Origin of the sequence: Parabacteroides sp. ASF519 (genome assembly GCF_000364265.2) — a bacterium.
Lineage (GTDB): Bacteria > Bacteroidota > Bacteroidia > Bacteroidales > Tannerellaceae > Parabacteroides > Parabacteroides goldsteinii.
In genome coordinates, this window is record NZ_AQFV02000006.1 from 6,459,049 (window position 1) to 6,574,391 (window position 115,343).

The window sequence follows — 115,343 nt, forward strand, 5'->3', positions numbered from 1 at the left end:
ACTACTTCCATAAAGAACAGCGTCCCCGTTATACCCCCAATCCATTCCATGCGGAGAGTCTCCATTACAATGCGGAAGAGGATTATTACGTTTGTCCTATGGGGCAGCACATGAACCGTATAGGAACCAGGAGTGACAAAACAGCTAGCGGATACATCACCGAAAGTGCCCGGTATAAAGCACAAAGATGTGAAGGGTGTCCTTTACGTGGTAGTTGCTTTAAAGCCCGGGGGAACCGTATTATAGAAGTCAACCACCGATTAAACCAATACAAACGGCTGGCACGGGAAAGGTTACTCTCGAAAGAAGGCTTCAGGCATAGGGGAAGGCGATGTATAGAACCGGAAGCAGTTTTTGGACAAATGAAACACAACATGGCATACAAAAGGTTCCGGCATGTGGGAGAAGACAAGGTTACAATGGACTTTGCCTTCTTTGCTATAGCTTTTAATATCAAAAAGATGTGTACAAAACTATTAAAAGCAGGAAAGAGAAGGAGTACACACATTATATTTATCTTTATCAGACCACGTGTGGCTCAACATACGAGGAATATTAAGCCTTACCTAATTACTGAAGAAATAGTCGCATAGACAAAAAAAGAGGAACGACTATTTTTAAGATAAAAAAGGAGATGTGCCTTAGTTTTGACACACCCCCTTCGCATGTCCGCTTCCATTGGCATAACGGGCCTGCATGTACTCCGTTCCCACCTCACCGCGCACAAACGGTTCTTCCGATTTCGTGTTTTTCAGGACCAGGTTAATCACTGCTCCCCTAACACGATATTTTGCCGGTGCATTATACATCACTTCTGCTTTCGCCACATTAGATACAGGCATGTTTTTCAATAAATTGACTAACTGGTCATTCGTCATGGAAGAAGGTTTTCCATTCAATATGACCGTTACATTACCAGTACCGGCCAGGCTGATACTTTCATTCTGCTCCATAACTCCCGGCAGATGCAGGATGGATTCATACGCATTGCTGACTGTCGATTTTTCAGCCAATACTGACACATCATAAACCAGCGCTCCGTTTTCAACCTTTACCTGCGGACGTTCACCTTTTATTACGACCTCGTTCAGTGCATAATCCTGTTCCTGCATCATTATGATTCCGGCATCCTCCCCTGAATATTCTTTTATTTGGGTCTGGTATAATAAATGCTGAAAAATCAAACGATACTTATCCGGATGCTGTTTCAGCATAAAGTTACCGTCTATATCCGTTATGACAGCATCAACAAATGCAGAATCGATGGTCTGCATCACTACGGTTACTGATTCGACCGGCGCCTGTGAGGCATCAACTACTTTTCCTTTAACGTCTTGCGCATCTGCCATCATTCTGATAAGCAATATACCGGCTGCTAATAAAAAACATTTACGTATCATATTCTCTCTATTTTAAATTCTTTACCTTTGATGCAGCAAAAGTAAAACAAGGCATTCCCGGACCGGGTTAATGCCGGGTTAATGTTAGGTTAACGGGAAAAAAGGAATGACGAAACATGAATAATAGACCGATTAAAATACTTACTCTGTGCGGATTACTGGCTATATTGGCTTTACAGGGTATCTGGCTGTTCACGACCTACTCGACCGTCAGGAATGAAACAATCAAGAAAAGTAATGAATTATTTAAGACCGCCGTCACGACTGAATTGCATATAAGAATGGATAACTATACGGATGAAGACGGTAATGATGTATCGATCGAGAAAAATTTTCACATGGATCTAAGTGACAATATTGACTACAGTGATTATGCAGTCAATAAAGTTTATCTGTTTATACAGGAAACAATGGATACTCTTCTTCATGTGCCTGTGGCACTGGATAAACTGGATTCTATCTACCAGGTCCAGTTGGAACAAGCCAATATTCACACACAGACAACCTGCAACCTGGTCGACTCCACTGGTTCTGTTTTGAGCAGTTCTGTCCCTGATTTTCAAATTCCACATGATTATCAGGCATTACAAACAGATATAACATTCATCAAATCAGATAATAGTCAGGGACTTCAGGCTGTTTTAATCAATCCTTACTGGGCTGTTTTCCGTCAGATGGGATTGTTGCTGGTTGCAACAGGTCTTATCATGGTCTTTGTTGTCTACTGCATTCTTTACCAGATAAAAATCATCAGCAAACAAAATAAGATAGCCCGGATGAGAGAAGATTTCTCTTACGCCATGATACATGATATGAAAACCCCGCTCAGTTCCATCATCATGTGTGCCAACTTCCTGCATAGCGGACGACTGGACGATAAACCGGAGATAAAAGAGAAATACTTCACCATCATAGAAAACGAATCAGACCATCTGTTAATGTTGACCAATAAAGTGTTAACTCTTTCCAAACTGGAAAATCATAAACTGGAAATGGCCAAATCCACCTTTGAACTGCAACCAATGATGGCCGATTTAAAAGAGAAGTTCACCACAAAGGCGACCAAACCGGTACATATCACAATTAATCTCCAGGCAGACACGGCATACGCCGATGATGAATTTATAAAAGAAGCCATCAGCAACCTGCTGGATAACTCCATCAAATATTCCGGAGAATCTGTCAATATAGATATCAGTTCACAGGTAACAGATAAATATACGCTTATCAAAGTACGGGATAACGGTATCGGAATCTCCGAAAAGGATATGAAAACGATTTTCGACAAGTTCGAACGCGCCTCTGCATCTTTGCGTACAAAATCGGGCGGAACAACCGGGTTCGGCCTGGGACTGAATTATGTATATCAGGTGATGGAAGCCCATGAAGGAAAAGTGATAGTAAACAGCCTGGAAGGTGAATTCAGTGAATTTACCTTATATATTCCACGAAAAACAACAGCATCATGATAAAGTTACTTTTAGTAGAAGACGACCCGACTTTATCCTATATCATACAAAGCGGATTACAGGATATCATCGGAGGATACGAAGTCATAACCGCTGGCAACGGCATGGAAGGTTTGCAAGCCTGGCAACAACATCATCCGGATATTATCATTTCGGATATCGACATGCCTGTCATGAATGGTTTCCAGATGGTGGAACGCATCCGTGAAACAGACGGCGATACTCCAATCGTATTCGCTTCCGCCCTGACTTCCCCTAAAGATGTGAGGGAAGGCTACAAAATAGGTGTAAACAACTACATCAAAAAACCCTTTGTTCCCGATGAGCTGGATGCCCATATTCATGGATTACTAAAAATGAAGGAGGGTACAAAGACACGGAATGAAAGCGGATTTTACAAAATCGGCCGTTATACGCTGGATGCAGAACATGCTTCCCTCCGCAATGATGAGACAAACGAGAAGAAAATACTGACCGTACGAGAAGCACAAATCCTGCAACTGCTGGCAGAAAACAAAAACGAAACAATAAAACGGGAAGCAATCCTCAGCCGTTTCTGGAATACGGAAGACGATTATTTTGCATCACGCACATTAGATGTTTTTATAGCAAAACTTAGAAAACTCCTGGAAGATGACCCGCTTGTATTGATAAAAACGATAAGAGGGGTCGGATTGATGTTGGTGGATAAGTAGAACAGAAAGATAAAAAAGGGAGTCAAGCATAAAACTTAACTCCCTTTCCGCTCAGTAATTGTCGGGATGACAAGATTCGAACTTGCGACCACACGCCCCCCAGACGCGTACTCTACCGGGCTGAGCTACATCCCGTTTTTCTTTACGGCTGCAAAGGTAAGATTTTTCCTTTATACGCCAAAACTTTCGCGGTAAAAATCTAATGACTCCAGTATTTTCTCTTTTGTCACTGCCTGATTTATCTGAACCTCACCGATTTTAGATAAAAGGGTAAAGTTAATTATACCACCTTCATTCTTCTTATCATGGGTCATCAGTTCATATAAAGTTTCGTAGTCTTTGCAATCAAAGATGAAAGCCGGATAATATTCTTTGATATACTGGATAACCTGGCTCAGATTGCTCGAAGGGAAACCGCATAACTTGTAGGACAGATATAACTCGCTCACGATACCGGCAGCCACCGCATGACCGTGCAATAGAGGACGGTTCTTTTTGAAAGAAAGACTTTCGTAAGCATGTCCAATCGTATGGCCGAAGTTCAAAGCCTTGCGGATACCGTGTTCTTTCGGGTCCTCTGCCACGATACGTTCCTTAACGGCAACCGATTGCGCCACCATCTTATTCAGGAATGCATAATCCATCTTCTGGTCGAGGTCGAACAACATAACTGTCGCATAGGTGTCCATCGAACTGATCAGCGCATGTTTAATCATTTCCGCATAGCCGGATAACAGGTTATCCCTATCCAGCGTACGAAGAAATTCACAATCGATAAACACGCATTCCGGCGGATAGAAAGAACCTATTTCGTTCTTTAATCCGTTGAAATTAATACCGGTCTTACCTCCCACGGCAGCATCTACCGAGGCCATCAGTGTTGTAGGGATATTGACCGTCTTCAAGCCGCGCTTGAAAGTAGCACCGGCAAAACCGCCCATATCCGTCACCATGCCACCACCCAGGTTCACCAACAGTGAGTTACGGGAAGCCCCTTCATTGGAAAGGCGCATCCAGATATTCGACAAAGCCTCCAAACCTTTATGCGTATCACCGGCATCGACAGTTATTACCGGAGCCTCTTTGATTGCCGGCACATCCTGTATCAGCGGATAACACTTTTCCTGTGTATTTGTATCGGTAAGAATAAACAGTTTATCGTAATTCAGTGTTGCAAGGAATGCTTGTAAATCTGCTTTCAAATCCTTACTTATCACTACTTTTTGTTCGGCCATATATTTTATTATTTTGCTTCTTAGGTTACAAAGGTATTATTTGTTATTCGATTATCAAAGAAGAAGGCAAGAGAGTTCTCCTGCCTTCTTTCATAAAAATAGTGTGTTTATAGGTTTAGGTCTTAATAAGAATTCTTTATAATAGTAGCGCTCAGCGACTCATCCCCATCCACTATCTTATCGTTGCCATTGAAAGAACGAAGTTTCCAGAAATAATAGCAATCAGCGCCGCTACCCACAATACAGAAGACACCAATAAAAAAGCAGACATCATTTCCTGTACAAAGACCATGTATAAAAGGAAGTAAACCAATCAGAACAAACGGAGTCAGCAACGCTATCCGGTAATATTTCAAAAGCAGCGGTTTCTTCACCAGAAATCCTAATGACTTCCAGTCCGTGTTCCAATGGAGCGCCCGGCGATCTTTTCCGGTAAACCAATACAGCAAACCATATTGAAGCAAGGTATATACTAAACAACAAAGAGCCATAATAATTGCACCTTTTACAGATAAAGCCTGTAGCCTGGCAATGTTTCCCAGTTCATATCCGGCGCCATAACTCGAGCCATCTCCCCAAATATAATTGAACAATACAACTGCGCCTACGACAAAAAAGAACAGATAGAGCAATATCGTTATATTTACCCGGGCCGCACTCACTTTCACCTCTACGCCTTCCGAATGAGCGTATCCTTCCAAATTCATTTCTTTTGTTTCCATATCGTTTGTTTTTATTTGATTTCTACATTGCAAAGATACAGAGGAACAAAGAAACGGAATGTTATCCCAACGTTATCTTTACGTTAAGATGGAAAGCGAAGGGTGCCGGAAAAATGAAATTACCTATCTTTGCCAATGAAATCAAAGTATTATGACGAAATCATTCTACATTATATCATCGGCTGTCACCTCCTTAATCGTCCTTTTCCTTATCGGGCAATGGATCGGGCGAAGTTATTCACTGACAAAAGAACAACTGGCACGACAGCTACACGAATCTTTCTGCCACGCTACCGAACAATATGAGACAGACAAAACAAAATTCCTTCCCGCCCTCTTCCGGGAAGAACTCGACAAACGCCATCTCGACAAACTGGCGTTTCGCATAGATACGGTATCCCTGGACAGCCCTGCTGCGGTACAACGGGAGAATATCCGCTATTTCACAGATTACAACCGCCTGTTCAACGAACGGCACACTTTTGTTTTCCCGGTCAGTGAGACACAAGGCGTACAGGCATACATTAAAAATCCGCGGGCAGGTTCTATCGGCAAGCTACTCTACTTTTTCTTCGGAACGACTATTGCGCTGGGAATCCTGCTGATCTGTATCCGGAAGCAAATCAAAATTATCAAACAACAGGACGAGATCGCACGAATACGGGAAGACTTCTCCTATGCGATGATCCACGATATGAAAACACCTCTCAGCTCGATCCTGATGGGTGCCCGTATCCTCCGAAGCGGAAAGCTGGACGGAAAACCGGAGAAGAAAGAGAAATACTTCGACATCCTGGAAGAAGAAGCACAACATCTGCTGGCCCTGACCAACAAAGTGCTGACCATCTCCAAGCTGGAACACGGACAATTACTGCTTGAAAAAAGCCTGATCCCTATCCGCCCGATGTTGGAGGAACTGACACAGTTATTCACTGCCAAGACGAATAAAACCGTCACTTTCCTGTTAAACATAGAAGCGGAAGACATATTTGCGGATGAAGAATATCTGAAGGAGGCGGTCAGCAACCTGATAGACAATGCGATCAAATACTCCGGGGAGGCGATCGAAATACAGATCACTTCCTGCCGGTATAACCAATTCACACAAATCAAGGTAAAAGACAACGGGATCGGTATTTCTCTTGCTGCACAAAACCATATATTCGACAAGTTCGAACGGGCTTCGATCAACCGGAGCAATGCTGCCGATGGTGTTACAGGTTTCGGCCTGGGACTGAATTATGTCATGAACGTCACCCGCTCGCACGGCGGCTATGTCAGCGTCGAAAGCCAGGAAGGAAAATACAGTGAATTTACCATCTCATTACCAGTATCCACCACAGAAGAAACAACAGTATGATCAAATTATTATTAGTAGAAGACGATGCCAACCTGAGTTATATCATTCAGGGAGGATTGGAAGATATGATAGGCGGTTATGAGGTGATCATCGCCTGCAACGGGAAAGAAGGCCTGGAGAAATACCGGCAGGTAAAACCGGATATTATCGTTGCCGACATCGAAATGCCGGTCATGGACGGCTACGAGATGGTGCGCCGTATCCGGGAGACGGACAGAGAGCTCCCGATCCTTTTCTCATCCGCCCGTGTTTCACCGAAAGACGTGGTAAAAGGGTATGAACTGGGAGTGGACAATTACGTCAAAAAGCCTTTCCTGCCGGAAGAACTGGATGCACATGTCCGCGCGTTGCTCCGCATGAAGCAAGGGAATACGGAAAAAGTTAAAAACCAGACATGGACAATAGGCGGATACACATTGGATCCGGCACAGGCGACCTTGCACCATATCTCCGGAAGCAGTCAATTACTGACACCTCGCGAGAACGGGATACTGGAACTATTATTTCGAAACCGGGAGAAATTATCCGCCGTGAAATCATTTTAGACAAATTCTGGAATACGGAAGACGATTACTTTGCTTCCCGCAGCCTGGATGTCTTCGTCACGAAGCTCCGCAAACTATTGTCACAAGACGAAAAAGTCAGTATCAAAACGATAAAAGGGATCGGTCTGATGATCACAGCATCCTGACCTACCAGGCAAAAAGTCAGGACATTGGTAATAAATAGTCCTGACTTTGAATAATTTCTCATATATTTCCACTAAGTTTAACCCTGATTTTAATCATATATACATCCCATATATTTTTATTATGTCATACTATTAAATTTAAACGAACCATGAAGAAAGTTTTCCTATTCCTGAGTCTCTGCCTGTTGGTCGTGTCATTCACCAACGATGCCGCCGCGCAGCAACAGAAACTACGTATCGGCGTTGCCGGTATACAAATCGAGAACAGTGTATTTATGCCCAACAGGCAACCGATAGTCGGAAGGCCGCTCACTTTGCCAGATTATCTGAGTCCGGATTCCGCCATGGGGCAGGCCGCAACATGGCTTCCCTCCCTGATGGGCCGTGGCGGTGGCCGCGGACCGGTTACGAAAGAATCATACGACGCCTTTGTCAACGAAGCACTTGAAATAATAAAGGCGAACATGCCTTACGATGCTTTCTGGTTTTACAATCACGGGGCATGCAGCGTGGATGGAGTAGCCGATCCGGAAGGTGAGTTTATGGAAAAAGTCCGCAGCGTTATCGGCAACGACGTCCTTGTTACGACCACTATGGACCTTCACGGCAATGCCTCCTGGCTCGTAGCCCTTAACTCCGACCTGATTACAACTTACCGCAAAGCTCCTCACGATGATTCACGTGAATCGCATCGTCGTGGCGTAGTCAATCTGCTGGATCGACTAACCTCCGGTAAAGGACGTCCAGCTTATAAAGCATGGGTAGCCGTTCCGGTATTAGTTTCCGGAGAATGGTCGAGTACGCGTGCCGAACCAGCCAAATCGCTTTATGCCATGGTTCCTGAAGTTGAAGCAATGCCGGGCGTAATAGATGCAGGTATTTGGATCGGTTATGTCTGGGGAGACGACCGGCGCAACCAGGGGGTAGTGATGGTTTACGGTGACGACAAAGCACAGGTAGAAGCAGGCGCAAAGAAACTGGCGCAAAAATTCTGGGATGTCCGCCGCCAGTTCACATTGGAAGCTCCGGGGCATCCGCTCGAAAAATGTCTCGATCTGGCGCTGGCCAGCGACAAGAAGCCTTTCTTTATCAGCGATATGGGTGACAATCCCGGTGGTGGCGGTTCAGGCGAAGTTACATGGACATTAGCCCGGGTATTGAAACGTCCGGAACTTCAATCTCCAAACGGCAAAAGCCTGCTTTACTGTTCTATTCCGGGAAGCGAGATGGTTGAAGCCGCACGTAAGGCTGGTGTAGGCGGCCACGCAGAAGGATATGTAGGTGCAATGACGGACAACTCCTACGAACCACCTGTAAAACTATCGGGTACGGTCGTATATGTCAGTCCTGCACAGGATGAGACGCAGGCTGCCGACAATGCCCCTTACAGAAGACGCAACAATATTGCCATTATCAAGACAGGAAGCATTTATGTAGTTGTAGGAACATCTTCCCCTACACCTAACCTGGAGGGTACCGGAATAGATCCCCGTGAAATGGATATCGTCATGGTAAAACAGGGATACCTGGTCAACCAATGGTACAATATGAAAGCAGATTGGGTAATGGCACTGACGCGCGGAGGAGTGGACCAGGATTTCCAGAAACTTCCTTATAAGAATATCATCCGCCCGATGTTCCCGTTAGATCCGGATATGCCGGACCCGGAACTGAATGTCATATTTGTTCCCTCGGCAAAACATTTGTACGGAAGATAAACAACCACATACTTATTAAACCCAAAAGGGGCAAAATCGCTTTTGCCCCTTTTCTTTATCAACTTACCGACATCATCGGCTCAACAGATACACTTTCTGCGAATACTGTTTACCATCGATTATCAATGTAACAATATAAGAGCCTTCAGACAATGGGAAACGAGTGATGGAACGTACCTCCCGATTGCTGTAAATAGTACGGCCACTGAAATCACAAATATTTACTGTTCCTGCTGCATGATCCGGATCAACTACCACTGCACCATTTTCCGTATAGATCTGATACTTGGATGCTTCAATAGATTCATTAGCAACAGGGCTATGGAAAGTGACAACAATAAGCGAATCGGCCTTTACATCTGTAAAAATGTAGCTGGTTGGCGTACCAATACTCTTCAGCTCCTTCTCCGTACCGACCTGTACATCCTCGATCGTACGGTTTTTGTTCGGATGAGCAATGAAGATATGATTGCTACCTTCTGTCACGCGCACCTTAGTCGGAGTCACATAACCGATCCTTTCATTGATCACCTTGGAAGTCAATGTATATACCGGAACATTGATATTGGAGAATACGGCCTCTACGGTTGTATGTGCATAAATATTCCTCAACTGATAAGAAGTAACGGCACCTACACTATTACCATTCACACGGACGTCGACAATCTGCTGTCCGTAGCCCGGCTCTATCTTGAATGTGATGCTTTCTCCTCTGTTGGCACCAGTCGTACCAGGAGTTACGCTACCCAGGCCGGTCGTACGAACCAATATAGTATAGTCTTTATTTTGTTCGCCTAATCCGCCACCGTTACCGGGCCAATTGTCAGGCCAGTTATCGGGCCAGTTATCAGGCCAGTTGTCGGGCCAATTGTCGGGCCAGTTGTCAGGCAAATTCGGGTTATCAGGCAGATCCGGATTGTCAGGATTATCGGGATTATCCGGATCTGTCGGTTCTTCGCCTGTGAAACGGAAGTTCGCATGAATATCTGTATCAACTTTCAATTCACGAACAATTACATACTTGTTGTTGACCAGGTCTTTTAATACATCTTCCGTGTTAACTGTCAGGCTTGCCAACTCAAAATAATCAGCGGGATAAGCAAAGATACGAACTTTTGTACCGGTAGGAACTTTTGTACCGGAAGGAATCACCTGGAAGTGATTATCTCCCTCTTCTTCATACACAACAACCAGCGTACCACCTAACGGTTTATTGTAAGACACCGATACGAAATCAGGTATATTCTCTTTACTTGCTGTTATTGTCAATTCCAGATCAGTCACAGAGTTAATATTAACCTCATCTTTCGGAGTAAATTTAAACTTAACCTTGTTCTCTCCTTCTTTGATAACCGTTGCAGGCTCTACCCATTCAAACGTACCGGCGATCGTACCCAAGCCTTCAACCGTAGCCGTACCACTCAACTTTAAATCCTTCAATTCCAAACCGGGATAAGCACCTGTTATCTCATCCGCTACAACTGTCGGAGTAGCTTTCGTTATTTTAAATGCCATCGGTTCAGATGTGTATGCCTGATACTTGCTATCTGCCGGACGAGATACAACTAATGTATATTCACCTACATTGATCGGTTGAACGATCTTATTATTCTTCGTATAATTGAAAATCCAATTGCTATACACCTTTGCCTGCAAGATTCTGAAGGAATTGGCATACAACTGTCCGTTGTAAACCAATTCCTTCGGGGCTTCAAACGTCGGACTTAATGATTCCAAATCGCCTTTTTCTCCGAAATGTCCCTCAACTACCAGGTCTACATCAAACGTTTCAGGCGTATAATCCTGTTTATTAATCTGCTCGTCTCCGATCAGATACTTTACAAAAGCACAACCTTCGCCGGGGAAGGCACGGAACGTAGGCTTTTGGCCTTCATAAAACTCAACCTCTGCTTTATTTGATAAGGTAGCAGTTGCCATTAACAGGTTTCCATTGTAAATGCGTACTTCATCGTCATCGGCCGGATTGTACGTATTGATTACGGAAACCGTTACTGTACGCATTTTGTCCTTCAAATCACCTTCTTTTAATTCGATCGGCAAAGTGATTGGTGCTATTTCTTTGTAGTTCTCTACTTTTGTAGGAGTGAAAACCACCTCGTAAATACCACTTTCAGCAATTGTCAGTACATTGCCGTTGATGGCAGTCCCCTGACCTTCACCCCAAGCGAATGAACCTTCAACTTTTACTTCTTTACCATCAACCAACATATAGACGTGATAATCGCCCGCATTCAGTGTCGCTGTTTGAGCGTCTGCATTCAGAGTGAAACCGGTTTTGCCTTCATTCAATTTGAAGAAAACTTCCGCCTTTTCGATGGTTAAACCACCAGGCAGCGTACAATTCACTGCTGCCAAATCCACATCGGCCGAACGTGTGATGATCACGTCATATATTCCTGCATCAGTAGGTTTATTAACTGGTGTACCGTCTAATGTATAAGAGATTGTTGCACCTTCCAACGCATTCTCCGGACTCGTCGTCAACGTAAACGCCTGCGGCTCGCCATTATAAACGAACGCTTGTTTCGGATTCAGAATCTTGATGTCCGGAGCATTGCCATCCGGATTCTCCGGATCAGGACCTACTGTAGGAGATTTTTTGAAAGTAACCAAGATTTCTACATTGTCGTTCAAGATAAATGACTTTTGTTCTGTAATATCGATCGGAGTACCTTCCGATTTGCGAGTGATATATAAAATAGGGTTCGTGTAACCTTCAGCAGGTGTTGCTTCGATAATAACCTGTGAATTGGCTACATATTCTCCGGTTTGTACTTCTTGACCATCGATCATGACTTTCAGCGTTCCACCAGGCACTTCAGCCCAAGTGATGCTGTACTTTTCTTCTTCCGGAACTTCTATCGGTGTCAGTGTAAACGTGTTGCTTCCATGTGCCTGGATAGAGACAGGAACCGTTTGGTATTCTGCACCGTTTCCTTTCAGAATGATAGGATAGGCAGCCTGGTCGGCTTCCAACCAGCAGCAAAGAGTTTTATCATCGACTTTTGAATAAATAACCTCCTCCTTATTGCGTATAGGAGCTGTAGCATCCGTGTAAGCACCCAAGTCTATCAACACACGGTAATAAGACTTGCCACCGGAAATAATCTTCACATTATCTGCCAAGGTAACATCTGTACCGGCTACAAAATTCGCCAGTTTGGTTACGGTGAATGCGCCTTTCAGCGTTCCTTTCTTGACAGTCAGTTTTCCAGTCGTGTTAAAACCAGCTTTCTCTTCACCTGTCAGTGTCAGGTTATTCAGGTTGAGAGTCGTAGCATTTGCTGTTACCGCTTCTTTTTGGGTGAGGCTGATTTGCAAGTCTACTTGCGCATTGGCTGGTGCAGCCCCGAAAGCTTCTTTCAACGTTTTATAGTCCGTATTCCCGACTTTTGCCACCGGAGCAACACCGGGCCCTTCTTCTTCGCCCGGGTCCACCAATTCTTGTGCCCAACCACATACCGGCATCCATAGAAACGCCAGTAAGATATATAGTATGTTCAATTTTACTTTCATGTTCTTTTATATTAAGTTATAAATGATTTACCAAACGATTACTTTTTGGTTATTCACGACATGGATACCTGCACCCACTTCAAACGAAGAATTGCCGGCAGGTATTTCGCCACTGAACTTCACAACGCCTGCCATATCGCAAATCACTACCTGCATCGGTTGTTCGGCAGTCAGCAGGATACGTCCCTTTTCGGCACGTACCAGCAAACTTTCTTCCGGAACAATGATCTCTTCGTTGTCTGTCGCTACGGAAGAACGCAGGCTGAAGTTGGCCACCTTGGCTGTTGTCGCTGCATCGGCCAGCAAGTAACCGCTGAACGGGGCGATCGGAGTCGTCAAATCGTCTACACGTTTGAATGTATCGCCTGCATCGTTCAACTGATAGAACGGTTTGTCGAGCGTAACATCATTCAGTGTACCATTGGCATACGCTACAAAGCCGCTGACCGGATTCGGGTTCAGCACCTTGTCGCGACGCAACATCTGGTTCGAACCGGAGACGAAGGTGATCTCTTTAGTCGCAAGACTAGCCGGTACTTTCATCACATACACTTTGTTGGCAGTCATTTCGCTATCGGTCACATCGGTTGTCGAACCGTCTGCCTGGATGCTTTGTAACCAAAAGTGGCCCGAAGTTCCCGGGTTGGATGCCGGGCTGAGGGATACGACTTTATCGTCAATCACTGTAGTCACATCAGTTGCCGTGTAAGGCAAGGCGATCATTGACCATGCGTTATCTTTAAATGTACGTATGTAGCGGATACCGTCGGTAGCGGTAATCTTTGTTCCAGTGTCGGTTACTACCTTCGCACCTTCGTGGATGGTCAGGCGGTGGATATTCTTTTTACCGCTAGAAACATTCCAAACAGCATTGCTATTCAATACGATGTTGCAATCTTCATAATCATCATTCCATGTAGCATCTGCAGTATTCAACGTTACTACCGGATACGCTTTCACCTTCGTCTGATGATTGGCCAGACCGGCGGGGATTGTGTATTCATGGTCGTTACCAAGTTTTTTATCCGTATCCCGTTCCGGAGTTTCTGTCCAAACGCATTGAGTAGTACCATTCTTATCAACAAGCAAGCGGTAGACAGTTTTGATGGCATCTATAGATTGTTGCAGAATCACTCCACCGATCAATACACTTTCATTGACTGCAACATCACCATTCAAAGTGATTACGCCTGTCAGGGTGCTGCCCTTTCCACCGCTAATAGTTAACTTATTATTATTTACATCGAAACCGCCTTGTGTGAAGCTCAGATTATACTTGTCCAGGTTGATCGCGTAGTTATTTGTGATCTCGAACGTGGCTTGCGACTGGATATTTGTCAAAAGTTGGATATCTCCCCCGCCATCGTTGGCAGCCTTTATCGCATCAGAGAACTTCCGATAATATGTATTACCTACTTTTGCCACATTCTCTACCTTCACCAGTGCAAGATAGTTGTCGAAATGGCTGGTGATAGCCAATTCACCACCGGGGACGGTCAGAGCTCCGTTTTTATCTATTTCGTTGCCATTCAATGGATAGACAAGTAATTCTTGCGGTATTTGAGAAGCGTAAGGCCATAGGCAAGCAACATCGAGAATTTTATCCCCGTCTGTCACCTGATTTTCTACCTTAAAGTCTCTCTGCAAACCGTTGTAGAAGTACCGGTATGTTTTGCCATGCTCCAACCCTGTCACCAGTGTACGATATACGGTCTTGTGATCCTGGTTCGTTACATGAATGTTCGTCATGTGAACTGTCCGGCTGATATAAACATTCGGAGTTATGGAAATTTCCCCTTCGATGGATGAATGCTTATCTGTTGCTACGTCATTCGTTATCATCAGGAAGGCATTCTCATTCGTATTTGTATCAAAATTCACCTTGCTGCAAACCAGGTTATAGCCATTCAGTTTGAGTGTAACTTTTTTACCCGGCACTACGCAGTTTGCGTTCGACTCGGTGTGCGGCATAAGTAACTCGATGGTATATTGTTGCGCAGGATTAGGTTCTGCTTCCACTGTTTCTATCGCTGCAAATGCACGTGCCAAGCTACGGAATGTACCAATCTCTGAGCCAGCATTAGATCCTTCGCCTCTGAACACCCTTACGGCAATCGGGGCCTTGTTCTCATCGTTCTCTTCGATTTTCGGATGCGCGATGGTTTTAGAACTGTTGGCGCTGAAGAAAGAGACAGAAGTTCCGTCGTAATTAGTCGGCAGCCACAAATGCACTTCACCGTTCTTATCGGAGGTCAGCGGTACGCGGACGGTTGCGCCTTCCTCGGCATTGGGATCCATATCCTTATATTCTACTGTATAAGGCGTATAGCCGTCGAGGGTACTGAAGGTGAGGCGGTACAATGCCTTATTATTATCATTTTCGTCTACAAAACGGGTACCATTAGCATCAAACTTCGCCCGTACGCTACCATCTTTATAAACAGCCTTGACATTGGATATGGTATTCATCGCAACACTGCTGTTATCTGTAATATAAGAAAGCAATGCGCCACCATTCATAGTTAATGTAGACTTGTCTTTGCCCGCTCCTTTTATCGTGAAGAAACGCAACGCATTTGCCTGTGCCGGGGTTTCATCGAGACGGTCGATCGTCAGATTAGAGTTTTCTGCAATCTCTATATTCCCGAAACTGTTGATACCGGACATGATGACATTGGCGGTGCCACTGGCAACCAGCTTGGTTGCAATCTTTTTATCATCTTTACCTTTACCATCAATAGATTCCCATAATTCATTGCGATAGATGTCTTTCACCATCACATAGGTTCCATCTTCTACAGTAAGAGTATAACTTTCATTATAACTGGGTTCTTTCGATACATACGTAGTAACTACCACCGGAGTAGATGTGTCTTTGCCAAGGTTAACATTGCCGTCATCATCAGAACCGGCGTATTTGTAACCGTTCGCATACAAGATTCCATCTTTGGTAACCTTGATACTACCGCTATTGAGGTTAAACAAGGGTTTGAGGGCAACGTTATCCTTATTGGTACTGTTGTTGATCTGGGCAAATACTTTGTTTCTTTCTCCCTGTACCAGATAAGTATTATTGTCGTTGGGTAACCAGAGACAATATTTGGTTTCATCGACTTTGGTTTTAGTTTCGACCTCCTTCGCGGCATAAACCGTTCTATCGTCAATGGTGTAATGGATAGCGGATGGCATTTCTGTCATTGGGATTTCCTGTGAAGGAGAAAGAACCTCCGTGCTTACCGTTACCCTTGTACCCACCACTTTCGGGGTAACAGGCGTACCGCCAACGTGTGGGTTACCGGGGTTGGCCATTGTCGTATAAACGCAACCCTCGAGATCTTTGTCCGCTGCAGTCTCCCTGCCGGCAACGCGGTAGTTACCAATGATTTTTCCCTGACCTGCTGTTATAATAAGTGTACCATATTTTGTGGAGATCAGCGGGTATCTGCCGTCATCAGCCACCTGACCACCGATATCCAATGTGTAGTCTTTCAGGTCAAGCGTGAAAGATTCTCCCTTCTGAATATTGGTGCCAATCGCATTTCCTCCGTTTCGAGCGGTATAGTTGCCTTCTAAACGAATGGTTTCGCCGTTTTTTACTGCTTCGAAGGCTTCTGACAATGTTTCATAAGCTGTGTTTTCAATGTAAATTGTAGGAGGAGCCAATGTGATTGTTTGTGCATGTGTGGTACCAACTGCCCTTTGCATTGAGTATTGTTTTGCATTAGCAGTATTTTTCAGTTGGAATTTAATATCAGGATGACTACCTACCGGTAACCACATCAAGATTTGATTTCCAGCCAAATCGATTACAGAAGGATACCCTGCTTTATTACCTACAACCTCAATAGCATCAGCTGCGGAAGCTGCCTCCAAGTCTGTATCTACATAACTGATTTGGCAAAAATATACCGACTCTTCGCTGCTATCTGATTTCTTGAACTTGATAACATCGTTTTCTATAAAACATCTGCTGCTACCTGTGCCCAAACGTACATCACCATTTACAAGAACTTTGTTTCCCGCAGGAATCGTAATGTTATTCAATGTCAGCGTATGATTGTTTTCGGTATTCAGCGTAAGGCCTTCTTTTGTGGTGTTCAGAGTTTTGTAATTTTGTGTGCCAGCCAAGGTAATATCTCCGGCAGAAGCAGACAAAGTTCCTCCATGAGAGTATGTACCTACATTCAATGTAAAGTCACCTTGGGTTTGTCCATCCAATTGTCCGACATAGCTTCCTCCTGCCTGAGCTACTCCCACGTTTACTGTAGACGGAATTGCAGCTGCGGCGTTTTCAGAATGAATCGGGAAGGGGTAGGCTACGTTTTCGGTTTGGGTTGCCAATTCACCGTAATAGTCTTTCAAACCATCACCTACCAATAACTTAAAAGATGTTCCGCTTTGTGGAGCGTAAAACGTTTGTTCTCCTATTTTAGCTTGGTAAAAAGTTCCGACGGAATTTGTAAATGTTTTTAGATCGGCATTCAAATTTCCTCCGTTTACAGTAATGCTTTGTTTGCTAGCAAGGAGAGTTACAGCAGCATCACCGACAGAGGCGAAGTTTGTAATCGTCCAATTAGTTGCATTCGGCACTTGTGAAGTTTTGTAGCTATTTGAATAAGTAAAATACGCTCCGTTTGATAAGGTGATTTTTGAATCTGTAGAGGTGAAGAATGCTTCGGCACTTTCTCGTGTAGCAGGGCCTTGAACTGAAACCGCACGAAATGAAACAGAACCATTGATGCTCAAATCAGTAACATATTCATGTAAATCAACCCCTGGAAAAGGTTCCGTACCGAATAGATTCAATCCATTTTCTACATTCGCTGTCAAAGTCAATGCAGCCAAACTCTGATTACCATCTGGATCCCAATATTTAATAGTAAGTTTTCGTGCATCTGTAGATCCAGAGCTACCAAGTTCCAAAGCTGGATGTCCATTATTACTATTATCCGCAGTTAAAGCATTACTCCCTGCCACATAAATCGTAACACCATCAGCTTGAATATGTAACTGTCCACTTTCTACATCTTTTAAGTAAACAGAACCATTGGGAGTATCAAATGTTCTATATCCAATTGATCCTGTATAAGGGTTAGTTTCAGTACCATCACCGGCAGCCATCGCCCCCACCGGCACCATCATCAGCAATGCCATCAGGAAGCTCCAAAGGGTTATCAACTTACGGGGACTTCTTTTTTTCCCCACATCTTTAATAGTTGTGCTTCCGGCAGATACGTCCGGAGCATACGATTTGTAGAAAAGTTTCATATTAATACGTGTTTATAATTAAATTCTTTGTCGATTAAGATTACCCGCCACTTTTGCCTGTGCATCGTAGGCAAGGCGCGCCTATGGTGTACAGGCAGGAGCGCCTACGATGTGCAGGCAAAGGTGCCTAAGGTTCGTAAGCACGGCGGGCAGACGATCTATTCAATTTCGGGTCGGTCACTACCACCGCTGCCGCTACCCGGCTTTTCACCCACATACACCAGGCGGCTGACAGAACGGGGTTCTTTCAGCAGACGTCTGGTGCTTCCGGAAAATTGGGTGGTAAGCGTCAGTTCGTATTCACCATCTTTCAATCCGGAGGGAACGATAAAGATCAATTCCGAAGGTTTGTTAGTACCGAACAGGTCAGTGGAGACCTGCGTGATGCTGTCGTCGGCCAAACTGCGCAGGGAGATGCCCACCTTCTCGTTGTCGCCCTCCACGCGGATATACGATCCGGTGATGCGGAAGTTGCGGCCGGGGGTCATGTGGCCGTCTTTCATATCGTTACTACAATCTTTCACGCCGGTGAAATAGATTACATCGGGGCGTACGCCCAGGATTTCAACCTTTGTGTTTCTGATTTCTTCGCGTAGCACACGGTTTTGTGTGAAATCAACGTAGATATTATTTTTTTCGGGGTTCCATATACCGTCTTCAATAATTCCGGTAGCACGAGGGGTTGCATAAAACAGGCCGGTGTTTACATTGTTACCATTTGCCAGGAAACGGGCAATGATACGGTTATAAAGTGTAACCGAGTGAACCAGTGTTTCTTTACGAAGACCGGTGTCTTCGCTGATCATCTCTTTGACGATGTCGTCTTCAGTAACTGTTCCTGCTGATTTCAGCACTAAAATCTGATCGTCCGGATCTTCCGTCAAGGTATTTGGGGCTAGCCATCCTTGTAATTTGTTTTCCATACTTCTAAATTTTATATCAAAATGTAATATATTGTGGTTTTAGAGTAGCTTAATGACAGGAGGCAGAATGACTAAAAAAAACGGTCGTTTTTTTTAGTCATTGTTTACTTCTCACGAAAGATTCTGTTGGTTCTTGTATATTGATTGATAATCAATTGTTAATTTAAAATAATTGGAGTCGGTTTATGTCGGTAAAGAGGAGAGAAAAACAGACTAAAAAAAACGACCGTTTTTTTTAGTCAATACAATTCATTATCACTTGATTTCTATAACTTACCTATACTTCCACAAAAGTATATATTAATTGTAAGTAACAGGACGGGGAGTTTGTTAACAATATTAAATATTACATAACGAAGGGGAAGAGTATAATACTGAATCTCACAAAATAAAAGAGTTTTTTCAGGTAACAGAAGGTAGGGAATATAGTTAAATTTTATCAGATTTAAATGTTTGTTTATAATATCCGGTAGTAACTTTTTTCCTCTAGAGAGAGGTATTAATTACTACCGGATAAAACTGATTATCCGCAAGAATCAGCGTAAACAACTATATTACATTACATTATATCCTGACACAACCACTTTAGGCGCATTACCTCTGGTATCTTCGTCTTTCCAGCGGAAGCTGATTTCTTTCTTTTCACCCGGAAGCAGAGCGAAGTAGTTGTCGGAATAGAACATCGGAAGGAACTGCTCTCCATCCTTGTCACCTACTACATTTACACGGATCATCAAGGCCGGTGTTGAAGTAGTATTCTCGATAACGACTGTACCGTTCCAGTTTCCATCAGTACCCTTGTTTGTCGTGACATCGGACTTCAATGCTACTTTCGGGAGATTACGCAGATCCTGGTAGTTGTTTTCTTCCAGGCTTCTGTGATAGAAGTTCTCGGAAATAACCTTTCCGTTTTCAGCCAAGACCATCTTGATAAAGTGAACCTTTGACAGGTTATCCGGGAATTCCAGCTGAATACATTTGTTGGTCGTATCTTCATTGCTGTCAATAGCAACTTCTTTCTCCCAGGCTACAGAAGCATCCATATTCAGCACCTGTGCCTTAGCTGTCAAGCCCTTACGATTGCCACCACTGTAATTTACAACTTCTACTTCATCGGTTACCGGGTTCCATTGGATATGCAATGGCTCGGAAGCCTTCTTGATAGCGAAATAGGCGGCTGTCGGTTCGAAGTAATAATCATAAGTCTGCCATACCATAGAAGGCCAGCAGGAATGACTCATCCACATCAGCAAACCTTTACGGTTCTGGCTGCGGGATTCGAACAAACTGCGGTGACCGTCATAGTTCACCCATTGTGCCAGTTCGGAAAACTCTTTGGCGCTACGGGGTTCGCCGTATCCTTTCGCAATAATCTCGTTGAAAGAAGTAGCACCCTGTGCACCTTCGCGGGTATAGTCGTGCATACCCCACTGATTATCCTGCGGCCAGATACCTTCCGGAGAGAAGGTACGGAGCATACTTTCGTAAGTCAGCACATTCGGCATACCGCGTTCGCTATGGAACTTGTCGTTACCGGTCTTCAATGTGAAGTATTCCTTTGCAGGAAGCATACGGTACGGACCGTGACCGCTTACTACATCATCAGCCGAACTGGATATATAATGTATATCCGAATGATCCTCTTTGATGATCCGGCGCAACGCCTTGTCGATCTGTTCGGGAGGGAAACCTTCGTTACGACCGCAATAGATACCGATGGAAGCATGGTTACGGATGCGCTTCACATAATCTTCCGCATTGGCAATAAACATTTCGGGATAGTAAGGATCAGGACCGTCAGCCGGATTCGCCAGCCAGAAGTCTTGCCAAACCACGATACCGTGGCGGTCACAGGCTTCATACAGTTCTTCATCACCAATCATACCCACCCAGTTACGCATGATTGTAAAGTTCATATCGGCATGGTAAGCCACAGCGATATCATATTCACGTGCACGGTAATTCAGGTTGGATTCACTGAATCCCCAGTTACCGCCCCGGCCAACAAAACGACGGCCGTTGATAAAGAGACTCAAAATCTGATTATCCTCATTGAAGGTCATCTGGCGGATACCGACTTTAAAGTCTTTGGCATCCGATACCTTATCATCTATCTTAAATGTGAAGCTGGCATCATACAAGTTAGGTTCTCCATAGCCTTTAGGCCACCAGAGACGCGGATTCTGAACATTCAACTGAGCGAAATCCTTTGCATCGAAGACAACCGCTTTCTCTTCGCCCGCTGCCAGTTCCACCGGCTGTTGGAATGTGATATCACCGATCTTGCCTTCCAGCATACCTTTTACCGCATTTGCATCATGGTTCTTCACGATCACTTCCGCCGTCAGTTTAGCAGAAGTCGTATCAGGCAACGGCAGAACCGATTTAACAAGCGGGTCAGCTACCGTCACTTTTCCGGTCGTTGTCAGGAAGACATCATTCCAGATACCGATATTACGGCCACGCATCGTCGGAATCCAGTCCCAGCCGATCGTTGCATGGAATGTCGGGTTATCAGCCCCCAGGATACCGCCGTTGAAGTCCGTGCTCTGTGCATTCTTCTCTTTGATAGCACCGATATGCTGGTTCTTGATGATCTCCACGGCTACCACATTCTTACCCGGAACGATCAGGTCCGTTACATCGAACTTGCCACGCATAAAGGCGCCTTCGATGCGGCCTGCCTGTTTACCATTTACATATACATTCGCCTTCCAGTTGATACCGTCGAAGTTCAGGAACACACGATCCTGTTTAAAGTCGGCCGGCACCTCAAACTCGTCACGATACCAGAAATCGGAATTGAAGAACGACTCGGATATCTGCAACTGATTATCGGCATAGTTAGGATCGGCAATGGCACCGATATTCTTGTAACTGCTCAAGACAGTTCCCGGCACCGTGGCAACAACCCAGTTTTCAGGCTGGAAGCCGGGAGTCGAAATTTCTTCTCCCGTAGCCGTTATTTCCGAAGCACGCTGAAGTTTCCAGTTGCCGCCGGACAAATAGATTTCGTCTTTCAATGCAGCAGGTGCAGCCACAGGCTGCGGAACCAAACCGCCTTTACCCATCACTTCTAGTTCGCTCAGGATATAACGGCTGTCGTTGGCCGGCTGTTGCATCAGGATACGCACATAACGCGCATTCTTCTTACCGTTCAGCGAGATTTCATCGACCAATTCCTCCCCACCGGGAAGTTCAGCGACATCCGTCCACTGTTCAGCATTATCGGACACCTGTACTTTACCTTTTACGGCTTTGTTTATCCAGCGTAAAACGACTTTGTCGAATTCAGACTGGCTGCCCAGGTCTACATACAACCATTCTTCTCCCGTAGTGGCACTCATCCAGGCACTATTGAAGAATTGGGAAGGTTTCATTTCCACCATTCCGCCTTTATTATAGAAATCAGCAGCCGTAAACACCCAGCTATAGGCACCGGCCATCTTCAATAGAACACGGTAATTGGAGTAATTCGCCTCTTTATCGAATGTTATGGTTTCATTCAGTTTACGGACCGGCATGGAAATCTGTTCGGTCTGCTTGTTCGGGTCGGTTACCGGCATACGGTAACGTACAGCGTCGCCCGGCAATCCTTTGCCGCTCAGTTTGCCGACCTCGGTCCAGTTCTGTCCGTCATTGGAACCCTGGCAGATAATTTCGTAACCGTCTTTTGCCAACTGGTCGTCATAAATAAGAGTACCTGTCAGCACCAGCTTGTCGGCTTGTTTGCTGTAATTCTTTAGCGCGAACTGGAAATAAGTATCCGCCCCTTCAAATGTATTCCGGGAATACGGACCTTCGTCGATCATCCATTCGCGTTCACGCCGGGGAGCTTCGCCCGCCGGAGTCGATAGTATTAAATACTGCGGTTGCTGGTCGGTCACAATACCGTCTGTCACTAACTGCGCCGTCAGGTTATAGTCATGACTGGAGGAGTTGAAAGCCGAACGCAGAAGGGCTATATTGCGATAATTTGACTTATCCGGAGCCAACTCAGGAGAGAAATCCTCCTTCGGGTTACCGGGGTATTGCCCTATACCACGCGTATAGTAGTCCGAACGTTCGAACGATTCGGTTGTCGCCCCTGCACCACTACAACCCCAAAGCAACAACGAAGTCGCTGCTGCTCCACAGAGCGTAAGGATACGGGGAACTTTTTGCTGTTTACACATTTTCATACGATGAAAGTCTATTTGATTTGTATTTTTTGCATAGGCAAATATACATTAAAAAACAGTGATTTTTTATGCAAATAGGAAAAGGTTAGATATAAAAAAGGTATATAATCGGTATTTAACAAGGGAACAACAGGCGGAGAAACAAACTTATAGCGACGGAAGTAACTCTTTCCCCTCTTGAGAGGGGATAAGGGGTGTGTTATAATTCCGCCATAAGACTTGCTTTAACACACCCCCTGCCCCCTCTCAAGAGGGGAAGAGTTACTTCCGTCGCTATATATGCGATGCTCTTTTACTTCAAATCAGCCGCTTCCAGAATCTGTTCTACGGCCTGGGCTAAACCGTCGGAGTTTTTACCGCCGGCAGTTGCAAAGTGGGCCTGTCCGCCACCGCCACCCTGAATCAGTTTGGCTGCATCTTTTACCAGTTTACCGGCATTCAGTCCTTCGGCAACAAGCGGTTCGCTCAGCATCACCATCAAAGCACATTTTGCACCGTCCTTGATACCGGCCACAAAGAACACTTTCTCATCGCTATTGCTTTCACCCTTGATCTGGAAGGCCAGGTCTTTGATGGCATCTACATTCGCCTCACCGCGGAAGACAATCACCTTCACACCGTGGCGTTCAACAGCCTTGGCGATCAGTTCTTTCTTCAACATAGCGACCTTTTCCTTTACATAGTCGCTAACCTGTTTCTTCAGTTCCGCATTTTCTTCGATAGACTTACGGATCGTCTGCGCCAGGTTCGGTACATTATTAAATAAAGCACGCAACTCACGCATGGAATCCTGCAACATGAAAGTATAGTTTTCTGCCCCTTCGGCCGTCACGGCTTCGATACGGCGTACACCGGCTGCGATAGAACTTTCGGCAATCACACGCAGTGAACCGATCATACCGGTTGCCGGGATATGTGTACCACCGCACAGCTCGATAGAAGAACCGTATTTAACGACACGTACTTCCTCACCATACTTCTCACCGAACAATGCCATAGCACCCAAAGCCTGCGCCTGGGCTATCGGCATATTGCGATGCTCTTCCAACGGATAGTTGGCACGAATCTTTTCGCTTACCAGCTTTTCTACCTGGCGGATTTCTTCGTCGGTCACTTTCTGGAAATGAGAGAAGTCGAAACGAAGCGCTTCGGGAGAAACATACGAACCTTTCTGTTCGACATGTGTGCCCAATACTTCGCGCAATGCCTCATGCAGCAAGTGAGTTGCCGAGTGGTTACATTCGCACTGGATACGTTTCTTCTCGTTGATCTTCGCCGTGAAAGTAACGGTTACATCTTTCGGCAAACGCGTAACGAAATGTACCGGCAGGTTGTTTTCACGCTTCGTATCTACAACATCCAGCTTTTCATCGTCGGCAATCAGCCATCCGGTATCACCTACCTGTCCACCCATCTCTGCATAGAACGGAGTCTGGTCGAGAACGATCTGGAACAACTCTTTATTCTTCTGCTTGATTTTACGGTAACGCAGGATTTCGGCTTCACATTCGAACAGGTCGTAACCAACGAATTTAGATTCGCCTTCTTTCAGGACCACCCAGTCACCGGTTTCGATAGCAGCCGCATTACGGGCACGTTCTTTCTGTTTCTGCATTTCCGCATTGAACTCGTCGATATTCACTTCCATGCCGTTTTCACGCAGGATCAGTTCAGTCAGGTCCAACGGGAATCCGTATGTATCATATAATGTAAAGGCATCCACACCGCTGATAACGGTTTTTCCGGCAGCCTTTGTTTCTTCAATCTTCTTATCCAGCAGGCGGATACCTGTTTCCAACGTGCGCAGGAACGATTCTTCTTCTTCCTTGATTACCTTTTCGATCAGCGTCTTCTGGGCAACCAGTTCGGGATAGGCATCGCCCATCGTCTCGATCAGGACAGGCAACAAGCTATACATAAAAGCTTCGCGGCGTCCGAGGAACGTATAACCGTAACGAACGGCACGACGAAGGATACGGCGGATTACGTAACCGGCTTTGGCATTCGACGGCAACTGTCCGTCTGTGATAGAGAACGCGATTGTACGGATATGGTCGGCAATAACGCGCATAGCCACATCCTGTTGTCTGTTGTCTCCGTATTTTGTTCCGGTCTTTTCAGCAATCACCTGGATGATCGGCTGGAATACATCGGTATCGTAGTTGGAAGTCTTACCCTGCAATGACATACACAGGCGTTCGAATCCCATACCCGTATCGATCACCTTCGCAGGCAGCGGTTCCAACGAACCGTCGGCTTTGCGGTTGAACTGCATAAACACCAGGTTCCAGATCTCGATTACCTGCGGATGGTCTTTGTTTACCATCTCTGCACCGCTAGAAACGGCACGTTCTTCGTCAGAGCGAAGGTCTATATGAATTTCCGAACAGGGACCGCAAGGACCGGTATCACCCATTTCCCAGAAGTTATCATGCTTGTTACCATTGATAATATGATCTTTCGGCAGGAACTGTTCCCAGTAACCGGCAGCTTCGTCGTCGCGCGACAAACCTTCGGCAGGGCTTCCTTCGAATACGGTTGCATACAAACGTTTCGGGTCCAGCTTCAGGACATCCACCAGATATTCCCATGCCCATCCGATGGCTTCTTTCTTGAAATAATCACCGAACGACCAGTTTCCCAACATTTCGAACATCGTGTGGTGATAGGTATCGTGTCCTACCTCTTCCAGGTCGTTATGTTTACCGCTTACACGAAGACATTTCTGCGAGTCCGCGACACGTGAATATTTAATGGGTACATTTCCCAGGATTATATCCTTAAACTGGTTCATGCCCGCATTGGTGAACATCAATGTCGGGTCCCCCTTCACGACCATAGGAGCAGACGGTACAATCTGGTGCTGCTTGGAAGCGAAGAACTCTTTAAACGATTCACGAATTTCTTTTGCTGTCAACATAATCTATTATATAGTTCTCGTTAATATTCTGAAAAACAATTTGCAAAAGTACTGCAAATTATTATTTTTGCACGTATCCAAGCAATAAAATATTCAATGAAACTGTTTAAAACAAGAAAAACATATTACTTATATAACCCGAATACGCTCAGTTACGACCGTGTTTACCCCTCCGCCAGAGACCGTTTCTTCATTGTGCTCCGTCATTTAAGCATCGGTGCGGCAATCGGTATCGGTGTATTCTTTATTATGATGTACACGATCGATTCGCCGGTAGAGTCTTTGATGAAGAAGGAAAACAAGCTGTTGCAGACTCAGTATGAAGTACTTTCATTACGTCTCACCAATGCGCTGGAAGTGTTGGATGATATACAGCAAAGGGATGAGAACCTGTACCGCGCCATCTTCCAGGCCGAATCCATTCCCGAATCGGTGCGTAAATCAGGTTTCGGGGGAACCAACCGCTACGAACATCTGCTGAACCTGTCCAATCCGGAGCTGGTTGTCTCTACCACCCAGAAGATGGACATGCTCAGCAAACAACTTTATATACAATCCAACTCGTTGGAAGAGTTGATCAAACTGGGTAAGAACCAGGAAGAACGCAGCCGCTGCATCCCTGCCATCCAGCCAATCTCCAATAAGGATCTGCGTCGCACGGCATCCGGCTACGGTGTACGTATCGACCCGATCTACCGAACTCCGCGTTTCCACTCCGGCATGGACTTCTCCGCCAAAGTAGGCACGGAAATCTATGCAACCGGCGATGGAGTCGTCACTTTTGCCGCCTGGAAACAGGGCTACGGGAACTGTCTGATGATCGATCACGGCTATGGATTCCAGACATTATACGGTCATATGAGCAAATACAGAAAACGCGTCGGACAGAAAGTGACACGCGGCGAAGTGATTGGCGAAGTAGGTAACACCGGTAAATCAACCGGCCCGCACCTGCATTATGAAGTGATAGTTCGTGGTAAACATGATAATCCGTCCAGATATTACTATATGGACCTGACACCGGAAGAATACGACCGTATGATTCAGATTGCAGAAAACCATGGCCAGGTAATGGATTAAACATCTTTAATACAATGGCATTAAATAAAGATAAAAATCTGAAGTTATATTTCTCCATCAGCGAGGTGGCGCAGATGTTCGACGTGAACGAATCGACACTGCGTTTCTGGGAGAAAGAATTCGATATTATCCGTCCGCGCAAGACGCCTAAAGGAACCCGTTTCTATAAGCAGGAAGACATCGACGCCGTCCGCCTGATCTTCCATCTGGTAAAAGAGCGGGGAATGACCCTGGCTGGTGCCCGGCAAAAACTAAAGGATAACAGGGAGACAACCATCCGGCAGGAAGAGATCGTTAATAAGCTGAAGCAGATTAAGGAAGAACTGCTCTCTATGAAAGCAGCCTTCGATGCGCTCGACCCTTCCGAATTGCCTCAGGAAGAGAAAATCTAAGTCAAACAATTAGCAGGTTACGCCGGAAAAGCGTACCTTCGCCGACAATTTAATAGAACAATAAACATGGAAATTACGGGAAAAATTATCGCCGTACTGCCTGCGCAGAGCGGAACCAGCAAAGCTGGAAACGAGTGGAAAAAACAGGAATACGTATTAGAGACACACGACCAATACCCTAAGAAAGTCTGCTTCCAGATCTTCGGTGCCGACCGCATCGAACAAGCAGCTATTCAACCCGGAGAAGAATTGACAGTATCATTCGATATAGACAGCCGCGAGTATCAGGGACGTTGGTTCACCAACATCAGTGCCTGGAAGGTAGACCGTCCGATGGCGGGCGCTCCCCAGTCAGCACCGGGAGCCATGACACCGGAAAACTTTGCACCGGCATCTGCCCCGACAGCATCTGCCGCTCCCGACTTCGGTCCGGCTAACCCGATCGACGATCTGCCATTCTAATGGATATCGTTGCCCTAATCGGCGGACTACTCCTCATCCTGGTCGGCGCAAATGCACTGACCGATGGGGCTGCTTCGGTAGCCAAACGTTTTAACATCTCCTCCCTTGTTATCGGATTAACGATCGTAGCCTTTGGTACATCCGCCCCCGAACTGACCGTCAGCATTGTATCGGCACTGAAAGGAAGTGCGGATATGGCCATCGGGAATGTTGTCGGAAGTAATATTTTCAATACCCTTATGATTGTAGGTTGCACGGCAGCCATTGTTCCCATCGGGATGAATAAAGGGACGCTCAGCAAAGAGATTCCGTTATGTATCCTGGCATCTATCGTTTTATTTATCTGCGGAAACGACGTGTTGATAAACGGAGCGGCTGAAAATACAATCAGCAGCAGCGACGGGATGCTACTGCTCTGTTTCTTTGCGATCTTTCTGGGTTACACATTCGCCATTGCACATAACGGGAACGGAGAGGAAGAGACGAAAATCAAGTTGATGCCCGTATGGAAATCCGGGGTATTCATTGCCGGTGGCCTTGCCGGTTTGATTTACGGAGGGCAGTTCTTCGTAGACGGAGCATCAGGGATTGCGCGTGGTTTGGGTGTCAGTGAGTCTATTATCGGCCTGACGCTGGTTGCCGGAGGAACTTCCCTGCCCGAACTCGCCACCTCGGTCGTTGCCGCCTTGAAGAAAAATCCAGAGATGGCGATCGGGAATGTGATCGGTTCGAACCTGTTCAATATATTCTTTGTATTGGGTTGCAGTGCGACCATCAGTCCGCTGAACATGAAAGGTATTACCAATGCAGACCTCGGGGTTCTGATCGGTTCATGCGTATTGCTTTACCTGTTCGGGCTGTTTATCAGAAAGCGCACCATAACACGCCTCGAAGGGATTGTTATGGTACTATGCTATATTGCCTATATGATCTATCTGATCAAAGGATAAGTTACTTTACTCCCTGACCAACTGCATAAGTGTCTCATGCATCGCTCCGTTGGTGGCAAGCACTTCATCTCCCGACTGCCAGTTGTCGCCACCGCTGAAGTCGGTCACTTTACCGCCGGCCTGCATCAGGATCAGGGCGCCTGCCGCTATATCCCAGGGACCGATCCAGGCTTCGATACGCGCTTCGAAACGTCCGGCGGCGATATAGCAGACTTCGGCAGCCGCCGCTCCCATCAGGCGCGTTCCTCCGGCGAAACCGTATAACCGGTCGACCAGGCGGAGGGCCACCGGGCGGTAAGCATCGGAGTTATAAGGAAATCCCAGGTCGATAAAGGCTTTATCCAGGTCGGATACGTCCGATACGTGTATCTCCCTGCCATCCAGATAGGCTTTACTGCCTTTCCAGGCGTAGAAGCATTCGTCGCGACAGACTTCGTAAACGACACCGATCAGCAATTCTTCTTTATTACGCAGGGCGATACTGACACAGTAAGGGGCGACATCGTGAATATAGTTGGAAGTCCCGTCCAGCGGATCCACCAGCCAGCAATAGTTTTCGTCGGTCAGGCTGCCGCTGCCTTCTTCGGCGATGAAGCCTGCTTCGGGAAGCAAGGCAGAGAGTTGGGCGATCAGCCATTTTTCCGATTCCTTGTCGACATACGATACGTAATTGTGAGCACTTTTCTCTTCTACACGTGTACGGTCGAACTTACGCCGTTCTTCTTTCAGGAAAGTCCCGGCTTCGCGGGCTATCTGTTGTACCTGGGTACAAAGTTCTTCTAAATTAAGCATATCCTCTTTTTATCTTTTTGTTGTGACAAACATACGCATTTTGGAACTAAATAATACGGGTAGTACTGAATATTAACGAAAAAGATATACTTTTGACACAAGACATAAAACAGTTACGATCTATGAATATCCGGAAACCATGGAAACAGACTCCAAGCTATAAGGGAGAAGAGAAAGCCGAGAGTTATAATTTTTTCGATATCTCTTCCTTCTTCCGTTTCGATACGCACCGGAATGCTTTGGGCGTATTGTCCGACCAGACCTGTTCCGATCTGGGTTTCGAGGATCTTTTCATGTTTTCCGACCGCACCGCCTCACGCGTCGGGCAGCAGTATCTGTACAACCTGATGCGGATCATCCCGGACAAAGCGGGCGAGATAGAACGGCATGAAGCACTTATAAACGAGCTGTCGTCGCATCCGGATTTACAGGAAGAACTTGTCAAAGACCTGCAAATCCTGAATACCCATGAAGCATATAGTATTGCGTCGCTGATGGGTATAGGATTTCCGGCTGTTCCTGTATGGAGGAAAATCCTGTTCCGTATTTGTGGTTTCCTGCCGAGCTTGCTCCTTCTATTGTTGTATTTCTATCAGGCGGGAGCGTGGCTGCTTTTGTTGATTGCAGCGATACTTGTGAACGGCGTTATTCATTACGGGAACAAACCGAACAACCTGAATTTTCTGATATCCATTCCCCAACTGATACGTTTGCTGAATATTTCGGGCAAACTATCGAAGAACCCGCTTTTCACGGAACTCGGCAAAGAGGTTCCGGAGGCGCTGTCTTCATTGGAAACACTGAGAAAGGCGAGCGGCCACCTGCGGATGGAATCGAAAATGGACAGCGACCTGGCTGTCATCCTTTGGGCGATCATGGAATGCGTCAAGATCTTCTTTCTGGCGGAACCGATCGCCTATCATAAAGTGATCACCCTTCTGAAAGATAAGAACCGGCAGATAGAAACGGTATTCCGTTTTGTGGGGCTGGCGGATAGCCTGTCGTCGGTCGCTTTTCTGCGGAAAAGCCTGCCTTATTACAGTCTGCCGGGAAAGCCGGAAGACGAGGTGCGGGTGGAAGCGGAAGAGATGTATCATCCCCTGCTGGAAAACTGCATAGCCAATACGATCCGGATCGAAGGCCGTTCCATCTTGTTTACCGGTTCGAATATGTCGGGAAAGACTACTTTCATCCGTACCCTGGGTGTCAATATGCTGACGGCACAGACGCTTCACACGGCTTTCGCCCGGCGGATGCAGATGAAAACGCCTGTCATGATCCATGCCGCCCTGATGCTTTCCGACAGCCTTTCAGACGGCAAAAGTTTCTACCTGAAAGAGGTAGAGTCGATCCGCGACATGCTGTCATGCAGCCGTAGCGAACATATCAACCTTTTCCTGCTGGACGAAATATTCAAGGGAACCAACACCACCGAGCGGATAGCGGCAGCCAAAGCGGTCCTGTCCTACCTGAATACCTCGAATAACATCGTAGTCGCCTCCACTCACGATGCGGAATTAGGAACATTCCTGAAAAACGAATACGACCTGTATCATTTCTGTGAAACGATAGCCAACGGCATTCTCTCGTTCGATTATAAATTAAAGGCAGGCAACCTCTACCAGCGGAACGCCATCCGTATTCTGGAAATAAATGATTACCCGGCTACATTGATAGAAGATGCTTATTCCGTTATCCGGCAGATAGAAGGCCGATAATTCTCGCAAAGCATCTTTCCATCGCTCACGCTCTTCATCCAAATTCTGCGGTTCTTCTTTCGGCTCCTCGCACGCGTGTTGTTGCTGTTGTATATTTACTTTACTTTCCTTTTCTTTTCTTTGTCGCATTTCTGTAACAGAAACCCCCGTTTCTGATACATTAACAGCATTTTCCACGATGTTAATGCAATTAAACTCTTCGGAAATGGGATTTTTGCATCGTTTTACAACTAAAATGTATCTTTCCTGAATCTTTTCTTCCGTATCTCCCAAACGATCAGCAAGGTCATACACATAATCGTCTGATATATGAAGAAAATACCCTTCTTTCTTATATACGTCGCACAGGATGGTGAAATAAGCCAGGAAACCGAGCGACTTGTAGCGGCTTTTCAGTTTACGTACTTGTATATTTTCAAATATATCGGTATCGACCGGAAAATAATCCAGTCCTTTTTTGATAGGTCTAGCCATGATTGTTATAAACTTTTTCAATTATGATTTTGTATCGCACGGATAACCAGCCGTAACGTTTTCAGCATCAGCAGTTCTCCCGGCAGTACGCGTATCACGCAGATAGCCTTCGGGGCGGATATGGCGGCCACCGTTGAAGGCACCGCCCTCCACCTCGACAGCTACGCGGTGGGAAGGGATGGCGAAGTCGAACCGCCAGTCCCGCCCGGGATGGAAACGGTATTCCGCCACCACCTCCTCGCCCGTATGCTTCAGGATCAACGCGCTAAGCGGCGAAAAATAGGCCATCGCCAAAATACTTATTGTAAATTTCCCCATTCCGGCGAAAGCTGTTGTTTTTTTTATAGGAAAACGCCCTTCCGGGAGAAAAAATAATTTCTTTCGGAAGAAAATCAAATTTCATCCGGGAGAAATTGAAAACGGACTCGGATGGGGTGAAACAGGGAAGGGAAGATAATGTAAAATTCGAGACTGGCTTTCAGATTTATCTAAATATTTTCCACAGAAAAACAGATACGGGACAAATAATAATCTTAACTTTGCCGCAAACAAAATCGTATCGCTATGAAAAATAATGGAGAAATCATGGTTTGCCTTCTCTAAATTGAATCTGGATATAAAGGATATTATACAAAAGATCATTTAACGCAACGTGCAGAACATACTGCAAAAGAAGGAAGACGAAGGGAGCGACAGACTGAAACCTCCCGTTTCGATCCCGTCTCTATCCGTATCAGCCATTTCGAAATTGGCATATTATCACATTACCCCGTTTTTATTACGAAATTTTATTTCTATATTTGTTAAAGAATTTTCAAACAAAACAGGGTATTTAGCCGTTATGATAATAAAAAAGAAAACGCTGATAAAAAGATGAGGATTTGGATAAAACGGATAGGGATTGTGTTGTTGATACCGGTGGTATTGATACTACTTGTCTCTGTGCTTTTATATATACCGCCTGTACAGAATTTTGCAGTGAAACAGGCCGCCTACTATGCCGGAAAAGCTACCGGGATGCAGATCGGGATCGAACGGATACGCCTCTCCTTCCCGCTGAACCTGACTGTGCGGGGGGTGGAGGTCCTGACGGCTCCCACCGATACGCTTCTGACGTTGAAAAGCCTTTCCGTCAATGTGCAAGCCTTGCCTCTGCTGAAAAAAGAAGTGCTGGTAGACGCTATCAACCTGGAAGGGGTGAAAGTGAATACCGGGACTTTTATCGAAGGCATGGAGATAAAAGGCGTGCTGGGACGCTTATATGCCAAGGCCGACCGCATCAATCTCTCGAAAGAACGGGTGGCGCTCAATACAATCGACCTGTCCGATACCGCTATCACCCTGCTACTGAACGATACGACAACGAAAGCCGACACCACCTCCACCCCAGTCAACTGGATATTGAAACTGGAAAAAATCAATTTCGACCGGGTGGCGTTTGCCCTGCAGATGCCTGCCGACTCGTTGCGCCTGACTACCTATATAGATAAGGCGAACCTGAAAGACGGCGTCGTAGACCTGGGCACTTCACAATATGGGGCGGACCTGTTCACACTGACCGGTTCGACACTGGGATACGACGGCAACGACCAGGAGCCGGTGAAAGGTTTCGACCCATCGCATATCGCCCTGAGTAATGTCAATATCACCCTGGATTCGCTGTTCTACGGAGGGAGGGACATAAAGGCACGGATACGCGAACTCTCTGCCGACGACCGTTCCGGACTGGCGATCACTTCGCTGACCGGAAGCCTTCACAGTGACAGCACGACTATTAGTGTACCGCAATTATTGCTGAAAACAGCTGCTTCGGAAGCGCGCCTGATGGCGATGGTTCCCTGGAGTTCGTTCGACGAAAACCCCGAAGGTGATATGCGGGTGTTATTAACCGCCTCTTTGGGAAAAGAAGATGTGATGACATTCGCCGGTGCACTGCCCGAAGATTTTCAGAAAGCCTATCCGCAGAAACCGGTTTCACTGACTGCCGGAGTAGAGGGAAACTTATCGTCCATGCTGCTCCGCCAGCTGAAAGCGGAGTTGCCGGGGACTTTCCGCATGGACGTTTCCGGAACGATGAAAGCACTGACCGACAGTGTGCGCCGTTCTGGAAAACTGGACCTGAAAGCAAAAACCGGCAACCTCGATTTCCTGCTGACAATGCTTTCCCCCGCCGAACGGCACCGGTATAATATCCCGGCAGGCATCACCTTGACCGGTGAGGCGGCTCTGAAAAACAATGAGTATCAAGCCGATCTCCTGTTGAAAGAAGACAAAGGAAAAGTCCTGCTGACAGGCCGTTTCAACCCGGCCAAAGAGGCTTATAAAGCCGACCTGAAAGTGGATAGCCTGGAACCTGTGCATTTTATGCCGCTCGACTCGCTCTATTATATGAGCGCATCCATACAGGCGGAAGGCCAAGGGTTCGATCCCTTCAAAACCTCTTCCTGGGCAAAGCTGGACGGAAAACTGACGGATATACGATACGGCAATTACAACGTATCGGACGTCACCCTGGCCGGTTCGCTGGAAAAGAACTTCGTAAAGTTCGACCTGCTGAGCAAATATCCGCTGGCAAAGATGGATATGACGCTGAATGCGACCTTGCAAAAGAAAGAGATCAAAGCCATGCTGATAGCCGATGTCGAAAACTTCGACCTCTACGGCATGCACCTAATGAACGATTCGCTGGCAACCTCCTTCCAGCTTTTCGCGGAAGCGGAAACCGACATGGGAAAGAACAACCTGGTCGACGTCACCCTCGGAAACTGGGAACTGACTACCACCACGGGTATTTATAAACCGAAGACACTGACCCTGCACGCCCAAAGCACCCAGGACACCACCCGCGTCTCCTTCCATGCCGGCGACCTCGGGATCGTGCTGACCGGCAACTCCGACCTGGAGACCATGACCGATAAGTTCAACAAGATTTCCGAAGGGTTGAACAAACAGCTCGAGAAAGATTCGATGATCAATATCCCCGCCTTTAAACCGTTGCTGCCGGATATGCATCTGACCATATCGGCAGGGAAGGATAATCCGATTTATAATATATTGCAACAGGCAAACGTCTCGTTCAACAACCTGAACCTGGAGGCGTTCACCTCTCCCGAAGAAGGTTTCCGGCTGGATGCCGGCATTTATAACCTGATGCAGGACACGACGCGGATAGACACAGTCAGCTTTGCGATCCGGCAGGACTCGCTCGGACTGTTGTATCAGGCCGATGTCATCAAGACGAAATTCCGCCAGCAGGCTCCGTTCACAGCCGGAGTCAAGGGGAAGGTCAGGAATACGTTTGCCGATGCCGAACTCCTGTACACGGACGGCCTGGGGAAAACCGGTATCCTGCTCGGACTGCGTGCCGACAAGGTGGAAGAAGGTTTCAACCTCCATCTGTTCCCGGACAATCCGATCCTGGCATTCCGCCCTTTCAAGCTGAACCCGGACAATTATATCCTTTATAAGAACGAAAAAGATATTGCCGCCGACCTCCGCCTGTCGGGCGAAGAGAACGCCTCCCTGTGGATACATTCGTTGCCCGAAAAGGATAAGATGGAGGAACTGCATCTGGAATTGAGCCAGATCAACCTCGATGTGATCTCAAAGGCTTTTGCGGAGATACCATCGATGAAGGGTATCCTGAGCGCCGACATGCAATATGCTCCGTCGGACAGTTCGTTCCTGGTCGTTGTCGATGCAAATATCGACAATCTGATCTATGAAGGCGGACGGGTAGGCGAACTGATGTTCAGCACCGTTTATCTCCCGCTGGCCGACAATACGCACCAGGTCGACATGCACTTCTTCCGTGACCAAAACGAAGTCATGTCGGCAACCGCCCTTTACAAGATGGGGAAAAACGACCACCTGGACGGGACGCTCGACGTAACACATCTGCCGCTGGATATGGTGAACCCGTTTATCCCGGATAATATGGCGGCGCTCAGCGGCGTGCTCGAAGGGAACATGACGATAAAGGGCAGCAGCAAAGCTCCCGAAATGAACGGATATATCGAAATGGATTCGACTTCAATGTTCGTCACTGCCGTGGGTACCAGTTTCCGGGTGGACGACAAGAAAATCGTGGTGAAAGAGAATAAGATCCTGTTCGACAAATACCATATCCACGCAGCCGGAAAGAACCCGTTCGTGATAGACGGCACGATCGACTTCAATAATCCTTCGCGGATGATGGCCGACCTGAAACTAAATGCCGACAACATGCAGTTGCTCGACGTGAAGCGTAACAAGGAAAGCATGGTGTACGGCAAACTGCTCGTCAACCTGGCGTCGACGGTCAAAGGTCCGCTGGATGCCTTAATGATGCGCGGCAACCTGCAACTGTTGGGAGGAACCAATGTGACTTATGTCATGAAAGACTCGCCGCTGACGGTACAGGACCGTCTATCCGACCTGGTGACTTTCACTTCATTCGAAGACACGCTGGTGAACCGACGCCGGCAAGAAGCCCCGCTGCCTTTGGGCGGCCTGGATATGCTGCTGACCATCCGCATCGACCAGTCCGTACGGCTGAACGCCGACATTACCCCCGACCGCTCCAGCAAAGTCGAACTCGAAGGGGGTGGCGACCTTTCTTTCCAATATACCCCGCAGGGCGAGATGATCCTGAACGGACGATATACCCTTTCCGGTGGTATTGTAAAATATGCCCTGCCGGTCATCCCGCTGAAAGAATTTAATATCGAAAACGGTAGTTATGTGCAGTGGAGCGGCGATCCGATGGACCCGTACCTGAACCTGACTGCCACCGAACGTATCCGCACGAACGTGACGCTCAGCGGACAGAATCCGCGCATGGTGAATTTCGACGTGGGCATCGCCCTCAAACAGCAGTTGGAGAACCTGGGCCTGCAATTCGTCCTGACGGCTCCCGAAGACCAGGCGATGCAGACCGAACTGAGCAGCTTGGGTGAAGATGAACGCACGAAACTGGCAGTCGGCATGATCATGACCGGCATGTATCTGGGCAACTCCGGAAGCGGCAAACAGAATCTGAACATGGGTGCCGCCCTGAACAGCTTCCTCAACAGTGAGATCAGCAACATTGCCGGAAGTGCCCTGAAGACGGTCGACATCTCCTTCGGCATGGATACCTACGACGAGAACGGCGACGGCTCAGGCGGCCAGCGTACCGATTATAATTTCAGTTTTGCCAAACGTTTCTGGAACGACCGCATCCGTGTCGTGCTGGGCGGACGCATCTCGACCGGCGAAAATGCCAGCAACAGCAGCCAGACACAGGCCTTTATCGACAATGTCTCGATCGAATACCGGCTGGATGCCAGCGGAACCCGCTACGTGAAGCTGTTCCACGATAAGAACTACGAAAGTTTGCTGGAAGGTGAGATCACCGAAACAGGCGCCGGTATCGTCCTGCGCCGCAAGATGCTCCATCTACGCGAACTGTTCAATTTTAAAAAGAATCGACCCAAACCGGTAAATGAAGAAGAATGATGGAAAATAAGGACATATTATACAGACTGTTAAACGGCAGAGGGTGTGTTATCGCCTCGATATTCACTACCCTGATCCTGCTATCCTCTTCCTGTTCGACAACGAAGAACCTGCCTGAAGGCGAAGTTTTATACACCGGTATCAAGAAAATAGAAGTCACCGATGAAGATAAAACCACCGCCGGCGAAGATGCCCTCGCCGAAGTGGAAGGCGCCCTTGCCTATCCGCCCAACAATGCATTGCTGGGAAGTTCGTCCATCCGTGTGCCGTTGCCTTTCGGCCTCTGGGTCTATAATGCATTTGTCAATAAAAAGGGGAAGATTGGGAAATGGATTTTCGACAAGCTGGCTGCTAAACCGGTGTTCGTCTCCACCGTAAATCCCGAAGTCCGCATCAAGGTAGCGCAAAACCTGTTGAAGGAATATGGCTATTTCAACGGAACGACTTCTTTCCAGGTGGATACCAATCCGAAAAATGCGAAGAAAGCAAAACTCATTTACCAGGTGGCCATGAACCATCCCTACACCTATGATAGTATCCGTTATGTAAGGATGCGTCACCGGATGGATACACTGATACAAAATACGATAGGTGAACGCCTGCTTCATGACGGTGAAAACTTCAACGTGACGAACCTGGAAGCCGAACGGCAGCGTATCTCCTCCTTGCTGCGCAACAACGGTTTTTATTATTTCCGTCCCGAGTTCATCACTTACCAGGCTGATACCATCATGAATCCCGGCAAGGTGGCGCTCCGCATCATGACCAAACCCGGACTGTCGCGTGCCGCTCTTCGCCCGTGGAAGATCGGCGATATATCAGTCTGGCTGAACGGCTATAACAATGAGACACCCACCGATTCGGTACGTTACAAAGACATGACCGTCTATTATGAAGGCAAACTGCGCGTCCGTCCGTCGGTGCTTTATAACCGCCTGCGGTTCCGGTCGGGCGACCTTTATTCGCAGGAAAAACAGCAACGGACCCAGACCAGCTATTCACGCCTGGGTATTTTCCGGTATTCCGAAATGCAATATACCCCGCGCGACACCACCCGCCGCCAGGATACGCTCGATCTGAAGATCAACACGGTCTACGACCTTCCGCTCGACGGCGAGCTGGAAGTGAACGTCACCTCCAAAAGTAACGACCAGGTGGGACCGGGAGCCATCTTCAGCGTTACCAAACGGAACGTGTTCGGTGGCGGCGAGACTTTCGGAGTACGCCTGCGCGGTTCTTACGAATGGCAGACCGGCAACCGGGTGGACGGTGCCAAATCGGCCATCAACAGCTGGGAGATGGGATTGAGCGGAACGCTGACATTCCCGCAATTGCTTTTCCCGGGAATGATGAAGAAAGACGGCTTGTATCCGTCAAGTACCTCTTTCCGGTTGTATGTCGACCAGCTGAACCGGGCACGTTTCTTCAAGATGCTGGCTTTCGGCGGAAGTGCTTCCTACGATTACCAGTCGTCCGCCACCAGTCACCATTCAATTACGCCGTTCAAGCTGACGTACAACCTGCTCCAGTCTACGACGCATGAATTCGACAGCATAACAAAGGATAACAAGGCGTTAAAACTGAGTCTGGAGAACCAGTTCGTGCCGGCAATGGGTTATACCTATACCTATGATGATGCCCCGATCACTACACGCCGGAACCATACGTGGTTCCAGCTTGCCGTTTCGCAGGCAGGTAACCTGCTGGGTGCCGGCTATGCCATTGTCGGAAAGAAATTCAACGAAGAAGGGAAACATCTGCTGGGAAACAAGTTTGCCCAGTTCGTAAAAGGGACAGCCGAGATACGCTACGATTATAAGATCGGCCATAACCAGCATCTGGTCGGACGCATGATGGCGGGTGCCGTCTACAGTTACGGGAACGCCCGGGTTGCTCCCTATAGCGAACAGTTTTATATCGGGGGAGCCAACAGTTTGCGTGCCTTTACGATCCGTTCGATCGGCCCGGGCCGTTACCTTCCCGAAAAGACTACTTACAGCTACCTCGACCAGACCGGCGACCTGAAGTTCGAAGCCAACCTCGAATATCGTTTCCCGATCCTGGGCGACCTGCACGGGGCTGCATTCGTAGACGCCGGTAACATCTGGCTGATCCGTGAAGACAAGCAACGTCCCGGCGGCCAACTGAAATGGGGACGTTTCCTGAAAGACCTGGCACTGGATGCCGGTGTCGGCCTGCGTTACGACCTGACCTTTATCGTGATCCGCCTGGATATGGGTATCCCATTACATGTACCTTACGAAACGGACAAGAATGGTTACTTCAACGTCCCCAAATATAAACCGGGATGGCACCTGGCAATCGGGTATCCGTTCTAGGAAGTATAGTTGTTGAGGGGAAGGTCGATTATTATTCCTCCTCCCCTCCATACCTATATATAGTTATTTTCCCCTTTCCCTTACGCTTCTTTTTTACCTATAATCGGTGATTGATGCGCTTTCCTTTTCAGCCGACCTTTGCAGCAGTTTAATAATGTAAAAAGATTCGGACATTGAAAGCGATATTTAACACACTAATGTTTGCACTATTCCTTGTAATTCTGCCGGTTACGGTAAAAGCACAGGGGGAGGCCATGATTTCAGGGAAGATATTATCAACGGAGAAAGAGATTGTTGACTTTGCAACAGTCTATCTGAAAGGTACCAATTACGGGGGAACGACGAATGAAGAAGGTATCTACCATCTCAAAGCTCCCGCAGGAAATTATACATTAGTCGTATCCGCCATCGGCTATAAAACAGTTGAAAAGCAAGTCAGGCTTATCAACGGCCAGCGCGTAAAACAAAATATCACCATCACCCCGCAAGTGGAAGAACTGGATGAAGTCGTAGTCGTTTCCAACGGCATCAGCCGCCTGAAACGTTCGGCTTTCAACGCCATAGCCGTGGATACCAAGGAACTGCAAAACTCCACCAAAAGCCTGAGCGACGCGCTCGCCAAAGCACCGGGCATGAAACTCCGCGAATCGGGCGGTGTAGGCTCGGACATGCAGCTGATGCTCGACGGTTTCAGCGGAAAGCACGTGAAGGTCTTTATCGACGGCGTGCCGCAGGAAGGCGTAGGCAGTTCGTTCGCCCTGAACAATATACCGGTCAATTTCGCCGAACGCATCGAAGTATATAAAGGAGTAGTCCCCGTCGGTTTCGGAACGGATGCCATCGGCGGCGTTGTCAATATCGTGACGAACAAGAAACGGCGCAACTGGTTCCTCGACGCCTCCTATTCTTTCGGCTCGTTCAATACGCACAAATCATACGTCAACTTCGGACAGACACTGGATAATGGTTTCACTTACGAAATCAATGCTTTCCAGAACTATTCGGACAACGACTACTATGTGGATGCCCCGGTAAAGGATTTTGAAACGGGACGTCTCGACACGGATAAGAAAGAACGTGTGAAACGCTTCAACGACACCTACCATAACGAAGCCATCATCGGAAAGCTGGGGTTTGTCAACAGGAAATGGGCCGACCGCCTGTTGTTCGGTTTCACTTATTCCAATATGTACCAGGATATACAGACGGGTGTACGCCAGAACACGGTCTACGGCGAAAAACATCGCAAAGGCCATTCCCTGATGCCCTCGCTGGAAACAACAAACGCAACCTGTTCACCGATGGCCTCGACCTGGTATTCACCGCCAACTACAACAAGAACCTGACGACCAACGTGGATACCTCCGCCTACGAATATAACTGGGCAGGCGACAAGCACCTGATGAACTCACGCGGCGAACAGTCCTACCAGCACACCCGGTCGGACAACAACAACTGGAACGGTACGGTCACCCTCAACTACCGCATCGGCAAGGCACATATGTTTACGTTCAACAACGTACTGACCGCCTTCCGCCGCTCCAACACCTCCCTGCTGACAAACGAGGAACTGACGGACGCCATCGACAAGGAGACACGCAAAAACATTGCCGGCCTCTCCTATCGCCTGATGCCGTCAGAACATTGGAACCTCTCCGTTTTCGGAAAGCATTACAACCAGTATGTAGCCGGCCCGATGGCAACAGATAACACAAGTTCAGAATATGTCCGCACCTCCCGCAGCGTCAACTCCATGGGATACGGGGCTGCCGGTACCTACTTTGTACTGCCGGGCCTGCAGGCCAAGCTGTCGTACGAAAAAGCCTACCGCCTGCCTACCATCGAGGAAATGTTCGGTAACGAAGACCTTGAGATGGGCGACATGGGCATCAAACCGGAAAACAGCGACAACCTGAACCTCAATGTCAGCTACAACAAAGCATTCAACAAACATAACGTATATGTGGAAGGCGGTTTGATTTACCGCAACACCAAAGACTATATCCAGCGTAACATCACCGACCTGAGCGGTGGCAAACAGGCGGCGAGCTACATCAACTACGGCAAGGTGCTGACCAAAGGCTATAACATCTCCGCCCGTTACAGCTTTGCTAACTGGCTGAGCCTGGGTGGAAACTATACGCAGATGAATGTCCGCGACAACCAAAAGACGGCCATCAGCAACGGTGCAAACAACATCGCCTACAAACAGCGTATGCCGAACCTGCCGTACCGTTTCGCCGACTCCGACGTGACCTTCTACTGGCGTAACCTCTGGATGAAAGGCAACACGCTGATAGTGACTTACGACAATCAGTACCTGCACAGCTTTACCTATTATTCTTCCATCATCGGTTCGAATAAAGGAGAATATGTAGTGCCGAACCAGTTCTCACACAACCTGACTCTCTCTTACAGCCTTCAGAACGGACGTTACAACATCTCGTTCGAGTGCCGCAACTTCACGGACGAAAAGCTGTACGACAACTTCAGCCTGCAAAAAGCAGGACGGGCATTCTACGGAAAGATCCGTGTCTATCTAGGCAATTAATCTCTCTAAAATAAATAGTAATAAACAATATTAAAACAAGACAAGATGAAGAAGAATTTCTTTTTAACAGGCCTTTTCGCTACTGCAATGGCCGGACTGACACTGACAGCGTGTGACGACGACCCATCTACCGGCGGCGATGATGGCGGTGACGATGACAACAACGCGGAATACGTAATCGCAGCCTCTGTAACGGCTTCCGGAAATACAACCAATGTGCTGGTCAACGCCGAATCGTTGGACGAAGGTACCGTTACGACCATCAACAACGGCGTTGTGAACGACGGTGCAACCTACTGGGTATTCTTCAAGGAACAATATCTCTACGCCCTGACATACAACCAGGGAGAAGCCGGCGGAACCCGCTCGTATATCATGGATGCCAGCGGCGAACTGAAGAAGCGTTCTGCCGAGTTCGGTGTAAAGCGTTTTACCACCTATGGCATCTACGACAAATATATCATGACCTCTTCTACCGGTGACGGTCCTACGGAATGGAACGACGAAAACGGTTACACCCCGAAAGTATTCCTGCTTTCTTACCTGGACCCGGCAGCCGAAACATTCACCACCAACGATACGCAGAACAAAGCTTATTTGTCTGAAAACTTCCTGGGCACCGGTGAATACGTAACCCTGTCCGGTATGCTGGAACATAACAACAAGATTTACACAGCCGCCGTTCCGATGGGTCTGAGCCAGTACGGCACAAAAGACCAGAACGGCAAATGGGTATTGCCGGGTAACGAAGACCTGGTGAAGAAAGAATCGGGCGGTTCCAACAGCAGCGCTTACAAGAAAGACGAATTGCAGTGGACACAGTATCCGAACGAATGCTGGGTAGCCATCTTCGACGATGCAACCATGACCAGCAAGAAACTTATCAAAACGGATAAGATCAGCTATGCCGCCGGACGTATGAAATCCCAGTATTACCAAATGATCTGGGCAGCCGACAACGGTGACGTATATGTATTCTCGCCGAGCTTCGCAAAAACGATGACCGATGCCCGCCAGAAGACAACGCTGCCCGCCGGTGTCGTTCGTATCCCCAGCGGAAGCACTGAGTTCGACGATTACTACTGCAACCTGGAAGCCCTGACCAACGGTAACTCTTTCCTCCGTAGCTGGCATATCGCAGACGATTATTTCATGTTGCTGATGTACGACAGACCTCTCACTGAAACAGGCTATGTAGCCAACCAGTTGGCTATCTTCAAGGCCGGAGACAAGAAGTTGACATACGTAACAGGTCTACCTTCAACCGACCAGATTTCCGGCTTCGGCAACGAACCGTATGTTGAAAAAGGCAACGCCTACGTAACCGTTACCTTCAACGAAGGCGGCGGCAACCCGGCTATCTACAAAATCAACCCGGCAACTGCCACGGCAACCAAAGGTCTGACAATCGAAGCTACACAGGTGAGCGGTGTCGGTAAACTGACGGCTGCACAGTAAACAATAACAACGAAAGATGATTCGCATGTATATCTTTCTTATACTCCTCCTGCTCCCGCTAACCATGCGGAGCCAGGAGGATATTTGTATAGGCAAGAAACAGTCTCTCCACTCTGCCGTATTAAACGAGGAACGGAACTACTGGATACACCTTCCCTCCGGCTATGAGCAGGATACAACGAAAAGATATCCGGTCATCTATCTGCTCGACGGAGACGCTTTCTTTCATTCGCTGGTAGGAATCAGCCGGACATTTACAACCGTCAGAGGCAAATACCTCCCGGAAAGCATCATCATCGGTGTGCTCAACGTCAACCGGACACGCGACCTGACGCCGACAGCCTCGGCAGCGGGACGGGACGGCCGGATTGCCCCGGATGCGACTCCCCAGGGCGGCGGAAGCGAAACATTCAGCCGCTTCCTGACCGAAGAGCTCCGCGGCGTTATCGACAGCACCTGCCGGACGAACGGAAAGAATATGCTGATAGGCCATTCCTACGCGGGACTGTTCACCCTGAACACCTTCCTCCGCCATACGGAGCTGTTCGACACCTATCTGGCCGTCGACCCGAGCCTGTGGTGGGACCAGGGCAAGCTATCGCAGGAAGCAGCCGCATGGGTTGAAGGGAAAGACTTCACGGGTAAAAGCCTGTACATCGGCGTCGCTTCGAAGAAACGGACCGACCGGGTGGACATCCACCTCAACAAAGTAAACCACCTCCTCACAGAGGTATTGCCGCAGGCGAAAAACCTGCGTTTCTTTCATAAATCATTCCCCGAAGAGAACCACGGAACAGTCGCCATTCCAGGTATATACGACGGGATAAAACAATTATTCGGAAAATGAGAAAACTCTTTGCTAAAATACATCTATGGTTATCCATACCCTTCGGTATCATCATCGCCATTGTCTGCCTGACAGGGGCAATACTGGTATTTGAAACGGAGATACAGGAACTCTGCCACCCTTCCCACTACTTCGTAAAAGAGGTGAAGGGCGAACCGCTCCTGCCGGCCGCATTGATAGAATCAGCCCGGCGGCAACTCCCCGACTCCATTAAGATAAACGGCATCCGCGTCACTCCTGACCCGAAACGTACCTACCAACTGGTGCTGCCGGGCAAAAAGGCCGCCGCCTTCATCGACCCCTACACCGCAGAAGTCACCGGCATCAATGACGGACAGGGTTTCTTCATGCAGATGATGCGCCTCCACCGCTGGCTGCTCGACTCCTATAAACGCGACGGCAGCTTTTCACTGGGGAAAGCGCTTGTGGGATACTCCACACTCGTACTGGCCATCATTCTGATAAGCGGCCTTGTCATCTGGTATCCCCGTAACAGGAAGGCCTTGAAAAACCGCCTGAAAATAAAGGCGAACGCCGGCTGGTACCGTTTCTTCTACGACCTGCATGTGGCGGCAGGCTTTTACTCCACCCTGCTTCTGCTCGTCCTGACACTCACCGGGCTGACCTGGTCGTTCGGTTGGTACCGGGATGCGTTCTATACGGCTTTCGGCGTAGAGACAACCCAGCCGCAGGCACATGCTCCGGCCCCTTCGGCCAAACAGGAACAGCCCGAAGATAAAAAGCCGGGGGAAAGAAGTCGCGGGGAGAGAGGCGGTCATCCGGAACGTTCCGGTTCTTCTGAAAGAAAAGAAAGGCAACAGAAAAGAACGGATTATACGGTATGGGCCGGCGTTCTATCGGATTTGCAGCACCGCTATCCGGCATACAACTCCATCACCATCCAGGACGGTTCAGCTTCCGTTTCCACCGCCCGATACGGCAACACCCGGGGTAGCGACCGTTACACATTCGATGCGGCAACGGGCCAAATCACCGATATCCAGTTATACAAAGACCTGCCTAAATCAGGAAAGATAAGAGGCTGGATATATTCCGTGCATGCCGGCACCTGGGGTGGCATGACGACGAAGATACTGAGTTGCCTGGTCTCCTTCCTCGGTGCAGTCTTCGCCATAACGGGTTATTATTTCTGGATTAAGAAAAAGATGCGGAAAAGGAAGAGATAACTGCACACCGTCGTCTGAAAGCCATCCGTAACGCTGAACAAGGGAGGCATGATGAAAACTTATTCAGAACCCGAAATCCCCATTTTCTTCATGCTGCTTCTCCTGTTCCTTATCGGTTAGATAAATGAAATCGTTCCCACTCCGGATAATATCGGAGGCAGGGACTTTTTCTTTTAACTTATCTATCTCGCCCTTTTCCTTGACACAAACCAGGGCACGATAGCTCTTCGAAGGTTTGTCGGCCACAAACCAGACACCTGTATAAGCAACACCTTCCAGATAATGCATCAGCGAAGTGCTGACCCCGGATATGCCGATAGGCCCCCGGAAAAATTTAACTTTGCCCGAATAAGGAGACAATCCTTCCAGTTGTTCCGGGAAGGCCGGATTATCCTTGCCATCCATCGGCAGATAATAACGAATTACCGCGTCCGCCTTACTTTTTGCCGCTGCCGAACCGGAAGGAAAAACGACCGACACATATTTATTCCCAGCCACAGCCTGCAACTGGTAAGGCGACAGACAATCGATACACCCTAAAGTATCCGCCCGCTGGCATCTGAACACATGGAGCGAATAAATACCGAACGCGTCCTCCGGCGTTGGCATATCATAAATCTCAACCGTATATTCCTGCCCTTCGTAAACGACATCGCGGGCTACCAGCTTACTGACGCCGTATTCGAGGAACTGTTCCGCTCCCCCGTTCATAAAACCATAAAGGCCGGAACCGGTAAATTCGCGCTCCCTTTTCACCTTAACCTCCTGTGCCACCAGGAAAACAGGGATAAACGTCAAAAGTACCAACCATTGTATAACGTGTTTCATGCCTGCAAATCTATTTCGACCAGTTCTATCTTTTCCTTATCGGCTACTCCCAGCTTAAACTCCTGTGCCATATCCATAAAGGCACGTGCCCCGGCTTTCTCTTCCTCCTGCACGCCTTCTTCGATACGTTTGGCAATCACCATATCATAACCGATGCGGTCGACTGCCACCGGGTCGCTTCCCGCCAGAATCGTATTGTAATGACAGATAAACTGCGGATTGGCAGCCGGCCCGCCATCGAAACAGCCAATCATACCGTCGGTAATATTCAATACCACCTTATCACGCAAAGGAGGAAAGGCACAAGCCGAAGCGCAGGTGTCGTGCCACATCGGGTCGTGAAGCCGCGCCGTATTGGTAATAGAGCCGAAAGCCAGGTTCTTCATACAGGAAGTAATCGTCGTTCCCGCATTCTTCAGCACCGGGACATTGATGATTTTCGTCACCATCTCCGTACATATCTTTGTGAAGTAAGAATATTTTCCGCCATTAATCATGAACGGCATGGTATAGGCATCATACTCGCCCTCCAAATCAACAAAGTAATAGTGCTCCTTGTCAATCCGTTCTTCCCCGTAAAACTTTCCTTCGGCATTGATATAGCTGCCATTCTCATCGGCGTATTCCGTACCGATGATGCGGATATCGGGGTAATTCTCCGGAGTAAAGCCGGACTCTTTCAGGTCTGCCTCCCGCCTGTCCCAGATAACGATGTTTTTCCGGGAGATGCCGGCCTCTTCCAACTGGTTAATAATAGATTGCGTCAGGGCGTGCGAAGTAGACAGCAACTTCCCGGCAATCGGATTCACTTTCAGCCCGATTACATCATCGGGACCGACAAATTGCAGCCATGCCTCTTTCAGATTTTCTTTCCCCGTCAGGTTCAACATGCAGTTCCGGAGCATTTCATAAGCGGCTTCCTCCGACGGTTGCCCGTCGACAATACAACCGGGGTGAGTCGCTTTTACCACTTTTCCGGGATATTTGCCCGGCATAGAGTTTCCATTCCGGGGAATGGAAAGGGCATCCTTTATATTGGTTGCCGACTTCTCTTTGGCAGCCTGCACCGAAGGGGCAGCCTTCACGATGGGAGAAAAAGCGACACTCGCTCCTCCAAGGGCTAACGAACGAAAAAAGTTTCTTCTTTTCATGGCATTACATTATTAAGTCTTCAGCCTGCTAAGGTATTGATTTTCTCCGGTGCATCTCCCCTTTTGACAGTTATTAGTACAACAAATCGCTTTCCACAGGTATTGGTAGCAAACAAGAAAGTATTTACTTTTACCGAATTCTTTATAACTCAATAATACAATTAACTCACAATTTTGTTATAATTATAGAGTTGCTTTTAAGCGACCATCTATCAGATAAGAAAGAAGTTATTTAATTAAACAGAATCAAAAAATGAATTTAGCAGAAGTCTTGCAGTTCCGCCGTTCCGTGCGGGTATACGATAAAGAAAAACCGATAGACCCGGAAAAGGTCAAACAATGTCTGGAACTGGCAACGCTGGCTCCCAACAGTTCGAATATGCAATTATGGGAATTCTATCAAATTACAGAACCCGAATTATTAGCAAAGATTTCGAAGGCTTGTCTGGGGCAGACAGCAGCCTCCACAGCTCCGGAAATAGTTATTTTCGTTACCCGTCAGGACTTATATAAGAAACGGGCAAAATTCGTTCTCGAGTTCGAGAAAGGGAATATCCTGCGAAACAGTCCCGAGGAACGCCAGGAGAAGCGTATCAAAGACAGAGAATTATATTATGGGAAAGTAATGCCGTTCCTTTATGCCAGGTTCTTCGGTTTGCTGGGATTTTTAAGGGTTATACTGGCTAAAAGCATCGGCCTCTTCCGCCCTATGGTACGTGAAGTTTCCGAAAGCGACATGCGTGTCATCGTTCATAAATCCTGTGCACTGGCTGCCCAGACATTTATGATTGCCATGGCAAATGAAGGATACGACACTTGCCCTTTAGAGGGTTTCGACAGTACACAAATCAAAAAACTATTGAAATTACCGCACGGTGCCGGGATAAATATGGTCATTCCATGTGGCATCCGAAAAGGTAACAGAGGCATCTGGGGAGAACGATGCAGAGTGCCGTTCAATGAAGTTTATCATAGGATTTAATCTATCTTTCAAACGGGGAGAGGCTCCTGTTTTCATACCTAGCAGTAGGTATTTAATACAGATTTAATACCAGACTTGCCATTTTATACCGTATAATACCTTATATTTGCAACAAGGTGATGGAGAAGTTCAGGAAATATCTGCGTATAGCGCTCCCCGCACTGTTTATTGCGTATCTGGGATGCCTGATTGCGTTTACCCACGTCCATATCGTGAACGGGGTAACGATAGTCCATTCGCACCCTTACCATAAAACGGACGACGGCCAACCGGACCATGAACATGGTTACGCGGAGTTCCAGTTACTTCACCAGCTTTCTACGATTCAAATCAGCGGAGCTGCGTTTGTTTCGATTCTGCTTGCCGCTTTTCTTACTACATTATTTATACTCAGAAACAATCCGGTCTACCCGGATTACCTACTCCCTGTACGGGGAAAGTTATCTCTTCGTGCCCCTCCTGTAATCTGATACATACGGACTTTTTTTGTTAGGATACCTGTGTTCAAACAGGTACATCCCTTGTATTACCTATTTATCAGAACAAATTAAAATGAATAAGATTATAACACTTATACTATGCCTTTGCTGTGCCGTTACGGTTGCACGGGCAACAGGAGACGACGAGAAAATGAATGCTTCGGATGCCAATGTATTCGGACATGTACTGGACAAAGAGACAGGCGAACACCTGCCTTTCATCACCGTTATGCTGAAAGGGACGACCATAGGGACCACGACGGACAATTCCGGTCATTATTTCCTGAAAAACCTGCCCGAGGGCAAGTTTACACTCGAATTCAAATATCTCGGATACAAAACCGTAACCCGCGAAGTAACCCTGGTAAAAGGGAAAACACAGGAAATAAACGTCGAGCTGGAAGAAGACCGGATTGCCCTGGACGGCGTTGTCGTCTCGGCAAACCGGAGCGAGACTTCGCGGCGCCTGGCTCCCACCCTGGTCAATGTCATCGACTCGAAGCTATTTAAAACGACCAATGCGGTAAATCTGGTGCAGGGACTGAATTTCCAACCAGGCGTACGTGTTGAGACAAACTGCCAGAATTGTGGTTTCCAACAGGTTCGTATCAATGGGCTGGACGGGCCTTACACACAAATCTTAATCGACTCGCGCCCAATCTTCAGCGCCCTTTCGGGGGTATACGGACTGGAACAGATTCCGGCGAATATGATTGACCGTGTCGAAGTGATGCGCGGCGGCGGTTCGGCCTTATTCGGCTCTTCTGCCATTGCGGGGACCATCAATATCATTACTAAAGAGCCATTGCGCAATTCCGGAGAACTGACGCATACGATTTCTTCTATCGGAGGAAGTTCGGCTTTTGATAACAACACGACTTTGAACGCTTCGCTGGTGACGGACAACAGTAAAGCCGGCATGTACATCTTCGGTCAGAACCGCCATCGTTCCGGCTACGACCATGACGGCGACGGTTATACCGAACTGCCGAAACTTAAAAACCAGACGGTCGGATTCCGTTCCTACCTGAAAACAAGCACTTACAGCAAGCTGACATTCGAATATCATCACATGAACGAATACCGCCGTGGCGGTAACCTGCTGGACCGTCCGCCCCATGAAGCGGATATTGCTGAACAACTGGAGCATTCCATCGACGGCGGGGGCCTGAAGTTCGACCTTTTCTCTTCCGATTACAAACATAGGCTCAGCGTCTTCACTTCGGCCCAAAACACCGATCGCGACAGTTATTACGGTACAGCGCAAGACCCGAATGCCTACGGCAAGACTACCGACCTCACTTTTATGGCGGGAACACAGTATGCCTATAGCTTCGACAAGTTCCTGTTTATGCCGTCGGACCTGACAGCCGGACTGGAATACAATTACGACCATCTGAAAGATGAAATGATAGGCTACAACCGCTATACGAACCAGAAAGTCCATATCGAAAGCCTTTTCCTGCAAAACGAATGGAAAAACAAAATGTGGAGTTTCCTGGTCGGAGCACGTATGGATAAACATAATATGATAGATAATGTGATATTCAGTCCTCGTGCCAATGTACGTTTCAATCCGACGGAGGATATCAATATCCGTGCCAGTTACTCCAGCGGCTTCCGTGCGCCGCAGGCTTTCGACGAGGATATGCACATCTCTGCCGTAGGTGGTGAAATTGCGATGATACAACGAGCAAAAGACCTGAAAGAAGAGAAATCGCAGAGTCTCAGCACATCAGTCGACTTCTATCACCGTTTCAAGAACGGAATCCAGACAAATTTCCTGATTGAAGGATTCTACACCAGCCTGAGCGATGTCTTTGTGTTGGAGGACATCGGTAAAGACGAGCAGGGTAATATCATCAAAGAACGCCGTAACGGTTCGGGAGCCAAAGTGATGGGACTGACGCTCGAAGGAAAAAGCGTTCTCTCCTCCTGGCTGTCCTTACAGGCAGGCATCACCTTGCAGCGCAGCCGTTACAACGAACCGGAGAAATGGAGCGATAACGAGAATGTCCCGACAGAACGGAAGATGTTCCGCACTCCCAATACCTACGGTTACTTCACCTCGACGCTGACTCCGCTGAAACATTTCACGGCGGCTTTGTCGGGTACTTATACCGGAAGCATGCTGGTACAGCACCTGGCCGGCTATATCCCGATAGACAAGGCGGTCAAAACACCGGACTTCTTCGACATGAACATCAAGCTGTCATACGACTTCCACATCTACAAAGACATCAACCTGGAAGTAAACGCCGGTGTACAGAATATCTTCGAAGCCTACCAGTCCGACTTCGACCAGGGACGCAAACGCGACTCCGCCTACATCTACGGACCGGCCGCACCGAGAAGTTATTTTGCGGGGGTTAAGATTTCTTATTAGAAAGAATTGATCCTACTTTTCCCTTGATGGAAAAGTAGCCAAAAGATCAAGGCTGCACCTGCTTCGCTACTCCGCATCCTCCGTTCGCTGTCGTCTGTGAACTCGCTGCGCTCAAACAGCACAGCCTCCGGACGCTCTCTACGAATGCTTCGTTTAACGCTCATCAGCTGATGCCTTTCATAGAACGCTTTGCGTTCTCCTGGGATGGCCGATACTACCTGTTAAATCCAGAAAGTCTTTGTTCTATAAGTATCGGTGTCGGCTATCCCAAGCGGGGTAACAGGGGTAAATAAACAATTTTAGGGAAAACTATCCTACCATACCAGCCAGGTCGGATGACAATGCCTGTTTCTTCTTTGTGCAGAAACGTTCGCACTGCATGCAGATATCATATCCTAATAAGGCGCCGAGAATAAAATCTTCCTCAGGAGTAAGCAAGTTCAAAGGACGGGTAACCAGCAAACGGATTGCATCAATACATTCAGGTCTGCCGAAATAAATATTCACACTCCGCTCACCGGCATCCTGCTTCACATAGCAAATCTGCTGGCTTTCCAGACGATCGGTGGCAATCTTTTCATAAGATTTATTGATCGTGCATAAAACCATGCTTCGTATCCCCTTTTTATATTCGTAGATATGATTCAAAAAAACTTTTATCTCTCCGGGAATCTTATTCTCTTTGACCGTTACCATCGCACTGACTGATGCAACCGAAAATAGCCACGAACTTACCGGATAAATCCAGTTTCTTTATCTTGGCAAGGAAATCATACCAGTCATCCTGCAAATCGCCGGCGCCCCAGGTAGAACTACCCAGTATCAAAACCTCATAACCTGCCAGATCGGAAGGAGAAGCCTTCGCCACATCGTACAGGTTAGAAGCATCCACGCCTAACTTGGCTGCTATACGTTTTGCAATATCCTCTGTTGTCCCGGTTGAAGAACCGTAAAAAATACCTATTGTCTTCATCTTATTCTATTTTTAATTGACGAAGACAAAGGTCAGATATCTCCCTTATAAAGGCAATACCTATAAATGTGTATTTTAGAGGGTTAAAATACCTACCGATTAATCAGCCACACGACCGACCGACTTTATGTTCTTTATCTTAGAAAGCGTCACACACATCTTCTGTATGTCTTCCACATCATGCACTTTCATCTTAATCTTTCCTTCAAACACACCGTCTTTCGCTTCAATAAGCAGACGCATGATATTTACATTGAAGTCATCGGAGATTGTTTTAGTGATTGTGTTCAGAACGCCAATCGAGTCGATACCTTTCACTTCGAGAGTAGCCTCAAAGGAAGCATTCTTATGGCTACTCCATTCGGTATTCAGGATACGTTCGCCGAAACTACTCTTCAGGCGCATGGCAATCGGACAGGAGCGTTTATGAACAACCACATTGCCGTCATCGTTGATGAAGCCCAACGCATCGTCACCCGGAATAGGTTTACAGCATTCAGCAATGACATAATTACGTTCGAATGCTTCTTCACGAAGGATATAAGGTTTCGATTTATCGTATTTTGCTTTCGGTTTTTCTTCTTTCTGTACCTCTTCTTTCTCCTTATTATTCTTGACACCGACTCCTAACGCCTGCTTTACATACTTAAATAAAACGTTATCGGTCTTTTCCTTCAACAGCTTCTTTATATTTTCCGGCAAGGTGACATCGCCCTTTTCCACGGCATAAAAGAATTCCTCCCGCTTGGAAAAACCGAAATACATACATAACTTATCCAGATTAGACGTACTTGCCTCCATATCAGAGCGCTTAAAGGCTGCAATCACCTTCTCCTCACCCACTTTGGCTGCATCCTTACGGGCACGCTTCAATACGGCATCGATCTTTGAACGGGCTTTTGCCGTAGTAACAAAATTAAGCCATTCCGCTTGCGGCTCCTGTGAACGGGAAGTCAGTATTTCCACCTGGTCTCCACTGGCCAACGGGTGACTGAGAGGAACCAGACGATGATTAACTTTTGCCCCGATACATTTATTACCGATATTGGTATGCAGCGCATAGGCAAAGTCAAGCGCAGTTGCCCCCTGGGGAAGCGTCTTTATATCCCCTTTCGGGGTAAACACGAATATTTCAGAGGTAAAGAGGTTCAGCTTGATCGTATCCAGAAAGTCGAGGGCATTCGGGTCCGGACTTTCCAGGATTTCAGTAATTGTCTGAAGCCATTTATCGAGTTCGGTATCTTCTTCTACGCTGTGTTCTTTATATTTCCAGTGTGCGGCAAATCCTTTCTCAGCAATATCGTCCATACGCCGGCTGCGAATCTGTATTTCCACCCACTGCCCATCGGGGCCCATGACTGTCAGGTGTAACGCCTGGTATCCGTTAGCCTTCGGACGGCTTACCCAGTCACGGATTCGATCCGGACGAATACGGTAAATATCTGTTATAGCGGAATAGATATCCCAGCACATATTCTTTTCATCCACACCCGGCAGCGGGTCAAAAATGATACGGACGGCATACAGGTCATAGATATCTTCAAAGGTAATCCCTTTGCTCTCCATCTTGTTCCAGATAGAGTAAGCTGATTTCACACGAGCTTTCATCTCATAATGCAAGCCCATTTCTTTCAGTTTCTTATCGACCGGAATTGCGAAATGTTCGAAAAGTTTATTACGGCTTTCCTCGGAGGCTTGCAGTTTCTGTTCTATAAAATCGTATTCCTGAGGATGCTCATATTTAAAACTCAGGTCCTCCAGTTCCGTTTTGATGGTGAAGAGACCCAGGCGATGAGCCAAAGGTGCATAAAGATAAAGTGTCTCTCCGGCAATCTTGAATTGTTTGGCGGGAAGCATCGAACCCAAGGTTCGCATATTGTGCAGACGGTCGGCGATTTTGATCAGGATTACACGGATATCGTCACTCATGGTAAGCAACAACTTACGGAAGTTTTCCGCCTGCGCCGAAGCCTGTTCCCCGAAAATACCACCGGATATCTTAGTCAGCCCATCTACAATCTGGGCAATCTTCGGACCGAACATATCACTAATATCCTGTACGGTATATTCCGTATCCTCCACCACATCGTGGAGCAGAGCCGAACAAATAGAAGTTGACCCCAGTCCCATTTCACGGCAAACAATCCGTGCAACGGCAATGGGGTGCATGATATAGGGTTCGCCGGACCGGCGTTTCACGCCGGCATGCGCCTGATTGGCAAAGTTGAACGCCTTAGTAATGCGCTCCACCTTCCTCCGGTGATTTGAATTCAGATAGTCCTTCAGCAGCTCGTTAAATCCATCCTGGATCATCTTCTCGTCTGCCGTCATAGCGGGTAACATGTCACCAGCTTCCTTTGTGTCTTTTGTGTCTATCGCATCACTCATGGTTACAACCTCTTCTTTTTATACAACGTCTGTAACCACAAATATACAAATATTCATCAAAAATCAGCACGGAAGCCAAGAAAATAGCAAGTTTTATCCCACAGGAATTTTCAGAACCTGTCCGGGACGGATATTTGCATTCGGTAATCCGTTCGCCTTTTGTATCAAAGCTGCCGACACACCGGGATACTTTTTCGATATCGTGTAAAGGGAATCTCCCGATTTCACCTGATAAGAGACATAGCCATTACTCTGTTTCTCAACTATTTCCGAAGGAGAAGTCGTTTTAGGTATCGCCTTAGACTTTGCTGTTGAAGCAAAAGCCACCCCGCCATTATCCACATACAAAGTCAGGCGCCGCCCATTAGCCAGACGGTTCGACTTCAGACCGTTCCATTGACGTACTTCTTTCGGAGTCACTCCATACCGGTCGGCTATCGCATAGATATTTTCGCCGGAAGCGACACGATGAGTAATCTTTTCGCGGTTAGAGGACTTTCTACTGTCTTTATCGGACGGATTATAAGCCAGACAATTCTCCAACAAATCTTCTGCACGATGCGTATAGATCGTATCTTCTTTGTCGATGAAAGCATATGTCTGGTTTACCGGCAATTTCAACACAGACGGCTCCGTGTTTCCGGGGATAATATCACGCTTATATTGCGGATTCAAGGCACGGACCTGTTGAATATCCATTTGTAGTATATCCGCCACCTGCTCCAGATGCAGTGCTTTTGTGACAACGACCGTATCGGTAGCCAGCGGCATACTGGTCTGTATCGGACAGATATTATGATCGCAATAATAGTTCATAATATAATTTGCCGCAATGAATAACGGCACATACGAGCGGGTTTCTTTGGGCAGATAAGGGAATATCTCCCAGAAGTCCGTCTTCCCTCCGGAACGGCGGATAGCTTTATTGACATTTCCCGGCCCGCAGTTATAAGAAGCCAGCACCAGATTCCAGTCACCGTAAATAGCATACATATCTTTGAAATAACGACAGGCGGCATGTGTAGCCTTTACCGGGTCACGACGTTCGTCAACAAGACTGTTGATCTCCAGTCCGTAAATCTTTCCGGTCGGAAGCATGAACTGCCATAAGCCGCAGGCACCGACACGTGACAAGGCTACCGGATTCAGGGCACTTTCCACCACAGCCAGATATTTCAGTTCGATTGGCAAGTCATGCTCATCCAGAACCTGTTCGATGATTGGAAAATAAAAATCCGCCATACCCAGCATATAACGTACCAGATTACGACGGCGGTCGGCATATAAATCAATGCAATCGCGTACTACCTTATTATAAGGTAAGGAAATAACACGCGGAAGGCTTTCCAGACGTTCCCGGTAGACAGAGTCAGGGAACCATACATTTGCGGCATCGTCATGACAATATTCATCTTTCTTGGAAAAGTATTGCACATGCCAGGAGTGAAGCAGGCTGTCGACATCCGCATCCAGACTTTCGGGTATCAGACCGACATCAACCGACAGGGAGTCGGCGGAAAGGTCCGAATACTGAGGTTCTTCATTTTCAGTTATTGTTTCCTGTGCACGGGCAACAGTAACGAAACAGCAGAAACAGAGTAATGATAATAAGTATTTCATGTATTAATTAGAATTTTATACTGCAATTCAGGCCATATATTCGTTCACTGACGCTGGTCTTAGGCATCACCATCGGTTCCACCCGCATACTCAGGTCAGGAGATATATCAAAGTCGAACAACTGGGCATCCACATAAGCATCGATCATACAGATAGCATAAACGCCGGCTGTGATAATAATACTCAAATCCCTGTAACGACGGAAATAGTCCTTACGGCGCTTGATGTTATCCTGATAAGATGCGGTCGTAATAAATTTTTCCGGATCATATCCGTTCTTCTTCGCAATATCCGTCCATGAACTACTCCATTTAGACGGATCATCCGCATTGTTTTTCACATCATACATCAAATCAAAATAGGCCGTCGAATAATCCTTATAATTCTTGTTATTCCAGGTTATCGCATAGATACAGCCCATAAAACCACCATATACAATAGGTAATTTCCAGTAAGCCTTGTTATATATCTGTCCCAATCCCGGCAAAATAGCCGACAAAATAACCGCCTTTGTCGGATTAGGTTTGAACGGTTTCAGATCTATTTCCTTGCCCTTTACCCGGCTCGCAGAGTCGGCCGACTGAAGTACAGCCAGCACCGTTGAGTCGGGTGGTGCAACAACAACCGTATCGGCGTCGAGTATAACCGCCTTGCCTTGTGCTTTTGTATATAAAGAGATACCCGTAAGCACCACCAGCAAGCACAGTATCCTGCTTATTTTTAATTTCATCCTCACGAATCTACCGTCAACTTATTTCAATTTATCCAACAGACCGATCAGTCTTTCCAGTTCTTCTTCCGAGGTAAAAGGAATCGTGATGCGTCCTTTTCCCTTCTCGTTGCACGCCAATTGTACCTTTGTATTAAAGAATCGGGACAAATGATCCTTCAGCAGGTTAAATTCTTCGGGAAGCATCGGTTTACGTCCGACTGTTTTCTCTTTCTTTTCTGTCGCTACAGCTTCCGCTCCGTTCCGCACGATCTCTTCCACATTACGTACGGAAAGTCCTTCTGCCAATATTTGTTCATACAGAGCCAACTGCACCTCCGGATCTTCGACCGGCAGCAGGGCACGAGCATGTCCCATATCGATTTTCTTATCTTTCAGTCCCATCTGTATCTCGGCAGGCAACTTCAGCAAGCGCAGATAGTTGGCAATAGTAGCCCGTTTCTTTCCTACCCGTTCGCTGAGTTTTTCCTGAGTCAGACCGTAGCTATCTATCAGTTTCTGATAAGCCAATGCTATTTCTATCGAGTTAAGGTCTTCACGCTGTATATTTTCAATCAGCGCCATCTCGACTACATTCTCGTCGGCTGCCGTCTTGATATAGGCAGGAATCTGTTCCAGACCTGCCATCAGAGAGGCACGGTAACGACGTTCGCCGGAGATGATCATATACTTCTCGGTTCCGATCTCTTTCAGGGTTATCGGCTGGATAACACCCAGGGAGCGGATAGAAGTAGCCAGTTCCTCCAGTGCTTCTTCCTCAAATATAGAACGGGGTTGATCCGGATTGGGCTGAATCTTGCTCAGTTCTATCTCACTGATAGAAGACGAACCGCCTGTCTTCAGGTCGTCCATCGTGATCAAAGCATCCAATCCACGGCCAAGAGCCGATCTTTTCATTACTGCCATAATTCTACTTATTTGTTTTTGTCTATCAGCTCCTGTGCCAGCTGCATATGATTGAGCGCTCCCTTCGATTCGGCATCGTAAAGCAATACCGGTTTGCCATAGCTGGAGGCCTCACTCAGCTTCACATTACGCTGAATAACGGTTGTAAAAACGAGATCGCGGAACGGACGTTTCACCTCTTCGTAAATCTGGTTGGCCAGGCGAAGGCGCGAATCGTACATCGTCAGCAGGAATCCCTCGATTTCCAAAGCCGGATTCAGCTTTGACTTAATAATTTTTATTGTATTCAACAGTTTACTGATACCTTCCAATGCAAAATATTCACATTGTACAGGGATCATGACCGAATCGGCTGCCGTAAGGGCATTTACTGTAATCAGCCCCAGAGAAGGAGAACAGTCAATCAGGATAAAATCGTACATATCCTTCAGGGGAACGAGAATCTGTTTCAGGATTTGTTCCCGGTTCTCCATGTTCAGCATTTCAATCTCCGCACCCACCAGGTCGATATGCGACGGGATAATATCCAGTCCTTCCACCTCGGTCGGGATAATGGCACCTTTTGCATCCTCGCTATTTACCAGGCATTCATAGATGGACAACTCGACACTGCGAATATCCACACCCAGTCCGGAGGAGGCATTTGCCTGCGGGTCCGCATCAACAACAAGCACTTTCTTTTCGAGTGCAGCGAGGGATGCAGCCAGATTAATCGTGGTCGTTGTCTTACCAACTCCACCTTTCTGATTTGCTAAAGCGATAATCTTTCCCATACTTCGTCTATTAATTCGGAGGCAAAACTAAACATTAAAAACCTAACGAAATCAGGTTTTAGCAAAACAATGCTCGTTTTGTTGAAAAGTCGCCCTAACTGTTGATAACTTGCAAATATAAACAGAATATTTAATAACTTGTTCCAAATGAGGAATATGCATATACTTTTTTGGAAATGATAACGAAGTTTTAAAAAACACAGGTAAACTATCTGTTAATAACAACCGGTTGCACCTGTTCCCCTCTTCAATAAAAGTTTTTCCGTTTTTTATGTTCATTCCTTCATCTATAGCATGTAAAGGTTATAAATCAACCAATATAAGATGAATATAATGAAGGATCCGATATAAATCGCAACTGAAATTAAGGTGAATACTCATTGAATACCGGCAAATCCACAAGTATATCTTATCTCTTTATTGGTGTATAGGTAAGGCGAGACCGGTATACTTTTAGACCGGAAGTGCCGTATCCGTTCTTGTCCGTCATCTGTCAAACGCTTATTCGATATCTGTCAGACGCTTGTTTGATACCTGTAGAACAAGCGCCCGACAGATGACGAACAAGAAATAAGATATGACTTTTGAGCTAAGAATAATAAGATAAATACCTAAAACATACGCACTTGCTCTTTTGTTGAGAGTATAAAAAGTTAGCCTTTATTTATTATATTACATGGAAAATTTGAATTATATGATGCCATCGGATAATATCCTTCATTCTATTCATCTGCAAACTACTAATCATCAGCACAATAACACCAATATGAACAAATGAAGAAAAAAACGGAAAAACTTTATATGACAAAGATACAATGACGACTTAGCTCCCGATAAGTAGATGCTTGGAGCAAGGCTGATGAAAAAAAGAACTGCCATACCCGGCTTGCAAGAGGCGCTTCTCTTTGGATGGAGAAGATTGCCTGCTACAAGCCCGGTATGGCAGTATAAAAGAAATATGTACTCCTTTCAGGAGAGACTCTAAACGGCTGCTTTATTGCTGACCGTCGCGGATAGGGCGGACGGTGAAACCGTATGCGTTGTTGGTCCCATGAATAGGAGTGGTACAATTGGGAAAATCCACACTTGATCTTTTATCGATAGAGAATATTAAACAACTTGAAGAAGTTCCATTGCTGTTATGAAATCCGGATGTTGCTATGTATGTTATTGAAGAGAAAGCAGGAAAAGTGCCATAACTCACCTCACGATCTTTCACTCCCATATCCCGTACTCCGGTAGCAGGGAAATAAAACTCCTTTTCGCCAACAGTAACCTGCCATCCATTTAATGTTTCCACTGCATTTGGCTCACCTGCAGTTTGGGTCTGTCCTGGCTTGGGATTCTCTCTTGCTTTGAGTTTTACATCATCAAAAAAATCAGCAAAAGCCTTAATAGGCGGAATTTTAAATCCTGCCGGTGAAGGGTCATATATTGTTTTGATAACATATTTATCATTAGGTTCAGCACTGTAATTGGGATCTGTTGTATTTGTATAATCAAAACTAGACATACCACTTTGTATCAATTGCGTATTCCAATAGTTCATGACGGTTTTTAGGCGATAAGGTTTATCGCTTCCATCATGCCAGTGACGCCGTTTATAGTTGTCTATACCGCTGTTGTCGCTATCATTTTGGGGTCGCTTATACATAAAGAACCGATATGGATATTGTATGCTTTCTCCAATACTTCTGCCACTTTCTCCTGAAGTAAAACGATACTCTTTAGAATAGAACATTTTGTTTACCATATCTAATTCTTGATCTCCGTAAGTATTAGTATTGTGAATACCCGGGAGCATTGGGTCCTTACGTCCCCATTGGTAATAAGTGTTGTCGCCAGCTACGGATGCTGCAATCTTGGGTTGAGTAAACGTAATGGTGCCCTTGTTTGTTTCTGCTGTCTCAGGTTGCGGTGCTCCATTGACTGTTAGTTTAACTTCACTATCACCTACCAGTTTGGAATCAACTACAAAACGTATCAGTATGTCTCTTTTATCGTCTTCTCCATGTGGCTCGCAATAACCGAGGTTACAAGGAGCTATGATAAACGGCTTGTCCTTTTCATTCAAATTTTTGTCTGACAATCGTATACAAGATGAAGAATCCCACTTGCGATGGGTAACCCATATATGCCAGCTCCATAAAATATCCCCGGAACTGTTGCGCACGGCAATCACAGCATTACCTTGGTTGATGGTCTCTTCGGGTACACGGAAAGAGACTTTATCATTGTCGTATTTCACCTCTGTAACAAGGTCCGGACTGTCTTGCCATAGCAGTATTGCGTCAGATACTCCTGAAATTTGACCACTTGAAATAGGGTTATCATCATGTCCAACGAAGTTTTCAAGTACATAGTTCTTTGATCCTTCTGGAATTGGTTCAGAAGTATTATACTTGTATGACGAATTATCACCACCCTTGCCATAAGTATTTCCATAGTAAGCCGGAAATGTATAATAGCCATGATCATTCACAATATAGCAGTTGGCACTTTCTTTTACTTCATTATTCGCAACCAAATCGTATGGTACCTCTTTCGAGCCTTTTCCACCTTCAGAAATTGTCTTTTCTGACGTCACACCTTCTATAGTGGTCCCCTTCCCATACAAGAAATTCCGCATATCTGTAAATTTGGGTTGAGCAGGCAAAACAATGCTTCCGCTTACGGGTGCCGTCAAGTCGGTGTCGTCTGCTGTGCTTTGGGGAACGGTTGTCGATCGCCATCCAAATTCTTTTTCCGATTTCCAACTAGAGCCACCATCAATAGAGTACTCAATCTCAAAATCAAGTTTCCGAATTTGATTTTTTGCAGCTTCTGATTCTGCTTTGTCTTGTACCACATGCATATATGCGGCAATACTTACATCATTCAGAACACCACTGACCGGAAGATATGCCAGTTTTTCGTCATCTTGCATTTCTGTGTATAGAGATTCAGCATTAGGATTCGGCGTGTCTGTACCCCAAAAACCGCCATTAGGATACAACGTATTATCTCGATTGACTGTCAATTCAATCACCGGCTCTACCACGATTCCGGTGGAATTGATGGAGTAGGTATATTGTTTCCCTACCTTCCATTGGCTGTCGTTCGTAAAATCTTTTAGCTTGGCAGTAAGTGTGCGATCCAGACCTGTAAGATCGTCTTTAAATGAAATTGTTAGCTTTGCTTCATTCGTGAGCGTTTGGGGAATCATCATAAACGTATATCCCTTATCGTCCGGATTCAGCACGGTGCCAGATTCAGTATCGGATTCATTCTTGATTGCTGTTTCATTTTCTATGCTGAAAGTACGGTCGGCTTTGTCCGTAGTTGTCCATTTATTCGCTCCTATCGGGTAAATACCGCTTCCATGCACTCCGGAAATCTCTATTTTGGAAACTGTTCCAGGAAGCATCTTTTTGCCGGCTTTTATGGTGACGGCAGTCAGTGCATGCTTGAAGTTCAATTGCACTGCTCCATTCTGAACATCTCCTGTACCGTTTCCAGTACAATTTGCGATGGCATACATCAGGTCAATCTGCTTGGTCACGTCCTGGGGAACTGTATAAGTCAACGTGGGAACACCGGTAGCCCCCTCTGCCGAATGGATAATGAAAGGAGTGCTGTTGGTTGCATCGGCCGCTTCTTCTTCAGAAGCACCGGAAGAAGAAGGTACGGCAGCAGAGTAGGGTGAGTAGGCAAAGAACTTGATATTTTCCGAAGCTACCCATTGCAGAGTTTTTTCCGAATTCCATTTATTACCCTCATAGCTCACCCGTATGTTGTGGGCAAAGTTGGTGGTCCACTCATTTCCCTCTTCTCCTTCAGGCCAATCGCCGGTATAGCATATCCCCGAAAGTCCGAAGGACTGTTTTTTGAATGTACCTTCGGTTATCGTGGAGCCACGGGTTATAGCATTGGAAGCCGCTGTATCCACAGCAGCTTCCGCAATTTCAGTAACTAAATATAAGGGCTTCCCTCCTCCGGATTGTGTTATCTCCCGGATGCTTATGTCTTTGTCGGCTGCACGAGTGGCCGCAGAACCGTCGGCCCAACTGCCCGGTGCCACCACATCGAACGCAAGCATGCCCGAAGCACCTTGTTGTCCGTACTTATCGAAAGTGTCGTCCGTACAGGACAATACGGCACAAGCCGCAACGCCTGCAAGCATAAGTCCGAAGGATGAATGAAATATACGAAAATGTCGCATAAGCACGTTTTTTTTTGATATTTGTTGATTAGTCCATGTTTGTATCGCCATCCTCGTTTCCGGTTTTGCCATCCTCCCAATTTCCTACGCTGACAGAAAAAGAAAGCGGCTTGTCGAGTATCAGATCTCCAGGTCCTTTATCACCGGGAGTTGGCACAACCTCTACTCCATCAACATCCGGTAACTTAGGCAATTCAGGAGGATAAACACCTGCTCCACTACCTTGTCCACAAAATACAAGATTGTAGATGTATTTATAATTAGGTTTCCAATCTGCATCAATAGCTACGCATGTATATCCATATTCGACTTTATTCCACTTGTTGGAAACAGGGAATATCTGGTGGTAATGTTTGCCTCCCTCTTCAAAAACCGGACCATTATCAGTAGAGGTATTACCATTGTCAGTATGAATAGCTCCCTTGTGAATAGATTCGATACGGCAAAGTAGCACGATGTATGCTCCGTTTGAATTGGTTAATGAATTCCATCCTTTTTGTGATTGCGGAATAAGCATCAAACTGTTATTCTTATTACCATCCGTATCAAAACCTATTAAAGATCTAGGTTGAGCATCAAGTGGAGTATCGTTATCTTTTAACTTGACACCATAATTGGTGAGAGTACTGGAGTGCCAATCCATGTGATCAACTGCTGTTGTTTCGTCGTTTTCGTGGTCAACTGCTTTAAATCCCAATGTGCCTTTTCCATGTACGTTCATCAGCCATGCTCCTTTGATATACACATTATAATTTGCATTATCCGGACATTTGGCATTGATGCGAATCTGCGATAAAGCATGAGAAAACGCCAAAGGTATACTTCCTCCAGCAACTTTGTTCTTTTCTACTTCTTTGTGTGCCACTATAAAGTCTTGTTGGTCTGCACCTCCATTTTCCATGGATGAAGCCAACTCTACAGTAAAGCTCTGTTGTTGAACATTTATCGAGGCTTTGAAAACGTCTTTATTCAGAGTGTTGGGACCATATGCCCAGAAGTTTATCTTGTTTACTCCGGTCGGCCATAAATAGCCGCCTCCCTTATCGTCTGCAATCGTAAAACTGTTACTGTTATTCTTATCCTTCTTTGCCTCTTGTCCATTTATAAACATCTGTGCATAGCCATCTGCTTTTGCATAAACATAGAATCCATCAAGATTATCAATCGTTGTCTCTGTGGCACGCGTCTTTATCTGCGTGGTAAATGAAATTTCTTCGCCTTTGTAAACTTCCTTCAACTCGTCGTTTGAACAAGAGGCAAGCATAATGGAGGCTGTAGCAACCATTCCCAGTAATTTTACATTTCCGTTCATAATTTGTTTCCCTTAAGTTTATTATTTTTTTAATTCATATCGATATCTGTTTCCACAACGTTGTCCCATCCTGAAATATCAGGATTCATGCCTCCGTCTCCCGAAGGAATCTTCAGGCCGTCTATTACGATATGGATGTGGGTAGGGTCAGGAGCCGCGTGCAGCTGCTCGGTGACATCGTTGTGAAAGTATTTCTGATTGGAAGTATAGATGGTCAACGTGTGCTTTCCTTCTTCTCCGTTAGGGCAGTGGCCGAAGGACGCGAAATGCGCCATAAGCATTTTCTTGTCAGTATATCGTTGCAATTCAAAGGGCATTACCACCGATTCTCCGGATTCGTCAGTCGACGAATCCGGCTGCTGATCAGCAGCCGGGCTCCACCCTTCGGACATGCCGCTCAAGGCGGCGCTGAAATCAATCAGGTCGGTCATGTTCTCCACGTTTCGCACTTCTACCGTATATTCCACGGTAACCGCTTCGGGAGTCAGGGTAAGTATCTGCCCGGGTACATTCTCCTGCACTTGCAGGTAGTCGCACTTGCCACCCCATACGCAGGCCGGCACACTTCGCACGGGCTGCTCTTCAGCACCTTCGGGCAATGGAGGCGTACTGAGGTCTCCGCGCCCCATGGGTTCGAGAAGCGACTGCGGATCGGTGACAAGCTGATAGTTGTCGAAAGAATTTCCGCGTTCAGTCACAGATTCCATCTCTCCGTTGTGAAACAATACCTTGTATTCACCACTCTCAATGCTAATTTTACCGCCTTCGCGCGAAGAGAACTCGCGACGCTGGTAGTGGCTGCCGTCCATACGGAATAGCTGCACCACCATGGTACGGGGTTGTGCATCGGGAGCGTTGCTCCAGTCGAACTTGATTTCGAGTTCGGTATGATGCTCGTTACGATAGCAAAGATCTTTATGCTCACACGACTGGGTGAGAAGTGCCAATGCTGCCAGCACTACCCATAAGTATTTTACAGAACGCATCATTGTTCACCTCCTTTCTGTTGGTTACGTCCGCCTATAAACCAGATCAGTGAAACTTCGGCTTTAGTGGGACCGAACCATTTTTGCCGATGAGTAGAGTCCCAGAAGTAACAGCCGTCTTCCGGATGGTATTTCATGTAGTCTCCCTCCAGGTATCCTACACCTAGCGTGAAGTCGATGTTGAAGTGTTTCCCCAGGGGCAGCGAATATCCATAGGAAAGCCCGACAGCCCAGCTCCAGCGGTCGCCCAAGTAACCGCGTCCGCCCCACTCGATGTCGTAAGTCAGCATCTGTCCATACAAACCTAAATGGTGACCGCATAGCAGTGAACGGGTGTCGCGCCGGGGCGAAAACCAACGTCGCAGTTCCACATCACCGCCGTATATCCGCCAAAAGCGGTGGCGGGTGTCGTTGCTCCACCAGGCATACATCCAGTTGGCGCTTGCCGACCATTTGGGAGTGATGGGTATTTCTATACCTATATTGGGTATAGCCATAACATCATACAGCATATTTGTTTTCAATAACATTACAAACTTCCGGTCTTTCTCGCTTTTTGCCGTGAAGGCGAGGGAATCGGTGGAGACGGTGTTGCGCATGTCGGGCACCAGGGATGTGGCTACCGAATCCTTGCCGACATCGGCTAATCTTTCTTCAGTCGAAGGTTGGTTGACTATCGTTTCGCATTCATCTGTTTTACATTCATCACCCCTGTTGTTGGCAGGACGGGATATTTCCCATTCACACATGATTCGGAATCGGGCGCGCAGGGCGGGGAAAAAGTTCTTCGACATGTATTCCCATGCATGTCCTCCCTGCAACATGCAAAGCTGTTTCTTTCTTCCATCCACAATTTTCTTATCTTTGAAAACCCAGATAGGAGTATTGGCGATAATCTTCACTGCTTCGTCACGCCAAGGCAGGTCGGTAGAGGCAATCATCTCACTTAGAAATTCCCAATCCACGTCCGAAGAGTCGACTTTGATGTTGAAATCATTCAGGGTCGTATGATCGACAATGTATGCCTTCATGCTCTGGGCACGTTTTTCCGACAGTTGGCGGTTCATAGGAGTAGATCCTTCCGGCGAAGCACTTCCTTTTATAGTTATGGACTTAAGGACTAAAGATGAGTCGAGCGCTGTGCTGTCCAATAATGTAATCAGCTGATTCAAGTGCATTTGATTATCATTGAAAGTAGAGTCTAGCTGCGAATATCCTTGCCGGAACTTGATATTTGCAAATAATGTGTCCCGGTGTATATTCGTGTCTTGTGCCGACAAACTAATACTGAAATAAAATAGTATTAAATGAAATACAATAATTACCCGTTTCATAGAAAAAAAAGATTCTTTCTATATATTTAGTATTAAGCGATTCTTTATAATTTTTTCGCAAAGATAGATACAAACGCCTTATACGTAATAACATTAGCATTTTTTAACCAGGCATTAAAGGTTAAAGTAATAGTGCCCTGAATAAATTTTCTAAAGCAACCAACACAGTCAATGACTCCCTTTTAAATAAAACAAATATAAACTCCAGAAACTCAAATTGTACCGACCGGAAGTAACTCTCTCCGAACGTTAAGAAAAAATTAAAAGCATCCTCCGTCAAAAGATTATCGTTACATTTGTAGTGATATTTAAAAAAAGTTGCGATGAATGATAGACCGTTGATACTGATTACAAATGATGATGGCGTAAATGCCAAAGGTATTAAAGAGTTGACTGAATGCCTGAGAGACCTGGGCGATTTAGTCGTATTTGCTCCCGACGGCCCACGTTCGGGCATGAGCAGTGCGATTACTTCTGAAAATCCAATCAGATATAATCTGGTGAAGAGAGAACACGGACTTACAATCTACGAATGTACAGGGACGCCGGTGGACTGTGTAAAACTGGCTATCAATGAAGTGCTTGAACGTAAGCCCGACCTGCTCGTTTCGGGTATCAACCATGGTGGCAATATGGCGATAGCCGTTCTTTATTCCGGTACGATGGGAGCTGCTGCCGAAGGATGCGTATTCGGAGTTCCTTCGTTGGGAGTTTCGTTGCTCGACCATCATCCAGATGCCGACTTTACAGAATGTTGCCGCCTGGGACGTATGGTGGCACGCCGTGTACTGAAAGAAGGATTACCTACCGGAACCTATCTGAATCTGAATGTACCGAAAGTGGATACAGTCAAAAGCATGAAGATTTGCCGTCAGGCTGCCGGAAAATGGGTGAAGGAATACAAACGCTCGGAGAATGGAGCCGGCAAACCGGTATTCTGGCTGACAGGTTCTTTCGAGAATGCCAAACCGATTCATCCGGACAACGATATGCTGGCACTCGACAGCGGATATGCTTCGCTGGTGCCCTGCAAACTGGATGTGACGGATTACGAATGGATGGAGAAATACAAAAACTGGGAAGGATGAAATATTTTCTGATCGCAGGCGAAGCTTCGGGCGACCTACATGCGTCGAACCTGATGGCGGCATTAAAAGAAAAAGACCCGGAGGCGGATTTCCGTTTCTTCGGGGGAGATTTGATGCAAGCTGTAGGCGGCACATTGGTAAAGCATTACAAAGAGATGGCTTTTATGGGTTTTATCCCCGTATTGCTCAACCTGCGAACAATCCTGAATAATATGAAAACCTGTCAGGAAGATATCCGGAAATATCAGCCGGACGTGGTGATACTGATCGATTATCCGGGATTCAACCTGAAAATAGCCAAATTCGTAAAGACAGTGCTGCATCTGCCTGTTTACTATTATATTTCTCCCAAGATATGGGCCTGGAAACAGTACCGCATCAAAGACTTCCGCCTTTATGTGGACCGGATGTTCTGCATCCTGCCTTTCGAAACCGAGTTTTTCCGCAAACTGGATTACTCGGTCGATTATGTAGGAAATCCATCTGTCGACTCGGTTGCCCAATATAAAGAAAAGCAAGCCACCCGCCCCGATACGTTTATGGCCGATGAAGGACTGCCGGATAAACCCATCCTGGCCCTCCTTGCAGGAAGCCGCCGGCAGGAAATCAAAGATAACCTTCCGACCATGCTCGAAGTGGCAGCTGCCTACCCGGACTATCAGCCGGTTATAGCCGGAGCTCCCGGACTGGAACCGGAATATTACAAACAATATATAGGAAACCATCCTGCCAAAATCATCTTCGGCAAGACATACGACCTGCTACAACACAGCCGGGCCGCCCTGGTCACCTCGGGTACGGCAACGCTTGAAACGTCGCTATTCCGCGTTCCGCAGGTAGTCTGTTACTATGTCGTGGCCGGACCGTTGGCCAGTTTTATCTTCCGCAATTTCTTCCATACCAAATATATCTCGCTAGTGAATCTGATTGCCGGACGCGAAGTCGTACAGGAATTGTTCGGCGCCCGCTTCTCTTATCAGCAGATACACGATGAGCTGGGCAAAATACTTCACGATACAGCTTACCGTCAACAGATGCTCGACGGTTACGACGAGATCATTCAGATGCTCGGAAAACCCGGTGCTTCACAACGTACAGCCGAACTTATTTACCAATCACTGAAGCATTAACATCTTTTATCATTTTCTTTTGCAGCATTTTCCGTTATTCTTCCATCTAACCTTTTAGAATGGGAAAATAAACAATTGTGATATGAATGTGATGAGGACGTTGAAAACTTTTATACTGGTTCTGGGAACCATTCTGGCGACCTTTACCATGTATTCTTGTTTAGATGATGACAGTAATTCTTCTAATAAATACAGTTTTGGAATAGCTACGATCAAACCATTAGGGAATGACGCCTATTACCTGCAATGGGATGATTCAACGACTTTCTGGCCGGCATCCGGCGTTACTCCTTATTTCGGGGTAGATAAAGAAAGACGTGCTTTTATAAACTTTACATTATTGGGAGATTCGACCAGCCACATGGCAGAAGGATATGATTATGCAGTCCGTGTAAACAGAATCGACAGTGTATTGACTAAATCGATCGTTGGCGATCTGGGCGAGAAAAATGATGAATATTACGGCAATGATCCGTTATGGATGAAGTCCGTATGGATTGAGGATGGTTATATTAACTTCCAGTTCGAATCTTATTTCGACGGATCGACCAAACATTTTCTCAATCTGGTGAAGATGAACAATACGGATACATATGAACTGGAGTTCCGTCATAATGCATACAACAACTTGTCGGGTGGACAAGGATGGGGCCTGGCCTCATTCAGACTGAATAGTCTGCCGCCTACAAACGGTGATACAGTGACGATGAAGGTGAAGTATAAATCGTATGAAGGTGATGATACGATTGAACTTAAATACAAATCAGGTACCCCTGCCGGTAAAGCGCCGATGTTGGGAGCCGAGAATTTTCAAGTGACAAATTAAACCTTCCCACATAACTTTTATTTTTATCATTTAGTTCAGGGAGAGAGGCATCGTGATGATGCCTTTCTTTTTTTTGTCTAATTTTGTGACAGAGATGCAACGGTCGGACGTTTTCTCTCGTTTATATAAACAAATGAACGAAACAACAGTACAACTGATAAAGGGTTGCCGGGAAAGAAAACGGAGTGCGCAACTGGGCTTGTACAAACAATTCGCACAGCGATTGTACATAGCTTGCCTGCGCATTGTCGGCAACAGTGGTGAAGCGGAAGAAGCCATGCAGGATTCGTTCCTGAAAATCTTCACGCACATCGACCAATATAAAGATGGACAATGTTTCGAAGCCTGGATACACCGGATAGCAGTCCATACGGCCATCGATTATGTGCGCCGGCAAACACCGGAATGGGAGGAGCTATCCGACAACTATGCCGATCCGGAGCCGGACGGACCGAACGAAGAGGAGATAGCCTATTCGGTAAAACAGGTGAAAGAGGCAACCGGTAAATTACCCGCCGGTTACCGCGTAATCCTCTCGCTCTACCTCTTCGAGGGATATGATATGGAAGAGATTGCCTCTATCCTGAACATTCAGCCGCCAAGCGTACGCAGCCAATATCTGCGGGCAAAGCGCAAATTGTTAGACATTATAGCAGCAAATTGACATGGACAAATTAAAGAATTTCATAGACACCAATAGAGAAGCATTTGAAGATGACCTTATGCCGGAAGGTCACTTCGAACGCTTCGAAAAGAAACTGCCGCCTGCCCGCAGGAAACATTTCAAACTATATAGTTTGTCTGCTTTCGCTGCCGCAGCCGCCATTGCACTGATACTCCTGCTCCGCATGCCGGGTGGGACGCCTGCTCCTGTAAATCAAAAAGCTGCCATACAGCAACAGTGCAGCCAGCAAAAGGAGTTTGGCGAACTTCAGATGTATTACAAGATGCAGATCAACGATATCATGGTACAAATGGAATCGTTGTATAAGAAGGAGAAGACTCCGGGAGCCGCCGGTCTGTTACAGGAAAGCAAAAGGATTCTGAAAGATAACTATATGTTTGAAGAAACAATCCTCCCGACACTGCCTTGCTCAAACGACGGCCTGTTCGCAATGAACCAGCATTACAGTGCGAGTGTCGAAAGCCTGAACATCATGCTGAAACAGATGGAAATAGTTACAAACGATAATGATGACAAATAAAAATATATATCATGAATACAAAACAATTAAAAAGCCGTTCCTTATTACTTTTGGCAGTGCTACTTATCGCTAGTACCGCTATCAGTTGGGGCGCAAAACCGGAAAGTATTAAGAAAAAAGAGATCAGTAAATCTTTTGACGTCAGCCTGAGTGACCTATTGATGACGGACAATCGTTACGGCAATACGACCATCACGCACTGGAACAAGAATGAAGTGGCAATCCGCGTTGAGATAGAGGCTAAAGCCGAAAGTGCGGATGCTGCACAGGCTTGCATCGACCGTGTGAACATCGAACTAAAGAAAAGCGGGAATACGGTTTCCGCCATCACTTCGCTGAAACAGCAAAACTGGGGTAATAACAATTCCAATATCCGGTTTACGATCAATTATTTTATCAGCATGCCTTCGAAACTGGCAATCAACCTGTCGCAGAAATACGGGAACATCAATCTGCCGGACAAGAATGAAGGCAAAAGCACGATACAGGTGAAGTACGGTAACCTGAATGCCGGCAGTTTCACCCAGCCTCTCAACCTGGAAGCTAAATACGGGAATGTGGATATTAATAATGTAACGAAGGCGAATCTGGACCTGGGATACTGCGGAAACGTCTCTGTCGGCGATGCAGAACAAATGAATGCCGACAATAAGTATTCGAATATGAATATTAAGAAATGCGGCCAGATCAATCTGGAAAACAAGTATGGTAATATAAAAATCGAAAGTCTTGACAAAGGCTATATGGAGATCAAATACAGCGAAGCGATGATCGGTTCGGTAAAAGATGAATTGAATGTGGATGAACTGGCTTACAGCACATTGACAATAAAAGAATTGTCTGCCAACTTCAAACAGGTGAATGTAGATGCACGCTATGGTAATCTGAATATCAGCGTTCCGGCAAAAGCCTCTTTCAAAATCGCTGCCGAAAACATGAAATATGCCAACCGTCATGTCAGTGGTTTCAACATCACAAACTCTTCGACAGAGGATAAAGTGAACCATTACTATGAAATCAACGGCGGAAACAAGGGACGCATCAATTTCGACGGAAATAATTACAGCAATATTAATGTGAAGGCGTTAAAATAGAAAAAGAATATACTATTTGTTATAGTGACGGGAGTAACTAATTCCCCTCTTGAGAGGGGAAACAGTTACAACTTGTCAATATAAACAATTCAAGCCTGATAATATCAAAATCGCAATGCCAATACTTTATCCAGTGCCGAATAAAATATCAGCGAACCGGCGATAGCCGCAATTGTCATAATAAACGGCAGTTTATCCTTTATCCCTTCCAGCATATGATCAACGCTTCCTGCGGGTTGTTGGCCTAAAAGCATCAATACGCCGGCAAATACGACGAGATATGCAATAATGATGCCAACAATCATAAAAGGGGGCATTCCGGAACTCATCCGGGCCTTTTTCACTTCCGGTACTTTCAACGGTTCTTCCTGCATGATAAGCTCCATGATCCGCAGGCTTAAATCCGGAGATGGCTTAACCATTCCTTCTTTCAGAAGTTTGCCGGTCAAGCGGTTTATATCTTTATCTGATGTACTCATAACACATTCGCTGTTTCATTCTTCATCATTAACTGTAATGTCTCGTAGAAATGCTTACGTCCCCGAAACAATTTTACTTTAATATTGGAAGGCGTCAGATCCGTGATCTGACCGATGTCCGCAATGGAACACTCTTCCAGGTAAAAGAGATTAAGTACCAGGCTCTCATCGGCAGGTAACTTTTTCAATACACGTGCAATTATTTCTTTCCGGTCTTCCCGCTCCAGGATAGCTGTTGCGCTATCTACTTCACTGGTTGTAAGATCGGTTGCAATAGCATCATCATAACTGTCGAATACGGATTGCTTCCGCTGGGCGGTAATGGCCGTATTATAGACAATTTTATAGAACCAGGTAGAAAACTTACTGCCAAACTGGAAAGACGGAAGTGCACGATACATCTTGACAAAAGCATCCTGCACGACATCTTCTGCCTCCTCGCGATTCTCCAGTATGCGGAAGGCAATCGTAAATGCCATCTGCTGGTACTTCACGACGAGGCAGGAGAAACTTTTGGTGTCCCCTGCCAGAATGCTTTTTATCCATTTTTGTTCGTCCATCAATCCGGTTTATTGTTCTTTCTCCTTTTCCAACATCTTGAGAACAATGAAGAAATAGGCCAGATAAGCTATGCCGCCACCTAAAACAGTAAAGATAACAACAGAAAAACCAGCCCAGTCATGCGGCATCGTATCATCCAGATATATACCACCAATAGCTCCCAAAGCCAGTCCGATCATCAGCAAACCGTTACGCAGGGCATTGAATTTATTCGCCTTCCTTTCCGGCTCTTCCAATACAATACCTTTCTCGATCATAGCCATACGCTCTTCATGTTTTGTCCGGGTAGTTCTTACTACAAGTACTATAAGCAACACTACGGGCAAGCCTACCGCACAAACAATTGCAACCAGGGGAATCAACCAACTTTCCATAATTTCAATATTTAATTTGTTTCTAATTTGTTTCGTTTACAGATAAGACTAACGTTCCGGAAAGAAGGTTACAGGAATGACAAACTATTTTCAAAAAAAATACCCGAAAACCGGATGCACCTCCGATTTCGGGTATTTATCAATAAGTTATCCGTAAACTACGGAAAGATTAATCCAATATTTTAATCTTAATGTTACGATACCAAACGTCGTCACCATGATCCTGCAAACCGATGAAACCTTCTTTGTTAGGTCCGCCACAGTTCAACAGTAGTTCATAAGCCAACGGCCATTTGTCTTTGCTGAATTTACTCTTATCCAGCATTTCTTTCCACTGCTGTGTCCACAAGTGATATTCAACAACCGGTTCGTCATTCTGATAGTGAACAACCGTACCTTTATAACACATGATCTTAGACTTGTTCCATTCGCCGAACGGTTTAGAGTTCTGCGGTTTAGCCGGGATCATATCATACAGGGAAGCAGACATACGATTGCCATCTTTACCCAATTTGGCATCCGGATGGTTTGCGTTATCCAAGATTTGGAATTCAGGAGCAGAAATATAAGAAGGTTGTCCTTCCACTTCCTGGATCATAATAAATACACCGGAATTAGCGCCTTTAGCTACTTTCCATTCCCATTCCAACTCAAAATTTTTGAACTTATGAGCAAATACCAGGTCACCACCGTCCTTAGCACCAGCTTCACCGGCACCAGAACCTTTGATATGAATTGCGCCGTCATTCACCTCCCAAGCATTAGGAACATCTGTACGGTCATATCCTCTCCAGCCATTCAGTGTTTTACCATCAAACATAGTAATCCAACCATCGGCATCTTTCGGGAATTTAGACAGGTCGACTGTCGGTAAATCCAATAATTTGTATTCAGGCACAGCTGCTTCTGTTTTTGCTTCGGCTGTTGCATCGGCAGCAGCTTCATCTGTTTTCTTTCCACCGCCACAAGATGTAAAATAGCACATCATCAGCGCGGCACTGACAAATAATACTGACTTCTTCATTTTTATGTAGTTTAAAACTGTTATCTAGGCATATCAGGCAATTTCCAACCATCGCGATAGTTGTGCTTGATCAGTTCTGCTGCAAACTGTTTTGCATTAACAGGATCTGTCCAGTCTTTTGCAAACGAAGGATGACCATCTTTGATAGTGAAACCGTCTTTGATACAAGTCTTTATCATTTCGTTATCACCGATGTTCGTAAATTGCATGTTATTGCCATCCCATTTCAATGTTCTGTTCAGACTCTGTAAACGAACTGCTAATACACCCATCACGATCATTTCGTTGAACGGACCGGCTTCCGAGAAATTCGATTTTGTTTGTACACGGCTGGATGCATTTTCTTTACAAGCACGTACCCAATCCATTTCATGTCCTTTTACACGACGACATACTTTAGGAGCATTTGGAACACGACCTGACAACAAGAATGGCTGCTGTCCGTAACAACCGCAAATCAATGTATCTTTCGTTCCATGGAAAATAGTCAGACCGCCACCAGGTCCCATCAATTCTTTTCCTTCCGGGAAACCTTCCGGACGATTCGGCATCATACCACCGTCATACCAATGAATTTCAACTTCCGGCATGGCCAGTTTCGGCATATTTTCACGAGCCGGGAAAATAAACTTCACATGCTGTGCATTAGGAGCGCAATCACGAAGCAACAAAGTAGAGGAAGCTTCAACGCTTGTCGGGTAACCCAATTTCAATGCCTTAAACGGAGTGTGCATGATATGGCAAGCCATATCGCCTAAAGCACCTGTACCATAAGCCCACCATCCGCGCCAGTTCCAAGGATGATAAATTTTGTTGAAAGGTTTCAATTCGGCAGGACCGGTAAATAAATCCCAGTTCAATGTAGAAGGCACCTTATCTGCTTTATCCGGAGTATTCAAACCTTGCGGCCAAATAGGACGGTCTGTCGCACATTCAACTTTTGTGATATCACCGATTTCGCCATTCCAGATCCATTCGCAAACCAAATCCGTATCTTCAGAAGAAGAACCTTGGTTACCCATCTGAGTTGCAACATTTGTAGAAGCAGCCAGTTTAGTCAACAAACGAGATTCGTACACAGAGTGTGTCAACGGTTTCTGACAATAAACATGTTTGCCCAATGTCATCGCATCTCCCGTAATCATAGCATGCGTATGGTCGGCTGTAGCGATAATAACGGCATCGATAGATTTACCCATCTCATCGTACATCTTGCGATAGTCCCAATATTTTTTAGCATTCGGATGTTCGTCGAATACGCCTTTCGCATATTTCCAATCCACGTCGCAAAGAGCAACGATGTTTTCACTTCCTTTTACAGCATTAATATTGGCATGTCCCATACCGCCGATACCGACAGCAGCAATATTCAATTTATCTGTTGGAGCCACATACCCATGACTTTTTCCTAAAACGGAACCCGGAACAATGGTCAAAGCAGCAGCAGCGGCTGCGCCTCTTTGAAGAAATGATCTTCTAGTGATGTTTGACATAGTAATAATTTTTTATAGATTAGCACTTAATAATAATATTCTGATTCAATTGTCACATCTTAAAAACACAAACTGACGCAAATATAGCCAATGCGAAAATAACAACAAGCCGTCCTTCCCGCTTTCTTTTTCAAAATAGTTTTTTTTAACAGTGCTTATAGACAATGTCTATTTTTTCATAAATATTATCTATGGAACTAGGTGTTTGAAAAGTCGTTCTTTCTTTTATATTTGTCTAACACAAAACATATTCACCAGATTTCTGTTATATAAATGAAGAGCTGAACATGAAAAAGAAACCAATACTTGTTCGAATTTACCAATTTTACCTGGAAGGATTTCGTGAAATGAAGCTGGGTAAAACGCTATGGCTGATTATATTGGTCAAGCTCTTCATCATGTTTTTTATATTAAAACTGTTTTTCTTTCCTAATTACCTGGGACAGTTTGACAGCGATTCCGAGAAACAGGAACACGTATCGGGTGAATTGATCAATCGAGCAATTACTCCTTAATTAATATAATTATGATCGAAAGCATTGACACTTCTTTGATTGACTGGTCGAGGGCGCAGTTCGCTCTGACGGCCATGTATCACTGGCTTTTTGTACCCCTGACTTTAGGGCTTGGTGTGATCCAGGCAATACTGGAAACCATTTATTACAAAACAGGTGACGAATTCTGGAAAAAGACAGCTCAGTTCTGGATGAAGCTGTTTGGTATTAACTTCGCGATCGGTGTTGCCACCGGTCTGATTCTCGAATTTGAGTTCGGGACGAACTGGTCGAACTACAGCTGGTTCGTCGGAGATATTTTCGGAGCGCCGCTGGCCATCGAAGGTATCCTTGCTTTCTTTATGGAAGCGACATTCATCGCGGTTATGTTCTTCGGGTGGGACAAGGTGAGCAAACGTTTCCACCTGGCTTCTACCTGGCTGACCATTATCGGAGCCACCTTATCCGCCCTGTGGATTCTGATCGCCAATGCCTGGATGCAGCATCCGGCAGGTATGCAATTCAATCCGGACACGGTACGCAACGAAATGTTCGATTTCTGGGCAGTCGCTTTGTCGCCTGTCGCCATCAATAAATTCTTCCACACCGTATTATCCGGCTGGATCGTAGGTGCGTTATTTGTAATAGGCATCAGTAGCTGGTATCTGTTGAAGAAACGGGAAACGCGTTTTGCCCTGGAAAGTATCAAGATCAGCGCCATTTTCGGACTGGTTGCTTCTTTACTGATCCTTTGGACCGGTGACGGTTCCGCCTATCAGGTTGCTCAGAAACAGCCGATGAAGCTGGCTGCCATGGAAGGCCTTTACGAAGGAGGAAACGGTGTCGGACTGGTGGGCATCGGGATGCTGAATCCGGAAAAGACCAGTTATAAAGACAATGTAGAGCCATTCATCTTTAATATACAAATACCGAAAATGCTGTCTTTGCTGGCAGAACGCAAGATAGACGGATATGTGCCGGGTATCAATAATCTGATCGAAGGAGGATATGAAACCAAAGATGGCACGCCGGCCCTTTCCGCTGCCGAAAAGATCGCCAAAGGGCAACTGGCTATCCAATCACTCGCCAAATACCGCGAAGCCAAGAAAGAGAAAGACGAAGCGGCCGCCAAACAATACCGGGCGACACTTGAAGAAAACTTCCCTTATTTCGGTTACGGTTACATCAAAGATCCGGGCGACCTGGTTCCTCATGTAGGAATGACGTTCTATTCCTTCCGCATCATGGTGATTCTGGGAGGTTACTTCATCCTGCTCTTTATCATTGCGATCATCTGGAGTAAAAAAGACAAGTTTAAAGACACCCGCTGGCTTCAGAAAGTATGCCTGTGGTCGATTCCGCTGGGATATATTGCCGGACAGGCCGGATGGATCGTTGCCGAGGTGGGACGCCAACCCTGGGCCATACAGGATATCCTTCCGACGAGCGCATCTATCTCCAAACTGGCTACGTCGTCTGTACAGACCACTTTCTTCCTGTTTCTGATCCTGTTTACCATCTTACTGATTGCCGAAGTGGGAATTATGGTGAAGGCTATCAAGAAAGGACCGGCCGTATCTACTAACAATGAAAACTAAAAATATACACCATGGATAGTACATATATATTATTACAACATTACTGGTGGTTCCTCGTATCCCTGCTGGGAGCACTGTTAGTATTCCTGCTTTTTGTACAGGGAGGTCAGTCATTGCTCTTTTCGATCGGGAAGACGGAGCTGGAACAAAAGATGCTATTAAACTCAACCGGACGTAAATGGGAGTTTACCTTCACAACGCTGGTTACTTTCGGTGGTGCCTTCTTTGCCTCTTTCCCCTTATTCTACTCGACCAGTTTCGGCGGTGCTTATTGGGTGTGGATGCTCATTCTGCTTTGCTTCGTGATACAGGCCGTATCCTACGAATACCAAGCTAAAAAAGGAAACTTACTGGGCAAAAAGACTTACCAGGTATTCCTGATCATCAACGGCGTGCTGGGCCCGATCCTGCTGGGAACTGCCGTAGGGACTTTCTTCAACGGAGCCGAATTTTCGGTAAATAAAGGACAAATGACAGATATTGCCATGCCGGTTATCTCGACCTGGAATAACTCTCTGCACGGGCTGGAAGCAGCATTTGTATTCTGGAACGTTTGTCTCGGGCTGGCCGTATTCTTCCTGGCACGTGTGCAGGCATTGCTCTATTTCATCAACAATATTGACAATAAGGATATAGTGAGCCGCTGCCGGAAACGCTTGATACCGGAAACAGCTTTGTTCCTGGTGTTCTTCCTGCTGTTCCTCGTACGTTTGATGCTGGTAGACGGTTTTGCCGTGAACCCGGAAACGCAGGAGGTGTTCATGCAGCCTTATAAATATTTCATCAACCTGATCGAGATGCCGGCTGTACTGGCAGTTCTGCTGGTGGGCGTAGTGCTTGTCTTGTTCGGTATTATTAAAACAATCCTGTCGCAAACGTGGCGGAAAGGAATCTGGTTTGCCGGGACAGGGACCGTCCTCACCGTACTGGCGTTATTGCTCTGTGCCGGTTGGAACAACACGGCTTATTATCCGTCGTTGACCGATCTGCAAAGTTCGCTGACTCTTCAGAATAGTTCATCAAGTCCGTTCACGCTGAAAGTGATGAGTTACGTATCCATTCTCGTTCCGTTCGTGCTGGCTTATATATTCTATGCATGGAGGGCACTCGACCTTCATAAGATCGACGCAGAAGAGATGGAACAGAAAGACGGGCACACTTACTAAAGAACACGGCGTCCGTACGGGCGGTTCACGAACCGCCCTTTGCAAGAAACATACCCCATAAAACAAAGGAAACGGCGAAGCTCACGCTTGGCCGTTTCTACATTTAACCGTTTTAAACAAAAAGAAAAAGTTAGTTAAGGCTTAGAATAAAATATCTTAAGTCTTTTTTACTTACTATAGAATGCTTCCTTTAGGACAGCAAACAAATATATGTAATCCGAAGCATCTTCGGAACAATCCGACCGCATTTTTTGTTATTTTTCACAGAACACAGATGCTTTTGTATTATCTTTGCAAACAATTATCCAAGGGATTCCTTTATGGCAGATTTCAATTTAAACATTTTGGGATGCGGTTCGGCCTTACCTACAACACGGCATCTGGCAACCTCTCAGGTAGTAGATTTACGGGACAAATTATATATGATAGACTGTGGCGAAGGCACACAGGTGCAGATGCGCCATATGCGTATCAAATTCAGCCGGTTGAATCATATTTTCATATCCCACCTGCATGGTGACCATTGTTTTGGTCTGCCCGGCTTGATCTCCACACTTGGTATGCTGGGACGCACCGGCGAACTGGTGATACATGCACCCAAAGAGATCGAAAACTATATGCGTCCGGTATTGGATACATTCTGTAAAGGCATGCCTTACGAAGTCCGTTTCAATCCTGTGGATACACGTAGTCATTCGCTGATTATGGAGGATCGCTCGCTTTCCGTCTACTCCATTCCTCTGAAACATCGTATCCCGACCTGCGGCTTTCTGTTTGCCGAGAAGCCTAAAGAAGCCCATATCATCCGCGAGATGACCGACTTCTATCAGGTCCCCGTCAGATGCATGAAGGATATCAAGCTGGGAGAAGATTATGTCACGCCGGAAGGAGAAGTGATTCCCAATTCACGACTGACACGCCCGGCAGCTCCCCCCAAACGGTATGCGTATTGCTCGGATACGGCCTACAATCCTTCCGTCATCCCGATCATTGAAGGGGTAGACCTTCTTTATCATGAGGCGACCTTTGCCGAATGCGACAAGGCACGCGCCAAAGAAACATTCCATTCTACAGCACGGCAAGCGGCAGACATCGCTCTGAAAGCCGGTGTCAAACGCCTCGTTATCGGCCATTATTCTGCCCGTTACGAGGACTTGGCAACATTGCATCGTGAAGCGGAAGAAGTATATCCCGGCACCATTCTCGGAGCCGAAGGGATGGTTTTGCCTATATAATATCGTGGTTTTCTTAAATAATAACTGCCAAATATCCAGCATATTCAAAATTATTCATACATTTGTACGAATTTAGGGTTTCGAATATGAGAATATTATTTTCCATAATCCTGTTGATCAGCGCTTACGTTGGTTCCCCGTTTATTGCAAGTGCGCAGCAAACGGTTCAGGCAACGCATGCCATAAAGCAGGCAGAACCCGATTCTATCGAAATCAGCGCCTACGACAACAAGGTGGTTGTGAAGAATGCTCCCATCGGAAGCAAGCTGGAAATATACAGTGTAGTAGGCATCCGTGTCAAGGAAATCGAGCTGAAACAACCGGATGGCGAATACACCGTTAACATCGCCAAAGGTTACTATATCGTCCGCATCGGCGAAACTGTCCGCAAAGTAGCCATCCGCTAAATACATCTCCGTTGTTTTTGGATATCTTTTTACTTATATCCATCACATCTCATTCTAATTTCCCCAAAGTTTTTTACACAGTGGGGGAAAGTCCCCACCATAATGGGGAAAAATCCCCACTGCAATGGGCTTATTTCCCCACCCTGATGGAACTTTTATTTCATCCGCACAAGCTATAAGTTCTTCCCGAATAAAACAAACCTCCGTCTTCCCGAAAAGAAAAGAGGACCTGCCACCAAGACAAGCCCTCTTCTTCTGTAATTATATATGTATAGGTTAAAAAGCGTAGGAAAGACCGATAGACGGCATCAAGGCATATACGTTGTAATGTCCGCCGAATGTACGGGGTTTCTTTAAAAGGTCCAGGTCGGTATAAGAACCGTCGCGCCCGAAACCTGTTACATAAGAGAATGCAAAATCAACGGATAAAGACTGTAACGGACGGAAACTCAAACCGGCAGTGATACCCAGTTTGTTCATACTCGGAGTTTCGGGATTCAGATAATTATCTTCTACCGGAGTTTCGTCGAAATATGCACCTAAACGAAGGTCCAGACGGTTTGTTGCTGCAAACTGAGTTCCCAAACGATAGATACGTGAGTTTTTATATTTCTTCGGGGCATCGATATCATAATCGCTCAATTCGGATGCCGGATAGAAGTTCACAACTAAAGAGTTGTAAGCACCCCAGCCTACAAACTGAACTTCACCGGAAACAATCCAGCGGTCATTGGGTTTGTAAGTCAGGCCGACATTCCAGTTATCCGGCAGAGGCAGTTCAGCAGAGAAAGTAGCCTGGTCCAGTGGAGGAATATTGATTCCGCCCTCAGGAATACCGGGAATAGTGATGCCACTTGCCTGGAGCTGACCAACCAAGCCATTTACCTGTTCCAACAATCCTTTAATTCCTAATTCATTAGCATAGCTCAAACGGACATCACCTTCTTTCACACGGGCTTTCACCTTTGAACGGTAAGATAAACCGACCGTGAATTTATCGTTAATATCATACATCGCACCCACATTGAACCCGAAACGGATACCTGCATCTCCTTTCAAAGAAGCAGAAGCTGCGGATACTTCGTCATATTTAGCCATTTCTGTGACCAACTGGTCAACAACCGGTCTCAATTCCGGCTTTGCTTCAAGTATCGGACCAAGTTGCCCCATCATGCTCTCAGCCAAACCTGTCATGGCACGCGGAGCAATCAAGGCACGATTCAGTTCAATATTACCGAATTCCATCATCAGGCCTGCGCCGATACTCAGGTTATCCATAATCTTCCAGGAAACAGTTGGCTGAATATTGAATGCCTTCAAAGAGATATCCTGCACCAGGTGAGCACCTTTCCAGTCGCGTCCCCAGTTAATCGCACTACCATAAGGAGTGTTTACACTGATACCGGCTGCCAGGAAGTCATAAATCTTGAAACCGGCATATACATATAAAGGAGTACTTGCCTTATTATCCGTTTTTTGTACATAACCATCATCTCCCGTAAACTTACCATTGGCAAACACCCCGGTAATACCGGCCGACAAATCCACGTTCTTATCCATAAACACCAGACCAGCCGGATTAAAATGCATGCTTTCTGCACCCAACTTCATGGCTACACCTACGTGTCCCATACCTGCCTGCTTGGTACTCTGAGCGTTAACCTGGTAACCCTCTGCCGCTGCATACGACATCGGAAGCATGGAAAGACATGCTAAAGCGATAACTTTCTTCATAAAATATTCATTAATTAATACCTCTCTTATAACATCCTCTCAGATGCAAACGCCGGCAAAGATAAAGACTTTTCTTTAATATTGCACACTTTTAACAAGAATGTGCGGCACATTTCCGCATTTATTGTGCAATTTCTCCACAGAATAAATAATTCAGAAAATCTCCTTATCTTTGCAACGCAAAGGAACGTTTCCCTTGCCGTGTGCTTGCTGAACCACGTATAAAACAAGAAAAATATGAAACATCAAGATGCCGCTCTGGTATGCTTCTCCGGTGGACAAGACTCCACCACCTGCCTATTTTGGGCCAAGAAGCACTTTAAACGCGTAGAAGCCGTCTGTTTTACTTACGGCCAGAAACATTCCCTCGAAATTGATATTGCACGCAAGATTGCTGCCGATGCCGACGTGCCGTTCCAATTGCTGGACGTATCGCTAATCAGCCAACTGGCGCCTAACTCGTTGACGGACACTTCTATCGAAATGGATGAAGACAAACCGGCCGACAGTTATCCGAACACCTTCGTACCGGGAAGGAACATGGTTTTCCTGACATTCGCTGCCATCATGGCACGGAGCAAAGGGATTTTCCATCTCGTCACCGGCGTATCGGAGGCCGACTTCAGCGGATATCCCGATTGCCGCGACACCTTCGTCCGCTCGCTCAATGTGACGCTGAACCTGGCGATGGATGAACAGTTCGTCATCCATACACCTCTGATGGACCGCAATAAAAGCGAAGTATGGCAGCTCTCCGACGAACTGGGCGTATTCGACCTGGTCCGCACGCAGACACTGACCTGCTACAACGGCGTTCCAGCCGACGGTTGCGGCCATTGCCCGCCTGCAAACTGCGCCGGGAAGGATTAGAGAAATACCTTAAAAGGAAGTTAACAGCTAACAAGTAACTGCAAAAATGGATACAAGAAAGAATGAAAACGAACTGCACCTCCTGGGCGGTTCTACCGAATATAAACAGGATTATGCCCCGGAAGTGCTGGAAGCATTTACCAACAAGCATCAAGGTAATGACTACAGGGTACGTTTCAACTGCCCCGAATTCACCAGCCTCTGCCCCATCACCGGACAGCCCGATTTTGCGACTATCCATATCGACTATATACCCGATGTGAAGATGGTGGAAAGCAAGAGTCTGAAATTATACCTCTTCAGCTTCCGCAGCCACGGAGCCTTCCATGAAGACTGTGTCAACATCATCATGAAAGACCTTATCAAGCTGATGGACCCGAAATATATCGAAGTGACGGGCATCTTTACCCCTCGCGGCGGCATCAGCATCTATCCGTACTGCAACTACGGCCGTCCGGGCACCAAATACGAGCAACTGGCCGAACAACGCCTCTTCAACCATAACGCATAAAAGTATTTTCCGGTAGCAGATGCTACAACGTGGCAAATAATTATGTAGATTTGCAATCACTTAATTGTAAACCTACATAATTATTTAGACCATGAGGAATAGAAATTTCACTATCAAGGCAACACTGGCCGCTATGGCCTGCACCGCCTGCGTAAATCTGAGCGCACAACAAAAAGAGTATCCGCAACCGGAAAAGATGACTCCGGGCATGTCGGAGTACTGGACGCCTCAACCCAAGATTGTAACTCCGGGAGATATCAAAACAAATTCCGCCCCGTCGGATGCCATCGTCCTGTTTGACGGCAAAGACCTCTCCGCCTGGGAAAGCACCAACGGCCAACCGGCCCAATGGACCGTTCACGACGGCGTATTCACAGTCAATAAAAAGACCGGTGATATCCAGACCAAACAGAAGTTCAACAACTACCAGCTACATATCGAGTGGTGTGTTCCTGAGAATATCACCGGAACCAGCCAGGGACGCGGCAACAGCGGCATCTTCATGCAAGGGATGTACGAAGTTCAGATACTCGACTGCTACAACAACGAAACATACGTGAACGGCCAAACCGGCAGTATCTACAAACAGACACCGCCATTGGCAAACGCCATGCGTAAACCGGGCGAATGGAATGTATACGACATCATCTACACCGCCCCGATTTTCAAGGAAGACGGAACCTACCGCGTTCCTCCCAGCATCACCGTTATCCAGAACGGCATCGTTTTACAGAACAATACGACCATCCTCGGAACAACCGAATATATCGGCTTCCCGAAAGTCGTTCCCCACGGAGCCGGCCCGATCATCCTGCAAAGCCACGGCGATCCGAGCGAACCGATCAGCTTCCGGAATATCTGGTTGAGAGAGTTATAAGAATCAATAAGTAAAGTGTTTATATACGATGAAAACAAATAACCTATTCGGTATATGGCTGCTGTTCCTTTGTGCGACCGTCCTTTCCGGCTGCAACAACTATTTATTAAACGGCAAAGACGGAGATGAGGAAGAAGACAACGAAGAAGTATGGTATAACAATATACCGGAGGGAAACTTCTTTTCAAGAGGAAACACTTTACGATTCTATTATATAGATGAAAAGGGAAACGACCTCATCAACCCGAGCGACCTGAAAACCTTCCCTGTCTCGTGGAACGAAGAGCTGGACAATCCGCTCGAACGCACCTACGACAACATCCGCGATGTCGAAAGCAACACCATCCGCTACAACGGCAATCACAACTGGATACTTTATGATTCGGAAGAACGACTCCATTACTGCACGGTGAGCGCTTACGGAGACGAAAGACAAAGTACTTATACGTTCCCTATCTATGTAAACGGCGATACCGATAAAATGGAAATCACCTATAAATACACAGACAAGGGCGTTGTCGGAGGAAAGTACTGGGGGAAAATCGTTTCCTGGAAATACAACGGCACACATATCTATTCGGATGATGAGTACGACAAGAAGATATTCATCCGGAAGTCCGGTGGCAAAACAACCGTTTCTCTCGAGCGATAAGAAATCGGAGATTTCAGTCACACGATAGCACGCAGATTGAGCAGATAGCCGCAGATAATATATTTTTAAATAATATAAATCTGTGGTCATCTGCTCAATCTGCGTCATCTGTGTGCCATCTACAAACTTTATATACCATTGTTATTAACAACAGCCCTTTCCTGTTTATCGGTGAAATTCCCGTATTCGTCTATGAACCACTGCCCTATTTCTATTCTGATTGTATAGTTTTTTAATGTAAAGTAGTTTTGCTTCCGTAACAAGGTAAAAAGAATGTTTAGGTCGCAAAACGAAAGCATTATGAAACAAGTATCTCTAATAATCCTCTCTTGTCTGCTTCTCCTGCCTGCCGGGATGAAAGCAGAAGACGACATGCCGAAGCAATGGACGCTTCGTAATTGTATCGATTATGCACTGGAGCATAATATCACTATTCGTCGAAACCGCATCAACGTCGAAAGCACCCAGGAAGATGTGAAGACGGCAAAAGCGGATTTCCTCCCTTCCCTGAGCGGTAATATCAGCCAGCGTATCGTGAACCGTCCGAACAGCGCGAGCGGCACCATCATCAGCGGCGACAACATCACCACCAGCGAAAGCAAAACCTCGTACAACGGAAGCTACGGCATCGATGCAAACTGGACCGTGTACAACGGAAGCAAACGGGTGAACACGCTCAAACAACAGCAACTGAACAGCCGCGTGGCCGAACTCACCGTCGACGAGAGCGAAAACTCCATCGAGGAAAACATCACCCAGCTCTACGTGCAGATACTTTATTCCGCCGAAGCCGTGAAGGTGAACGAATCGACACTGGAAGTCAGCCGGAAAGAGTTTGAACGCGGACAGGAACTGTTCAACGCCGGAAGCATCGCCTCCAGCGACCTCGCCCAACTGGAAGCACAGGTCAGCAACGACAACTACCAGCTGGTCACTTCGCAAACGACCCTGCAAAACTACAAGCTGCAACTCAAGCAACTCCTGGAACTCGACGGCGACTTCGAAATGGACCTTTTCCTGCCGCCACTCGACGACAGCAGCGTGCTGATACCGCTCCCTACCAAGGATGACGTTTATCAGACCGCCCTCAACCTGCGTCCCGAAATCGAATCGAGCAAGCTAAACATAGAGGCCTCCGACATGAACATCAAGATTTCCCGCGCCGGATACATTCCGAGCCTGAGCCTCAGCGCCGGCATCGGAACGACCAATGCCAACGGCAACGACTTCAGCTTCAGCGAACAGGTGAAACAGAACTGGAACAACTCGATAGGGCTGACCCTGAGCATCCCCATCTTTGACAAGCGGCAGACCAAAAGTGCTGTCAATAAAGCCAAACTGCAACGTCAGACCAGCGAACTGGACCTGATGGACAACCAGAAAACGCTTTACAAAACCATCGAAAGCCTCTGGCTCAGTGCCAACAGCGCACAGCAGCAATACGTAGCCGCCACCCAGAAACTGAAAAGCACACAGGCCAGCTACGCCCTTGTCAGCGAACAGTTCAACCTGGGCATGAAGAACACCGTGGAACTGCTCACGGAAAAGAACAACCTGCTAAGCGCACAACAGGAAACGCTCCAGGCCAAATACACAGCGATCCTGAATGCAAGCCTGCTGCGATTCTACCAGGGAGAAGAAATCGACCTGCTCTAAATTTCCAGTAAAGAAAAAATAAAACAGATAAAGATATGAACAAGAAACTTATTATCGGTATAGCAGGCGTGCTGGTCGTAGCCGGAGGAATCTGGTTCTTCACAGGTAAAACGTCGAAAGGCGGCATCCGGCTCGAGACAGCCAAAGTAGGCCGCAGCTCCATCTCAAACACAGTAACGGCAACCGGGACAGTCGAACCGGTGACCGAGGTCGAAGTCGGTACACAGGTATCCGGCATCATCGACAAGCTCTATGCCGACTACAACGACGTTGTGAAAGCCGGCCAGTTAATCGCAGAAATGGATAAAGTCAACCTGAAAGCCGAACTCGCTTCCGCCCAGGCCCAGCTGGCTAGCAGCAAAACCGAATACGAATACCAGCAAAAGAACTATGCCCGCAGCAAAGTCCTTTTCGACAAGAAGCTAATCAGCGACGCCGATTACGAAACGGCCACCTACAATTACGAGAAGGCCAAAGCCGCTTACGAGCAGAGCCAGGCCTCGATGGTGAAGGTAAACCGCAACCTGGAATACGCGACCATCACCAGCCCGATAGACGGTGTCGTTATCAACCGCGCCGTTGAAGAAGGGCAGACCGTTGCCGCCGGCTTCGAAACCCCGACCCTGTTCACCATCGCCGCCGACCTGACGAAGATGCAGGTAATCGCCGATGTAGATGAAGCCGATATAGGCAACGTAGAAAACGGACAGCGCGTCAGCTTCACCGTCGACGCTTATCCGAACGACGTGTTCGAAGGAACCGTCTGGCAGATTCGCCTGGGCGACAGTAGCAGTAGCAGCAGTTCGTCGACCTCCACTTCAACCGTTGTCACTTACGAGGTAGTCATCACAGCCGACAACCCCGACTTGAAGCTGAAACCACGTCTGACAGCCAACGTCACCATCTATACGCTTGAACGCGAAAACGTGTTGACAGTGCCGACCAAATCATTGCGTTTCGTCCCTGAAGAAGAGTTATTGCCGGGCACCGGCTACACCACCGAAAACAGTGCACAGGAAGCTCCCGCCGGCAAACGCATCATCTGGGTAAAACAAGGCCAGCAGCTCACTCCGAGAGCCATCACCGTCGGTTCTACCAGCGGCAATATGATTGAAGTGACCGAAGGACTGACCGAAGGCGAAGAAATAGCCGTAGACCTGACCTCCGACGCTCCCGCCCCAATGGCCGAAGCAGCCGAAAAGAGCCCGTTCATGCCGGGACCTCCGGGAGGAAACAAGAAGAAGTGATATTGTAAACTGTAACACACCCCCTGCCCCCCTCTCAAGAGGGGAAAGGAAACTCCCGACACTACCTGTTATCTACCTACAAGTAGTAACTCTTCCCCTCTCGAGAGGGGGCAGGGGGTGTGTCAGAATTAAACAACAGAACGAACAATGAAAGAGATTATTAAACTAGATAATATCAAGCGTGACTTCCATGTCGGTGACGAAACCGTTCACGCCCTGAGGGGTGTCAGCTTCACTATACATGAAGGCGAATTCGTGACCATCATGGGAACCTCCGGCTCGGGAAAAAGTACGCTACTGAACACGTTAGGATGCCTCGACACACCGACCAGCGGCGAATACTATCTCGACGGCGTCTCAGTCCGCACCATGGGGAAAAACGCCCGTGCCACGCTGCGTAACCGCAAGATCGGATTCGTATTTCAGAGTTACAACCTGCTGCCCAAAACGACAGCCGTTGAAAACGTGGAACTCCCCCTGATGTACAATCCCTCTTTCAGTGCCGCCGCCCGCCACGAGAAAGCCGTAGAGGCACTGGTGGCCGTAGGGCTGGGCGACCGCCTGATGCACAAGAGTAACCAGATGTCCGGCGGACAGATGCAGCGCGTCGCCATCGCCCGTGCCCTGGTGAACGACCCGGCAGTCATCCTCGCCGACGAAGCGACGGGAAATCTGGACACACGCACCTCGTTCGAGATACTGGTACTTTTCCAGAAGCTCCATGCCGAAGGACGTACCATCATCTTCGTAACACACAATCCGGAGATCGCCCAATACAGCAGCCGTAACATCACCCTGCGCGACGGGCATGTCACTGCGGATACAGTGAACAACAACATACAAAATGCGGCAGAGGCATTAGCCAAATTGCCGAAAAATGACGATTGATTATGAACGGAACAAACCTCATAAAAATAGCCCTCCGTGCCCTTGCCAACAACAAGTTGCGCGGATTCCTGACGATGCTCGGCATCATCATCGGCGTAGCCTCCGTAATTACGATGCTGGCCATCGGGCAAGGTTCCAAACGGAGCATACAGGCCCAAATCAGCGAGATGGGTTCCAATATGATTATGATACATCCTGGCGCAGACGTCCGCGGCGGTGTCCGTCAGGATGCCTCCGCCATGGAGACGCTGAAGCTGGAAGACTACCAGAATATCGTCGACGAGACCCGCTATGTCTCTGCCGTTTCACCGTCGGTCAACAGCAGCGGACAAGCCATCTACGGCGCCAACAACGCCCCGACCACCGTCTACGGTATCAGCCCGGACTATCTGGAAATCCGCCGTTACAAGGTAGGCGACGGTGACATGTTCACCGAACAGGACATCCAGACCGCCGCCAAAGTCTGCGTAGTCGGCAAGACGGTCGTCGACAACCTTTTCACGGGTGGCGAGAATCCCGTGGGAAAAGTCATTCGTTTTCAAAAACTGCCTTTCCGCATCGTTGGTGTGCTGGAGAGCAAAGGATACAACAGCATGGGAATGGACCAGGACGACCTAATCTTAGCTCCATACACAACTATTCAGAAAAAGGTCCTGGCCATCACCCATCTGCAAGGCATCACCTGTTCGGCCCTCAAAGAGGAATATACCGACCAGGCCATCGACGAGATAACTGAAATACTGCGCCGCAACCATAAGTTGAAGGAAAGTGACGATGATGATTTTACCATCCGTAGTCAGCAGGAGTTGAGCACGATGTTGACAAGCACTACGGACATGATGACCGTGCTGTTGGCGGCTGTGGCCGGTATTTCGCTACTCGTTGGAGGTATCGGGATTATGAATATCATGTACGTCAGCGTCACGGAGCGTACCCGCGAAATCGGTCTGCGTATGAGTATCGGCGCCAAGGGCATCGACATTCTGGCACAGTTTCTGATTGAATCCATCCTGATCAGTGTGACCGGCGGATTAATCGGCGTGGTGCTCGGTGTAGGCGCGGCCCTGGTGGTGAACGCGGTGGCACACTTCCCGATTTACATACAACCGTGGAGCGTAGTGCTTTCGTTCGCCGTCTGTACCGTCACCGGTGTCTTCTTCGGATGGTATCCGGCCAAGAAAGCGGCCCAGCTCGACCCGATCGAGGCGATTCGTTACGAATAAATTAATATCTTTGTAGCAGATGAAAACAGAAGGAACAACACAGACACACATCTCTCCCCCTTTCAAAGGGATGGGCGGCATTATCCATATTGCCGCCTGGGGAATCCTGTTCGGACTGCCTTTTTTCTTTACAGGCAGGGAGTCGCAGGTATTGACCGTCACAAGTTATTTACGTTCCGTCATCGTCCCGTTATCGTTCATGATGGTTTTCTACGTGAATTATTTCCTGCTGGTCAACCGCTATCTGTTTTCACGTCACGGATGGAAATTTTTCCTGAGCAACGTGGCCCTGATTGCCGCGGCAATCATCCTGGTGCACCTGCTGATGCAATTATTGCCGCCGCCGGAGATTCCTCATCCGCATCGTTCGGAGAGGGAGCTGAAAGATATCATCGGCTTCTTTACGGTCAATGCCATGCTTTATGCGTTGGTGGCCGGCCTGAGTGTCGCCATCAAGATGACCAGCGGCTGGTACCAGATAGAATCCATGCGTCGCGAACTGGAGAAGAGCCGTGCCGAAGCCGAATTGCAGAACCTGAAAAGCCAGTTGAACCCGCATTTTCTGTTCAATACGCTCAACAACATTTACAGCCTGATCGCTTTCAGTCCCGAACGGGCACAGGAAGCCGTCCACGACTTGAGCCGCCTGCTGCGTTACGTACTCTACGACAGCAGCCAGCCGCAGGTGTTACTGGAAAAAGAGCTGGATTTCATCCGTAATTATGTGGAACTGATGCGTATCCGCCTGCCGGAACATGTGGAACTGAAAACGGAAATAGCTGCCACCAAGCCCGACGCGCTGATCGCTCCCCTGCTGTTTATCTCGCTTATCGAGAATGCCTTCAAACACGGAGTCAGCAACAGCAAGCCATCGTTCATCGACCTGGATATCCACCAGAAAGGCGACAGGATTGTCTGCCACCTGAAAAACAGCTATTTCCCGAAAGATGCGGAACAGGACAAGAGCGGCTCGGGAATCGGAATCAAGAACCTGCGGAAACGCCTGGAACTGATCTATCCGAACCGGCATATCTTCTCATACGGTGTAGAGGGTGACAACTACTACAGCATGTTGGAGCTGCAAATAAGCGGCGAAGAACCGAAAAGTGAAAAATGAAATTAGGCTATGATTCTGAAGTGTGCAATCATCGACGACGAACCGCTGGCTATCAGCCTGCTGGAAAGTTATGTAAACAAGACGCCTTTCCTGGAACTGGCGGGAAAATACAATAGCGCCGTCAACGCGCTTCCCGCCCTCAGCAAAGAGCCGGTCGACCTGCTTTTCCTCGATATCCAGATGCCGGAGCTCAACGGAATGGAGTTTTCCCGCATCCTGAAGACCGACACGCGCATCATCTTTACGACCGCTTTCAGCCAGTATGCGCTCGACAGCTATAAGGTCAACTCACTCGATTATCTGCTGAAACCGATTAGCTACGCCGACTTCCTGAAATCGGCCAATAAGGCGCTGCAATGGTACGAACTGCTACGCGAAGGCTCCGGCAAGAGCACACCTCAAACGCCGGCGCTCCCCATACCCCCTTCCGTCGAAAGCATTTTCATCAAGACGGAATATAAACTGGTACAGGTCGAACTCCGTAAAATACTCTATATCGAAGGTCTGAAAGATTATGTCAAGATATTCGTTGAAGGCGAAGCCCACCCCATCCTTTCGCTGATGAGTATGAAAAGCCTGGAAGACATGTTGCCGGCGAACCGCTTCATCCGCGTGCACCGCTCCTTTATCGTCCAGCCGGAAAAGATCAAAGTAATCGAACGCAACCGGATTGTGTTCGGCAAAGAATACATCCCCATCTCCGACAACTACAAACAGAAGTTCATGGAGTTTCTGGCACAGAGGGCACTGCTGCCTTAGAAAAGTTGCAGTAGCAACTTTTCCAACCCTCTCGTCATCTCGCTCATGCTACAGGCATAGTTATTGGAGAAAACGGCAACGGCATACCGCTTGCCGTCTTTTGTTATATAGCCGGCATAACTTCGCACACCGGTGATTCCGCCACTTTTCAGACGAGCCTTCCCCTGCAAACCGGAACCTTTCAGGAAATTTCGCACCGAACCTTCGATACCGGCCTGCGGCAAGGATTCGATAAAGGCTTCGGCATAATCGGACTTCGTCGCCATATAAACCAGCAAATCGGCTATAAACTCCGCAGAAACCTTATCCGCAGGAGCCAACCCGCTGCCATCGTGCATCCGCAAAGGGAAAACATCCAGCCCCTTCCTGTCCCAATGGGCGGCAACCCCCCGGACACCCCGGCCGAAAGAAGAAATAACCTCGTTCTTCCGCGGAGTATATTGCAGACCGACCGTCTTGACCAACGCATCGGCAAACAAATTATGGCTCACATGGTTCGTCACCCCCACAATCTCCTTCAACGTTGGGGAATAGGTGGTCACAATCGTTTTCCTCTCCACCGTCTTCCATCGCCCCGCTTCCGATTCAATCCGGTAACAGGTCGGCTCCTTCCCCACCGCAATGCCTTCGCGTTCCAGGCATCCGGTCAGATACTCCGCCAGAAACAATGCCGGATCAGGAATATCTCCTTTCAACACATAGCGTTCGCGATTGGCAGGAACGACACCGTATAAATAACGTTCGCCGGCAAGCGGAGCACCGATAATATAGGCACTGTCCGACGAGACAGGCGCCGCTTTCAGGTAATTGGTGAAACGGACACCCGGCAGTTCCGGTTCAGTGCCGGTCACCACCGGACGGTTGCCAGCAGCGCCCGACTTCAGATACAATTTATACATATTATCGAACACGGAAACCCCGTAGCTGCCCGGCGCATAATAATTTCCCATATCTTCCCGCAGCCATTTGATGGAAGCACCTTCCGTGTCAAAGATTCGCTCGTCCGACACCACCGCCCCGGCAATCTTCCGAATACCGGCCTTCTTCAAAGCTGCAATCCATTCCGGTACGAATTTATTTTTCGCAGGCGTATACGCATTCCTGTCCGGAGCGAAATGAGCCGAACCCAGCGACGGGTCGCCACTGCCTTTGATATACAGGTTACCGTTCAGCACACCCTCTTTTATAGAACCGTCATACTCCAGCGAAGTCGGAAAACGGTAATCGTCCCCCAAAATCTCCAGAGCCGTAGCCGTAGCGACGGTTTTCAACACGGAAGCAGGCGAAACCTCCCGGTCCCCATCATAATTATAGACGGTTTTCCCATCCTGAAGGTCCTTCACCACGATGGAGAAAGTAGCCCCTTTCATATAAGGAGCATTCAGTAACTGTTTGACAGGCTGCGGAGTTTGTGCCTGTGGCTGTAAAAAACAGCCGAGCAGCAGGGCGGCACATAATATTTTCTTTATCATCTTATTATACTATTCTACTTTATTCTATCTTTGTTCAGCAAAGATAAAAATTATAATATGAACTCATTGTTTGAAAGACCTTTTACGTTCGACCGGGTGACACGTATCGTATTCAGCATCGTCATCATCGGCGTATTGCTTTACCTGATTACCGTATTGCGTAACGCCTTGCTCCCCTTCCTGATTGCCTGGCTGCTCGCCTATATGATGCAACCTTTCGTCAAGTTCTTCCAGTATAAGCTGAAGCTGAAAAGCCGTATCCTGGCCATCGTCGCAGTCATCATCTCCGCATCGCTGATTATCGGGATTGCCGCCGCACTGGTCGTTCCGTCTGTCGCCCAGGAAGCCGAGCGGACCCTGAACCTGATGCGCACGCATAATCCGGGAGAAGGTCATGTTCCGCTTATACCAGCTTCATGGATCGAATATCTCGAAAACAATGTAGACATAAACCAGCTGATGGAACTCCTCAGCCGGGAGAACATACAGAATGCAATCAAGCAACTCGCCCGAAGGTCTGGAACATCCTGTCGAACACATTCTCCATCCTTTTCAGCATAACGATTATATTCGTGATTCTGTTATATTTCATTTTCATCCTGCTCGACTACGAAAAGATAGCCAACGGCTGGATAAACCTGATTCCGGCACGCATCCGTCCTTTCGCCAAAGGGCTGGCCGACGATGTGGAGCAGAGCATGAACCGCTATTTCCGCGGGCAGTCATTGATTGCGCTATGCGTCGGAGTTTTACTTTCGATAGGCTTCAAAATCGTCGGTTTCCCGCTGGCCGTGACGCTCGGGTTATTTATCGGCGTGCTGAACCTGATTCCGTACCTGCAAGCGATCGGCCTTATCCCGATGGTCATCCTCAGCCTGCTAAAGTCGGCAGAGACCGGACAGAATTTCTGGATTATCTTCGGTTCGGGATTATTAATACTCGGAATCGTACAATGTATCCAGGATTTATACCTTACACCACGTATCATGGGAAAAGCAATGGGACTGAATCCGGCCATCATCCTTCTTTCGCTCTCCATCTGGGGAACTTTGTTAGGTTTTATCGGCTTAATCATCGCATTACCGCTCACAACGCTCTGTCTGTCTTATTATAAGCGTTTTATCTTGCTGGAAGAGGACATTATCGCTCCTCCCCCGGCTGATATTCAACCGGAGAAAAAGAAAGAAAAGTAATTTTTTTCAAAAAAAATTACTCCAGCTATTGCAAATTCAAAAATAAACCCTACCTTTGCACCCGCAATACAGAAGTAAAGCACACCGCAATACAGAGTATGCACAGGATGATTCGCTAGCTCAGCAGGTAGAGCACATCCCTTTTAAGGATGGGGTCCTGGGTTCGAACCCCAGGCGGATCACCAAGAAACAAAAGAAAATCAAGCAAATCCCTGATAATTAGATATTATCAGGGATTTCTTTTTTCTCCCAAATAGTAAAAGGGGTACTTTAAAGCATATTCTCGGTGGATAAATCGTGGGACTAAAATCAAACCTATGGATAGTATCAGCATCAAGCCCCATTTCACTATATACTTGAATTATTTCTTTTAAATATCCAGCTTCATTTGCTCTTGCCCTGCAAACTATTTCATAAGCCACATCCTTATGGTGACGATATAATTCATCTAATGCAAATGCTTCATGCTCCAAGAGTAGAAATAGGTACAACCAACACGTTATCTTTTCTTCTATATGCGAATGTTCCAGTGGCCGTAAGTACCATGAGAAAAGAAGGATGCTTCATACGATTAACATCTATTTTAGACGCTAGTCGCAACAAACTATTTGCGCCATCTTCTATGAGTTTCTCTCCTCCTAATTTTATTTCAATCAATGCATAATCTCCATTTGGTAAATGAACAACAGCATCACATTCCAGTCCATTCTTGTCCCGGTAATGATATACATCACCCGCCAATGATTGGGCATAAACCCTTAAATCACGAACACATAATGTTTCAAATAATAAACCGAATGCTTTGAGATCGTTCATTAAATCTCCAGGACCTATTCCCATTGCGGCTGTTGCTATTGATGGATCAACAAAATATCTGGTATCCGCAGTACGTATAGCTGTTTTAGATTTCAAATTTGGATTCCATGCAGGCATATCCTCTACTACAAACATTGAACGTAATGCATCAAGATAGTTCCTAACCGTTTTATCTTCCACAACATTGGGATCGCCACCGTTCATGTCTTCAACAATTTGCCTGATGGATGTTTGTGTACCTTGAAATCTTGCATATGAACGCATAAGTCGTTTTGCTCTTTCAACACTTCGATCCACCCCATCCACTTGACGAATGTCCACATTCACTACGGCATCATAATAATCTTTAGCAGGGTTCAATGCGACATCTTCAGGTAATTCTGAAACTACCGGCCAACCACCACGGCAAATTAAAAACGCGATTCTTTGTAAATCAGATTTTGCCTCACATCCAATAGACATTCTGGGATTACTGAATAATTTTGACAAACTAATATCCCCAGTAGAATCTCCAGATTCAAATAATGCCATCGGACGCATCCGTAACCAAGCAAAACGCCCGGTTCCTGAATGACTTATTTTTTCTCTATTTGCAGGTTTGGCTGAACCTGTCAATATAAACTGACCCATTCCATTTCTATGATCCACTGTATAACGTATAGCATCCCATATTATAGGTGCAAGTTGCCATTCATCAATCAAACGAGGTGTTTCTCCATTAAGTATTATATCAGGATTATCCTCTGCAAATATCATGTATTGTGAACGCCTGCGAGGGTCATCCATAAAAACAGCACTATTGCTATGGTGCTCCGCAGTTGTGGACTTACCACACCATTTTGCGCCCTCCAAAACAATTGCACCTATACTTTTTAATCGTGTGGAGAGTTCTATATCTATAATACGTGGACGATATTTATTAGCCATAAATAGTTGAATTTATGATGCAAAGATAACTCAATTTGCCAGGATTACCAAATATGGCGATCTGAAATTGCTCAAATCGGCGCATTTCAACTACCCAATTTGGCGGTTTTACACTACCCAATTTGGCCACATTGGATAACCAAAATCACCCCGCTTTCAACACCTCCCGACCCGCCTCTATCGCTTTATCAAAAAATCTTTTCAACAAAATCCCCATCGCCTGCTGCTTAACCATCGCCAGCCGCATCTCTTCGTCTATCACCATATTCCCGGCAGGCCGGTAACCGGCCGCTTGCCGCATGGCAGTCCGTTTCGCCTCCGGACTGTCGCGGATAATTCCCCGTGTTTGCAGGGAGAGATACACCCGCGCCGGATAAAGCCGCTCGATCGGACAACCCGCCCGGTATTGCTCAAACACCCGGCGCAAGAATGCCCGTTCGCGCTCCTCTTTGTAAGCCTCGGAGACGGGCGGAAGGGCGGACAGCGATTTCGCTTGCTCGCGCTCCACAACAGCCCGGTATCGCAAATCGCTGGTTTGATAACATTTCAGCCAGCGCGTAATCGTGCGCAGGTTCAAACCCATGAAATCCCCGTATTCACCTTTGGCCCCCAATTCAAAACAAAGGGCGACCTCCTGCAAGGTCAGGCTCGGATATGACTCCTGAAGGTCGGCTGCCAGTTTAGCAATCAAAATACCCAGATCACGGTCGTTAGGAGGCGAAAAACCCAGCAAGACATAGGTCTGGAATAATATTTGATTTACCGCCGGAAGAATTTCCTCCGGCCGGTACGTCATCAGGCGGCGGTCGGCAATGGCATGTTGCAGTCTGATTTCCAAACTCATACAGCTTGCGAATTATAGATTTTCATGGCTATTTCCGTTGCACGTTTCCCTGTTTCCATCAATTCCTCTACTTTCGAAGAGCGTTCCGGCCGGCCGGATGAATAGATCACTTTGGGAATATGCTGCTGCACGCCGCCGGAAAGCTCCTCAGTTTTCAGATTGAAATTGTGGTATCGCCACCAGCCGATGAAACTCTGGCTGTAATCTTTTTTCGTCCGGATCGTATCCAGGCTGAATTTCAGGCGCAGGAAATCATCGAATACGGTCATGGCTTCCCGCGCATATTGCAGGACGGCTATGCCTTTTCCGGAATAACGCACGATGGTTGCTTGCCAGTCTTCATCTGCCAGCAAAGCATCTTTCCATTGCTCACGCTCTTCATCCAAATTCTGCGGTTCTTCTTTCGGCTCCTCGCGCGCGTGTTGTTGCTGTTGTTGTAAGTTTACTTTACTTTCATTTACTTTACTTTGTGTACTTAAACCCTGTTTTGAGGGAGTTTCCGACACGGAAACCGGGGTTTCGGGAGCGGAAACAAAACCACATTTGTACTCAACAACTTGATTGTCAGCGCGTTTCTTGGTTGCTAAAGAAAAACGTTCCTGAATGCTTTTAGAGGTCAAAATTCGGTTTTCCATAAAGAGTTCGTTATTGAACAAGCCTATTTTAACACACGCCAGAAGAATTTCCAACACCTTATTTTCAGCGATACCTAATTTCTCGCCCTGGTCGAACAGATAATCGTCGGTCGCTTCTATGTAATAACCGTTCGAATAGATATCACACAAAAGAGAAATATAAAGTAAAAAAGCATCTGCGCCAAATTGTCTTTTAATTCGCCGCACTTTGATATCATTAAGAATGGTTGTGTCCAAAGGGAAATAATCTAATCCTTTTCTTGATGGCCTTGGCATAATTTATTTTGATTGATAGCTCTTATCATTAATCGTAACGTTTTCAGCATCAGCAGTTCTCCCGGCAGCACGCGTATCACGCACCAGCCTGAGACTGCCGCCTCATTATATTTCTCCATATCACGCAGGTAGCCTTCGGGGCGGATATGGCGGCCACCGTTGAAGGCGCCGCCCTCCACCTCGATAGCTACGCGGCGGGAAGGGATGGCGAAGTCGAACCGCCAGTCCCGCCCGGGATGGAAACGGTATTCCGCCACCACCTCCTCGCCCGTATGCTTCAGGATCAACGCGCTAAGCGGCGAATAACCCGGTGTCGTCATAGAGAAAGTTTTCGGCCTCTTTCGAGGTGTTGCATTGTTCGACCAGGCAGGTGTTGTGTCGGTTGTCGAACGCCATCCATTTTTTCAGAAACGGGTCGTAAAAATACCCGTATTCCTCGCCACACGAATAGGTGTAACCGCGCGAACCTTTTTCGCCCGTAATCAGGCGCATCAGGCAGGCTGCCGCCTGGTCTCCCAGGAGGCAACCGATGGTAAGAGTATGCTTTTTCATCAAGCAGCAGTTTGAAGGGTTTGTAAATCATCGTTGTCAAGTCGGATGAAGACATCATGCTCCAGACGCTTGCCGGTTTCGATATAAGCCAGCGCTTCACGTTCGCAGCTTGATAGGTCTTCGAGCAGCAGGTCGATGGAAGCATATTCGTCGCGGCCGATATGAAAGCGCGATACCACATTTCCGCAAAACTCTTCGGAGGTTCCCACACGGGCATAGATGGTCAGCAATTGCGCATCACCGCAGTTCTGACGTTGATAACCGGTGATCTGGAAATTGTCATCCACCGCCACCAATCCGGTAAAATTGACTACATGATACGCCATGCGCTGCAACGCTTCAGAGAGACTGGGATGCACCGGAGCCTTGTTTTCATACGTAATCACATGGTTGTCGCCTGTACTTTCGTCTAACACTTCATAGCGGGCTTTGAAAAAACTGTCTTTGACAGAGATGAAGGAAAAAGTCTTTTCTGTTTTGTTCATTACTTTATTAAAATGGTATCGTTTAGATTCATTTCTAAATTCACGCTGCCCGCACCCCTTTCGGTTCCTCGCGGTATTCCACGTAAACACTTTTCACTCTCACCCCTTTGCGCGCCTGTTTTTTGGCATACGACAGCATCGGGCGGAAGATACGTTCCAGATCATCATCCGAGAGGTTGCGACCAAGTTCCTGCCACCAGAAACGCAACAGGTCGATATAACCTTCGGGATCGGTCACGACAGGGATAAGATCGGTAGCCACCGCAGTCAATTGAAGGGCAGCCTGCCCAGCCAGCAGTCGCGAATCGGCCTTCTGCAAGGCTTGCGACTTTTGTTCATCGGAGAGGTCATCACGCCCGGCAATACGCTTTTCGGTGCGGTTACGGTTCTTTTGCAATTGCAGGGCACGGTTTTCTGCTTCGTTCATCTGCTTCTTCATATAAGCAAACAGGATACAGGAGGCTTCGTAGGCAGGACTGCCTTTTTCTGCCGGATCGATACTTTTTTCAAAAGCGACAAATTGCTTCTGCCACTTGACCAGCTCGGTCGTGAAAGGTTTACGGATACAGTTCATTCGCCCGACTTCGCATGTACATTCGGCAATGTAGGCTCTGATTTCGCCCGCAAAGAATTCGTTCATTCCTTCGCGTCCGATCTGTTCCAACAGCCCGCGCCCTTTTCCGGCATACAAGACACTGCTTTCCGCATTCATTTGGAGAGTCGATACGCAATTTTCCATAGGTAGGCCGGCTTTTAAAACGCCTTTTTCACTTTTAGTCATTGTTTACTTTAAAATTAAAATAATTAAATTACAATAGTTAAGATTTAACCAGGTGTTGATTGATTAAACCGATGCAAAAGTAAGGGTTTAAATTTACATGAGCAAGTAATAATCAATATTTGTATGCGATTTTATGAAAATACTTTTATTCGTCACCAATTCATTAATATTAACTATTATATCCGTACTAAATACATATATTTTTACTAAATTCCAACGGCGAAAAATAGGCCATCGCCAAAATACTTATTGTAAATTTCCCCATTCCGGCGAAAGCTGTTGTTTTTTATAGGAAAACGCCCTTCCGGGAGAAAAAATAATTTCTTTCGGAAGAAAATCAAATTTCATCCGGGAGAAATCGAAAACGGACTCGGATGTGGTGAAACAGGGAAGGGAAGATAATGTAAAATTCGAGACTGGCTTTCAGAAATAAGGTGTCAGATTGAAAAAAGTCTAGATAAACAAGGTTTGTTTATAAATAAAGGTTATATTTGCAACATCGTATGAAGGTCAGTCACAGCGGTGACGGATTTACGATGATATAAATTATAAGTTAAGCATTTTAAGATATTATTCTGGAAACACAAAATTTCCCGTTTTTAGATTTCCATCAAGAATAATAGCAACAAAATGCCCATGCTAGTTGTATATACTTATGTGTATAAATATTGGCGTGGGCTGTTGTCTATTATTTGGATGGAGAGGTAAGGGAAATACCTGTGTTTCCAGTAATAGTGGCAGTCACACGCCTTTTTTGTACCCAAAAACTGCCGCATTTAAATCTTATAAGTGTCACAAGCAGCTTTCTTTTCTTACACAAAAGATCATTGTTTTTGACTTTATCGAACTCACTATACTTAAAAGAGGGGTATAAATTTCAGGTGATAGCCTGATTAATTTAATATCGGTTAAGTAAGAACTGCCCGTCCGTGAGGATAGGCAGTTCATTTTAAAATAATAACGTTATGACACAACACAGTAAAAACGAAACATCGGAAGACGAGTTGCAAGCACAACTCTCCGCGCAGACAGAGTTAGTAAATCAGTTGACCGTAAAAAATATGGCCCTGGAGTATGATAACAATCGGTTACGGTCGTTACTTTATGAGTCATGGCGTAACAAAGGCAATATTCCTCCGGAAGAAGTCGACAGGTATGAACTTACCCCGATGCTTCTGGAAAACATGATGAAAATACTCCTGCAACCCGTGTACAAGTTTGATTTTAACAACCGTGTCCTGTTCGGTTTATGTGCCGTAGATATACGTACGCTCAAAGACCTGTTGGTTGAAATCAAAGTATTCAAGATGTATCATTTAAGATGCTTCAGAGGTTTCGGAACAAAATCATTCGAAAACGTCTACGACGTCCTCCATCAAAACGACATCCTCGACGAAAACAACGATAGTTATTTGTTCGAATTTATCTAAAAAAACGACTTATCTGCATCTATCTGCACACAACTCAACTCCGCCTATCCGACCGGTCGTAACTTTGCATTGTCAATCAGACGAAACAACAAAGTATCAACCTTAAAAACAATTAATTAAACGATGGCCCAGGGCTACAAATTAGTAACAAGAAAAGTGACCGACCTGAAAGGCGGTGCAGCACAGGAAAAAATTTATGCGATACCGGACTACAACGGGCATACCGACATGGATACATTGTGTGTCATGATCGGAGCGCGATCTACCGTTTCCAGCGCCGACGTAAAAGCGGTATTGGATAACCTTAATTTCATCCTCGACATGGAGCTGCGTGCAGGACGTATCGTCCAGTTAGGTGAGTTCGGTAATTTCCGCCTCTCGTTGTCCAGCAACGGCGCAAGCGACAAGAAGTCGTTCTCCCAGGCAGACGTGAAAGGGGCACGTGTGATCTTCACACCCGGCGCCTCCCTGCGTAATACCAAAAAGCTGGTCGCCTTCACCTCTACCGAAAAGAAAGAAGACGAAGGCAGCGGCTCCGAAGGGGGCGGCGGAGGCAGCGACAGACCGGAAATCGAGTAACCCGGCTAATTGAAAAATTTTCATTATCTTTGTTATCACGATGAAACCAACAACGCTTTCTATTAAAGAACTGAGTGCGATGTATTTTCCGCACAGCAGCATCCGCAGCGCCGGCGTACAACTGAAACGCTGGCTCGTGTATAACAAACCGCTCATGCAGGCCCTCACAGATGCGGGCTATTACAACGGACAAAAGATTTTAACTCCTAAACAGGTGACGCTCGTCTTTGATTTTCTGGGCGAACCCTGACTTTCCCGAGTGAAGAAACAAAGTGTACAATTATGGATTGCCGTGCTGCTGACCGCAGCCGGCATCCTCCTTTTATTTTTCGGCTTCTGGACGGCTCCGCTGGGAGAGATTCATAACAGTGTGCTGGTGGCCTTCGGTGAGACTGCAACGTTTGCCGGAGCGCTGTTCGGAGTCGATTATAAATACAAACAAAATCAATGAACCTTAGTAGAAATTTCACCTTCGAAGAACTCACATACAGCCGGATTGCCGTCGAAAACGGTCTTGAAAACGTACCGAACCCACAAGCGCTTCAAGCGTTGAAAAACCTTGTAGCCGACCTGCTCCAACCGCTTCGCAACCGCTACGGCAGTGCAATCGCCATCACAAGCGGCTACCGCAACGAAACGGTCAACCTGCTGGCCGGCGGCGTTAAAAACTCACAACACACGAAAGGCGAAGCGGCCGACTGCTACATCGCCGAAGGGCCGGAAAAGCTGCTGGAAGTACTGAAAGAATCCGGCATGCCTTTCGACCAGGCAATCCTCTACCGCCGCAAAAAGTTCCTCCATCTGTCTTATCGCGAAGGGTTTAACCGCCGGCAGGTACTTTACGGATAAATAAGAGACAACTGCAAAACACACCCTATAAATTCATACCATTAAAAATCTCCATGAAATTCAGCCTATTCATTCTCATCATCTTATTTTTCGCAAATTGTTCGAGCCGCAAGCACACCGCTTCCTTTTGCCAGCAGACCGACAGCCTGCTGCAAACCAGCCGCCTGACAGTTCAAACGGCCCGAATCCCCGAAAGCCGTGCCGACCTTTCCATTCCGGTCGCAACCCTCAAAGAGTTGCCTGCCGGCGCCGCCTTTATCCAAAAAAGCGGACAGGCAACAGCTGAAATCCGTTTCCTACATGACACGTTATTTGTCGCTGCCACCTGCGATAGCCTGCAAACGCTCGTCTGGCAATATGAGGAACAATTGGAGAGGCAGTCAAAACAAACAAAAGAGATCAGAAAAGAGACAGAAAGGAAATCCGGTTTGCCCCAAATCACGATTTTATTGACTTTCTTCCTAATCGCACTAATCATACTCTACAAATTTTCTCCCCACAAATCTGTCTGACCAGTCATATCAGAGGTCATACTCGCCTTCACCGAACAGCAAAAACGGACGGAGATACGAAAAAAAGTCCCTTCAGAACGATTGTTTATTAAAATAATCTTTACCTTTGTCACATCGTCTGTTATTGGACGACAACCAAAATTCATTAGTTATGGGGAAATTTATAAATCCCTTTACCGACTTCGGTTTTCACCGTATCTTCGGTTGAACGTTGGTTATATTTATTAAAACATATGGATACATTGGAAAGAATGCCTTTCAAGGCACGCAAAGCCGTCTTCGACAAATTGCTAGAAGTGGCAGATGTGGCTAATCTGAGCAAGGATGAACGTATCCTGTATGATGAAGCCTTGAAACGCTATCGCGATTATAAAAATACGATTGACTATGCGGAAGAGAAAGGTGTGGAAAAGGGAATCAAAATAGGTAAAGAAAAAGGTAAGACTGAGGAACAACGCCTTATCGCTGCCAATTTCAAAAAGCGGGGAGTCAACACAGAAATGATTGCCCAGTGTACAGGTCTGTCAATTGAAGAAATAGACAACTTGTAATCCACTCACTTTATTTATATGGATCAGCAAAGTTCGCGGTGCTCCCGAAAACTTTGCTGATAACCAAAATTCAAGAAATCAAACCATCTTCAACCCTATGATGGAGACGATTAAAGTCGTAATAAAAAACAACCGTCCCAAAGTAGCCGGTTCATGAAAAAAAAGAATCCCGACCAACACCGTACCGACAGCTCCGATACCGGTCCATACCGGATAAGCTGTACCTATCGGTAAAGTCTGTGTCGCTTTTGCCAAAAGATACATACTCAGAGTTACGGAGACCACAAATCCTATTCCCCACAGATAATATTCATTTCCTACCGTCTCCTTGGTCTTACCCAGACAAAAGGCAAAACATACCTCCAATAATCCCGCAACAATCAATATAATCCAACTCATAAACTCCGATATTTTAAATTTGGCTGCAAAGTTAAACTCCCCCCTCTCACCGGCTCTTTACATTTGATAAGAAATAACGGCAGAAGGTTACAAAAAAATCCTTTTTCAAAGGTAACTTTTAGTACTTTTGTAAAAACGATTGGATAACCTATGGATATACATGAGATCATAAACAAAATATACCCGATGCCGGAATCTTCAGTAGACAAGCTGAAGAGGCTCTTGTCAAAGGTTACATATCCTAAAGGCCACCTCATATTGGAAACGGGCAAAACCGAGACAAATCTATTTTTTATCGAGAAAGGGATTGCAAGGGCTTATATCCCTGTCGACGGCAAAGAAGTAACCTTTTGGATCGGCAGGGAAGGCAGCACCATCGTTTCATTGAAAAGCTACGTGAACAACCGGCAAGGATATGAAACTGTCGAACTGATGGAAAACTCGGTGCTGTATATGCTGAAACGCAAAGAACTCTATGAGTTATTCGAAGAAGATACACATATCGCCAACTGGGGACGCAAATTTGCAGAAACAGAATTCCTGCAAACAGAGGAAAGGCTTATCTCCCTCCTGTTTACAACCGCATCCGAACGTTACAGGGAACTGCTGAAAGACAATCCGGATTTACTGCAAAGAATGCCGCTGGAATGCCTCGCCTCCTATCTGGGAATCACCCCGGTAAGCCTTAGCCGGATAAGGGCGAAGCTAAAACGGGAGCATTAAAATAAAATTCAATTTATTCGACAAATTACCCCAATCCGGCTGCGGGAAATAGAAAATGCGCTGCCAAAACTATTTTATGTGCCGTTAATTCTTTACATTTGCCACAAAAATTAGCGGACATGATAGATTGCAAGGATGAACATATATTAAACGTCATTAATTATCCCGAGGATTTACGCAAGTTGCCTCAGGAGAAATTGGGCGAGGTATGTGAAGAGTTGCGGCAATACATAATAGATATACTTTCTGAAAACCCCGGCCATCTGGGAGCCAGCCTCGGTACTGTCGAACTGACCGTCGCCCTGCATTATGTCTTCAATACGCCCTACGACCGGATCGTTTGGGACGTCGGACATCAGGCTTACGGGCACAAAATCCTGACCGGACGCAGGGAGGCTTTCCATACGCTCAGGAAATTCAAAGGAATCAGCGGTTTCCCCAACCCGGGAGAAAGTGAGTATGACGCTTTCATTGCCGGACATGCCTCCAACTCCATTTCGGCAGCCATGGGTATGTCGGTCGCCTCGGAACTGAAGGAGGAACACGACCGCCACGTAATAGCCGTGATCGGCGACGGGGCAATGACCGGAGGACTGGCTTTCGAAGGGCTGAACAATGCCTCTGCCAACCCCAACAACCTGCTGATTATCCTCAACGACAACGATATGGCTATCGACAACTGCGTCGGAGGATTGAGTCAGTATCTGGTTGACATCACGACCAGCCAGGCTTACAACAAAATGCGTTACGATGTGTACCGCGGCCTGCGGAAGATGAAGCTCATCAACAATGACCGCCGGGGAATATCCTGCGTTTCAACAACAGCCTGAAAGCGCTGCTCACCCAGCAACATAATCTGTTTGAAGGTTTCAGCATCCGTTACTTCGGCCCGTAGACGGGCACGATGTGAACTACATGATAAAGCTGCTGAACGATATAAAAGACTTGCAAGGCCCCAAGCTACTGCATATCAAGACAAAGAAAGGAAAAGGGTTCAAGCCTGCCGAGGAATCGGCTACCGAATGGCATGCACCGGGCAAGTTCAACAAAGAAACAGGCCAGCGCATCATCGTGCACAACCTGGATGAGCCGCAATTGTATCAGGACGTCTTCGGACATACGCTGGTGGAACTGGCGGAAAAGGATGAGCGGATCGTGGGTATCACTCCCGCCATGCCGACCGGAAGTTCCATGATCTATATGATGAAGGCATTCCCTCAACGGGCCTTCGATGTCGGGATAGCCGAAGGTCACTCGGTGACTTTCTCCGCCGGACTGGCGAAAGAAGGAATGATCCCGTTCTGCAATGTCTACTCCTCTTTCATGCAGCGGGCATACGATAACCTGATACACGACGTCGCTCTGCAAAAACTGCATATGGTGATCTGCCTGGACCGTGCCGGACTGGTCGGCGAAGACGGTGCCACGCACCACGGGGTGTTCGACCTGGCTTACCTCCGTCCGATCCCCAACCTGACGGTTGCCTCGCCACTCAACGAGTTGGATTTGCGGAACCTGATGTACACGGGCTACAAGGAGGCTACGGGCACGTTCGTAATCCGTTATCCGCGAGGGAAAGGCGAGAAAAAGGACTGGCGTAACGAAATGCATGTCCTGCCCATCGGAAAAGGGAAGAAATTGAGCGAAGGAGACGATATCGCTGTTTTATCTATCGGACCGATTGGAAACGATGTGATAAAAGCAATTGAAGAAGTAGCCGGTGAAGGAATATCGGTTGCACATTATGACATGATTTACCTGAAACCGATCGATGAAGAATTACTGGACGAAATAGGCAAAAAGTTCAAACGCGTCATTACCGTAGAGAACGGTGTAGCAAAAGGCGGACTGGGTAGTGCGGTTCTTGAATTTATGGCAGACAACGGATATACTCCGCGGGTGAAACGCATCGGTATACCCGACACATTCATTGAACACGGGTCGATCCCCGAGTTATACAAATTGTGCGGCCTGGATGCCGGCAGCATAGCCGGAGAAATCCGAAAGATGATGAACGATTAATTATTAATGACGATTTGCCGGACGATGCGGCAGGTGGAATGAGTAACAATTGATAAAATGAAAATTATTATTGCCGGGGCAGGCGAAGTGGGTACGCATCTTGCAAAGATGTTATCGCAGGAAAAACAGGATATCATCCTGATGGACCCGAGTGAGGAACGGTTGAACATCACCAACACCAATATGGAGATACTTCCTATGGTTGGTAATCCGACTTCGATCCGCGACCTGGAAGAAGCCGGCATAAAAAAAACAGACCTGTTCGTCAGCGTTACTCCGGAAGAGACAACGAATATTGCGGCAAGTATCCTGGCCTCCAAGCTGGGAGCACGCAAAACTCTGGCACGTATCAACAACTACGAATATCTGTTGCCTAAAAACAAAGAACTGTTCGAAAAGCTGGGCATCCACTCGATGATCTATCCGGAAATGTTGGCAGCCAAAGAGATCGTCAACGCGATACGCCGCCCGTGGACACGCCAGTACTGGGAACTGTTCGGAGGAGCCCTGATCCTGATCGGGGTGAAGGTTCGCGAAAACTCCCGCCTGGTGAACAAACAACTGGCCGAACTGCTGAACGAACAGAAGCTGTACCATATCGTTGCCATCAAACGGCAATATGAAACGATTATCCCCCGCGGTACCGACCTTGTCCTGCCCGGCGATATCGTTTTCTTTACGACGACCAAAGAACATATCAAAGACGTGCAGATGCATGCCGGCAAGAAAGACCCGGAAGTAAAGAAAATCTTTATCATGGGAGGCAGCCGCATCGCTATCCGCACCAGCCAGTATCTGCCGAATAATATCCGCGTAAAGATACTGGAAACAAACAAAGAGAAAAGTCACCGCATAGCCGAGGTAGTGCCGAGCAATGTCCTGATCATCAACGGAGACGGACGCGACACGGAGCTACTGATGCAGGAAGGGATCAAAGACGCACAGGCGTTTGTCGCTTTGACAGACAATTCGAGTACGAATATCCTGGCTTGCCTGGCTGCCAAACGTTTCGGCGTATTCAAGACAGTCGCCAAGATCGAGAATATCGACTATATCCCGCTGGCCGAGAATATGGATATCGGTTCGGTAATCAACAAGAAGCTGATTGCCGCCAGTCATATCTATCAGTTCCTGCTGGATGCCGACGTGTCGAACGTGAAGTTCCTGACCTTTGCCAATGCCGACGTGGCCGAGTTGGTGGCACGCCCCGATTCGAAAATCACCCGCAAACAGGTGAAAGACCTGCACCTGCCGAAAGACCTGACGCTGGGCGGACTGATACGCGACGGCGAACCGATGATGATTAAGGGTGACACACAGATACAGGCATACGACCACGTGGTGGTATTCTGCCTGGAGACTGCCATGCGTAAACTGGAAGATTATTTTAATTAGTATGTTTTAGTATGTTACTGAATATACGTTTCATAATAAAAATGCTGGGGATGATGTGCATCCTCGAAACACTGTTTATGCTGATGGCAACAGTGGTCGCTTTCCTGTACAAAGGAGGCGATTTCTATCCATTGCTTATCTCCAGCGGAATCCTGTTCGGGGTCGGCATATCGCTCTATGCCATCGGTTTCCGTGCAAACGAATACACAGCCGGCCGACGGGAAGGGATGCTGACGGTTACGCTTACCTGGTTGCTGCTCTCGTTGCTGGGAATGTTGCCTTTCTATTTGGGAGGATATATCGACAATATAACGGATGCTTTCTTTGAAACCATGTCAGGCTTCACGACCACCGGATCGACCATTCTCACCGATATAGAAGCTCTGCCTAAAGGCGTCCTGTTCTGGCGAAGTCTCACTCAATGGCAGGGAGGTATCGGTATGATCGTATTTACCGTAGCATTGATGCCTATCCTGGGAGGCGGAGCGACACAGATGTTTAATGCCGAAACACCGGGGATCACACACGAACGGTTCCGTCCGCGTGTAACACAGGTCGCCAAACGCCTGTGGGGGGTTTATGTGTTCCTTACCGTCCTGCTGATCGGGTTGTTATGGATAGGCCCGATGAATTTATATGACGCGGTAAACCATGCCCTGACAGCGATTTCTACCGGCGGATATTCCACCAAAAACGCCAGTATCGCTTATTGGCACTCGGCTTATATAGAATATGTTATCACGATATTTATGTTTATCGGGGCGACTAATATCACCCTGATCTATTTCTGCCTGAACGGAAATATAAAGAAGTTGTTTTTCGATGAAGAGTTTCGCTGGTTCTTCTGGTTCGTCCTGATCATGACGGGAATAACAACCGGCTGGATCATGTATCACGGATTCTTTACAGACTTCCCGACAGCTTTCCGGCAGGCTGCATTCCAGGTGGTTACGCTGGTTTCGACCTGCGGCTTCGCGACAGAGAATTATATTCCCTGGGGACCTTTCTTCTGGATGATCGCCCTGATACTGATGTTCATCTGCGGTTGCGCTGGCTCGACCTGCGGAGGGCTGAAAATGGGACGTTTCGTGATCCTTTCCAAAAACCTGTTCAACGAATTCAAGAAACAAACCCATCCGCATGCCATTATCCCGGTAAGGATGGATTCACATATCGTATCCGGCGAGGTCGTACACCGCGTACTGGCTTTCGCTTTTGCCTATATGTCACTGATCGTACTCAGCTGTGCCGTGCTGATGCTCGACGGGTTGGGCTTTGAAGAATCGATCGGTGCTGCCGTCTCAGCCATCAGCAATGTCGGGCCGGGACTGGGCAAACTGGGGCCGGTAGACAACTTCTCGGAAGTTCCGGTCGTATCCAAATGGTTCCTTTCCTTACTGATGATGACAGGACGTTTGGAGATATTTACTGTATTGACATTACTTGTTCCGGGATTCTGGAAACAATAAAATAGATTTGATATGAAAACACGTACAATATTCCTTACAATCATGAGTTGCCTGTTCGTAGGACTGGCAGCCGGCGCACAAACCTCCGCACAGCGGGAAACAGCCGATTTACTGCCGGAAGGTACTTTCACCAACGGAATAGAAGGTCCGGCCACCGACAAAGCCGGCAATCTGTATGCCGTTAACTACGGAAAAGAAGGAACGATAGGCATTGTACGTCCGGACGGCTCGCACGAATGTTTCGTGACGCTCCCCGAAGGTTCGACAGGCAACGGTATCCGCTTCAACAAGGCCGGAGACATGCTGGTTGCCGATTACACCGGTCATAACATCCTGAAAGTCGACATGCAGACCAAAGCGATCAGCACGTATGCACATGAGTCCCGGATGAACCAGCCCAACGACATCGCCCTCGCCCCGGGCGGCAATCTCTATGCCAGCGATCCGGACTGGCCGAACCAGAAAGGGCAACTCTGGCTGATCACTCCCGACGGTAAAGTGACTCTGCTGGAAAGCGATATGGGGACGACCAACGGTATCGATGTCAGCCCGGACGGTAAAAAACTTTATGTTAACGAGTCTGCACAACTCAAAGTATGGATCTATGATATCAAGCCGGACGGGACACTCAAAAACAAACGGCTTTTCCACACCTTCGAAGGCTTCGGCATGGACGGAATCCGTTGCGATGTGAAAGGCAACCTGTATCTCTGCCGCTACGACAAAGGAACGGTAGCCGTTATAAATCCGAAGGGCAAGCTGATCCGCGAAATACAACTGAAAGGCAAAAAGCCCTCCAACATCACATTCGGAGGTCCTGACAACCGCCGCTGCTATGTCACCCTGCAAGACCGCGGCTGCTTCGAAACCTTCACTGCCGAACATCCGGGAAGAGAATAATTATTCACCTATTTGAATATTTCTTTAGGTCTGATATACGCTTTTGCTTAATTTTGCGTTATAATAGGTACGAATAACTAGAAGAGACGCAAAATGATAGAATATATTAAGGGGGATATCGTAGAACTGACTCCCACACAGATGATCATCGAATGTGCAGGGATTGGCTACGAACTTAACATATCTCTGACCACATACAGCGCATTCAGCGGTAAACCAACCGGGAAAATTTACGTATATGAAGTAATACGTGAAGATGCACACCTGCTGTTCGGTTTCGCCCAAAAGGTTGAACGCGAGTTGTTTTTATTACTGACATCGGTATCCGGTGTCGGTCCTAATACGGCACGTATGATCCTGTCATCTCTTCCTCCTTCCGAACTGATCCAGGTTATCGCCAACAAAAACGAAACGGCGCTGACCTCGGTAAAAGGCATCGGACAAAAAACTGCTCAACGTATCCTGGTCGACCTGAAAAACAAGGTGAAAGCCGGCGATTCGACGGTTGGGACGGGAACGGCTGCCACGGCAGGAAACGGTGCGGTGGCCGAAGAAGCGGTGGCCGCCCTGGTTATGCTGGGATTCCAAAAGGCTGCTTCACAAAAGGCAGTCAGTTCAATACTGAAAACCTCGCCGATGCTGGCTGTGGAACAAGTGATAAAAAGTGCACTCAGAATGCTTTAATAGTTGACAGGTAGGGGCTGTTCGCGAACCGCCCTTACAAATGACAGTTGACAATTTAAAATGAAAAAGAAGACTCTTAAATATCTTATCTGGGTTACAATACTGCTATTCGGGATCGGCATGCTCTCGCTGAATGCCAATTACCTGACTTATACGGCGTCCTTGCCGGATATCCAGTTGCTTGAAGGACAAGACGACATGCCCGACGGGAAGGATACTGTCCCGGCAACCCGCTATCCGGTATCCAAAACCGTGCCGGAGGGTGATGAAACCTATAAAGACCTCTTGAAAAAATCCCCGGTAGATTTACGCGATCCGGAAAACGTGAAAACCTTCGTTGAATACGATATCAGGACCGGACGATATGTTGTCCGCTCCCGTTTAGGGGAGAAAGACCTGATCACTCCGATCGACCTGAGTCCGGAAGAATATCAGAAATACAGCATGCAGGAATCGCTCCGTTCTTACTACCGCCAGAAAAACGAAGAAGAGTTTCAGAAGGAAGCAGACAAGAAGTTTAACCTGGCAGATATGCAGTTCGGTATCGGTGCGGCAGAACGTATATTCGGTCCCGGAGGTGTACGTGTAAAGACACAAGGGTCGGCCGAAGTCACATTAGGCTTGAAGCGGAACAGCACGAAAGACCCTTCACTCCCTGAACGCGCCCGCAGCAATACCATTTTCAACTTCGACGAAAGTGTGCAGTTGAATGTACAAGCCTCCGTCGGTTCGAAAGTGAATTTCGACATGAACTACAATACGGAAACCTCTTTCGACTTCGATTCCAAAAAGCTGAAACTGGCTTATACGGGCGAAGAGGATGAGATCATCAAATCACTGGAAGCCGGTAACGTGTCGATGACGACAAGCAACTCGCTGATCAACGGCGGAGCTGCCCTGTTCGGTATGAAAGCAGACCTTCAGTTCGGTAAACTGAGGGTGAACGCGTTGTTCGCACAGCAGAACTCGGAATCAAAAACAGTAAACTCCAAAGGTGGCGTACAGACCAAGGATTTTGAACTGAAGATCGATGAGTATGATGCGAACCGCCACTTCTTCCTGGCGCACTACTTCCGCAACAGATACAACGACGCTGTCAGCCAATTGCCTCAGATAAAAGCGACTCTGAATATTACCCGACTGGAAGTTTGGGTGACCAACACAAGAGGTAACTACGACCAGGCTCGTAACATCGTCGCTTTTACCGACATCGGTGAAAACGACGCATCCTATATGGCAAATCCCGGTGCATTCCCGATTAAGGACGGATCATATCCTGCCAATAATGCGAATGACCTATACAACCAAATGACCACCACCTATTCCGGTGCCCGTCAAATCAGCGATGTAGAAAGCGTATTAACCGGATTCACCGGAGGTTCCGAATATGAAGCCATAGAGAATGCCCGCTTGCTGGATCCGAACTCCGAATATATCTACGACAAACAACTGGGATATCTGTCCTTGAATATGAGTTTACAGGAAGGACAGATGCTGGCCGTGGCCTTTGAATATGAATATTCCGATGCCAGTGGAAAACGGACAGGAAGAGTCGGCGAGTTTTCCGACAGCAATCCGACGAATCCCAGCAACTGTCTGTATGTAAAGTTACTGAGAGGTACAAATATGTCTCCCCCCATGAAATATTGGGATTTGATGATGAAGAATATCTATTCCCTGGGTGCTTACTCTGTCCAGAAAGAAAAGTTCCGCCTGGATGTCATGTACCAAAGCGATACGACCGGTACTTATATAAACTATCTGCCGGAAGCACGCACCGACACGTTGTCCAGACAAATCTGGATACGCCTGATGGGAGCAGACCGCCTGAACGCCCAGAACGAATCGCATCCGGACGGATATTTCGACTTTGTGGAAGGATACACCGTACAGGCGTCCACCGGTAGGGTGATTTTCCCGACCATCGAGCCTTTCGGTTCCAGCCTGAAAGAAAAACTGGAAAAAGTTGTCAGTCCGGCAATTGCCGATAAATATGTATTCCAGGAATTATACGATACGACCCAGACTGCCGCCCGTCAGATCGCTGAAAAGAACAAATTCATTATGCGGGGAGAATATAAGGCCTCTTCCGCATCCGAAATACAATTGGGAGCCAGCAACGTGGCACGCGGTTCGGTACGCGTAACGGCAGCAGGTGCCACACTGACGGAAAATGTGGACTATACGGTCGATTATACATCGGGAACCGTTACTATCCTGAATGAAAGTATCATTGCTGCCGGAACTCCTGTCAGCGTTTCGCTGGAAAACCAGACGGCCTACAATATGCAGCGAAAAACAATGATGGGACTGGACCTCAACTACCAGTTCAATCCCGACTTCTCGCTGGGGGCCACCATTATGCATATGTCTGAAATGCCGTTGACGACCAAAACGGTATTTGGCGACGAATCCATCAAAAACACCTTGTGGGGATTCAACATCGCCTACAAGGCGGAAAGCCAATGGCTGACAAACACATTTGACAAACTACCGTTGCTAAACCTGACAAAACCCAGCCAGATAGCATTCACCGGAGAATTTGCCCATCTGATAGCCGGCCATTATGAGAACAAATATAGCGGAGGCTACTCTTATCTGGACGATTTCGAATCGACACAAAGCGGCTTCGACCTGCTGAACCCGTATCCGTGGAAACTCGCCAGCGTGCCTTGGGATAATAGCGCTAATGCCCTTTTCCCAGAAGCAAGCAAAACAAACGATATAGAATATGGTAAAAACCGTGCACTGCTGGCATGGTATTATGTGGACGGGTTATTCAACCGTAAAAATTCCAGTCAGGCTCCGACGCATATCCGTAATGATAAAGAACAATTATCCAACCATTACGTCCGCGCCATTTATGTAGACGAATTGTTCCCGGACAGAGACCAGGGTTACAATGAAACAAGTACGATCCAGGCGCTCAACCTGGCTTATTACCCGAATGAACGTGGTCCGTACAACCTGGATGCCGACTTTGTCAATCCTGACGGAACATTACAAAAGCCGGAAAATCGCTGGGGCGGTATCATGCGTAAGATCGACCAAAGCGACTTCGAAACAGCCAATATCGAATACATCGAATTCTGGATGCTCGACCCTTATCTCTATGAAGAACAAGAAGGTATTACGGCTAAAGGCGGTGACCTGTATTTCAACCTGGGCGAAATATCGGAAGACGTCCTGAAAGACGGAAAGAAATTCTATGAAAACGGATTACCTATCGATGGTGACAGAAGCAG

General features: G+C 46.9%; 90 protein-coding genes, 2 tRNA genes and 7 pseudogenes (2 of these 99 only partly in view). 57 read left to right on the plus strand and 42 right to left on the minus strand.

Translation table 11 applies throughout. From position 1 onward, the window contains the following. Positions 1-593: the 3' portion of an IS1182 family transposase gene (locus tag C825_RS26020; protein ID WP_010800114.1), read on the plus strand. Its footprint begins 1,066 nt before the window's first position; the window shows 593 of its 1,659 coding nt (coding positions 1,067-1,659); its start codon lies off the left edge, out of view; the stop codon is at positions 591-593. A 48-nt stretch (positions 594-641) separates the two neighbouring features. Here C825_RS26020 and C825_RS26025 read toward each other — a convergent pair whose 3' ends face one another. Further along, positions 642-1,400, minus strand: coding sequence for a carboxypeptidase-like regulatory domain-containing protein (locus tag C825_RS26025; protein WP_010800715.1), 759 nt, complete (start codon positions 1,398-1,400; stop codon positions 642-644). A gap of 116 nt (positions 1,401-1,516) precedes the next feature. Here C825_RS26025 and C825_RS26030 point away from each other — a divergent pair, with 116 nt between their 5' ends. After that, the gene (locus tag C825_RS26030) at positions 1,517-2,869 is read left to right on the plus strand and encodes a sensor histidine kinase (RefSeq protein ID WP_010800716.1); all 1,353 of its coding nucleotides are present in this window, start codon (positions 1,517-1,519) and stop codon (positions 2,867-2,869) included. Continuing rightward, the gene (locus tag C825_RS26035) at positions 2,866-3,564 is read left to right on the plus strand and encodes a response regulator transcription factor (RefSeq protein WP_009859806.1); all 699 of its coding nucleotides are present in this window, start codon (positions 2,866-2,868) and stop codon (positions 3,562-3,564) included. The genes C825_RS26030 and C825_RS26035 overlap by 4 nt, the downstream gene beginning before the upstream one ends. A gap of 61 nt (positions 3,565-3,625) precedes the next feature. Here C825_RS26035 and C825_RS26040 read toward each other — a convergent pair. The 3 genes from C825_RS26040 to C825_RS26050 all read right to left on the minus strand — a co-directional run bounded on the left by C825_RS26040 (position 3,626) and on the right by C825_RS26050 (position 5,521). Beyond that, positions 3,626-3,699 (minus strand) — tRNA-Pro (locus tag C825_RS26040). Between the two features lie 35 nt (positions 3,700-3,734). Then, on the minus strand, positions 3,735-4,799 hold the full coding sequence (gene aroB, locus C825_RS26045; RefSeq protein ID WP_010800717.1) for a 3-dehydroquinate synthase: 1,065 nt from the start codon (positions 4,797-4,799) through the stop codon (positions 3,735-3,737). Between the two features lie 122 nt (positions 4,800-4,921). After that, positions 4,922-5,521 (minus strand): DUF3267 domain-containing protein, encoded by a 600-nt coding sequence (locus tag C825_RS26050; RefSeq protein ID WP_010800718.1) that lies wholly within the window; start codon positions 5,519-5,521, stop codon positions 4,922-4,924. Positions 5,522-5,672: 151 nt separating this feature from the next. Between C825_RS26050 and C825_RS26055 the strand changes: the two genes are divergently transcribed. From C825_RS26055 to C825_RS26065, 3 genes and pseudogenes are all read left to right on the plus strand, one after another. After that, complete coding sequence (locus tag C825_RS26055; protein WP_010800719.1) at positions 5,673-6,881, plus strand: sensor histidine kinase; 1,209 nt, start codon at positions 5,673-5,675, stop codon at positions 6,879-6,881. Beyond that, a pseudogene (locus tag C825_RS26060) lies at positions 6,878-7,572 on the plus strand (response regulator transcription factor). Before C825_RS26055 ends, C825_RS26060 begins: the two are co-directional and overlap by 4 nt. 149 nt (positions 7,573-7,721) lie before the next feature. Further along, positions 7,722-9,290, plus strand: a complete 1,569-nt coding sequence (locus tag C825_RS26065) for a M81 family metallopeptidase (RefSeq protein ID WP_010800722.1) — start codon at positions 7,722-7,724, stop codon at positions 9,288-9,290. 72 nt (positions 9,291-9,362) lie between these two features. Here C825_RS26065 and C825_RS26070 read toward each other — a convergent pair whose 3' ends face one another. From C825_RS26070 to alaS, 5 genes are all read right to left on the minus strand, one after another. Further along, positions 9,363-12,827 (minus strand): MBG domain-containing protein, encoded by a 3,465-nt coding sequence (locus tag C825_RS26070; protein ID WP_010800723.1) that lies wholly within the window; start codon positions 12,825-12,827, stop codon positions 9,363-9,365. A 27-nt stretch (positions 12,828-12,854) separates the two neighbouring features. Next, the gene (locus C825_RS26075; RefSeq protein WP_010800724.1) at positions 12,855-18,095 is read right to left on the minus strand and encodes an autotransporter outer membrane beta-barrel domain-containing protein; all 5,241 of its coding nucleotides are present in this window, start codon (positions 18,093-18,095) and stop codon (positions 12,855-12,857) included. Between the two features lie 158 nt (positions 18,096-18,253). Further along, positions 18,254-19,018 (minus strand): DNA-binding domain-containing protein, encoded by a 765-nt coding sequence (locus C825_RS26080; RefSeq protein WP_010800725.1) that lies wholly within the window; start codon positions 19,016-19,018, stop codon positions 18,254-18,256. A gap of 554 nt (positions 19,019-19,572) precedes the next feature. Next, the gene (locus C825_RS26085; RefSeq protein WP_010800726.1) at positions 19,573-23,199 is read right to left on the minus strand and encodes a glycosyl hydrolase 2 galactose-binding domain-containing protein; all 3,627 of its coding nucleotides are present in this window, start codon (positions 23,197-23,199) and stop codon (positions 19,573-19,575) included. Between the two features lie 292 nt (positions 23,200-23,491). Then, positions 23,492-26,119, minus strand: a complete 2,628-nt coding sequence (gene alaS / locus C825_RS26090; protein WP_010800727.1) for an alanine--tRNA ligase — start codon at positions 26,117-26,119, stop codon at positions 23,492-23,494. 96 nt (positions 26,120-26,215) lie between these two features. Here alaS and C825_RS26095 point away from each other — a divergent pair, with 96 nt between their 5' ends. The 4 genes from C825_RS26095 (at position 26,216) to C825_RS26110 (ending at position 29,003) form a co-directional block, all read left to right on the plus strand. Next, on the plus strand, positions 26,216-27,199 hold the full coding sequence (locus C825_RS26095; RefSeq protein ID WP_010800728.1) for a M23 family metallopeptidase: 984 nt from the start codon (positions 26,216-26,218) through the stop codon (positions 27,197-27,199). A gap of 14 nt (positions 27,200-27,213) precedes the next feature. Continuing rightward, positions 27,214-27,591 (plus strand): MerR family transcriptional regulator, encoded by a 378-nt coding sequence (locus tag C825_RS26100; RefSeq protein WP_009859819.1) that lies wholly within the window; start codon positions 27,214-27,216, stop codon positions 27,589-27,591. Between the two features lie 66 nt (positions 27,592-27,657). Then, positions 27,658-28,053, plus strand: coding sequence for a DUF3127 domain-containing protein (locus C825_RS26105; RefSeq protein WP_009859820.1), 396 nt, complete (start codon positions 27,658-27,660; stop codon positions 28,051-28,053). After that, positions 28,053-29,003, plus strand: coding sequence for a calcium/sodium antiporter (locus tag C825_RS26110; RefSeq protein ID WP_010800729.1), 951 nt, complete (start codon positions 28,053-28,055; stop codon positions 29,001-29,003). Before C825_RS26105 ends, C825_RS26110 begins: the two co-directional genes overlap by 1 nt. A 6-nt stretch (positions 29,004-29,009) precedes the next feature. Here C825_RS26110 and C825_RS26115 read toward each other — a convergent pair whose 3' ends face one another. Next, positions 29,010-29,795 (minus strand): inositol monophosphatase family protein, encoded by a 786-nt coding sequence (locus C825_RS26115; protein ID WP_010800730.1) that lies wholly within the window; start codon positions 29,793-29,795, stop codon positions 29,010-29,012. A gap of 122 nt (positions 29,796-29,917) precedes the next feature. Between C825_RS26115 and C825_RS26120 the strand changes: the two genes are divergently transcribed. Beyond that, positions 29,918-31,513, plus strand: coding sequence for a MutS-related protein (locus tag C825_RS26120; protein WP_010800731.1), 1,596 nt, complete (start codon positions 29,918-29,920; stop codon positions 31,511-31,513). On the opposite strand, the gene C825_RS26125 is transcribed toward C825_RS26120, so the two are convergent. Further along, entirely contained in the window at positions 31,397-31,987 is a 591-nt protein-coding gene (locus tag C825_RS26125) for a DUF4373 domain-containing protein (protein ID WP_010800732.1), read from the minus strand. The two genes, C825_RS26120 and C825_RS26125, sit on opposite strands and share 117 nt — an antisense overlap. Positions 31,988-32,008: 21 nt before the next feature. After that, the gene (locus tag C825_RS26130; protein ID WP_232434152.1) at positions 32,009-32,383 is read right to left on the minus strand and encodes a putative endonuclease domain-containing protein; all 375 of its coding nucleotides are present in this window, start codon (positions 32,381-32,383) and stop codon (positions 32,009-32,011) included. A 477-nt stretch (positions 32,384-32,860) separates the two neighbouring features. On the opposite strand from C825_RS26130, the gene C825_RS26135 reads away from it, so the two are divergent. The 6 genes and pseudogenes from C825_RS26135 (at position 32,861) to C825_RS26160 (ending at position 45,847) form a co-directional block, all read left to right on the plus strand. Then, entirely contained in the window at positions 32,861-37,465 is a 4,605-nt protein-coding gene (locus C825_RS26135) for a translocation/assembly module TamB domain-containing protein (protein WP_010800734.1), read from the plus strand. Then, positions 37,465-39,804, plus strand: coding sequence for a translocation and assembly module lipoprotein TamL (gene tamL / locus C825_RS26140; protein WP_010800735.1), 2,340 nt, complete (start codon positions 37,465-37,467; stop codon positions 39,802-39,804). The genes C825_RS26135 and tamL overlap by 1 nt, the downstream gene beginning before the upstream one ends. Before the next feature lie 254 nt (positions 39,805-40,058). Next, a pseudogene (locus C825_RS26145) lies at positions 40,059-42,355 on the plus strand (TonB-dependent receptor). 45 nt (positions 42,356-42,400) lie between these two features. Beyond that, the gene (locus tag C825_RS26150; protein ID WP_010800738.1) at positions 42,401-43,813 is read left to right on the plus strand and encodes a DUF4374 domain-containing protein; all 1,413 of its coding nucleotides are present in this window, start codon (positions 42,401-42,403) and stop codon (positions 43,811-43,813) included. Between the two features lie 16 nt (positions 43,814-43,829). Then, the gene (locus C825_RS26155; RefSeq protein ID WP_009859830.1) at positions 43,830-44,660 is read left to right on the plus strand and encodes an alpha/beta hydrolase; all 831 of its coding nucleotides are present in this window, start codon (positions 43,830-43,832) and stop codon (positions 44,658-44,660) included. Beyond that, on the plus strand, positions 44,657-45,847 hold the full coding sequence (locus tag C825_RS26160; RefSeq protein WP_010800739.1) for a PepSY-associated TM helix domain-containing protein: 1,191 nt from the start codon (positions 44,657-44,659) through the stop codon (positions 45,845-45,847). Before C825_RS26155 ends, C825_RS26160 begins: the two co-directional genes overlap by 4 nt. A 63-nt stretch (positions 45,848-45,910) precedes the next feature. On the opposite strand, the gene C825_RS26165 is transcribed toward C825_RS26160, so the two are convergent. Together C825_RS26165 and C825_RS26170 are read right to left on the minus strand one after the other, a co-directional pair. Further along, positions 45,911-46,675, minus strand: coding sequence for a DUF6599 family protein (locus tag C825_RS26165; RefSeq protein WP_010800740.1), 765 nt, complete (start codon positions 46,673-46,675; stop codon positions 45,911-45,913). Further along, positions 46,672-47,826, minus strand: a complete 1,155-nt coding sequence (locus tag C825_RS26170) for a DUF362 domain-containing protein (RefSeq protein ID WP_010800741.1) — start codon at positions 47,824-47,826, stop codon at positions 46,672-46,674. Before C825_RS26170 ends, C825_RS26165 begins: the two co-directional genes overlap by 4 nt. A 253-nt stretch (positions 47,827-48,079) precedes the next feature. On the opposite strand from C825_RS26170, the gene C825_RS26175 reads away from it, so the two are divergent. The 3 genes from C825_RS26175 (at position 48,080) to C825_RS26185 (ending at position 51,673) form a co-directional block, all read left to right on the plus strand. Further along, on the plus strand, positions 48,080-48,808 hold the full coding sequence (locus C825_RS26175) for a nitroreductase family protein (protein ID WP_010800742.1): 729 nt from the start codon (positions 48,080-48,082) through the stop codon (positions 48,806-48,808). Between the two features lie 119 nt (positions 48,809-48,927). Further along, on the plus strand, positions 48,928-49,278 hold the full coding sequence (locus C825_RS26180; RefSeq protein WP_009859835.1) for a DUF8478 family putative metalloprotein: 351 nt from the start codon (positions 48,928-48,930) through the stop codon (positions 49,276-49,278). 82 nt (positions 49,279-49,360) lie between these two features. Beyond that, complete coding sequence (locus C825_RS26185; protein ID WP_010800743.1) at positions 49,361-51,673, plus strand: TonB-dependent receptor; 2,313 nt, start codon at positions 49,361-49,363, stop codon at positions 51,671-51,673. Here C825_RS26185 and C825_RS26190 read toward each other — a convergent pair. From C825_RS26190 to C825_RS26245, 12 genes and pseudogenes are all read right to left on the minus strand, one after another. Beyond that, a complete protein-coding gene (locus C825_RS26190) occupies positions 51,670-51,837 on the minus strand; it encodes a hypothetical protein (protein ID WP_154278097.1) in 168 nt (55 codons plus the stop codon). The two genes, C825_RS26185 and C825_RS26190, sit on opposite strands and share 4 nt — an antisense overlap. Before the next feature lie 145 nt (positions 51,838-51,982). After that, positions 51,983-52,369 carry a DUF2023 family protein gene (locus C825_RS26195; protein ID WP_044215095.1) on the minus strand — a complete coding sequence of 129 codons (387 nt, stop codon included), beginning with the start codon at positions 52,367-52,369 and terminating at the stop codon, positions 51,983-51,985. A gap of 13 nt (positions 52,370-52,382) precedes the next feature. Next, a pseudogene (locus tag C825_RS26200) lies at positions 52,383-52,646 on the minus strand (flavodoxin domain-containing protein); the annotation flags it as partial. A gap of 99 nt (positions 52,647-52,745) precedes the next feature. Beyond that, positions 52,746-55,034 (minus strand): RelA/SpoT family protein, encoded by a 2,289-nt coding sequence (locus tag C825_RS26205; RefSeq protein WP_010800746.1) that lies wholly within the window; start codon positions 55,032-55,034, stop codon positions 52,746-52,748. A 93-nt stretch (positions 55,035-55,127) separates the two neighbouring features. After that, on the minus strand, positions 55,128-56,654 hold the full coding sequence (locus C825_RS26210) for a lytic transglycosylase domain-containing protein (protein ID WP_010800747.1): 1,527 nt from the start codon (positions 56,652-56,654) through the stop codon (positions 55,128-55,130). A 7-nt stretch (positions 56,655-56,661) separates the two neighbouring features. Continuing rightward, a complete protein-coding gene (locus C825_RS26215; protein WP_052334430.1) occupies positions 56,662-57,384 on the minus strand; it encodes a DUF5683 domain-containing protein in 723 nt (240 codons plus the stop codon). A gap of 21 nt (positions 57,385-57,405) precedes the next feature. Then, a complete protein-coding gene (locus C825_RS26220) occupies positions 57,406-58,290 on the minus strand; it encodes a ParB/RepB/Spo0J family partition protein (protein WP_009859842.1) in 885 nt (294 codons plus the stop codon). Between the two features lie 8 nt (positions 58,291-58,298). Beyond that, positions 58,299-59,063 (minus strand): ParA family protein, encoded by a 765-nt coding sequence (locus tag C825_RS26225; protein ID WP_010800749.1) that lies wholly within the window; start codon positions 59,061-59,063, stop codon positions 58,299-58,301. Positions 59,064-60,057: 994 nt separating this feature from the next. After that, on the minus strand, positions 60,058-63,264 hold the full coding sequence (locus C825_RS26230) for a fimbrillin family protein (protein ID WP_010800750.1): 3,207 nt from the start codon (positions 63,262-63,264) through the stop codon (positions 60,058-60,060). Positions 63,265-63,292: 28 nt separating this feature from the next. Next, the gene (locus C825_RS26235; RefSeq protein WP_010800751.1) at positions 63,293-64,576 is read right to left on the minus strand and encodes a fimbrillin family protein; all 1,284 of its coding nucleotides are present in this window, start codon (positions 64,574-64,576) and stop codon (positions 63,293-63,295) included. 29 nt (positions 64,577-64,605) lie between these two features. Further along, positions 64,606-65,565 (minus strand): DUF5119 domain-containing protein, encoded by a 960-nt coding sequence (locus C825_RS26240; RefSeq protein ID WP_010800752.1) that lies wholly within the window; start codon positions 65,563-65,565, stop codon positions 64,606-64,608. Continuing rightward, on the minus strand, positions 65,562-66,740 hold the full coding sequence (locus C825_RS26245; protein ID WP_228100119.1) for a DUF3575 domain-containing protein: 1,179 nt from the start codon (positions 66,738-66,740) through the stop codon (positions 65,562-65,564). The genes C825_RS26240 and C825_RS26245 overlap by 4 nt, the downstream gene beginning before the upstream one ends. A gap of 479 nt (positions 66,741-67,219) precedes the next feature. Between C825_RS26245 and surE the strand changes: the two genes are divergently transcribed. From surE to C825_RS26275, 6 genes are all read left to right on the plus strand, one after another. Continuing rightward, complete coding sequence (gene surE / locus C825_RS26250; RefSeq protein ID WP_010800754.1) at positions 67,220-67,984, plus strand: 5'/3'-nucleotidase SurE; 765 nt, start codon at positions 67,220-67,222, stop codon at positions 67,982-67,984. After that, the gene (gene lpxB / locus C825_RS26255) at positions 67,981-69,114 is read left to right on the plus strand and encodes a lipid-A-disaccharide synthase (RefSeq protein WP_010800755.1); all 1,134 of its coding nucleotides are present in this window, start codon (positions 67,981-67,983) and stop codon (positions 69,112-69,114) included. Before surE ends, lpxB begins: the two co-directional genes overlap by 4 nt. Before the next feature lie 82 nt (positions 69,115-69,196). Then, positions 69,197-69,940, plus strand: coding sequence for a NigD1/NigD2 family lipoprotein (locus C825_RS26260; RefSeq protein WP_009859847.1), 744 nt, complete (start codon positions 69,197-69,199; stop codon positions 69,938-69,940). Positions 69,941-70,034: 94 nt separating this feature from the next. Continuing rightward, a complete protein-coding gene (locus C825_RS26265; protein WP_010800756.1) occupies positions 70,035-70,604 on the plus strand; it encodes an RNA polymerase sigma factor in 570 nt (189 codons plus the stop codon). Position 70,605: 1 nt separating this feature from the next. Next, entirely contained in the window at positions 70,606-71,145 is a 540-nt protein-coding gene (locus C825_RS26270) for a hypothetical protein (protein WP_010800757.1), read from the plus strand. An 11-nt stretch (positions 71,146-71,156) separates the two neighbouring features. After that, positions 71,157-72,239 (plus strand): hypothetical protein, encoded by a 1,083-nt coding sequence (locus C825_RS26275; protein WP_009859850.1) that lies wholly within the window; start codon positions 71,157-71,159, stop codon positions 72,237-72,239. Positions 72,240-72,343: 104 nt separating this feature from the next. Here C825_RS26275 and C825_RS26280 read toward each other — a convergent pair whose 3' ends face one another. The 5 genes from C825_RS26280 to C825_RS26300 all read right to left on the minus strand — a co-directional run bounded on the left by C825_RS26280 (position 72,344) and on the right by C825_RS26300 (position 76,170). Next, on the minus strand, positions 72,344-72,718 hold the full coding sequence (locus C825_RS26280; protein WP_009859851.1) for a hypothetical protein: 375 nt from the start codon (positions 72,716-72,718) through the stop codon (positions 72,344-72,346). Next, positions 72,715-73,278, minus strand: a complete 564-nt coding sequence (locus C825_RS26285) for an RNA polymerase sigma factor (RefSeq protein ID WP_010800758.1) — start codon at positions 73,276-73,278, stop codon at positions 72,715-72,717. Before C825_RS26285 ends, C825_RS26280 begins: the two co-directional genes overlap by 4 nt. Before the next feature lie 9 nt (positions 73,279-73,287). Further along, positions 73,288-73,653: a DUF6249 domain-containing protein gene (locus C825_RS26290; RefSeq protein ID WP_010800759.1), complete on the minus strand. Its 366-nt coding sequence runs from the start codon at positions 73,651-73,653 to the stop codon at positions 73,288-73,290. A 169-nt stretch (positions 73,654-73,822) separates the two neighbouring features. Continuing rightward, on the minus strand, positions 73,823-74,677 hold the full coding sequence (locus C825_RS26295) for a 3-keto-disaccharide hydrolase (protein WP_010800760.1): 855 nt from the start codon (positions 74,675-74,677) through the stop codon (positions 73,823-73,825). A 20-nt stretch (positions 74,678-74,697) separates the two neighbouring features. Next, on the minus strand, positions 74,698-76,170 hold the full coding sequence (locus C825_RS26300) for a glycoside 3-dehydrogenase (RefSeq protein WP_009859855.1): 1,473 nt from the start codon (positions 76,168-76,170) through the stop codon (positions 74,698-74,700). A 287-nt stretch (positions 76,171-76,457) separates the two neighbouring features. Here C825_RS26300 and C825_RS26305 point away from each other — a divergent pair, with 287 nt between their 5' ends. The 5 genes from C825_RS26305 to C825_RS26325 all read left to right on the plus strand — a co-directional run bounded on the left by C825_RS26305 (position 76,458) and on the right by C825_RS26325 (position 81,070). Continuing rightward, positions 76,458-76,685, plus strand: coding sequence for a DUF4492 domain-containing protein (locus C825_RS26305; protein WP_009859856.1), 228 nt, complete (start codon positions 76,458-76,460; stop codon positions 76,683-76,685). An 11-nt stretch (positions 76,686-76,696) separates the two neighbouring features. Next, a complete protein-coding gene (locus C825_RS26310; RefSeq protein ID WP_009859857.1) occupies positions 76,697-78,262 on the plus strand; it encodes a cytochrome ubiquinol oxidase subunit I in 1,566 nt (521 codons plus the stop codon). An 11-nt stretch (positions 78,263-78,273) separates the two neighbouring features. After that, positions 78,274-79,428, plus strand: a complete 1,155-nt coding sequence (locus C825_RS26315) for a cytochrome d ubiquinol oxidase subunit II (protein ID WP_009859858.1) — start codon at positions 78,274-78,276, stop codon at positions 79,426-79,428. 320 nt (positions 79,429-79,748) lie between these two features. Continuing rightward, positions 79,749-80,663 carry a ribonuclease Z gene (locus C825_RS26320; RefSeq protein ID WP_010800761.1) on the plus strand — a complete coding sequence of 305 codons (915 nt, stop codon included), beginning with the start codon at positions 79,749-79,751 and terminating at the stop codon, positions 80,661-80,663. A gap of 86 nt (positions 80,664-80,749) precedes the next feature. Further along, positions 80,750-81,070, plus strand: coding sequence for a T9SS type A sorting domain-containing protein (locus C825_RS26325; RefSeq protein ID WP_009859860.1), 321 nt, complete (start codon positions 80,750-80,752; stop codon positions 81,068-81,070). A gap of 276 nt (positions 81,071-81,346) precedes the next feature. On the opposite strand, the gene C825_RS26330 is transcribed toward C825_RS26325, so the two are convergent. Next, positions 81,347-82,804 (minus strand): OmpP1/FadL family transporter, encoded by a 1,458-nt coding sequence (locus C825_RS26330; RefSeq protein ID WP_010800762.1) that lies wholly within the window; start codon positions 82,802-82,804, stop codon positions 81,347-81,349. Positions 82,805-83,041: 237 nt separating this feature from the next. Between C825_RS26330 and queC the strand changes: the two are divergent. From queC to C825_RS26380, 10 genes and pseudogenes are all read left to right on the plus strand, one after another. Further along, positions 83,042-83,712 (plus strand): annotated as a pseudogene (queC, locus tag C825_RS26335) (7-cyano-7-deazaguanine synthase QueC). A gap of 8 nt (positions 83,713-83,720) precedes the next feature. Continuing rightward, entirely contained in the window at positions 83,721-84,185 is a 465-nt protein-coding gene (queF, locus tag C825_RS26340) for a preQ(1) synthase (RefSeq protein WP_010800763.1), read from the plus strand. A gap of 91 nt (positions 84,186-84,276) precedes the next feature. Then, complete coding sequence (locus tag C825_RS26345; RefSeq protein WP_010800764.1) at positions 84,277-85,062, plus strand: 3-keto-disaccharide hydrolase; 786 nt, start codon at positions 84,277-84,279, stop codon at positions 85,060-85,062. A gap of 28 nt (positions 85,063-85,090) precedes the next feature. After that, positions 85,091-85,714 carry a hypothetical protein gene (locus tag C825_RS26350; protein WP_010800765.1) on the plus strand — a complete coding sequence of 208 codons (624 nt, stop codon included), beginning with the start codon at positions 85,091-85,093 and terminating at the stop codon, positions 85,712-85,714. A gap of 354 nt (positions 85,715-86,068) precedes the next feature. Continuing rightward, positions 86,069-87,370 carry a TolC family protein gene (locus C825_RS26355; RefSeq protein ID WP_228100123.1) on the plus strand — a complete coding sequence of 434 codons (1,302 nt, stop codon included), beginning with the start codon at positions 86,069-86,071 and terminating at the stop codon, positions 87,368-87,370. A gap of 35 nt (positions 87,371-87,405) precedes the next feature. After that, positions 87,406-88,617 carry an efflux RND transporter periplasmic adaptor subunit gene (locus C825_RS26360; RefSeq protein ID WP_009859867.1) on the plus strand — a complete coding sequence of 404 codons (1,212 nt, stop codon included), beginning with the start codon at positions 87,406-87,408 and terminating at the stop codon, positions 88,615-88,617. A gap of 147 nt (positions 88,618-88,764) precedes the next feature. Beyond that, positions 88,765-89,505 (plus strand): ABC transporter ATP-binding protein, encoded by a 741-nt coding sequence (locus tag C825_RS26365; RefSeq protein WP_009859868.1) that lies wholly within the window; start codon positions 88,765-88,767, stop codon positions 89,503-89,505. 2 nt (positions 89,506-89,507) lie between these two features. Beyond that, a complete protein-coding gene (locus tag C825_RS26370; RefSeq protein WP_009859869.1) occupies positions 89,508-90,728 on the plus strand; it encodes an ABC transporter permease in 1,221 nt (406 codons plus the stop codon). A 19-nt stretch (positions 90,729-90,747) separates the two neighbouring features. Then, a complete protein-coding gene (locus C825_RS26375; protein ID WP_010800767.1) occupies positions 90,748-91,845 on the plus strand; it encodes a sensor histidine kinase in 1,098 nt (365 codons plus the stop codon). Between the two features lie 9 nt (positions 91,846-91,854). Further along, complete coding sequence (locus C825_RS26380) at positions 91,855-92,604, plus strand: LytR/AlgR family response regulator transcription factor (RefSeq protein WP_010800768.1); 750 nt, start codon at positions 91,855-91,857, stop codon at positions 92,602-92,604. On the opposite strand, the gene dacB is transcribed toward C825_RS26380, so the two are convergent. After that, the gene (dacB, locus tag C825_RS26385) at positions 92,601-94,076 is read right to left on the minus strand and encodes a D-alanyl-D-alanine carboxypeptidase/D-alanyl-D-alanine endopeptidase (RefSeq protein ID WP_010800769.1); all 1,476 of its coding nucleotides are present in this window, start codon (positions 94,074-94,076) and stop codon (positions 92,601-92,603) included. The genes C825_RS26380 and dacB overlap by 4 nt on opposite strands. Positions 94,077-94,133: 57 nt before the next feature. Here dacB and C825_RS26390 point away from each other — a divergent pair. Then, a pseudogene (locus tag C825_RS26390) lies at positions 94,134-95,269 on the plus strand (AI-2E family transporter). Positions 95,270-95,378: 109 nt separating this feature from the next. Further along, positions 95,379-95,454, plus strand: a tRNA-Lys gene (locus tag C825_RS26395). A 15-nt stretch (positions 95,455-95,469) separates the two neighbouring features. Here C825_RS26395 and C825_RS26400 read toward each other — a convergent pair. The 8 genes from C825_RS26400 to C825_RS26435 all read right to left on the minus strand — a co-directional run bounded on the left by C825_RS26400 (position 95,470) and on the right by C825_RS26435 (position 100,543). Continuing rightward, the gene (locus C825_RS26400; protein WP_250690621.1) at positions 95,470-95,742 is read right to left on the minus strand and encodes a hypothetical protein; all 273 of its coding nucleotides are present in this window, start codon (positions 95,740-95,742) and stop codon (positions 95,470-95,472) included. Then, a complete protein-coding gene (locus C825_RS26405) occupies positions 95,732-97,012 on the minus strand; it encodes an ATP-binding protein (RefSeq protein ID WP_010800770.1) in 1,281 nt (426 codons plus the stop codon). Before C825_RS26405 ends, C825_RS26400 begins: the two co-directional genes overlap by 11 nt. 145 nt (positions 97,013-97,157) lie before the next feature. After that, positions 97,158-97,856: a hypothetical protein gene (locus tag C825_RS26410; protein ID WP_010800771.1), complete on the minus strand. Its 699-nt coding sequence runs from the start codon at positions 97,854-97,856 to the stop codon at positions 97,158-97,160. Further along, positions 97,853-98,767, minus strand: a complete 915-nt coding sequence (locus C825_RS26415; RefSeq protein WP_010800772.1) for a DUF4373 domain-containing protein — start codon at positions 98,765-98,767, stop codon at positions 97,853-97,855. Before C825_RS26415 ends, C825_RS26410 begins: the two co-directional genes overlap by 4 nt. Further along, positions 98,740-99,087, minus strand: coding sequence for a putative endonuclease domain-containing protein (locus tag C825_RS26420; RefSeq protein WP_010800773.1), 348 nt, complete (start codon positions 99,085-99,087; stop codon positions 98,740-98,742). The genes C825_RS26415 and C825_RS26420 overlap by 28 nt, the downstream gene beginning before the upstream one ends. Beyond that, positions 99,059-99,319, minus strand: a complete 261-nt coding sequence (locus tag C825_RS26425) for a hypothetical protein (protein ID WP_010800774.1) — start codon at positions 99,317-99,319, stop codon at positions 99,059-99,061. Before C825_RS26425 ends, C825_RS26420 begins: the two co-directional genes overlap by 29 nt. Next, positions 99,319-99,894, minus strand: a complete 576-nt coding sequence (locus C825_RS26430; protein WP_135033555.1) for a hypothetical protein — start codon at positions 99,892-99,894, stop codon at positions 99,319-99,321. The genes C825_RS26425 and C825_RS26430 overlap by 1 nt, the downstream gene beginning before the upstream one ends. Continuing rightward, on the minus strand, positions 99,845-100,543 hold the full coding sequence (locus tag C825_RS26435; protein WP_044234798.1) for a hypothetical protein: 699 nt from the start codon (positions 100,541-100,543) through the stop codon (positions 99,845-99,847). Before C825_RS26435 ends, C825_RS26430 begins: the two co-directional genes overlap by 50 nt. A 1,007-nt stretch (positions 100,544-101,550) precedes the next feature. On the opposite strand from C825_RS26435, the gene C825_RS26440 reads away from it, so the two are divergent. From C825_RS26440 to C825_RS27905, 7 genes and pseudogenes are all read left to right on the plus strand, one after another. Beyond that, the gene (locus C825_RS26440) at positions 101,551-102,015 is read left to right on the plus strand and encodes a hypothetical protein (protein WP_010800777.1); all 465 of its coding nucleotides are present in this window, start codon (positions 101,551-101,553) and stop codon (positions 102,013-102,015) included. A gap of 123 nt (positions 102,016-102,138) precedes the next feature. After that, the gene (locus C825_RS26445; protein ID WP_010800778.1) at positions 102,139-102,594 is read left to right on the plus strand and encodes an HU family DNA-binding protein; all 456 of its coding nucleotides are present in this window, start codon (positions 102,139-102,141) and stop codon (positions 102,592-102,594) included. Positions 102,595-102,634: 40 nt separating this feature from the next. Next, complete coding sequence (locus C825_RS26450; protein ID WP_044215091.1) at positions 102,635-102,844, plus strand: DUF4248 domain-containing protein; 210 nt, start codon at positions 102,635-102,637, stop codon at positions 102,842-102,844. A 9-nt stretch (positions 102,845-102,853) separates the two neighbouring features. Beyond that, complete coding sequence (locus C825_RS26455) at positions 102,854-103,045, plus strand: hypothetical protein (RefSeq protein ID WP_028726678.1); 192 nt, start codon at positions 102,854-102,856, stop codon at positions 103,043-103,045. Further along, the gene (locus C825_RS26460; RefSeq protein ID WP_010800780.1) at positions 103,042-103,443 is read left to right on the plus strand and encodes a D-Ala-D-Ala carboxypeptidase family metallohydrolase; all 402 of its coding nucleotides are present in this window, start codon (positions 103,042-103,044) and stop codon (positions 103,441-103,443) included. The genes C825_RS26455 and C825_RS26460 overlap by 4 nt, the downstream gene beginning before the upstream one ends. Before the next feature lie 53 nt (positions 103,444-103,496). Then, positions 103,497-103,955: a hypothetical protein gene (locus tag C825_RS26465; RefSeq protein WP_010800781.1), complete on the plus strand. Its 459-nt coding sequence runs from the start codon at positions 103,497-103,499 to the stop codon at positions 103,953-103,955. 206 nt (positions 103,956-104,161) lie between these two features. Further along, positions 104,162-104,371: pseudogene (locus C825_RS27905) on the plus strand (PD-(D/E)XK nuclease family transposase); the annotation flags it as partial. 213 nt (positions 104,372-104,584) lie between these two features. Here the strand turns inward: C825_RS27905 and C825_RS26475 are convergent. Beyond that, positions 104,585-104,905, minus strand: a complete 321-nt coding sequence (locus C825_RS26475) for a DMT family transporter (protein ID WP_009859892.1) — start codon at positions 104,903-104,905, stop codon at positions 104,585-104,587. A gap of 150 nt (positions 104,906-105,055) precedes the next feature. Here C825_RS26475 and C825_RS26480 point away from each other — a divergent pair, with 150 nt between their 5' ends. The 7 genes and pseudogenes from C825_RS26480 to sov all read left to right on the plus strand — a co-directional run. Then, positions 105,056-105,628, plus strand: a complete 573-nt coding sequence (locus C825_RS26480) for a Crp/Fnr family transcriptional regulator (RefSeq protein WP_010800784.1) — start codon at positions 105,056-105,058, stop codon at positions 105,626-105,628. A 119-nt stretch (positions 105,629-105,747) separates the two neighbouring features. Next, a pseudogene (gene dxs, locus C825_RS26485) lies at positions 105,748-107,650 on the plus strand (1-deoxy-D-xylulose-5-phosphate synthase). Between the two features lie 57 nt (positions 107,651-107,707). Further along, on the plus strand, positions 107,708-109,045 hold the full coding sequence (gene trkA, locus C825_RS26490; protein ID WP_009859895.1) for a Trk system potassium transporter TrkA: 1,338 nt from the start codon (positions 107,708-107,710) through the stop codon (positions 109,043-109,045). Between the two features lie 11 nt (positions 109,046-109,056). Continuing rightward, a complete protein-coding gene (locus tag C825_RS26495; protein ID WP_044215090.1) occupies positions 109,057-110,514 on the plus strand; it encodes a TrkH family potassium uptake protein in 1,458 nt (485 codons plus the stop codon). A 12-nt stretch (positions 110,515-110,526) separates the two neighbouring features. Then, on the plus strand, positions 110,527-111,414 hold the full coding sequence (locus C825_RS26500) for an SMP-30/gluconolactonase/LRE family protein (RefSeq protein ID WP_010800785.1): 888 nt from the start codon (positions 110,527-110,529) through the stop codon (positions 111,412-111,414). A 93-nt stretch (positions 111,415-111,507) separates the two neighbouring features. Then, positions 111,508-112,098, plus strand: a complete 591-nt coding sequence (gene ruvA, locus C825_RS26505; RefSeq protein WP_010800786.1) for a Holliday junction branch migration protein RuvA — start codon at positions 111,508-111,510, stop codon at positions 112,096-112,098. 60 nt (positions 112,099-112,158) lie between these two features. Next, positions 112,159-115,343: the 5' end (the start) of a T9SS outer membrane translocon Sov/SprA gene (gene sov / locus C825_RS26510; protein ID WP_010800787.1), read on the plus strand. 4,315 nt of this gene lie beyond the right edge of the window; only the first 3,185 of its 7,500 coding nucleotides appear in the window; its start codon is at positions 112,159-112,161; the stop codon falls past the right edge of the window.

What these genes read in the sequence shown, in the direction of transcription:
- tamL (WP_010800735.1), top strand. Translation starts at nt 37,465, where the DNA reads ATGGAAAATAAGGACATATTATACAGACTGTTAAACGGCAGAGGGTGT.
- C825_RS26260 (WP_009859847.1), top strand. Translation starts at nt 69,197, where the DNA reads ATGAATGTGATGAGGACGTTGAAAACTTTTATACTGGTTCTGGGAACC.
- C825_RS26070 (WP_010800723.1), bottom strand. Translation starts at nt 12,827, where the DNA reads ATGAAAGTAAAATTGAACATACTATATATCTTACTGGCGTTTCTATGG.
- C825_RS26125 (WP_010800732.1), bottom strand. Translation starts at nt 31,987, where the DNA reads ATGGCTAGACCTATCAAAAAAGGACTGGATTATTTTCCGGTCGATACC.
- C825_RS26480 (WP_010800784.1), top strand. Translation starts at nt 105,056, where the DNA reads ATGGATATACATGAGATCATAAACAAAATATACCCGATGCCGGAATCT.
- C825_RS26205 (WP_010800746.1), bottom strand. Translation starts at nt 55,034, where the DNA reads ATGAGTGATGCGATAGACACAAAAGACACAAAGGAAGCTGGTGACATG.
- lpxB (WP_010800755.1), top strand. Translation starts at nt 67,981, where the DNA reads ATGAAATATTTTCTGATCGCAGGCGAAGCTTCGGGCGACCTACATGCG.
- C825_RS26210 (WP_010800747.1), bottom strand. Translation starts at nt 56,654, where the DNA reads ATGAAATACTTATTATCATTACTCTGTTTCTGCTGTTTCGTTACTGTT.
- C825_RS26155 (WP_009859830.1), top strand. Translation starts at nt 43,830, where the DNA reads ATGATTCGCATGTATATCTTTCTTATACTCCTCCTGCTCCCGCTAACC.
- C825_RS26290 (WP_010800759.1), bottom strand. Translation starts at nt 73,653, where the DNA reads ATGGAAAGTTGGTTGATTCCCCTGGTTGCAATTGTTTGTGCGGTAGGC.
- C825_RS26465 (WP_010800781.1), top strand. Translation starts at nt 103,497, where the DNA reads ATGAAATTCAGCCTATTCATTCTCATCATCTTATTTTTCGCAAATTGT.
- C825_RS26150 (WP_010800738.1), top strand. Translation starts at nt 42,401, where the DNA reads ATGAAGAAGAATTTCTTTTTAACAGGCCTTTTCGCTACTGCAATGGCC.
- C825_RS26110 (WP_010800729.1), top strand. Translation starts at nt 28,053, where the DNA reads ATGGATATCGTTGCCCTAATCGGCGGACTACTCCTCATCCTGGTCGGC.
- C825_RS26330 (WP_010800762.1), bottom strand. Translation starts at nt 82,804, where the DNA reads ATGAAGAAAGTTATCGCTTTAGCATGTCTTTCCATGCTTCCGATGTCG.
- C825_RS26415 (WP_010800772.1), bottom strand. Translation starts at nt 98,767, where the DNA reads ATGCCAAGGCCATCAAGAAAAGGATTAGATTATTTCCCTTTGGACACA.
- C825_RS26085 (WP_010800726.1), bottom strand. Translation starts at nt 23,199, where the DNA reads ATGAAAATGTGTAAACAGCAAAAAGTTCCCCGTATCCTTACGCTCTGT.
- C825_RS26440 (WP_010800777.1), top strand. Translation starts at nt 101,551, where the DNA reads ATGACACAACACAGTAAAAACGAAACATCGGAAGACGAGTTGCAAGCA.
- C825_RS26460 (WP_010800780.1), top strand. Translation starts at nt 103,042, where the DNA reads ATGAACCTTAGTAGAAATTTCACCTTCGAAGAACTCACATACAGCCGG.
- C825_RS26230 (WP_010800750.1), bottom strand. Translation starts at nt 63,264, where the DNA reads ATGCGACATTTTCGTATATTTCATTCATCCTTCGGACTTATGCTTGCA.
- C825_RS26135 (WP_010800734.1), top strand. Translation starts at nt 32,861, where the DNA reads ATGAGGATTTGGATAAAACGGATAGGGATTGTGTTGTTGATACCGGTG.
- C825_RS26240 (WP_010800752.1), bottom strand. Translation starts at nt 65,565, where the DNA reads ATGATGCGTTCTGTAAAATACTTATGGGTAGTGCTGGCAGCATTGGCA.
- C825_RS26280 (WP_009859851.1), bottom strand. Translation starts at nt 72,718, where the DNA reads ATGAGTACATCAGATAAAGATATAAACCGCTTGACCGGCAAACTTCTG.
- C825_RS26355 (WP_228100123.1), top strand. Translation starts at nt 86,069, where the DNA reads ATGAAAGCAGAAGACGACATGCCGAAGCAATGGACGCTTCGTAATTGT.
- C825_RS26190 (WP_154278097.1), bottom strand. Translation starts at nt 51,837, where the DNA reads ATGAGCGTTAAACGAAGCATTCGTAGAGAGCGTCCGGAGGCTGTGCTG.
- C825_RS26030 (WP_010800716.1), top strand. Translation starts at nt 1,517, where the DNA reads ATGAATAATAGACCGATTAAAATACTTACTCTGTGCGGATTACTGGCT.
- C825_RS26310 (WP_009859857.1), top strand. Translation starts at nt 76,697, where the DNA reads ATGATCGAAAGCATTGACACTTCTTTGATTGACTGGTCGAGGGCGCAG.
- trkA (WP_009859895.1), top strand. Translation starts at nt 107,708, where the DNA reads ATGAAAATTATTATTGCCGGGGCAGGCGAAGTGGGTACGCATCTTGCA.
- C825_RS26375 (WP_010800767.1), top strand. Translation starts at nt 90,748, where the DNA reads ATGAAAACAGAAGGAACAACACAGACACACATCTCTCCCCCTTTCAAA.
- C825_RS26185 (WP_010800743.1), top strand. Translation starts at nt 49,361, where the DNA reads ATGAATAAGATTATAACACTTATACTATGCCTTTGCTGTGCCGTTACG.
- C825_RS26245 (WP_228100119.1), bottom strand. Translation starts at nt 66,740, where the DNA reads ATGCACTTGAATCAGCTGATTACATTATTGGACAGCACAGCGCTCGAC.
- aroB (WP_010800717.1), bottom strand. Translation starts at nt 4,799, where the DNA reads ATGGCCGAACAAAAAGTAGTGATAAGTAAGGATTTGAAAGCAGATTTA.
- C825_RS26170 (WP_010800741.1), bottom strand. Translation starts at nt 47,826, where the DNA reads ATGAAAAGAAGAAACTTTTTTCGTTCGTTAGCCCTTGGAGGAGCGAGT.
- C825_RS26105 (WP_009859820.1), top strand. Translation starts at nt 27,658, where the DNA reads ATGGAAATTACGGGAAAAATTATCGCCGTACTGCCTGCGCAGAGCGGA.
- C825_RS26075 (WP_010800724.1), bottom strand. Translation starts at nt 18,095, where the DNA reads ATGAAACTTTTCTACAAATCGTATGCTCCGGACGTATCTGCCGGAAGC.
- C825_RS26235 (WP_010800751.1), bottom strand. Translation starts at nt 64,576, where the DNA reads ATGAACGGAAATGTAAAATTACTGGGAATGGTTGCTACAGCCTCCATT.
- C825_RS26405 (WP_010800770.1), bottom strand. Translation starts at nt 97,012, where the DNA reads ATGGCTAATAAATATCGTCCACGTATTATAGATATAGAACTCTCCACA.
- C825_RS26345 (WP_010800764.1), top strand. Translation starts at nt 84,277, where the DNA reads ATGAGGAATAGAAATTTCACTATCAAGGCAACACTGGCCGCTATGGCC.
- C825_RS26080 (WP_010800725.1), bottom strand. Translation starts at nt 19,018, where the DNA reads ATGGAAAACAAATTACAAGGATGGCTAGCCCCAAATACCTTGACGGAA.
- C825_RS26220 (WP_009859842.1), bottom strand. Translation starts at nt 58,290, where the DNA reads ATGGCAGTAATGAAAAGATCGGCTCTTGGCCGTGGATTGGATGCTTTG.
- C825_RS26265 (WP_010800756.1), top strand. Translation starts at nt 70,035, where the DNA reads ATGCAACGGTCGGACGTTTTCTCTCGTTTATATAAACAAATGAACGAA.
- C825_RS26065 (WP_010800722.1), top strand. Translation starts at nt 7,722, where the DNA reads ATGAAGAAAGTTTTCCTATTCCTGAGTCTCTGCCTGTTGGTCGTGTCA.
- C825_RS26365 (WP_009859868.1), top strand. Translation starts at nt 88,765, where the DNA reads ATGAAAGAGATTATTAAACTAGATAATATCAAGCGTGACTTCCATGTC.
- C825_RS26055 (WP_010800719.1), top strand. Translation starts at nt 5,673, where the DNA reads ATGACGAAATCATTCTACATTATATCATCGGCTGTCACCTCCTTAATC.
- C825_RS26175 (WP_010800742.1), top strand. Translation starts at nt 48,080, where the DNA reads ATGAATTTAGCAGAAGTCTTGCAGTTCCGCCGTTCCGTGCGGGTATAC.
- C825_RS26420 (WP_010800773.1), bottom strand. Translation starts at nt 99,087, where the DNA reads ATGACGACACCGGGTTATTCGCCGCTTAGCGCGTTGATCCTGAAGCAT.
- C825_RS26450 (WP_044215091.1), top strand. Translation starts at nt 102,635, where the DNA reads ATGAAACCAACAACGCTTTCTATTAAAGAACTGAGTGCGATGTATTTT.
- C825_RS26410 (WP_010800771.1), bottom strand. Translation starts at nt 97,856, where the DNA reads ATGAGTTTGGAAATCAGACTGCAACATGCCATTGCCGACCGCCGCCTG.
- C825_RS26325 (WP_009859860.1), top strand. Translation starts at nt 80,750, where the DNA reads ATGAGAATATTATTTTCCATAATCCTGTTGATCAGCGCTTACGTTGGT.
- C825_RS26295 (WP_010800760.1), bottom strand. Translation starts at nt 74,677, where the DNA reads ATGAAGAAGTCAGTATTATTTGTCAGTGCCGCGCTGATGATGTGCTAT.
- C825_RS26035 (WP_009859806.1), top strand. Translation starts at nt 2,866, where the DNA reads ATGATAAAGTTACTTTTAGTAGAAGACGACCCGACTTTATCCTATATC.
- C825_RS26370 (WP_009859869.1), top strand. Translation starts at nt 89,508, where the DNA reads ATGAACGGAACAAACCTCATAAAAATAGCCCTCCGTGCCCTTGCCAAC.
- ruvA (WP_010800786.1), top strand. Translation starts at nt 111,508, where the DNA reads ATGATAGAATATATTAAGGGGGATATCGTAGAACTGACTCCCACACAG.
- C825_RS26195 (WP_044215095.1), bottom strand. Translation starts at nt 52,369, where the DNA reads ATGGTAACGGTCAAAGAGAATAAGATTCCCGGAGAGATAAAAGTTTTT.
- C825_RS26300 (WP_009859855.1), bottom strand. Translation starts at nt 76,170, where the DNA reads ATGTCAAACATCACTAGAAGATCATTTCTTCAAAGAGGCGCAGCCGCT.
- surE (WP_010800754.1), top strand. Translation starts at nt 67,220, where the DNA reads ATGAATGATAGACCGTTGATACTGATTACAAATGATGATGGCGTAAAT.
- C825_RS26160 (WP_010800739.1), top strand. Translation starts at nt 44,657, where the DNA reads ATGAGAAAACTCTTTGCTAAAATACATCTATGGTTATCCATACCCTTC.
- C825_RS26445 (WP_010800778.1), top strand. Translation starts at nt 102,139, where the DNA reads ATGGCCCAGGGCTACAAATTAGTAACAAGAAAAGTGACCGACCTGAAA.
- C825_RS26270 (WP_010800757.1), top strand. Translation starts at nt 70,606, where the DNA reads ATGGACAAATTAAAGAATTTCATAGACACCAATAGAGAAGCATTTGAA.
- C825_RS26215 (WP_052334430.1), bottom strand. Translation starts at nt 57,384, where the DNA reads ATGAAATTAAAAATAAGCAGGATACTGTGCTTGCTGGTGGTGCTTACG.
- C825_RS26180 (WP_009859835.1), top strand. Translation starts at nt 48,928, where the DNA reads ATGGAGAAGTTCAGGAAATATCTGCGTATAGCGCTCCCCGCACTGTTT.
- C825_RS26100 (WP_009859819.1), top strand. Translation starts at nt 27,214, where the DNA reads ATGGCATTAAATAAAGATAAAAATCTGAAGTTATATTTCTCCATCAGC.
- C825_RS26285 (WP_010800758.1), bottom strand. Translation starts at nt 73,278, where the DNA reads ATGGACGAACAAAAATGGATAAAAAGCATTCTGGCAGGGGACACCAAA.
- C825_RS26120 (WP_010800731.1), top strand. Translation starts at nt 29,918, where the DNA reads ATGAATATCCGGAAACCATGGAAACAGACTCCAAGCTATAAGGGAGAA.
- C825_RS26095 (WP_010800728.1), top strand. Translation starts at nt 26,216, where the DNA reads ATGAAACTGTTTAAAACAAGAAAAACATATTACTTATATAACCCGAAT.
- C825_RS26475 (WP_009859892.1), bottom strand. Translation starts at nt 104,905, where the DNA reads ATGAGTTGGATTATATTGATTGTTGCGGGATTATTGGAGGTATGTTTT.
- C825_RS26320 (WP_010800761.1), top strand. Translation starts at nt 79,749, where the DNA reads ATGGCAGATTTCAATTTAAACATTTTGGGATGCGGTTCGGCCTTACCT.
- C825_RS26225 (WP_010800749.1), bottom strand. Translation starts at nt 59,063, where the DNA reads ATGGGAAAGATTATCGCTTTAGCAAATCAGAAAGGTGGAGTTGGTAAG.
- C825_RS26305 (WP_009859856.1), top strand. Translation starts at nt 76,458, where the DNA reads ATGAAAAAGAAACCAATACTTGTTCGAATTTACCAATTTTACCTGGAA.
- C825_RS26025 (WP_010800715.1), bottom strand. Translation starts at nt 1,400, where the DNA reads ATGATACGTAAATGTTTTTTATTAGCAGCCGGTATATTGCTTATCAGA.
- C825_RS26165 (WP_010800740.1), bottom strand. Translation starts at nt 46,675, where the DNA reads ATGAAACACGTTATACAATGGTTGGTACTTTTGACGTTTATCCCTGTT.
- alaS (WP_010800727.1), bottom strand. Translation starts at nt 26,119, where the DNA reads ATGTTGACAGCAAAAGAAATTCGTGAATCGTTTAAAGAGTTCTTCGCT.
- C825_RS26115 (WP_010800730.1), bottom strand. Translation starts at nt 29,795, where the DNA reads ATGCTTAATTTAGAAGAACTTTGTACCCAGGTACAACAGATAGCCCGC.
- C825_RS26360 (WP_009859867.1), top strand. Translation starts at nt 87,406, where the DNA reads ATGAACAAGAAACTTATTATCGGTATAGCAGGCGTGCTGGTCGTAGCC.
- C825_RS26380 (WP_010800768.1), top strand. Translation starts at nt 91,855, where the DNA reads ATGATTCTGAAGTGTGCAATCATCGACGACGAACCGCTGGCTATCAGC.
- C825_RS26275 (WP_009859850.1), top strand. Translation starts at nt 71,157, where the DNA reads ATGAATACAAAACAATTAAAAAGCCGTTCCTTATTACTTTTGGCAGTG.
- C825_RS26435 (WP_044234798.1), bottom strand. Translation starts at nt 100,543, where the DNA reads ATGGAAAATTGCGTATCGACTCTCCAAATGAATGCGGAAAGCAGTGTC.
- dacB (WP_010800769.1), bottom strand. Translation starts at nt 94,076, where the DNA reads ATGATAAAGAAAATATTATGTGCCGCCCTGCTGCTCGGCTGTTTTTTA.
- C825_RS26350 (WP_010800765.1), top strand. Translation starts at nt 85,091, where the DNA reads ATGAAAACAAATAACCTATTCGGTATATGGCTGCTGTTCCTTTGTGCG.
- C825_RS26500 (WP_010800785.1), top strand. Translation starts at nt 110,527, where the DNA reads ATGAAAACACGTACAATATTCCTTACAATCATGAGTTGCCTGTTCGTA.
- C825_RS26315 (WP_009859858.1), top strand. Translation starts at nt 78,274, where the DNA reads ATGGATAGTACATATATATTATTACAACATTACTGGTGGTTCCTCGTA.
- C825_RS26495 (WP_044215090.1), top strand. Translation starts at nt 109,057, where the DNA reads ATGTTACTGAATATACGTTTCATAATAAAAATGCTGGGGATGATGTGC.
- queF (WP_010800763.1), top strand. Translation starts at nt 83,721, where the DNA reads ATGGATACAAGAAAGAATGAAAACGAACTGCACCTCCTGGGCGGTTCT.
- C825_RS26050 (WP_010800718.1), bottom strand. Translation starts at nt 5,521, where the DNA reads ATGGAAACAAAAGAAATGAATTTGGAAGGATACGCTCATTCGGAAGGC.
- C825_RS26425 (WP_010800774.1), bottom strand. Translation starts at nt 99,319, where the DNA reads ATGAAAAAGCATACTCTTACCATCGGTTGCCTCCTGGGAGACCAGGCG.